95 protein-coding genes, 1 tRNA gene and 1 pseudogene (2 of these 97 running past the window's edge) are annotated in these 115343 nt (G+C 62.3%); 33 read left to right on the plus strand and 64 right to left on the minus strand.

Annotation, left to right across the window (positions count from 1 at the left end; genetic code table 11):
• On the plus strand, positions 1–206 hold the 3' end of the coding sequence (locus tag CAG18_RS04910; RefSeq protein WP_085720498.1) for a PaaI family thioesterase. The gene continues 292 nt to the left of window position 1, outside the view; only the last 206 of its 498 coding nucleotides appear in the window; the start codon falls outside the window, past its left edge; it ends in the stop codon at positions 204–206.
• 87 nt (positions 207–293) lie between these two features.
• Positions 294–989 (plus strand): glutathione S-transferase N-terminal domain-containing protein, encoded by a 696-nt coding sequence (locus CAG18_RS04915; RefSeq protein WP_015271041.1) that lies wholly within the window; start codon positions 294–296, stop codon positions 987–989.
• Between the two features lie 132 nt (positions 990–1121).
• Here CAG18_RS04915 and CAG18_RS04920 read toward each other — a convergent pair whose 3' ends face one another.
• Entirely contained in the window at positions 1122–2738 is a 1617-nt protein-coding gene (locus CAG18_RS04920; RefSeq protein ID WP_085720499.1) for an inorganic phosphate transporter, read from the minus strand.
• A gap of 128 nt (positions 2739–2866) precedes the next feature.
• Here CAG18_RS04920 and CAG18_RS04925 point away from each other — a divergent pair, with 128 nt between their 5' ends.
• The 7 genes from CAG18_RS04925 to CAG18_RS04955 all read left to right on the plus strand — a co-directional run bounded on the left by CAG18_RS04925 (position 2867) and on the right by CAG18_RS04955 (position 7599).
• The gene (locus CAG18_RS04925) at positions 2867–3253 is read left to right on the plus strand and encodes a DUF488 domain-containing protein (protein WP_085720500.1); all 387 of its coding nucleotides are present in this window, start codon (positions 2867–2869) and stop codon (positions 3251–3253) included.
• Between the two features lie 142 nt (positions 3254–3395).
• Positions 3396–3827 carry a GNAT family N-acetyltransferase gene (locus CAG18_RS04930; protein WP_015271038.1) on the plus strand — a complete coding sequence of 144 codons (432 nt, stop codon included), beginning with the start codon at positions 3396–3398 and terminating at the stop codon, positions 3825–3827.
• 117 nt (positions 3828–3944) lie between these two features.
• Positions 3945–4334, plus strand: coding sequence for a helix-turn-helix domain-containing protein (locus tag CAG18_RS04935; RefSeq protein WP_085720501.1), 390 nt, complete (start codon positions 3945–3947; stop codon positions 4332–4334).
• 63 nt (positions 4335–4397) lie between these two features.
• Positions 4398–5036 (plus strand): UvrY/SirA/GacA family response regulator transcription factor, encoded by a 639-nt coding sequence (gene uvrY / locus CAG18_RS04940; RefSeq protein WP_015271036.1) that lies wholly within the window; start codon positions 4398–4400, stop codon positions 5034–5036.
• Positions 5037–5042: 6 nt separating this feature from the next.
• Positions 5043–6866 (plus strand): excinuclease ABC subunit UvrC, encoded by a 1824-nt coding sequence (gene uvrC, locus CAG18_RS04945; RefSeq protein WP_013973365.1) that lies wholly within the window; start codon positions 5043–5045, stop codon positions 6864–6866.
• Between the two features lie 32 nt (positions 6867–6898).
• On the plus strand, positions 6899–7459 hold the full coding sequence (pgsA, locus tag CAG18_RS04950) for a CDP-diacylglycerol--glycerol-3-phosphate 3-phosphatidyltransferase (protein WP_039613116.1): 561 nt from the start codon (positions 6899–6901) through the stop codon (positions 7457–7459).
• 64 nt (positions 7460–7523) lie between these two features.
• Positions 7524–7599: transfer RNA gene (locus CAG18_RS04955), tRNA-Gly, on the plus strand.
• 489 nt (positions 7600–8088) lie between these two features.
• On the opposite strand, the gene CAG18_RS04960 is transcribed toward CAG18_RS04955, so the two are convergent.
• The 19 genes and pseudogenes from CAG18_RS04960 to tssB all read right to left on the minus strand — a co-directional run bounded on the left by CAG18_RS04960 (position 8089) and on the right by tssB (position 26722).
• On the minus strand, positions 8089–8616 hold the full coding sequence (locus CAG18_RS04960; protein ID WP_085720502.1) for a hypothetical protein: 528 nt from the start codon (positions 8614–8616) through the stop codon (positions 8089–8091).
• A gap of 77 nt (positions 8617–8693) precedes the next feature.
• Positions 8694–8954, minus strand: a complete 261-nt coding sequence (locus CAG18_RS26145) for a hypothetical protein (RefSeq protein WP_143492627.1) — start codon at positions 8952–8954, stop codon at positions 8694–8696.
• Between the two features lie 235 nt (positions 8955–9189).
• Positions 9190–9345, minus strand: a complete 156-nt coding sequence (locus CAG18_RS27440; RefSeq protein WP_082810545.1) for an HNH endonuclease domain-containing protein — start codon at positions 9343–9345, stop codon at positions 9190–9192.
• Positions 9342–9608 (minus strand): annotated as a pseudogene (locus tag CAG18_RS04970) (T6SS immunity protein Tdi1 domain-containing protein); the annotation flags it as partial. The pseudogene CAG18_RS04970 and the gene CAG18_RS27440, both read right to left, overlap by 4 nt.
• 61 nt (positions 9609–9669) lie before the next feature.
• On the minus strand, positions 9670–10101 hold the full coding sequence (locus CAG18_RS04975) for an SMI1/KNR4 family protein (protein ID WP_082810546.1): 432 nt from the start codon (positions 10099–10101) through the stop codon (positions 9670–9672).
• Positions 10092–10562 (minus strand): HNH endonuclease, encoded by a 471-nt coding sequence (locus tag CAG18_RS27445; RefSeq protein WP_371807310.1) that lies wholly within the window; start codon positions 10560–10562, stop codon positions 10092–10094. The genes CAG18_RS04975 and CAG18_RS27445 overlap by 10 nt, the downstream gene beginning before the upstream one ends.
• Positions 10559–14707 (minus strand): DUF6531 domain-containing protein, encoded by a 4149-nt coding sequence (locus tag CAG18_RS04985; RefSeq protein WP_256573339.1) that lies wholly within the window; start codon positions 14705–14707, stop codon positions 10559–10561. The genes CAG18_RS27445 and CAG18_RS04985 overlap by 4 nt, the downstream gene beginning before the upstream one ends.
• A 52-nt stretch (positions 14708–14759) precedes the next feature.
• Positions 14760–15191, minus strand: a complete 432-nt coding sequence (locus tag CAG18_RS04990) for a DcrB-related protein (RefSeq protein WP_085720503.1) — start codon at positions 15189–15191, stop codon at positions 14760–14762.
• Between the two features lie 48 nt (positions 15192–15239).
• Positions 15240–17225: a type VI secretion system Vgr family protein gene (locus tag CAG18_RS04995; RefSeq protein ID WP_085720504.1), complete on the minus strand. Its 1986-nt coding sequence runs from the start codon at positions 17223–17225 to the stop codon at positions 15240–15242.
• A gap of 72 nt (positions 17226–17297) precedes the next feature.
• Complete coding sequence (locus CAG18_RS05000; protein ID WP_085614398.1) at positions 17298–17813, minus strand: Hcp family type VI secretion system effector; 516 nt, start codon at positions 17811–17813, stop codon at positions 17298–17300.
• A gap of 134 nt (positions 17814–17947) precedes the next feature.
• Positions 17948–18817 (minus strand): type IVB secretion system protein IcmH/DotU, encoded by an 870-nt coding sequence (gene icmH, locus CAG18_RS05005; RefSeq protein WP_085720505.1) that lies wholly within the window; start codon positions 18815–18817, stop codon positions 17948–17950.
• 1 nt (position 18818) lies between these two features.
• Positions 18819–20156, minus strand: a complete 1338-nt coding sequence (gene tssK, locus CAG18_RS05010; RefSeq protein WP_085720506.1) for a type VI secretion system baseplate subunit TssK — start codon at positions 20154–20156, stop codon at positions 18819–18821.
• Between the two features lie 52 nt (positions 20157–20208).
• Positions 20209–21003, minus strand: coding sequence for a type VI secretion system lipoprotein TssJ (gene tssJ, locus CAG18_RS05015; protein ID WP_085720507.1), 795 nt, complete (start codon positions 21001–21003; stop codon positions 20209–20211).
• The gene (locus tag CAG18_RS05020; RefSeq protein WP_085720508.1) at positions 21000–21557 is read right to left on the minus strand and encodes an FHA domain-containing protein; all 558 of its coding nucleotides are present in this window, start codon (positions 21555–21557) and stop codon (positions 21000–21002) included. The genes tssJ and CAG18_RS05020 overlap by 4 nt, the downstream gene beginning before the upstream one ends.
• Positions 21554–22570: a type VI secretion system baseplate subunit TssG gene (gene tssG, locus CAG18_RS05025; RefSeq protein ID WP_085720509.1), complete on the minus strand. Its 1017-nt coding sequence runs from the start codon at positions 22568–22570 to the stop codon at positions 21554–21556. The genes CAG18_RS05020 and tssG overlap by 4 nt, the downstream gene beginning before the upstream one ends.
• Positions 22534–24300, minus strand: coding sequence for a type VI secretion system baseplate subunit TssF (gene tssF / locus CAG18_RS05030; RefSeq protein WP_085614392.1), 1767 nt, complete (start codon positions 24298–24300; stop codon positions 22534–22536). The genes tssG and tssF overlap by 37 nt, the downstream gene beginning before the upstream one ends.
• 3 nt (positions 24301–24303) lie before the next feature.
• Positions 24304–24714 (minus strand): type VI secretion system baseplate subunit TssE, encoded by a 411-nt coding sequence (gene tssE, locus CAG18_RS05035; protein WP_025339895.1) that lies wholly within the window; start codon positions 24712–24714, stop codon positions 24304–24306.
• Positions 24711–26201 carry a type VI secretion system contractile sheath large subunit gene (gene tssC / locus CAG18_RS05040; RefSeq protein WP_085720510.1) on the minus strand — a complete coding sequence of 497 codons (1491 nt, stop codon included), beginning with the start codon at positions 26199–26201 and terminating at the stop codon, positions 24711–24713. Before tssC ends, tssE begins: the two co-directional genes overlap by 4 nt.
• A 17-nt stretch (positions 26202–26218) precedes the next feature.
• Positions 26219–26722 (minus strand): type VI secretion system contractile sheath small subunit, encoded by a 504-nt coding sequence (tssB, locus tag CAG18_RS05045; protein ID WP_003258364.1) that lies wholly within the window; start codon positions 26720–26722, stop codon positions 26219–26221.
• A 300-nt stretch (positions 26723–27022) separates the two neighbouring features.
• Between tssB and vasI the strand changes: the two genes are divergently transcribed.
• The 3 genes from vasI to tssM are packed head-to-tail and all read left to right on the plus strand — an operon-like array spanning position 27023 to position 32716.
• Positions 27023–27655, plus strand: a complete 633-nt coding sequence (vasI, locus tag CAG18_RS05050; protein ID WP_015271027.1) for a type VI secretion system-associated protein VasI — start codon at positions 27023–27025, stop codon at positions 27653–27655.
• Positions 27643–29133: a type VI secretion system protein TssA gene (tssA, locus tag CAG18_RS05055; RefSeq protein WP_085720511.1), complete on the plus strand. Its 1491-nt coding sequence runs from the start codon at positions 27643–27645 to the stop codon at positions 29131–29133. Before vasI ends, tssA begins: the two co-directional genes overlap by 13 nt.
• Positions 29108–32716 (plus strand): type VI secretion system membrane subunit TssM, encoded by a 3609-nt coding sequence (gene tssM, locus CAG18_RS05060; RefSeq protein WP_085720512.1) that lies wholly within the window; start codon positions 29108–29110, stop codon positions 32714–32716. The genes tssA and tssM overlap by 26 nt, the downstream gene beginning before the upstream one ends.
• A 30-nt stretch (positions 32717–32746) precedes the next feature.
• Here tssM and CAG18_RS05065 read toward each other — a convergent pair whose 3' ends face one another.
• The 4 genes from CAG18_RS05065 to CAG18_RS05080 all read right to left on the minus strand — a co-directional run bounded on the left by CAG18_RS05065 (position 32747) and on the right by CAG18_RS05080 (position 37910).
• The gene (locus tag CAG18_RS05065; protein ID WP_085720513.1) at positions 32747–34336 is read right to left on the minus strand and encodes a PAS domain-containing methyl-accepting chemotaxis protein; all 1590 of its coding nucleotides are present in this window, start codon (positions 34334–34336) and stop codon (positions 32747–32749) included.
• Entirely contained in the window at positions 34333–36579 is a 2247-nt protein-coding gene (locus CAG18_RS05070; RefSeq protein ID WP_085720514.1) for a bifunctional diguanylate cyclase/phosphodiesterase, read from the minus strand. Before CAG18_RS05070 ends, CAG18_RS05065 begins: the two co-directional genes overlap by 4 nt.
• Before the next feature lie 170 nt (positions 36580–36749).
• On the minus strand, positions 36750–37061 hold the full coding sequence (locus tag CAG18_RS05075) for a hypothetical protein (protein ID WP_015271022.1): 312 nt from the start codon (positions 37059–37061) through the stop codon (positions 36750–36752).
• A gap of 162 nt (positions 37062–37223) precedes the next feature.
• A complete protein-coding gene (locus CAG18_RS05080) occupies positions 37224–37910 on the minus strand; it encodes a FadR/GntR family transcriptional regulator (protein WP_085720515.1) in 687 nt (228 codons plus the stop codon).
• A 262-nt stretch (positions 37911–38172) separates the two neighbouring features.
• Here CAG18_RS05080 and CAG18_RS05085 point away from each other — a divergent pair, with 262 nt between their 5' ends.
• The 4 genes from CAG18_RS05085 to CAG18_RS05100 are packed head-to-tail and all read left to right on the plus strand — an operon-like array spanning position 38173 to position 41015.
• Positions 38173–38958 (plus strand): transporter substrate-binding domain-containing protein, encoded by a 786-nt coding sequence (locus CAG18_RS05085; protein WP_013973355.1) that lies wholly within the window; start codon positions 38173–38175, stop codon positions 38956–38958.
• Between the two features lie 22 nt (positions 38959–38980).
• Positions 38981–39646, plus strand: a complete 666-nt coding sequence (locus CAG18_RS05090; protein ID WP_003258372.1) for an amino acid ABC transporter permease — start codon at positions 38981–38983, stop codon at positions 39644–39646.
• Complete coding sequence (locus CAG18_RS05095; RefSeq protein WP_013973354.1) at positions 39647–40294, plus strand: amino acid ABC transporter permease; 648 nt, start codon at positions 39647–39649, stop codon at positions 40292–40294. It begins immediately after the preceding gene.
• Positions 40281–41015 carry an amino acid ABC transporter ATP-binding protein gene (locus CAG18_RS05100; RefSeq protein WP_015271020.1) on the plus strand — a complete coding sequence of 245 codons (735 nt, stop codon included), beginning with the start codon at positions 40281–40283 and terminating at the stop codon, positions 41013–41015. Before CAG18_RS05095 ends, CAG18_RS05100 begins: the two co-directional genes overlap by 14 nt.
• A 167-nt stretch (positions 41016–41182) precedes the next feature.
• On the opposite strand, the gene CAG18_RS05105 is transcribed toward CAG18_RS05100, so the two are convergent.
• From CAG18_RS05105 to CAG18_RS05120, 4 genes are all read right to left on the minus strand, one after another.
• On the minus strand, positions 41183–42181 hold the full coding sequence (locus CAG18_RS05105) for a transketolase family protein (RefSeq protein ID WP_015271019.1): 999 nt from the start codon (positions 42179–42181) through the stop codon (positions 41183–41185).
• Positions 42178–43026, minus strand: coding sequence for a transketolase (locus CAG18_RS05110; protein WP_015271018.1), 849 nt, complete (start codon positions 43024–43026; stop codon positions 42178–42180). The genes CAG18_RS05105 and CAG18_RS05110 overlap by 4 nt, the downstream gene beginning before the upstream one ends.
• Positions 43027–43049: 23 nt before the next feature.
• Entirely contained in the window at positions 43050–44348 is a 1299-nt protein-coding gene (locus CAG18_RS05115) for an MFS transporter (RefSeq protein ID WP_015271017.1), read from the minus strand.
• A 74-nt stretch (positions 44349–44422) separates the two neighbouring features.
• Complete coding sequence (locus CAG18_RS05120) at positions 44423–45172, minus strand: SDR family NAD(P)-dependent oxidoreductase (RefSeq protein WP_085720516.1); 750 nt, start codon at positions 45170–45172, stop codon at positions 44423–44425.
• 198 nt (positions 45173–45370) lie between these two features.
• On the opposite strand from CAG18_RS05120, the gene CAG18_RS05125 reads away from it, so the two are divergent.
• Together CAG18_RS05125 and CAG18_RS05130 are read left to right on the plus strand one after the other, a co-directional pair.
• Positions 45371–46291 (plus strand): LysR substrate-binding domain-containing protein, encoded by a 921-nt coding sequence (locus CAG18_RS05125; RefSeq protein WP_054572477.1) that lies wholly within the window; start codon positions 45371–45373, stop codon positions 46289–46291.
• A 239-nt stretch (positions 46292–46530) separates the two neighbouring features.
• Complete coding sequence (locus CAG18_RS05130; RefSeq protein WP_054572478.1) at positions 46531–47721, plus strand: MFS transporter; 1191 nt, start codon at positions 46531–46533, stop codon at positions 47719–47721.
• Between the two features lie 53 nt (positions 47722–47774).
• Here the strand turns inward: CAG18_RS05130 and CAG18_RS05135 are convergent, their stop codons facing one another.
• Together CAG18_RS05135 and CAG18_RS05140 are read right to left on the minus strand one after the other, a co-directional pair.
• On the minus strand, positions 47775–48290 hold the full coding sequence (locus CAG18_RS05135; protein WP_054572479.1) for a DUF4880 domain-containing protein: 516 nt from the start codon (positions 48288–48290) through the stop codon (positions 47775–47777).
• Between the two features lie 438 nt (positions 48291–48728).
• Positions 48729–49040: a DUF6124 family protein gene (locus tag CAG18_RS05140; protein WP_025339827.1), complete on the minus strand. Its 312-nt coding sequence runs from the start codon at positions 49038–49040 to the stop codon at positions 48729–48731.
• A gap of 130 nt (positions 49041–49170) precedes the next feature.
• On the opposite strand from CAG18_RS05140, the gene CAG18_RS05145 reads away from it, so the two are divergent.
• Together CAG18_RS05145 and CAG18_RS05150 are read left to right on the plus strand one after the other, a co-directional pair.
• Positions 49171–49836, plus strand: coding sequence for a LexA family transcriptional regulator (locus CAG18_RS05145; protein WP_085720517.1), 666 nt, complete (start codon positions 49171–49173; stop codon positions 49834–49836).
• 86 nt (positions 49837–49922) lie between these two features.
• Positions 49923–50537 carry a LexA family transcriptional regulator gene (locus tag CAG18_RS05150; protein ID WP_085720688.1) on the plus strand — a complete coding sequence of 205 codons (615 nt, stop codon included), beginning with the start codon at positions 49923–49925 and terminating at the stop codon, positions 50535–50537.
• 136 nt (positions 50538–50673) lie between these two features.
• Here CAG18_RS05150 and CAG18_RS05155 read toward each other — a convergent pair whose 3' ends face one another.
• Genes CAG18_RS05155 through CAG18_RS05170 form a run of 4 tightly spaced genes read right to left on the minus strand, consistent with a single transcriptional unit; the run spans position 50674 to position 56232 of the window.
• Positions 50674–52626 (minus strand): acetyl/propionyl/methylcrotonyl-CoA carboxylase subunit alpha, encoded by a 1953-nt coding sequence (locus tag CAG18_RS05155; RefSeq protein ID WP_038409976.1) that lies wholly within the window; start codon positions 52624–52626, stop codon positions 50674–50676.
• The gene (locus tag CAG18_RS05160; RefSeq protein WP_085720518.1) at positions 52623–53438 is read right to left on the minus strand and encodes a gamma-carboxygeranoyl-CoA hydratase; all 816 of its coding nucleotides are present in this window, start codon (positions 53436–53438) and stop codon (positions 52623–52625) included. Before CAG18_RS05160 ends, CAG18_RS05155 begins: the two co-directional genes overlap by 4 nt.
• Before the next feature lie 3 nt (positions 53439–53441).
• A complete protein-coding gene (locus CAG18_RS05165; protein ID WP_085720519.1) occupies positions 53442–55049 on the minus strand; it encodes a carboxyl transferase domain-containing protein in 1608 nt (535 codons plus the stop codon).
• 19 nt (positions 55050–55068) lie between these two features.
• Positions 55069–56232 (minus strand): isovaleryl-CoA dehydrogenase, encoded by a 1164-nt coding sequence (locus CAG18_RS05170; protein ID WP_085720520.1) that lies wholly within the window; start codon positions 56230–56232, stop codon positions 55069–55071.
• 320 nt (positions 56233–56552) lie between these two features.
• Between CAG18_RS05170 and CAG18_RS05180 the strand changes: the two genes are divergently transcribed.
• On the plus strand, positions 56553–58235 hold the full coding sequence (locus CAG18_RS05180; protein ID WP_085720521.1) for an AMP-binding protein: 1683 nt from the start codon (positions 56553–56555) through the stop codon (positions 58233–58235).
• A gap of 139 nt (positions 58236–58374) precedes the next feature.
• On the opposite strand, the gene CAG18_RS27055 is transcribed toward CAG18_RS05180, so the two are convergent.
• A complete protein-coding gene (locus CAG18_RS27055; protein WP_015271006.1) occupies positions 58375–58536 on the minus strand; it encodes a hypothetical protein in 162 nt (53 codons plus the stop codon).
• A gap of 140 nt (positions 58537–58676) precedes the next feature.
• On the opposite strand from CAG18_RS27055, the gene CAG18_RS05185 reads away from it, so the two are divergent.
• The 3 genes from CAG18_RS05185 to glgB are packed head-to-tail and all read left to right on the plus strand — an operon-like array spanning position 58677 to position 66280.
• Complete coding sequence (locus tag CAG18_RS05185; RefSeq protein ID WP_085720522.1) at positions 58677–60695, plus strand: alpha-1,4-glucan--maltose-1-phosphate maltosyltransferase; 2019 nt, start codon at positions 58677–58679, stop codon at positions 60693–60695.
• 56 nt (positions 60696–60751) lie between these two features.
• Complete coding sequence (treS, locus tag CAG18_RS05190; protein ID WP_085720523.1) at positions 60752–64069, plus strand: maltose alpha-D-glucosyltransferase; 3318 nt, start codon at positions 60752–60754, stop codon at positions 64067–64069.
• Entirely contained in the window at positions 64070–66280 is a 2211-nt protein-coding gene (glgB, locus tag CAG18_RS05195; protein ID WP_015271003.1) for a 1,4-alpha-glucan branching protein GlgB, read from the plus strand.
• 117 nt (positions 66281–66397) lie between these two features.
• Here the strand turns inward: glgB and CAG18_RS05200 are convergent, their stop codons facing one another.
• The 9 genes from CAG18_RS05200 to CAG18_RS27060 all read right to left on the minus strand — a co-directional run bounded on the left by CAG18_RS05200 (position 66398) and on the right by CAG18_RS27060 (position 80253).
• A complete protein-coding gene (locus tag CAG18_RS05200; RefSeq protein ID WP_054573009.1) occupies positions 66398–67474 on the minus strand; it encodes an autotransporter outer membrane beta-barrel domain-containing protein in 1077 nt (358 codons plus the stop codon).
• A 300-nt stretch (positions 67475–67774) separates the two neighbouring features.
• Positions 67775–68584 (minus strand): endonuclease/exonuclease/phosphatase family protein, encoded by an 810-nt coding sequence (locus CAG18_RS05205; protein WP_085720524.1) that lies wholly within the window; start codon positions 68582–68584, stop codon positions 67775–67777.
• Between the two features lie 183 nt (positions 68585–68767).
• Positions 68768–70921 (minus strand): glycogen debranching protein GlgX, encoded by a 2154-nt coding sequence (gene glgX, locus CAG18_RS05210; RefSeq protein WP_085720525.1) that lies wholly within the window; start codon positions 70919–70921, stop codon positions 68768–68770.
• A 153-nt stretch (positions 70922–71074) separates the two neighbouring features.
• Entirely contained in the window at positions 71075–71323 is a 249-nt protein-coding gene (locus tag CAG18_RS05215) for a DUF2934 domain-containing protein (protein WP_085720526.1), read from the minus strand.
• A gap of 14 nt (positions 71324–71337) precedes the next feature.
• Positions 71338–74112 (minus strand): malto-oligosyltrehalose synthase, encoded by a 2775-nt coding sequence (locus tag CAG18_RS05220; RefSeq protein ID WP_085720527.1) that lies wholly within the window; start codon positions 74110–74112, stop codon positions 71338–71340.
• Positions 74109–76178: a 4-alpha-glucanotransferase gene (gene malQ / locus CAG18_RS05225; RefSeq protein ID WP_085720528.1), complete on the minus strand. Its 2070-nt coding sequence runs from the start codon at positions 76176–76178 to the stop codon at positions 74109–74111. Before malQ ends, CAG18_RS05220 begins: the two co-directional genes overlap by 4 nt.
• Complete coding sequence (gene treZ / locus CAG18_RS05230; protein ID WP_085720529.1) at positions 76175–77917, minus strand: malto-oligosyltrehalose trehalohydrolase; 1743 nt, start codon at positions 77915–77917, stop codon at positions 76175–76177. The genes malQ and treZ overlap by 4 nt, the downstream gene beginning before the upstream one ends.
• 14 nt (positions 77918–77931) lie before the next feature.
• On the minus strand, positions 77932–79491 hold the full coding sequence (gene glgA / locus CAG18_RS05235; RefSeq protein ID WP_013973326.1) for a glycogen synthase GlgA: 1560 nt from the start codon (positions 79489–79491) through the stop codon (positions 77932–77934).
• Positions 79492–80085: 594 nt separating this feature from the next.
• On the minus strand, positions 80086–80253 hold the full coding sequence (locus CAG18_RS27060; RefSeq protein WP_015270996.1) for a DUF6026 family protein: 168 nt from the start codon (positions 80251–80253) through the stop codon (positions 80086–80088).
• 164 nt (positions 80254–80417) lie between these two features.
• On the opposite strand from CAG18_RS27060, the gene gnd reads away from it, so the two are divergent.
• From gnd to CAG18_RS05255, 4 genes are all read left to right on the plus strand, one after another.
• Positions 80418–81440, plus strand: coding sequence for a phosphogluconate dehydrogenase (NAD(+)-dependent, decarboxylating) (gene gnd / locus CAG18_RS05240; RefSeq protein WP_143492639.1), 1023 nt, complete (start codon positions 80418–80420; stop codon positions 81438–81440).
• Positions 81437–82942 (plus strand): glucose-6-phosphate dehydrogenase, encoded by a 1506-nt coding sequence (gene zwf / locus CAG18_RS05245; protein ID WP_085720530.1) that lies wholly within the window; start codon positions 81437–81439, stop codon positions 82940–82942. The genes gnd and zwf overlap by 4 nt, the downstream gene beginning before the upstream one ends.
• A 144-nt stretch (positions 82943–83086) precedes the next feature.
• Entirely contained in the window at positions 83087–84883 is a 1797-nt protein-coding gene (locus CAG18_RS05250; protein WP_085720531.1) for a glycoside hydrolase family 15 protein, read from the plus strand.
• Between the two features lie 299 nt (positions 84884–85182).
• Positions 85183–85803, plus strand: coding sequence for a TetR/AcrR family transcriptional regulator (locus tag CAG18_RS05255; RefSeq protein ID WP_015270992.1), 621 nt, complete (start codon positions 85183–85185; stop codon positions 85801–85803).
• A 183-nt stretch (positions 85804–85986) separates the two neighbouring features.
• Here the strand turns inward: CAG18_RS05255 and preA are convergent, their stop codons facing one another.
• The 3 genes from preA to hydA form a co-directional block, all read right to left on the minus strand.
• Complete coding sequence (gene preA, locus CAG18_RS05265) at positions 85987–87261, minus strand: NAD-dependent dihydropyrimidine dehydrogenase subunit PreA (RefSeq protein ID WP_015270991.1); 1275 nt, start codon at positions 87259–87261, stop codon at positions 85987–85989.
• Positions 87262–88629: an NAD(P)-dependent oxidoreductase gene (locus CAG18_RS05270; RefSeq protein WP_054573016.1), complete on the minus strand. Its 1368-nt coding sequence runs from the start codon at positions 88627–88629 to the stop codon at positions 87262–87264.
• Between the two features lie 165 nt (positions 88630–88794).
• Positions 88795–90234: a dihydropyrimidinase gene (gene hydA / locus CAG18_RS05275; RefSeq protein WP_085720533.1), complete on the minus strand. Its 1440-nt coding sequence runs from the start codon at positions 90232–90234 to the stop codon at positions 88795–88797.
• A gap of 340 nt (positions 90235–90574) precedes the next feature.
• On the opposite strand from hydA, the gene CAG18_RS05280 reads away from it, so the two are divergent.
• Complete coding sequence (locus CAG18_RS05280) at positions 90575–92065, plus strand: NCS1 family nucleobase:cation symporter-1 (protein WP_085720534.1); 1491 nt, start codon at positions 90575–90577, stop codon at positions 92063–92065.
• Positions 92066–92201: 136 nt separating this feature from the next.
• Entirely contained in the window at positions 92202–93485 is a 1284-nt protein-coding gene (locus CAG18_RS05285) for a Zn-dependent hydrolase (RefSeq protein WP_085720535.1), read from the plus strand.
• 141 nt (positions 93486–93626) lie between these two features.
• On the opposite strand, the gene CAG18_RS05290 is transcribed toward CAG18_RS05285, so the two are convergent.
• The 5 genes from CAG18_RS05290 to nhaB form a co-directional block, all read right to left on the minus strand.
• Positions 93627–94166 carry an AAA family ATPase gene (locus CAG18_RS05290; RefSeq protein ID WP_085720536.1) on the minus strand — a complete coding sequence of 180 codons (540 nt, stop codon included), beginning with the start codon at positions 94164–94166 and terminating at the stop codon, positions 93627–93629.
• Positions 94167–94200: 34 nt separating this feature from the next.
• The gene (locus tag CAG18_RS05295) at positions 94201–95160 is read right to left on the minus strand and encodes a ribonuclease Z (RefSeq protein ID WP_085720537.1); all 960 of its coding nucleotides are present in this window, start codon (positions 95158–95160) and stop codon (positions 94201–94203) included.
• A gap of 177 nt (positions 95161–95337) precedes the next feature.
• Positions 95338–95883, minus strand: a complete 546-nt coding sequence (locus CAG18_RS05300; protein ID WP_013973308.1) for a lipocalin family protein — start codon at positions 95881–95883, stop codon at positions 95338–95340.
• An 80-nt stretch (positions 95884–95963) separates the two neighbouring features.
• Complete coding sequence (locus tag CAG18_RS05305; RefSeq protein ID WP_085720538.1) at positions 95964–96578, minus strand: dihydrofolate reductase family protein; 615 nt, start codon at positions 96576–96578, stop codon at positions 95964–95966.
• A gap of 195 nt (positions 96579–96773) precedes the next feature.
• On the minus strand, positions 96774–98276 hold the full coding sequence (gene nhaB, locus CAG18_RS05310) for a sodium/proton antiporter NhaB (protein WP_085720539.1): 1503 nt from the start codon (positions 98274–98276) through the stop codon (positions 96774–96776).
• 150 nt (positions 98277–98426) lie between these two features.
• On the opposite strand from nhaB, the gene CAG18_RS05315 reads away from it, so the two are divergent.
• Together CAG18_RS05315 and nudC are read left to right on the plus strand one after the other, a co-directional pair.
• Positions 98427–99239, plus strand: coding sequence for a crotonase/enoyl-CoA hydratase family protein (locus tag CAG18_RS05315; RefSeq protein WP_015270981.1), 813 nt, complete (start codon positions 98427–98429; stop codon positions 99237–99239).
• A 36-nt stretch (positions 99240–99275) separates the two neighbouring features.
• Positions 99276–100106, plus strand: a complete 831-nt coding sequence (gene nudC / locus CAG18_RS05320; protein WP_054573020.1) for an NAD(+) diphosphatase — start codon at positions 99276–99278, stop codon at positions 100104–100106.
• On the opposite strand, the gene CAG18_RS05325 is transcribed toward nudC, so the two are convergent.
• The 12 genes from CAG18_RS05325 to CAG18_RS05380 all read right to left on the minus strand — a co-directional run bounded on the left by CAG18_RS05325 (position 100074) and on the right by CAG18_RS05380 (position 114634).
• A complete protein-coding gene (locus CAG18_RS05325; protein WP_039613166.1) occupies positions 100074–100853 on the minus strand; it encodes a TSUP family transporter in 780 nt (259 codons plus the stop codon). The two genes, nudC and CAG18_RS05325, sit on opposite strands and share 33 nt — an antisense overlap.
• 128 nt (positions 100854–100981) lie before the next feature.
• Positions 100982–101887 carry an RHS repeat-associated core domain-containing protein gene (locus tag CAG18_RS05330; protein WP_015270978.1) on the minus strand — a complete coding sequence of 302 codons (906 nt, stop codon included), beginning with the start codon at positions 101885–101887 and terminating at the stop codon, positions 100982–100984.
• A 230-nt stretch (positions 101888–102117) separates the two neighbouring features.
• Positions 102118–102948: an alpha/beta fold hydrolase gene (locus CAG18_RS05335; RefSeq protein ID WP_085720540.1), complete on the minus strand. Its 831-nt coding sequence runs from the start codon at positions 102946–102948 to the stop codon at positions 102118–102120.
• A gap of 80 nt (positions 102949–103028) precedes the next feature.
• Positions 103029–104318, minus strand: coding sequence for an FAD-binding oxidoreductase (locus CAG18_RS05340; protein ID WP_015270976.1), 1290 nt, complete (start codon positions 104316–104318; stop codon positions 103029–103031).
• 233 nt (positions 104319–104551) lie between these two features.
• Positions 104552–106507: a DNA topoisomerase III gene (locus CAG18_RS05345; protein WP_015270975.1), complete on the minus strand. Its 1956-nt coding sequence runs from the start codon at positions 106505–106507 to the stop codon at positions 104552–104554.
• Positions 106508–106668: 161 nt separating this feature from the next.
• Positions 106669–107097: a GNAT family N-acetyltransferase gene (locus tag CAG18_RS05350; protein WP_003258855.1), complete on the minus strand. Its 429-nt coding sequence runs from the start codon at positions 107095–107097 to the stop codon at positions 106669–106671.
• Positions 107090–108256 carry a cupin domain-containing protein gene (locus CAG18_RS05355; protein ID WP_013973298.1) on the minus strand — a complete coding sequence of 389 codons (1167 nt, stop codon included), beginning with the start codon at positions 108254–108256 and terminating at the stop codon, positions 107090–107092. The genes CAG18_RS05350 and CAG18_RS05355 overlap by 8 nt, the downstream gene beginning before the upstream one ends.
• 81 nt (positions 108257–108337) lie before the next feature.
• Entirely contained in the window at positions 108338–109708 is a 1371-nt protein-coding gene (gene purB / locus CAG18_RS05360; protein ID WP_013973297.1) for an adenylosuccinate lyase, read from the minus strand.
• Between the two features lie 249 nt (positions 109709–109957).
• The gene (gene hflD, locus CAG18_RS05365; RefSeq protein WP_015270973.1) at positions 109958–110584 is read right to left on the minus strand and encodes a high frequency lysogenization protein HflD; all 627 of its coding nucleotides are present in this window, start codon (positions 110582–110584) and stop codon (positions 109958–109960) included.
• On the minus strand, positions 110581–111705 hold the full coding sequence (gene mnmA / locus CAG18_RS05370) for a tRNA 2-thiouridine(34) synthase MnmA (RefSeq protein ID WP_015270972.1): 1125 nt from the start codon (positions 111703–111705) through the stop codon (positions 110581–110583). Before mnmA ends, hflD begins: the two co-directional genes overlap by 4 nt.
• A 60-nt stretch (positions 111706–111765) precedes the next feature.
• Positions 111766–112206, minus strand: coding sequence for an NUDIX hydrolase (locus tag CAG18_RS05375; RefSeq protein ID WP_085720541.1), 441 nt, complete (start codon positions 112204–112206; stop codon positions 111766–111768).
• A 202-nt stretch (positions 112207–112408) separates the two neighbouring features.
• Positions 112409–114634 (minus strand): NADP-dependent isocitrate dehydrogenase, encoded by a 2226-nt coding sequence (locus CAG18_RS05380; protein WP_013973293.1) that lies wholly within the window; start codon positions 114632–114634, stop codon positions 112409–112411.
• A 427-nt stretch (positions 114635–115061) separates the two neighbouring features.
• On the opposite strand from CAG18_RS05380, the gene icd reads away from it, so the two are divergent.
• A protein-coding gene (gene icd, locus CAG18_RS05385) for an NADP-dependent isocitrate dehydrogenase (RefSeq protein ID WP_085720542.1) crosses the window boundary here: on the plus strand, positions 115062–115343 show its 5' portion. 975 nt of this gene lie beyond the right edge of the window; only the first 282 of its 1257 coding nucleotides appear in the window; it begins with the start codon at positions 115062–115064; its stop codon lies beyond the right edge, outside the window.

A 115343-nucleotide genomic window follows, 5' to 3' on the forward strand; every position in this document is an offset into this window, starting at 1 on the left:
CTGGCAGCCTTGGCCTGAACTATCTCAAGCCCACGCCCATGGGTGTCGAATTGTTGCTCAAGGCGCGTGTGGAAGGTGAGGTAGGGCGCAAGACCCGGGTGATTTGCGAAGTCTGGGCCGACGATGTGCTGACAGTGACTGCCGACTCGGTGTTCGTTCGCGTCGATACCGAAAAGCTCAAGCTCAAGGCCCACGGCCAGGCCTGAGCCGCCGGTGCTGATGAGTGGTCGGTGATGGTCAGCGGCCGGGGATGTCTCTAGAGTGAGAGGTTCATTCCCCAGGCAAGGTTGATCATGACCGATCTCAGTGCTTTCCCCATTACCCGCAAGTGGCCCGCCAGACACCCCGAGCGCCTGCAGCTGTATTCGTTGCCGACGCCCAACGGCGTCAAGGTGTCGATCATGCTCGAAGAGATCGGCCTGGCCTATGAGCCGCACAAGGTCAGCTTCGACAACGATGACCAGCTGAGCCCCGAGTTCATCTCGCTCAGCGCCAACAACAAGATCCCCGCCATCCTCGACCCCAATGGCCCTGGCGGCCGGCCGCTGCCGCTGTTCGAGTCGGGGGCGATCCTGCAGTACCTGGCAGAGAAGAGCGGCCAGTTGCTCAGCCAGGACCCGGCCCAGCGTTACCAGACCTTGCAGTGGCTGATGTTCCAGATGGGTGGCATCGGGCCGATGTTTGGCCAGGTCGGGTTCTTCCATTTCTTTGCTGGCAAGGAATACGAGGACAAGCGCCCGCGGGACCGTTATGTCAACGAGTCCAAGCGCCTGCTCGGTGTTCTGGACCGGCATCTGAAAGGCCGGGAATGGATGGTCGACGAGTACAGCATTGCCGATATCGCGATCTTCCCGTGGGTGCGTAACCTGGTTGAGCGTTACAACGCCCGAGATTTGGTAGGCTTCGATCAGTTCAAGGAAGTGCAGCGGGTGCTGGCGGCGTTCCTCGAGCGGCCGGCCGTGCAACGCGGGCTGAAAATTCCAGGTTGAGGTTGGCTGTAAGGGCCCTATCGCCGGCAAGCCGGCTCCCACAGGTAATGCACAGGGCTTGAGGTCTGTGGTGTTCCTGTGGGAGCTGGCTTGCCGGCGATAGGGCCAGTGAAGGCGAAACTGTTTTCAGGCTCAGAAAATGTGGTGCAGCAGCCAGTACAGGCTGCCGGCCAACAGCATTGCTGCTGGCAAGGTCAGCACCCAGGCCATCAGCAGGTTGACCAGCGTGCGCTTCTGAATCCCCGACCCGTTGGCCACCATGGTCCCGGCCACCCCGGAACTCAGCACATGGGTAGTCGACACCGGCAACCCGAACATGTCCGCCGCACCAATGGTACACATTGCCACCACTTCGGCCGAAGCCCCCTGGGCATAGCTGAGGTGGGTCTTGCCGATCTTCTCGCCTACCGTCACCACGATGCGCCGCCAGCCGACCATGGTGCCCAGCCCCAGTGCGATGGCCACGGCCACTTTCACCCACAGCGGGATGTAGCGGGTGGCATCATCCAGCTGGGTCTTGAACAGCAGCACCTGGCTGCGTGTACCTGCATCGAATACCACCAGCTGGTTCTTCTCGATCAGGCGGATGGCTTCGCTGGTCAGGTACATGTCGTTGCGCACGTTGGCCATGGCTTCCGCCGGTACCCGCTTGAGCGAGCCATAACCTTTGACCTCTTCGCCGATCATGCCGGTCAGCGCCGCCAGCGCCGGTATCAGTTGCGGGTTGGCCCTGGGCTCGGCAATGAACGTGGTCAGCACCTGGCGTGGGTCGGCCGGTGCTGCTTGCGGGGCGCCGCGCACCAGTGCCTGGCGGGTTACCTCGGCGACCGCGGAAAACTGCAGGGCCTGTTCATTGGGCATGGTCTTGTTCAATGCGTAAGCCATCGGCAGGGTGCCAACCAGGATTAGCATGATCAGGCCCATGCCTTTCTGGCCGTCGTTGGAGCCATGAGCAAAGGACACCCCGGTGCAGGTCAGGATCAGTACGCCGCGGATCCACCACGGTGGCGGTGTCTGGCCTTCCGGCGCCTGGTACAGCGCTTTGCGCTTGACCAGCGCGCGCAGTGCCAGCAGCAAGAGGGCGGCACAGGCAAAGCCGAGCAGTGGCGAGAACAGCAGGGCATAACCGACCTTGCTGGCCTGGGCCCAGTCCACGCCACTGGTGCCGTCGCGCCCATGCATCAGGGCATTGGCCACGCCCACGCCGATGATCGAACCGATCAGGGTGTGCGAGGATGAGGCCGGCAGGCCCAGCCACCAGGTGCCGAGGTTCCAGATGATCGCTGCCAGCAGCAGGGCGAAGACCATGGCGAAACCGGCCGAGGAGCCGACCTGCAGAATCAGCTCCACCGGCAGCAGGGCGATGATGCCGAACGCCACCGCGCCACTGGAAAGCAGCACGCCGAGGAAGTTGCACAGCCCGGACCAGACCACGGCGACGGGGGCAGGCAACGAGTGGGTGTAGATGACGGTGGCCACTGCGTTGGCGGTGTCATGGAAGCCATTGACGAACTCGAAGCCCAGGGCAATCAGCAACGCCAGGCCCAGCAGCAGGAATGGTGTGACTGTGGTGATTACCGTGCCGCTGGCCGTCACATCCTGCCTCAGGCTCCAGGCGGTGTAGGCAATGCCGGCCAGCAGCAGGCCGAAGAACAACACCAGGGTGGCTCGCCCGGGCTTGTGGGCAAGTTGCGGGCGGGCATCGCGTTGGGCCAGTTGCGGCAGGCTGGCCAGTGAGGGGGTTGCCATGGTGGCTCCGGTCGGGGTGTGGCAAGGGTGCCGAAGGCCTTGAGCATAGAAACAATTCGTAACCCGGCCGTGACCTCGATCAATGATTTATCTAGGCTCAAGACGGACGGTAGTGGCAGGAGAAACCCATGATTCGCTGCAAGCGTGTCTACGATGCGGTTGAGCAAGACGACGGCCAGCGCGTGCTGGTCGATCGCCTGTGGCCGCGTAACAAGCGCAAGGAAGACCTGCACGGGCAGTGGTTGCGCGAAGTTGCACCCTCGGATGAGTTGCGCAAGGCGTTTCACCAGGGTGAAGTGGATTTCGCCGGCTTCACCCAGCGTTACCAGCACGAACTGGCGGCCCACCCCGAGCACTGGTATCCGCTGCTGGACCTGGCCGGAAAGGGCACGCTGACATTGCTTTATGCGGGCAAGGATACCGAGCACAACAATGCCCGGGTGTTGGCTGAATGGCTGGAGGACGAACTGGACCGGCGTGGGCCCGGCAGTTCGCCCGTGTGCTACGCCCAATGATTGATGTTCGTTGTACTGGCCCTATCGCCGGCAAGCCAGCTCCCACAGGTACTGCGCTGCCTTCAAGGCTATCGCTGTACCTGTGGGAGCTGGCTTGCCGGCGATAGGGCCGGGCCTGGCAAACCGAAGAGTATGAAATGTGATGTCACTGAAACTGACCCCCGCCAACGACACCCACCGCACCTTCGCCCGCGACCTCACGCGCCGCGCCATGCTGCCGTACTACCGCGAATATGACCTGCTGTGGCTAGAGGAAGCCTTCGACGAAGCCTGGGGCTGGCGCGAGCAGTGGCTGGTGACCGAAGGCGACGCGGTACTCGGCTTCTGCAGCCTCAGCCAGGACCGCCAGGCGCTGTTCATCCGCGAGTTGCACCTGTTACCCGAGCACCGTCGGCGTGGGGTCGGCAGCTGGGTGCTGGAGCAGTTGGCACTGTGGGCCCGCCAGCGGCACCTGCCGCTGCTGCGGCTGATGGTGTTTCGCAGCAACCCGGCGCGGGTGCTCTACCAGCGCCACGGCTTCGTCGAAATGGGTGAGGACGAATGCTTTGTGCGCATGCAGCGCACGATCGACTAATAGCTCAATGATGGCTTGTCGCGACTGGTGAGCATCGGCATAGTGAACTCAGGCGTTCACGGCTGCCTGCAGGTGGGTAGGCCGTACATGAGTGTGATCAGGGATAAGGAGCCCCCCATGAATGGAATCGGTCCGCGGCTGCGGGAAGAGCGTGAGCGTCTGGGGATGACCCAGCGCGTGTTTGGCGATATCGGTGGGGTCGAACCCAATGCCCAGGGCAAATACGAGAGTGGTGAACGCTCGCCGCGGGTCGATTACCTGGCGGCATTGGCAACCCGGGGCGTGGATGCACTCTATGTGCTCAGCGGTATCCGCACCCCGGCACCGCTCGAGGGGCTGAGCGCCGATGAGTTCGGTTTGCTGGGGGCTTTCCGGCAGTTGTCGTGCGACGATCAGGCAGCACTCTGGCACTTGTTGCGGCGTTTGACCAACAACGACAAATCCCGGCAGACAGTGAGGCCGCTTACGGTTGAACGTCAGGGGTTTCTTACGGAAGGAATGCGTTAGGTCCGCCGTGAAAAATTTTGTTAAGGTGGCGGGATCCAATCGCCCTGCTGACGAGGTGTGTGCTTGATTAGGGTCTTAGTGGTCGACGATCACGATCTGGTACGAACCGGTATTACACGCATGCTGGCCGACATCGATGGCCTGCAGGTGGTGGGTGAGGGCGATTCGGGCGAGTCGGCACTCAGGCTGGCCCGTGAACTGAAGCCGGATGTGGTGCTGATGGATGTGAAAATGCCCGGCATCGGCGGCCTGGAGGCCACCCGCAAGCTGCTGCGCAGCCACCCGGACATCAAGGTGGTTGCCGTGACCGTGTGCGAGGAAGACCCGTTCCCCACGCGCCTGTTGCAGGCCGGCGCTGCTGGCTACCTGACCAAGGGCGCCGGCCTTGACGAAATGGTCCAGGCCATCCGCCTGGCCTTCGCCGGCCAGCGCTACATCAGCCCGCAGATTGCCCAGCAGATGGCGCTGAAGCCATTCCAGCCACAGGGCTCGCCGTTCGATGCCTTGTCGGAGCGGGAAATCCAGATTGCCCTGATGATCGTCGGCTGCCAGAAAGTGCAGATCATCTCCGACAAGTTGTGCCTCTCGCCCAAGACCGTCAATACTTACCGTTATCGGATCTTTGAAAAACTCTCGGTCACCAGCGACGTCGAACTGACCTTGCTGGCCGTTCGCCACGGCATGGTCGACGCAAGCCTGTAAAACCTCATGTCCCAAGTTTTCGATGCCAGCGCATTCCTGGCTACCTGCAGTGGTCGCCCGGGCGTCTACCGGATGTTCGACGGCGAAGCCCGGCTGCTTTATGTGGGCAAGGCCAAGAACCTCAAGAAACGCCTGGCCAGCTATTTCCGCAAGACCGGCCTGGCGCCCAAGACCGCCGCGCTGGTGGCCCGCATCGCCCAGGTCGAAACCACCATCACCGCCAACGAAACCGAGGCGCTGCTGCTGGAGCAGAACCTGATCAAGGAGTGGCGGCCGCCGTACAACATCCTGCTGCGCGATGACAAATCCTACCCCTACGTGTTCCTTTCCGACGGCGAGTTTCCGCGGCTGGGCATTCACCGTGGGGCAAAGAAGGCCAAGGGCCGCTACTTTGGCCCGTACCCCAGCGCAGGCGCCATTCGCGAAAGCCTCAGCCTGCTGCAAAAGGCCTTTTCGGTGCGCCAGTGCGAAGACAGCTACTACGCCAACCGCACCCGGCCATGCTTGCAGTACCAGATCAAACGCTGCAAAGGGCCCTGCACGGGCCTGGTGACCGCCGAGGAATATGCCGAGGACGTGCGCCACTCGGTGATGTTCCTAGAAGGGCGTAGCCAGCAACTGGGCAACGAGCTCAATGCCGAGATGGAGAAGGCCGCCATGGCCCTCAATTTCGAGAAGGCCGCCGAGTTGCGCGACCAGATCGCCTTGCTGCGGCGCGTCCAGGACCAGCAGTACATCGAAGGCGGCAGCGGCGACGTCGACGTTATCGCCGCCTTCGTCAACCCCGGTGGCGCCTGCGTGCACCTGATCAGCGTGCGTGGCGGGCGGGTGCTGGGCAGCAAGAACTTCTTCCCGCAGGTGGGCATCGAGGAGGAGGTGGCCGAAGTAATGGCCGCTTTCCTCTCCCAGTATTACCTGGGCAATGCCGAGCGCGAATTGCCGGGCGAACTGATCGTCAACGTGGTGCACGAAGACTTCGCAGCCATCAGCGAAGCCCTGCAGACCTTGCGCGGCCGCGAGTTGACCATCAGCCACCGGGTACGCGGTACCCGCGCCCGCTGGCAGCAGCTGGCGGTGACCAACGCCGAGCAGGCGCTCAATGCGCGCCTGGCCAACCGCCAGCACATGGCCGCACGTTTCGAGGCCCTGGCCGAGGTGCTGGGCCTGGACGAGGTGCCGCAGCGCCTGGAGTGCTACGACATCAGCCATTCCAGCGGCGAAGCCACCGTGGCCAGCTGCGTGGTGTTCGGCCCCGAAGGCCCGCTCAAGTCCGACTACCGCCGCTTCAACATCGAAGGCGTCACCGCTGGTGACGACTACGCCGCCATGCACCAGGCCCTGACCCGCCGCTACGGGCGCATCAAGGATGGCGAGGGCAAGCTGCCCGACGTGCTGCTGGTGGACGGCGGCAAAGGCCAGTTGAACATGGCCCGTGACGTGATGCAGGAGCTGGGCTTCAGCGACCTGACCCTGCTTGGGGTGGCCAAGGGCGTGACGCGCAAGGCCGGTTTCGAAACCCTGTACCTGAACGACGTGCACCATGAGTTCACCCTCAAGGGCGACTCACCGGCCTTGCACCTGATCCAGCAGATCCGCGACGAGGCCCACCGTTTCGCCATCACCGGCCACCGCGCCCGCCGCGGCAAGGCCCGCCGGGTGTCCAGCCTGGAGGATGTGGCCGGGGTAGGGCCCAAGCGCCGGCGCGACCTGCTGAAACATTTCGGCGGCCTGCAGGAGCTCAACCGCGCCAGTGTCGATGAAATCGCCAAAGCACCCGGCATCAGTAAAAAGCTTGCCGAGTCGATTTATGCCAGCCTGCATAGCGAGTAGAATGCGGGCTCAACTTGCGGCCAGTCGTACCGATGAATATTCCAAACCTGCTCACCGTTCTACGCGTCCTGCTCATCCCGATTTTCATCCTGCTGTTCTATATGCCCTACCACTGGAGCTACATGGCCGCCAGCAGCGTGTTCGCCGTTGCCGCCGCCACCGACTGGCTGGACGGCTACCTGGCGCGCCGCCTGCAGCAGAGCACGCCGTTCGGTGCCTTCCTCGACCCTGTGGCCGACAAGCTGATGGTGGCGGTGGCCCTGGTGCTGCTGGTGCAGACCCACGCCAACTTCTGGTTGACCCTGCCGGCCGCGGTGATCATCGGCCGCGAGATCGTGGTTTCGGCGTTGCGCGAGTGGATGGCCGAACTGGGCGCGCGGGCGCATGTGGCGGTGTCCAACCTCGGCAAGTGGAAAACTGCGGCACAGATGCTGGCGCTGGTGATCCTGCTGGGCAACCCGCCAGCGGTGACCTTCTGGGTAATCCTCGGCTACGCGCTGCTGCTGGTGGCGGCGGGGCTGACCCTGTGGTCGATGGTGCACTACCTGCTGGCCGCCTGGCCGCACCTGCGCGAAGGCTCGGAGCAGAAATAAAAGTTTTTTTGAATCAAGGGGTTGACGCTGTTTTAGAAATCGATAGAATGGCACCCATCACGACGCGGGAATAGCTCAGTTGGTAGAGCACGACCTTGCCAAGGTCGGGGTCGCGAGTTCGAGTCTCGTTTCCCGCTCCAAATATAGATTTACAGGGTTCCATGGAAGTCTGTAAATCATTGAAAAAAGACGCTTCGGCGTCTTTTTTCGTTTCAGTCAGATCCATCAGGATCCATGGGCATTCGGGCCTTTCCAGGCTTTGTACGAAATCCCAAGTAACCCAATCACCGCCCCTCGAACGCTGAAACTTTGCAGAGTCCCCCGGCATCGACGGAAAGGCATTCTGTGATGGCTAAGCGTTACGAATACTCGGACGAGGTGTGGGGTGTGGTCTCCGAGCTCTTCATCAAGCCCCAGCTGCCACCGGCCCAGCTGTTAAGAGGAGTGTGATGCCTGCTTGAAGTACGCAACCCGCTCATCGGTCCTGGACTGACTGAAAGAATTATATTTGTTGCCTCTGTTGTTGGATGTTGACTCGCCGATTACCCTGTTCGTGTTTAAAAGTTCTCTATGAAGTACCGCTTTTTGTCCCCGAGCGTGTCCATATGTGAGATCTCTAGTTGTGCTTGTTATAGTGATTGGTAGAGCTTTATTCTCGAGTCATCCAGCGGAAAAAATTCTTCTGATAACTCATAGAGGCGCATGACCCAAAAGTTGTCCTCCTTGGCCATGGCTTTGCTGTCTATTTCGGAATAAAATTTTTGAAGTGTGGCGATCTGCTTGTTGGTATCTAATATTTCAATGCTCATTATTCTGGTTATTAGGTTTATAAATAGGTTGTGAAAGGTTATGAAGAGGTTTATTGTGGAGTTGCAATATGTGGTGTTGGTCAGTTCGTCGTTTTCAAACATGTATCCGATGGAGGAGTCCTCTGTATTGACAAAAAAACATCCGGTGAAGTCGTGTCCAAAGAATGCAAGGTGCTTATGCAGGGTTGGGATGTGGTATAGCGTATTGTAGAACTCTGCCTTGTTGTTTTTGTAGGGTGGCAATAAGCAGGTTTTGCTTCGTACGTCGGAAAGTACGGGGGATTTATTAATTGCACCACTTTGCATCTTGGTGTATTGGGCTTGGAATTTTGCGAAAGGAAGTTCCATGTTTTTCTCCTGCGGACAGGTGGTTTTATTTGGCGGTAACAGACATACTGCTGGATGTCTGTTGATCGCCCTTTCGCTTAGTGGGAGGTTTCCCAAAATTTGGCGCCCTCTGCGTCGGCTATTTTCTCCATAAACTCCGATAATGATCCCGCTGCTTTTATCCATTCGTGTCTGTGGTCAAGAGGTGTGCAGGCAAAAATTTCACCATTTTTGGTAAGTATTAATAATTCGGAGTCGCCATAAAGTCGGCCGACGACGATGTCGCCTGCTAGTGTTTCATCGCTTCGGGTATGTCGCAGTTTTTCAGTTTCGGTGATGGATTCTTCCGGGGTGAGCATTTCGATCCCCCATTGTCCATATAGGTTATCTTTAAAGAGTTCGGATTTTTTGCTGAGTCGCCATAGTGCTAAGAGTTCATTGGGGAAACTGGGTGTAAGGTCAGAAATTTCTCTATCGCTGAGTCCGCTTGAAAAAGTGCAGGCCAGAAGGAATGGGCACTTTTCTTTATGATGGTAGGCTATTTGTGGTGATGACTATTTGTTTTTTAGTCTGCTAATTACAGTGGTTAACTTGTTAGAGTTCATTGTGGTTTCGCCAGAATGTGTTGAAGAGTTCTTGGTGCGTCTTGCGCTGTACGGATACTAAATTCCAGAAAGTATTGTCACCGCCGTATTCTCTTGGCTTGATATGGTGAATGTCGTACTCTTGGTGTTGCATATCCTCGATCATACCCGAATACGAGTTTGTCGAGCAGGTAGTCGAAATCGATATCGTTTTCGAAGCTGATCAGTATCAGTTCCAGGTAGTTTCGGTGTGTCGAAGCTACGCAGGATTAGAAGATGGGGATCGAGTTTTAATTTGCAAAGATTGTCCAAGGTTGGTTTTCCTCCGGCCACAAGAGTGGGTTCGAAACCGTACATTTCATCCGGGGCTAGTGGGCCGTATTTCTTCAAGGCGCGCTTGAATAAAGGTTTGCCATTTGAGTCGGAGGTGTCGTAGTTATCTGGTTCACTGCATACCTGTAGATAGAATGTTTCGAATTATTGAATTTTATTATTCATGGTGGCCCCTTCGTGTAGAGCTGAGAATATGAAGAAAACAATTGAATGTGTCAGAAATTGGGAGTTTCTCGCTCTCGCTTGGTAACCATAGGTAAACGCGGCCATTATCATCGTTATTTGTTGATAGTAGGAATAGGTTGCCGCAGTCGTCATAGGCAAATGGTATGAGTCCGGCTAGCGAAGGGGTGCTTTTGACTAGTTGTTTGTAGACGTTTTCTATCGTGGCTTCACCATATTTTATTGATAAAAAGCTATTTATTAGAAGCTCGGATTCGGTGTGTTGTTTATCATCAATGAATCCGCCGTTGTTGGTCAGATAAAAGTTCATGAATTCACTTGTTGGGTGTGCATCTATTGATTTTGTGAATTCAAGAAAGTCGCTTGTGGATATGGGTTGTTCACTTTCTATCAATTTTACGGGCACGGTTTTGCTCCTTTAGAAAATCTGGCTGGATGTGTATACCTTTTGCCTGTCACGGCTGCGTACTGACTTACGCCTCCATTGTGAGTTATCCCGAGGTGTGCGGTCTGTTTTACAAGCTGCATGGTCCCGCGATTGGTCTGGGCATTATAGTCGTCAACGTGATGCCATACATAGCCCCTAGGAGTTGATTTTTGATTCAGTCCTGCTTTGGTGTTTGCTGCCTGCGCATCCAGCGCATAATCCCCGGTATATTCAATGGTTACCACAGGGTTGATATTTTTCTTTGTGTAAAGTGCATTGCTGTTTCTGTAGTCAAGGCCACCGCTCTGTGTCTGCTCTACACCTGTGAAACCAAGTTCTAGTAATGCAGAAATTGGATCATAGGCTAAGCCTAATGGGTCGACGAAACTAATTGAATTGGGGGCATATTGATAAAAATTTATACCTCCGGAAAGCCCTATGGATCAGGTTGGGTGAAGTGACCAATGCTTGGGTCGTAAAATCTATATGTGTTGTAATGAAGTCCGATTTCGCGATCGTGATATTGTCCTTGATTTCGCAAATTTTGCTCTCGCGATTCTCTTTGATCTTGCCATTGCTCTTTAATTTCCCCCCAGCCGCAATAGTCACTGCGCCAGATAGTGCCGCCGCTTTCGTCGGTCAGCTGTTCAGGTTGGCCTGCCAGATTAGTGTGGAAATGCTGGATGCTTTCTTTTCCGTAACCCCCATCAATTCGAGCCAAAGGCTCATAGCTTTTAGGACTGGTGTAAACGTATAGACTAGATAGGCCGCTCTGAATTTCCTGTAATAGGCGTAATCCCTGCCAGTGAAACAGGACTCGCTGACGAGGTTCCGAGTGATCGCTTTGATAAACTTCCTTGCTGATTCGCCTTCCCAGAGGATCGTATCGGAACATAACACGTTCACGCTCACCGCTGCGGTACTGGTCTACGCATATCAGGCGTTGTTCGGCGTCGTACTCGAAGTGCTGTACCCAGTTACTTCCAATCCTTTTTTCGCACAATCGCCCAAATCGGTCATAGCGGTAGCGCTTGTCCTGATAGACCAGGACACGGTTGTGCTTGATCAAGCCGTGGAGCTTCGGTCCGTCGAACAAGTTGCCGGCCTTGTCGTACTTGAAATCCTCAACCTGTGTCGCTTGCCAGTTGGGGCGAGACTGGTTGGTATTCTGTAGCTGTTCGTTCGGATCGTAGCCATAACGGTTGCTGCCGGTGTAGCTCTTGCCTGTGTGAGGCGAACGATGAAAATGGCCAATGATCTGCTCAAGGTGCGCGGTGTCATCAGCTGCAATGTCGCCAAGGCTGCGACGTTGGGTCTGGGTCAGGACTTCGGCGATGAGGTTGTCGCTGGCGTCATAACGATAGGTTTTGTCCAGTAATGGCAGAACTTCAGCGGGGGCATCGCGGTAGTGGATTGCCTTGCCACTCAAGCGCCCACTTTTGTCATAACGGGTGCGCGTAATCAGGCTGCCTTGGGTGCGCATGACTTCGTCATGCACGGCATCACGCTCAAAGTCACTAATGACCCGGCCGTCCAGGTTGATCTGGTGCAGGTGCCCACTGCCGTAGTAGAGGTAATTGATATTGCGTTGATCGGGGAGGGTGAGCGTCTGCAGGTTGCCCAACTCGTCGTAGAGATACTGCAACAGCCCGGCGCTGCTAGTTTCGCTCAACAGTTGCCCTGCGGGGTCGTAAGTGTATTCAAGCTGCTGTTCTTCATCCTGATTATTTGTGAAAGTGATGGACAACAGGTTGTCGGCGGTGTCGTAGCAGTAGTCGGTAATGCCATCCTCGGTGCGCTTGCTCAGCAGGCGGCCGACGGCATCACGTTCGAAGTCGTGGCGAATCGGCGTTGTTCGAGTTGCCGGGGCGTTCTCGGACAAAGGCGCTTGTTCATGGGGAGAGGGCACGTGGGTGAGGGTGGTGACCCCATCCAACACGTCGTATTCATAAATGCGACCACTGCCATCCAGGTCTTCCTGCGCGATTAGGCGGTCCAGCTTGTCCCAGCCAAAGCGATACGATTCATCGTTTTCGTTGGTGAGCTGTAGCAGTCGGCCATAGGCGTCATAGCGAAATCTTACGCTGTGACCCATGACGTCCAGCCGTTCGACCATACGCCCGCTGCGGTCGTAGCGAAATTGCAGCTTCTTTTGCGCAGGATCGATGTAGCGCGTCAGCTGGCCGGCGGTATCAACTTCGTAGCGGTCGATACGACCATCGGGCCGTTCGCTTTCTATGAGGTAGCCGCGAGCGTCGTAGCGGAAGTGGGTCTGCTCTCCGCGGGCATTGATGCTTTCGCTCAGGCGACCATGCAAGTCGTAGTGGTACAGCGTCTGGTTGTTGCTGCAGTCGCGATAGCTGAGCAACTGGCCACGGGTGTTCCAACCCAGGTGCTTGGTCTTTTCAAGGGCATCGGTGACGCGGGTAACACGTCCTTCCGGGTTGTATTGATACTGTGTGCTCCGGCCCAGTGGGTCCTGCTCCCACAGTAAATTGCCATGAGCATCGTAGCCGTAGCGCCGGGTACGTCCTGCTCCGTCTGTGACCTGAACGGGCAAAGCCCAGTGGCGCAGATAGTTTATGCGTTCGCTTCGCCCAAGCGGGTCACGTGTCTCGATCAGACGCCCGATATCGTCATAGCTGTATTGCCACTCGCCGCCTTGTGGATCAGTTCGTTTGACCAACTGGCCGGCGACGATCTCTGCTTGCCAGCAGTACCCAAGTGCATCGACATGCTTGTAAACGTCGTACAGCGGGCCCCAGAAATAGCGGTCTATACGTCCCAGTCCGTCTGTTACGAGGGTTTCGCCTTCTTCGAGGTTGTACTCGAACTTGTACTCCTCCCCATCGCTACCCCAGTGACGAACCACCCGCCATTCGTGGTCAGGTTGCGGTTCAAGCAAAGGCGGCAGGCGATAGGGTGTTCCGTCCGCCCGTCTTGGTGTAGGACGTTTTTCAGGAATGGTGTAGCGTGCCCACTCGTACTCGCGGACGGCACCGCTGGCCAGTTGGTGACGCTTCAGATAGCCCTCTTCGGTATAACCGAAGTTACGCACCACCTGGCCCGTTGCATCCAGAACTTCTTGCAGCTGTCCACTGTCGGTATAGCCGTAGCTGACCAGCAGCTCGTTCCGCTCGATAGCGGGCTCACCGTTATTTGATAGGAAGAGCCGCGACACCTTGCATACGCGCCTTGTATGCGCAGCATCATAGTGAAGCTGGACAACCGTCTGGCCGTACTTGTCATAGAGTGCTTGAAGGCGCCCTTGTTTGTCGTAAAGCACATCTACGTAATTGAGATTGCGGTCGCTCAGCCTGATGAGTCTTGAACGACAGGGCTCGTGCGGGTCGACATCAAAAACCTTGTAGCGCCCCTCATGAATGTCCTCGACAACCGTTTGGCCATCCTCCAACTGGAAGAAAGCCAAGCCGTCCACAACACTGACAAAGGCATCGCCGGCGCGCAGGCGCCCGAGTTCCAGGCGAATGCCTTCTTCATCGACGTAAATCCACAACTCGCCGCCTTCAGGATGCGGGACGCGGACCAGTTCAACTTCATAAGGAACACTCCAGCCCTTTCCGAACAGGCCACCATTGCGAGTGTCCCTGCTATCGTAGCGGCGAGCCCATTCGATACCGAGCAGGCCAGGGAGACTGAAGTCAGTGTCCTCGGGACCGTCCTGGAATTTGCTACCCGTGGCTACAGCAACAGGGTTGCCAGCCTTGCAACCTTTAATGCGCCCAAAACGTCTTGAAATAAGTATCCCCGCAATAATCCCGGTAAACATCGCAACCTTGCTCTTGCCATTGCGAATATCCCGAACCGTCGCTGTCCCGCCGCCAATGCGCACATTCGGCGATACTTTCTCATTCACATCGATCGTGGCATCGCAGGTGGTTTTGTCACCCGATCGCGCTGCAGGCTGGCCGTTGATGAAGACCTTGTCCGACCCTTGCGCAATATGGTTTTCGGGCAAAGGCGGGTGGCGGCTGCATGAAATCTTGTCCTGCTCTTTGGATTCCGCGCCGGGGTCCTTTGGCGTGGTGACGGGCGGGTTGAAGATGTCGCGTATCGCCATGCCCAGCCCCACCACCGGGAGCAGGTAGGGCACCGCCGCCATGGCCATGGAGCCCACGTTCTCCAGAATCGAAGGCTCTGCTTGCTCTGCGTCGGCCGCTCCCCCTCCTGGCGGCCCTGTGATACCGGCTGCGCGAGCGGCGGGCTTGCTGTTGACGAACACGTTGTGTGACCCGCTTTCGATCTTTCCGTAGGGGTCGGGTGCATCCACGCTGTTGCCAAGGCTGTCGCAAAAGCGGGAGATGGCATCGCCGACAGTCTGGTCTTCACCGACCGAAAGGGTGCTCATCGCACCGACCGCCACTCCCGCAACGGCGGCGATGGCGATGCCAGCTGCGCCCCCCGTCGCGACAGTACCGACAACGGCCAGGCTGATAGCGGCAGCCACGGCGGCGGTGGCTGCGGCATAAATGACGGCCTCTGCAACTGCACTGACCATTTCGGCGATCAGGGACGGATGCAGGATTTCATCGCCCATGCGGGCGGCGTGAACGATCTGCGCCATGGCTTGCAAGCTCCAAAAGTTCTGAATGAGGTTGACCTGGGTGGTGAAGGGGTCAGGTGAATCGGAGCTGTTGTTTGATTGCGCGCCAGTGCTCGATGTCGTCGCTGCTCAAAGGGCTTGGCTTGCTGTAGTTGATCACCAGCAGCCGGTGCTGACCTGGAATCATGCAGGCGGCCTGGAGCTGGAAATTGGGCTTGTCCCCCACCTTGAATTCAATGGCCATTTCGCGGGCTTCGACGGAGTGTTCACCGCCCCCCAAACGCGCGATCTTCGTGGGTGTGATGGTCATTGCCCCGGACTTTTTCCGCAGCATCCGCAGTTGCTCATCGATGGCTTGGTCCAGGGTCTTGTCATTGGCGACGGGGCTGCGCGCCATTACCAACGTGGTGTCTCGGGCACGAAAGCGCAGCATGTTGAGCGTGAGGTCTTCAGGTGCTTCCTCGCCTAGATTGAGGATCAGGTCGTGAGTCAGGTATTCCGTCATTGCGGGAGTCCTTTCAGGAGGTCTTTACGTACGGGCAAGTGCAAGCAGCTACTTGAAATGCCCATCCACATCGGCTTTCAGTGCACTGCTATCGCGTCCATCCGCTGCGGCACCCGCCGCTCCGCCCTCAGGGTTGAGGTCGAGCTTCGCTGCGGGCGTGTTGATCTGTCCGGTCTGTTGCCCGGTGAGGTTGAAGGTCTCGCAGGTGATATTGAGCGTGCCGTTGGCCTGCATCTCGATCAGTGTCTTGCCGCACTTGAGGCGCAGGGTGTTGCCTGCTTCGATCTCGTAGTCGCCGGCGATGAGGTCGTTTTTGCCGCCGCCGACTTTCAGCGTGTCGTTGACCTTGACGACGCGCAGGCGATTGCGTCCGATGGCAACGGACTCGTCCTGACCAATGCTCTGGGTGCGATCAACACCGACGGTGAGAGACTGGTTGTTGTTGACCTGGGTGTTCTGGTCCTTCTGGGCATGGATGAACACCTCTTCCTTGCCCAGTTCGTCCTCAAAGCGCAGTTCATTGAAACCATCCCCTTTGTGGGTCTGGCTTTTGATGGTCATGCGGGTCTTGTGGTCGGGCAGGTCGTAGGGCGGGAGCTGGTCACCGCAATAGGTGCGCCCGGTAATCATCGGCTGGTCGGGGTCGCCATTGACGTACTGGATGATCACGTCCTGGCCGATGCGCGGGATCGCCATCGCGCCCCAGCTGCCACCGGCCCAGCCTTGCGACACACGCACCCAGCAGGAGCTGAACTCGTTGTTCTGGCTTTCACGGTCCCAGGGAAAGCTGACCTTCACCCGGCCCCACTCATCGCAATAGATCTCTTCTCCCTTCGGGCCGACCACGGTAGCCATGTGCGGGCCATCAACGCGTGGTTTTGATAGTGGGGCAGGGCGCCATTCGGTCCGGCCGGGAACCAGCACGGCGGTCTGCTCGTAGTGCGTGCTTACATCTGCGCCAGCGGCTTCTTCCTGCAGGCTGGTGAACTGGATGCCTTTGTGGGTAACCGTGTTCACCCGCCAATGCGCGTTGAGGTCGTCACGTGGGTGACCTGTCAGGTTGAAGCTCAGGCCCGGTTGCAGGCGAACATCGTCACCCTCAACCTCTGCAATACGCACATCGTGGCGCAGGGCAGTGATGCGGTTTTCAGTGAACGGCTTGCCGACCGCATCGCGTTTGTAACGGCCTGGGTAATCGAAGAATTCGTACTCTTTGGACTGATGCTCCAGAAAGGGCCCGGCAGCTCTGTGTTCCTGGCGGTAGGCCGGGTTGGTAAAGGTGTAGTCGCGCTGAACCTGGCGAGCGGTGCGCACCTGCTCGCTGTAGCGCAAACGGCGAAGGCACGGCATGGCTTGATCGCCACCGCCGGTGGCTTGGTACAGCACGCTGTTGGGGTCTACAGGCTCGTCGGCATCAAAGAAGCCCTCGTCGTCATCCTCGGCCTTGATGGTCCCATGGCTGATCAGCCCGAATGATTGCAGCCGATCGGTAATGATCAGCTTGTGCAGCTTTTCACTGTGCGCAAAGCGGTAGACGAAGCCTTCTTCAGCAGCCAGGCGGGCGATGAACGCCAGGTCCGTCTCACCGGCCTGAACGCAGAACTCGCGGACCTGATGGTCCATGCTGGCGCGCAGTTCGTACTGGTTGATGCCCTGGCGCTGGAGCATCAGCTCGAGAATTTGCGGAACGGTCTTCTGCTGGAAGATGCGCCAGTTCGAGCGCAGGTCGGCCCGGGCCAGCTGGGGCTCGACCAGCGCGTGATAGTAGGTGCGGTAGAAGCCGCTCTCAGCCTGGCTGAATCGGCTGACCAGGCCGTGCACGTAGCGCACCGGGCGTTCGCCGTCCCAGATGGTAAAAAGTGCGGGCTTGTCGAGCAGGTGGCCGAAGTCGATATCGTTTTCGAAGCTGATCAGTTTCAGCTCCAGCTCGAAGGGCTTGCTGATCCCCTCTCGGAGTTCGAACGACACCACTTCGAATTCAGCTTTTCCAACCAGCGGCTGGAAGCTGTAACGCAAATCAGATTGGCTAGGCATAAGCAGTCCATCCGCCGTCTGAGAATTCGAAAACCCCTGGCAGAGTGCGCCTGCCAGGGATGCTCAGCCGGGTTAGACGATCGGTTTACGCCAGTCGTCTGAGCCTTCGGTGCCCGCGGTTACATGTGTCCAAGAAATCTTGCGGTACGCCATCGAAACCTCGACCAATTGGGTGAAGTCAGCGTTCTCCTTGTTTTGTGCATGGGGTAAGGTGGTCTGGATGTCCACAATCGTGGCGTCTTCCAGCTTGGTGGTGAAGAAGTGCTCTTGCGTGCCTTCCACCGAGGTGCGATACCACTTGATCTCGACGGTCGTCAGCCTTTCGCCGCTGGACAGGGCCGCGTACATCAAGGGTGTTGCTTTGTTCAGCGAACTGGTGAAGATGAACGGCTTATGTAGCCGCTGACCTGTGGGTTGGCCGCTTTGCGGGTCTTTGGGTACGGTGATCTGGTGCTTGATTTCCTGCACCAGAATCTCGTCTTCATGGCCTTCGACGAACACGTTGCCCACCGATTCGGAAGTGAAGGCGCCTGCGGTGATGTTGCCTTGGGTTTGGCCTTCGATCTTGATGTAAGCGGGTGTTGGCATGGCAGTTTCTCCTGCGTCCATGTGGATATAAACACGCGCACCCAGGGTGGCGTGGCCATCGGGAACGATGGGCTTGTCAACGAAGCAAACGCTTCGCTAATTCGTTGAAATCCGTGGCGACACGCGCCGATCTGTTATTGCTGCAAGATGCCGTTCAGCGACTCCAGCACCTCGGTGGTAATGAGGTGCAGGCGGTAGCTGTAGATGCCGTAGGCCACCGCCATGGCGAGGGCGGAAATGACCAAGGGACTCCACCACGGCCATTGCCGGTTCATGCGGAAGTTGCTTGGGGCGACGTTGGTGTACGGGTCGCAGACGGTCTCCGGAGTCGGGCCGCGCAGTTCTCGGATAATCCCGTGGAGTTGGTGTATCAATGCGTTGAGGGATTCTTCGCCCTTCGGCGCGATGGCGTACTTGCCCTTCAAACCGAGGCAAAGCGCGAAGTACATGAACTCCAGCACGTCCTTATAACGTTTGGGTTCCTGCATGAGGCGCGACAGTACGGTGAAGACTTTCTCTCCACCCCAGGTTTCGTCGTGGAAGATGCTGAGCAGGGGTTCCTGGCTCCAGCAGCTGGTTTTACCCCAAGGCCTGTCCATGACAGCTTCATCGATGAAAAGGCAAAGACCGTATGAGTACGCCAGCAACTGAGCGGGCTCGTAGCCGTGCTGGCGCATCTCTTCCCGCACGTTTTCGATCTGGTTGCGCACCTGCTGGTGCACCTCCTTGATGTTGGGCAAGGCATCCAGTGTGCGCAGGCGTATCACCAGGCCGAACAGCGGCGCGGCTGCATCCAGCATCAGGTTGTCGTAGCCGCCACGTAGCTGGAAGTCTGGGTCTGCCGGGTAGCCTTCATACACCGGCTCTGCCTTCGGCGTTCGCTCAGTGCCATCAGCCGCTGTCGGTGCGGGTGAGTCGTTGGACAATGACGCCTCGAGCATCGCGTGCAGTTGCTCGCTTTCGACCTGTTCGGCATCAGTTGGGGGGCTGTTTTCTTGTTTCATTTCATTCGCTCCTGATCGCCCAGAACTGCAGTTCCAGCCCCGGGAACTCGCCCGCGACGTGTATACCGAAGCCACTGGATGCCTCCATGCCCGCCCAAGCCGGGGAACGACGGTCCAGCTCGAAGTAGGTGAAGCCTGCATGGAAGGGCAGATCCCGAGGAGCCACGGGCAGCGGCACCAGTGGAATACCTGGAAGCTGCAGCGGCACTACCTCGTTCAACGATTCCAGCGAGACGACCTTTGCCTTCTGCACGAACATTCGACGCAATGTCTGAGTCGGCATGTGGGCTCGCACTGCCAGAATGAAGTCGGCCTCGTCGATCAGGCGGCGATCCTCCAGCGTGGTTGTCAGCAAGCCGTACTCCAGCGTCTCCAGCGGCAGCGAAACGGCGCGGGGTTGCAGCACCGTGCTCAGTGCCCGGCGTAGCGTGTCCTCCAGCGGCTTGAAGGAGGTGCGCAGCGCGGTATGGTGATAGGCGGGGTATTCCTGCGGCAGCCGGCTCTCGTCGGTAAACGTCACGAACTCGCCACAGGCCTGGCTCATGCACAGGTACAACTGTTCGGGGTGGGTCTGCCCTTGCCTGGCCAGATGCTGGAAGCATGGCCACCAGCGGTTCATGGCCTGCAGCAGGTTGAAGTCACGAATGTCGGCGATGCCGGACTGCCCTGAGGCGCCAATGCGGGCGGCGAGGTTGCGCGCACGTTCGCGCAGGGAGTTGGTGATTTCTTCCAGATACCGTTGCAGCGCAGGTACGGCGCGCACTGAAATGCTGGTGGGATAGAAGCCTTCATCCAGTTGCAGGCTGCCATCGGGGCGCCGTTCCAGAATGCGCGTCACGGCCAGGCGGGTGTAGGCGCTGCTGTCGTCGGCCTTGCGTTTGAGCTGCAGGTTGGGCACCGCCAGGTCAACCTGCACCAGGTCACCGTCGGCGCTGTGCGTGTCCTTGATTTCCAGGGCCTGGGCGCTGTAACGGAAGTTGGCGGGGTTATCGGGCCAGCTTACTTCACGGCCACCTTCGGTGCGCAGCGGCAGGCACAGGTAGATCTCGCTGTCTTTCGCACCGTCGTCTTCGATTTCCAGCGGTGGCGGTGGTGGCAGGTCTGCAGGGATATCGAACACCGTGCCGTCCGGCATGATACCCCGTGCACGGGTGATGGCGACCTTGCCCAGGCTCAGATACTCGTCGTTCAACTGCAATTCGCTGAAGCCATAGAAGGCTGCGTTCAGGCTGCCAAGACGTTGATGCAGGGCCGCTTCGGCGGCACGGGCGGCCTGTTGGAAATGCTGCGGTTTGACGAACAGGCCTTCCGGCCACAGGACAGGATTACGTGAACTCATGAGCGCTCCATGTCAGCGTGAGTAAGCGAGAAGGGCGGGGTTACAGGCGCCATCAGTCTTCCTCCTTGAGCAGGAGCTGCGTGTCGTTGAGCAACACCGACAGGATGATCTGGTGCCCGCGGGGCGGAATGCGCAGCACCTGGCTCCAGGTGGCGTTTTCCTGGTTCCGGTAGTCGGCGATCACCGCGACGAAGCGCGTTTCGGGCTCGATGGGCGCAAAGGGGATGAACTTGAACTGGCCAGGGCGCAGCAGGTAATCGTCATCGCGTATGTAGGTGCTGCGCAGTGCCTCGGCAGGGTCCTTGTCCAGCAGTTCGTAAACGCTGTTGCGCAAGAGAGAGTCGTCGCGCAGTTGCAGGATCTTCACGGCCATGGGCGTAGCGACGGGTTCGGTGGCCACGGTGGTGGTGCGCGGCAAGGTCAGCACCACGGTCGGGTCGTCGTAGCTGCCCGGGGTACTTTCTTCCAGGGGAGAGCGCGCCGGATCATCGCCATCGTCAACTGGCAAATCGACGGGAGACATGGCCGGGAACTGTTCCAGCAGATACTCGAACAAGGCCCCGACTTTCTCGGTCAGCACGTAGGGGTCGCCTGCACTCAGGCTGACCGCGTAAGGGCTGGGCTCCAAAACCGGCGCGGGCTCGGGCGCCACCTCAAGGCTGTTCGGGTTGCCATTGAGCGTTGGGCTGGCGTTGATGCTGAACGCGACCTGGGTGGGGTGTTCCCCGGGCGGTCCGACGGGCAATGACGGGTCCATCACCACCTGGCCAATCTTGCTCAGGGACGTGCAACCCGAGAGCCCGATCAGCGCCGTCAGCAGGCCGGCCACGAATGTTGGACGCATCATGGGCGTTCTCCTGAAATCAGGCGTTCCAGTGGGCTCTGCTGCGCCGGCCCTGCCTCTGTGTCCAGTGCCGCCAAGGGGTCGTTGCCCATGCCCGGTTCGAATGCCGAGCAGATGTCCGCGACAGCCTGGGGGGCGGCTGCAGCGGCGTGAGAAGCCTTGGGTGGAACATCCAGCAACCAGTGATCAAGGGTTCTCTGTTCAGGGCTGAACAGGTCCTCCAGTGAGCGTGCATCGGCCTGCGCAAGCTGGGCCTGCAGCCGATAGGCGCCAATGCGCAACTGGTCACCCTCGAGCAGCCGCCTGGCGGTAAGCGACCCCAGGCTGTGGAGGCTGTCGTTCAGGTAGGTACGCTGACAGCGATCGATGACGCAGAAGCTGCCCTCGATCCAGCGGATCTCGCAGTGGATCGGTGCAACGGTCTGCTCACGATCGTTGATCCGCCAGGTGGCCTTCGCGCTGCCGATGGTGCCGCCTGTGCAGTCGAACTGATGTCGGGCAGTGACGTTGTGTTGCAACTGATCCAGGTTGGTGATGCTCAAGGTCAAAGTGCTCATGAGCGCCCCCGGAACCGCACCACAGGGCTGCTCTGGCCGTGACGGTCATCGACGAAGCTGGTCCAGCCCAGGTAGGCACCCAGGCTACGGTGCAGGCAGAAGGGCGGCAGTGCGTTCTGCTTCAGGCGCAGCTCCAGGTCATAGGCCAGGCCATCCCGCAGCAGGAAGTCGATCAGTGCCCGTAACCGGCCGAAGTTGATGCCGCTGGGCAGCAGGTCACGCAATTGCGCTGGGTCGAGTTCGCTGATCACGATGGTGAACTTGCTGCTGCGTGTTCGCGTGCGGCTGCCCACCATGAAGGTGCTGCCCAGCTCGCCGTTGCTGCGGCCAAGGCTGACCAGTTGCTTGGCGGCAGTGGGGACCGAGCGGGTTTCGAACTCGCGGATCTGTACCTGCTTCAAGTCGAAGCAGTGGGCGATGATGCCGGCGACCGTGCCCGGCGCACGGCTGCGGCTGGCAATGACGCCGGCGAAACTGAGCAGCCGGCTCCACGGCAGTGCCGTGTCCCCGCGCAACTGTCTGTCATTCAACCCGAGCAGGGCAAAGATGTACTGGGAGAACCCATCGGTAGCTCCCGGCTGAAAGCGGATGTAGTAGCGATATTTACGCCAGATGCGATGCAGCAGGCTGAGCAGGTAGTGGTTGAAGAAATCGAAGAACGCCGGCCGCACACCGATGCCCTGTGCATGCTCGTATGCCACCTGCTCCAGGTAATAGGTGGGCAACGGCGAGTCGGTGCCATGCAAACCCATGAAGGTGGCGCACACGCGATAGCGGTCAGCTTCCCCGGGCATGCGTTCGACCTTGGATATGTCGGAAACCGGGAAGCTCAGCCGCGGGTCACTGGCAAGCCGCACCCTCAGCCGGGTGGCCTGATCTGGCCAGCGTGGCTCCAGATCATCCCCGTGCAAGCCGTGCAGGCGTTCCAGCAACTGGAAGTAGTTGTACTGGTGCGCCTCGGCGAACAGCTTGTCGGCTAGATCAGCGGTTGCTTGCCGGTCTGGATTGGCCATGTGTAGTGCTCGTTGTTGGTGGTGTTGATCACTTCCAGTTGGTGGAAGGAATTGATGCTGGCGTACAGGGCGAAGAAGTGCGCGAGCACGCAACCGAACAGGTACAGGTCGCCTTCGCAGAGGAATGCGCTTTGATCCAGCTTCAGCCGCGTGCGCAAGCCACGAATGGGCTGGCCCTTGATCAGCCAGTCCAGCGGCTCTGTTTGCACATCACGGATGCCATCGAGGCGTTTGCGGGTGGTGCGTGTCTGCTGAATGTCGTGCAAGGCCGCGAAGTCGTAAGCGCGGATGACCGCTTTCAGCGGCTCGGCCGAGAGCAGCGACAGGTAGTTGAGCGACATGTTGGAGATCAGGGCCCACTGCAACTGGCCATCCAGCACCGGCCGGTAGGGGCGGGTGGGGGCACGGATGTTGGTATAGGTGGCCAGCGGCGGCGTGATCTCGGTGAGCACGTTGATGTCATCGATACCCAACGCCAGCGGCAGGTCGCGGTTGGTGCAGGTCAGGTCGATGGACGCTGTTTCCAGTTCGCCAATGTAGGCGTTGGCATCGGCGCGCACGAAAGCGATGCGATGGGTGACGCCATCGCCGCGCAGGGAGTCCTCGAGTGTGTAGCGGTAGTACAACGCCGTGCGCCCTTGCACATGCTCGATCTCATGGGCGAACGACTCGAAGGGGCGGAAGGTTCTCAGGTGTTCGCCGGTACTTCCGTCAGTCGTGGTGCGGGTGCTGATGACCCGGTCGACACTGAAGATTTCATAGGCGTGCCGCTCCTTGCCTCTGGGCACAAGCTCGACCTGGGCGGGCCGGTTGGACAGGTCGATGGGCTCGGCGCTGTGGCTGAGCAGGTTCACCGCCGGGGTGCAGAACAGGCTGAAGTCTGCTTTGCCGACACGCAGCGAATCCGGTAACTGTCGGGTGAAGTGAAACTCGAGGTCGACCCGCTGAGTCGCTTGATCAGGCCAGATTTTCTCCAGGCCGGTGATGCTGACGAAGTGAAAGCGCTCGGGAAATACGAAGTACTCCTGCAGGATCCGGTAACCGTCAAAGACGTTCTGTGGGTAAGGCAGCAGCGCTTCGTCCGGGCTGAAACCTGGGAACACGATACTGCTGGCCGGCAGCCGGCGTACCCCACCATTGACTGTCACGCAGACATGCTTGAGGTATTGAGCGATCCACAGGTACAGCGTGCGAGCAGTTTGGGTATCACCGCTCAGGTGAAAGTCGAGGCTGGCGCAACCCAGGGTGTTCAGCGGCCGCTCGACCAAGGTTTGCAGGCCGATGCGAACCACCGAACTGTCGAGTGTCTGGGTAGCGTTCACCGACTCGATCTCGAACGGGTGAATGTCCACCGCCGTGCAGGTGCGGAATTCGCAGGGCACCCCATCCACGGGGCTGGAGAACAACCGCGAGCCTTTGGCGATGGGTTGCGACTGGCTCAGCGCTTGCTTGCGCGGCGTGAACTGGATGATCGTGGCGCTCGGCAGGGGCCGCAGGTAGTTGGGCCACAGCAACTGCAGCATGGGGTGCGTCAGCTCGGGCAGGTCGTCCTCCAGCTTGAGCCGCAGTTTGGCCGTGAGGAATGCAAAGGCTTCCATCAGGCGTTCGACATCCGGGTCGCTGCCACCCTTGCCGAGCAGGCGTGCAAGTTGTGGGTTGTCCTGAGCGAAGTCGTTCCCCAGTTCATGGAGGTAACGCAACTCTTCGCTGAATCGGTCCTTGAGTGACATAGGTCACCTCACTCGGGTGTGGCGGTTATGGCCATTGACCAGCAGCTCCAGTTGCAGCTGCTCCGTGTGGTTGTTGACCTGCACGTGGCAGTCCAGCCTGAAATGCAGTTCCAGCGGGGCATGGCAATCGGGGACGGCCTTGAGCGCGCGCACGTGCACACGCGGCTCAAAGCGCTGAATGGTGCGGCGGATGTCCGCGCTCACCTGTTTCAGCAGGTCGCCACTGCTTGCGTCGTGCCCGTTGAAGTCACTCAGGCCCAGCTCAGGGCTGCTTTGCGAGCAACCCTGGCGAGCATTGAGCAGCGTTTCCAGGTGGCGCTTGATGGCGGCGAACTTCTGGGTAGCGTTCTCTTGCCTGGAGGGCACCCGGCTTGCGAGTTGATCCGTCACCAAACGGTCGAAAAATCCACTCATTGGGTATCAAGCCGGCCGACCAGGGAGATCTCGAAATTCGCCCCCATGTACTTGAAGTGCGGGCGCACGGCGAGCGAGACCTGATACCAGCCCGGGTCACCGGCAACGTCCGACACCTCGACCCTTGCAGCACGCAACGGGCGACGGCTGCGCACATCGGCTGACGGGTTCTCCTGGTCGGCGACGTACTGCCTGATCCATTTGTTCAGTTCGGACTCAAGGTCCTTGCGCTCTTTCCAGCTACCGATCTGCTCGCGCTGCAGCACTTTGATGTAGTGGGCCAACCGGTTGACGATGAACAGGTAAGGCAGCTGGGTGCCGAGCTTGTAGTTGGTTTGCGCTTGCAGGCCTTCCGGGGTCTTGGGGAAGTTCTTCGGCTTCTGTACCGAGTTGGCCGAGAAGAACGCGGCGTTGTCGCTGTCCTTGCGCATGGTCAGGGCGATGAAGCCCTCTTCGGCCAGCTCGAACTCCTTGCGGTCGGAGATCAGGACTTCGGTCGGAATCTTGGCCTGCAGCTGACCCAGTGACTCGTACAGGTGCACCGGCAGGTCCTCGACGGCACCACCCGACTGCGGGCCGATGATGTTCGGGCACCAGCGGTAGCGGGCAAAACTGTCATTGATGCAGCTGGCCAGCAGGAAGGCGGAGTTGCCCCACAGATAGTTGTCGTGCCGCCCGGCGATGTCCTCGTCGTAGGTGAAGCTCTGGACCGGGTTTTCTTGCGGGTGATAGGCAGAGCGGAGCATGAATCGCGGCCCGGTCAGCCCGGTATGACGGGCATCCTCGCTTTCGCGGAACGCACGCCACTTGGCATGCCGGGGGCCGGCGAAAATGTCCTTGATCTCCTTCAGATTGGGCAGCTCTTCAAAGCTGCTCAGATTGAAGAACTCAGGAGAGGGCGCCGCGAGAAAAGGGGCGTGTGCCATGGCACCGACCGAGGCCATGTAACTCAGCAGTTTTATATCGGGAGAAGAGGGGCCGAAGCTGTAGTTGCCAACCATCGCTGCAACGGGTTCACCACCAAATTGGCCATAACCTGCGGTGTAAACATGCTTGTAGATGCCGCTGCAAGTGATGTCGGCGGCATTCTCGAAGTCATCGAGCAAGTCATCTTTGCTGACATGCAAGACTTCGAGCTTGATGTTCTCGCGGAAGTCGGTTCGGTCGACCAAAAGTTTGAGGCTGCGCCACGCGGATTCAAGTTGCTGAAACTCGGTTTGATGCAGGATGGCATCCATCTGCTTGCTGAGCACCCGATCCAGTTCAGCGATCATCTGGTCGACGCGATGTTTGTTGATGAGTTGATCAGGGTCATGGCTTTTAAGGATTTCGGCGATAAAAGCAGATACACCCTGGCGAGCGACTTGATAGCCCTCTTGAGTAGGTGCCAACTTGGTTTCTGCCATGATCTGGTCGAGCAGGGTGGCGTTGCTCAGTGGTTCGGTTGTTGTTTCAACCGCGACGGTCGTGCTGTTTTGCTTTGGCATGGGGACGCTCCGTTGTCTCAGTCTTCTTTTGGCGCCTCGAGCACCAGGTCAAGTTCTTCAGCCAGTTGTTTGCGTGCCTGTTCGTTATTCAGCAGGTGCTGCAGTTGCTTGCGGAACGTGGGCACGTTGCCCAGTGGGCCTTTCAGCGCGACCAATGCCTCGCGAAGCTCCAGCAGCTTGTTCAGCTCCGGTACCTGGCGGGCGATGCTGTCTGGCCCGAAATCGTTGATGGACTTGAACTGCAGGTTGACCGCCAGCTCTGCGTCGGGGGCAGTGCTGAGCATGGATGGCACGGACATGGCGAGGCTGACATCGGCGTCGTTCAACACATTGTTGAAACTGTGTTTGTCGATTCGCATGATCGAACGGTCTTCCAGCGCGCGGGCATCATCCAGGCCGAAATCGCCTAGTACCAACATCTTGTGCGGCAGCTCTACCTCGGCTTGTTCGCCGTCGGTGGCCGGTACGTACTTGATGTTTATGCGTTCTTTGGGTGCAACGGAGCCTGAGCTTTTATTCATGGATGTCAGCCTTCGTGAAGTTTGGATGTATGTAGGAAGCGTCCTACAAAGTTATGTTTAAATTTAAACGTAATTGGAGTCTCGCTATGTGCGTGTAAAAAACCATGCACCGAAAAAATATTGTGCGTCGAGCGTGAAAGTGTAAGGAAATATTTGGTTGTGAATATGATTTTTTCTGTACTAGCCTTTGTTTCGTTTCGGTGCTCCACTATTCGGTAGTTGTGTGGATGACTGCTATTAAATCGTGACTGGCCAGTCGGGTGGCACTGTTGCAATATTTTACGAGTGAGTAAAGCCAATATGATTCTTCGCTATGCATATGGCGTTGGCCTTTCGATGTTGCTCTCCCTGGCGCCAAGTTTGGCAAGCCAGACCAGGGACTGCCCGCAGATCGTCTCCAACGTCGAGCGCTTGGCTTGTTTCGATCAGGCCGCTGGCACCCCGGCACATGTGACGAAACTGCAATGGTCCGCGCCGGAGCAGGATTCGCCCACGCTGCGTCGTGTGATGACCCATGAGGCGGGGCGGTCGCCGGAGGAGCTGACGTTTCGCCTCGAAAAAGGGGATGACGGGCTGATGATCTCGGCGCCCGCAATCGCTTCGGTCGCACCGCACCCCTACCTGGTGATCAGTTGTGTGCAGAACATTTCCAGGTTGCAACTGGTTACCGCACAACCCGTCGATGCCGGCCGGGTGATGGTGCGATTGCAGGGGGAGCGTGGCTCCACCCTCGCTACACCCTGGCAGGTGACGGAGAACGGCCAGGTGCTTGACGCTGGCAGGGGCTTGCCGGGCATCGAGCAGATCAAGCCACTGATCGGGGCCCATCGCATTCAGGTCGAGAGCGACAACCCAGCCGTTGATGGGCTGGTTTTCGACGCTCAGGGGCTGGACCCACTCATCGATGAGGCGCGCAAGGCATGTCGCTGGTAGCAGAGGTCACCGCACAGGAAATTGCCCGGTTGCTTGCCCCCATCGACGCGCAGAACCCTGCCGGCCTGTTCGATGTGGAGAACGAAACCTACCAGGCCATTGACCAGGAAATGGTCAAGCTGGGTGGGCTGCAGGAGCCTTCCATCGACTGGGCCTATATCGAAGAAGCGTCCCGCCAGTACCTGGGCCAGGAGTGCAAGCACCTGCGCATTGTCGCGCACCTGGGTGTCGCTTGGCTGCGCAGCCAATGCTGGGAGCGCTGGGGTTTGACCCTCGCACTGCTGGCCGGCATGGTCGAAGCCTATTGGGAAAGCGCATACCCGAAACCGGGCCCCAAAGGGTTCCTCGGCAAGCGCAAGCTGGTTGGCCTGATGCTCAACCGTTTGCTCGTGGCGTTGCCGCGCCTGGACCGCTTCACGTTCAGCCCCGCGCACGCCGCGGCGGCTCAGGGCGCGCTGCAACGCCTGCAACAGCAGCGGGAAGCAGCGCAGCTCGATGAAGCGGCCCTTGGCGAACTGGAGCGCCTGCTACGCAAGCACACGGAGCTTTCGAACGGCCTTGCCGAGCCCACCACGGACAAGCCCCCTGCAAAGGGCATCAAGTCTGCGCCACTGGCCGAGGTCATTGCCACGCCGACGCCCCGTGTGTCGTTGGGCAACGAGCGCGAATCACGAAGGGCCATGCTGACCATGGCCGAGCTGATCAATCAACAGGACCCTTACGATCCTGCTGGCTACCAGTTGCGTCGGTTCGGCTTGTGGGCGCACATCCAGACGCCGCCTCAAACCAGGCAGGGCAACCGCACGGAGCTGATGGCGGTGCCGCAGGACATTGCCGGGGACTATGAAGATGCCATTGCCGCTACTGCAATCGACGCGGCCCTGCTGCAGCGGATCGAAAAGAGCGTGACGGCTTGCCCCTACTGGATTCGCGGCAGCTTTCTGGCAGCGAGCGCTGCCACGCGGCTGGCGATGGGCGAGGTGGCTGAGGCCATTCGCGCTGCGACCGCGCGGTTTGTGCAGCGCATGCCCGCGCTGCAGCAGTTGTGCTTCAGCGACGGCAAGGTATTTGTCGATGACCAATGTCTGGCGTGGCTCAGGGGGGCGCAAGGGCAATCCGATTCGGACGCAGCCTCTCAGGAATTCGCCACGTTGCGAGAGGAGTTGGCCTGCCAACTGGAAACCAGCGGCGTGGAAGCGGTGTTGCTCAGGCTGCAGGGCATGCAGGCGGACTTCCGCAGCCTGCGTGAGCGCTGCCATACCACGGTGATCGCGGCTGATCTGCTGGCTGCTCGGGGCGTGTCCTGGTTGGCCCAGGACTTGTGCGCAGGCGTTGCCCGAACGATGCAGGAAACCACCGCCAGCGCCTGGGAGCCTGCGGTGTTTCAACGCCTTCAGCAGTACGCGTGCACGGTCCATCAAGGGCTGATTGGAACAAGGAACGGGAGTCAGGATGAATCAACTGTGGAAGCATCTTAAACGTTGGGGCTTGCCCCTGGTGGCCCGTATCGGCCTGGCCATGCCGCTGCTGCTCGGGTTGGGTGCCGCATTGATGCTGGTTGCAATCTGGTGGCTCGGCCCGCAATGGGTCTGGCGCGGGCAGCAGCCGCTGGCTAGCGTGGCGCATCGCGGTTTGGCCAGCCTGGCGCTGGTGTTGGTGCCGCTACTCTGCTGGCTTGTGGTGCTGCGCAGGCGTTATCGCCGTTTGCAGGCCGAACGCAAGCAGGCGGTGGACGCTGAACTGGACAACGTGTTGCCTTTCGTCCAGGCACAGGAGAAAGCCTTGGACCAAGGGCTGGCACGCTATCTGGACAATGCGGGTGGCAGGCGTGCCTTGTACCGACTGCCGTGGTATCTGGTGGTGGGCGACCAACAGTCCGGCAAGACCAGCTTCATCGACCGTACCGAACAGAGTTTTTCCCTGACCCGCATCGACAAGGCACAAGCGCGAGGCAGGCAAGCGCAGGTGCTGGCTTATCCGATAGGCTGGTGGGTCAGTAACGATGCCGTGATCATCGACCCGCCGGGCGCTTTCGTCCGTCAGGAATCGTTGGCAGGTTCATCAGCCGAGGAGTCAGACACGTCGAAAGCACCACCCGCCACCTCGGCCAGGTTGTGGGAACACATGCTGGGCTGGCTGGTACGTAACCGAAGCCAGAGAGCACTCAACGGCTTGCTGTTGGTCGTTGACCTGCCTGCGCTATTGCATGGCACGCCTGAGCAACGTGTCGCCTTGGCGCATGTGCTACGCACGCGGCTGTATGAAGTGAGCAGTCAGTCGGGCTCGCGCCTGCCGCTGTATGTGGTACTGGCCAAATTCGATCTGCTGGACGGTTTCGACCAGCTGTACGCGGGGCTTCCCGCCGCCATGCGGGAAAACATGCTGGGCTTCACCTTCAAACTGGATGCGGTCGGCACGTTCGATGCCTGGCTGGATGAATATGGCGATCATTACGATCGGTTGATAAGGCAATTGTTTGAACAGGTAGTGGACCGGCTCGATGTATTGGCCGGTGCGCCGTTGCGAGTTCGCTTGTTTTCGTTGCATGCCCAGTTGATCGGGCTGCGTCCGATACTGTTGGCCTTCCTGAAAGAAACCCTCGCAAGTGACCGTTTCACCACGCCTGCCTTGGTACGTGGCGTGTACTGGTCTTCGGTCTTGCAGCAGGGCGACATGCTCAATGCGTTCGTGCGTGAGGCGGCACAGCCGTACAAGACCGAGTTTCCGCTGCGTGAAGGCAAGGCGCAGGGGCAGGCGCTGGTCTACTTCATTCAGCACGCCTTCCGGCGAGTCATCTACCAGGAGGCCGGCCTTGCCGGGGACAACATCAAGGTAGCGCGCAGCAAACGTCGGTTGCTCTGGGTGGGGTCTGCAGTAGGCGTGCTGGCCTTCAGTGTCGCCATCGCCAGTTGGCAACGCTACTTTGACATCAATGGCGCCAAGGCCGCCAATGTGCTCGCCAAGAGCAGAGAGTACAGTCATCACGAAGTGGACCAGCGTCTGGACCCCACCGGGCGCAACCTGCTGGAACCGCTGGACCAGATACACGATGCCGTGTCGGTGTTTGGCGACTATCGTGCTGCGTGGCCGGGTGTCTCCGACCTTGGCTTGTATCAGGGGCGCGCCATTGGCCCTCGCGTCGATGAGGCCTACCTGAGCTTGCTCTCCAGGCGCTTCCTGCCAGCCTTGGCCAGCGGTGTGATCGATGCCATGGACGCTGCGCCGCCGGGCAGTGAACAGCAGATGGCTGCGCTTCGGGTTTATCGAATGCTGGAGGACCGCCAGAGCCGCCGCCCCGAATGGGTCGAGGACTGGATGGCCCGCCAGTGGCAACAGAAGTTCCCCGGGCAGGGGCAATTGCAAGGCGACCTCATGCGGCACCTGCAGTATGCCTTGGCCTATGCCGATACCGATCTGCCGCAGTATCGCCAGCGTATTGCAGAGGTGCAGCAGGTCCTGCGCAAGGTACCTTTGCCAGAGCGGGTGTACGCGAGCCTGAAACAGCAGGCTGGAGAGCAGTTGAATGCCGGCCTGGACCTGCGTCATCAGGTGGGGCCAGCGTTCGATGTGGTGTATCACTCCTCACCCGGCTTCAGGCAGGGGGAGGGTGTCCTGATAGCGCCAATGCTCACCGCCAAGGGCTTCAAAGAGTACTTCGAACCACGTAGTCAGCGGTTTGCAGATATGGCCATGATCGACCAGTGGGCACTTGGAGAGCGTGGCCAGCTCGATTACTCGGATGCCGACCGGGAGGCGCTGGGCGAACGGCTGCGTAACTTGTACAGCGCCGATTTCATTGACAGTTGGCGTCGTGCCTTGAATACCTTTTCGGTGGCTGACTTCCGCGACCTGGATCATGGCGTAGCGATCCTGGGGCAGTTGACCGGGCCAGCAGCGCCCCTGCATCGGTTGCTGGACACAGTGAGGGACAACACTTCGCTTTCATCAGCCGTTGTCGCTGAGGCACCCGGGGAGGTCGAAGCGTTGCGACCGACAAGTGGCAGGCCTGATCAACAACAGGCCTGGGCCATTCAGCGGGCCTTTGCCGGGCTGAGTGCCATGCTGCAGGCAACCGGTGAGAAACCCAGCTACTACGATGAAACTCTTGGTGCCATCGCGGCCGTGCACGACTATGCCAAGGCGGTGCAAGACAGCCCCGACCGAGGCAAGGCCGCGCTGCAGGCCGTGCATCAGCGATTCTCGATGACAGGGCAAGACCCCATCGGCACCCTGCAGCGGGTGGCCACCGGCTTACCGGAACCGATCAACCACCAGGTCAGAAAGATGGCCGATCAAACAGCACAGGTGCTGAATGTCGAAGCCTTGCGCGAATTGGAGCGACGCTGGGACGCCGAGGTATACAGCTTCTTCCAGCAGCGCCTGGCAGGGCGTTACCCCTTTGTCGTGAAGGCTCCCGACGCTTCGCTGGACGACTTTGAGGCCTTCTTCGGGCCGAAGGGGCGGCTGCAGCGGTTCCATGATCAATACCTGAAGGTCTTCCTGAGGGATAACCTCGAAGCCCTGCAGGCCGGCCAGCAGGGGCAGTCGCTGATCCGCAGTGATGTGCTCGAACAGCTGGAGCGGGCAGATCGTATCCGCGAGACCTTCTTTGATCAGCGCGGCAACCTGAGTGTGCAGTTCAGCATCGAGCCGTTGGGCCTGAGTGCCAACCAGCGTACAAGCTTGCTGGACCTGGACGGCCAATTGATTCCCTACACCCATGGCCCGAGCCAGATCACCGGTATCGTCTGGCCCAATACCTTGGGGCAGCAGGTACGCAGTAACCTGACCTTGCTCCGGCAGAACGGGAACAGCAGCAGCCTTGAGTACCGTGGCCCCTGGTCGATGTTCCGCTTGCTCAGCCGTGGCTCGCTCAATGGGCGCACGGCGACCAGCGTGGACCTGAGCTTCAGGACCGGCGATGGCGTGATGCGCTACAGGCTTAACGCGCAGAAAGCCTTCAACCCTATAACCCAAGAGCCTTTCAAAGGTTTCCAGTTGCCACGAGGGTTGTTGCAGAAGTCGCCCAAGCTGGGGCCGACCACGCAGGCCGGCTTGTGAGGGTTGGCTTGGGAATACGGTGCGAACCGGTCACCCATTGCGCTGGCGCCCCCAAAGTTGCGCCGACAGCAGTTGAAGGCGCTCGGCCAGCTTGGCGACATGGGCTGCAGTGGTTCGACTCTGGTTGCTGGCGAGCACGCTTTTCTGGGTGGTTTGACTGATATCGGCCAGGTTGCACTGGATGCTGTCACCCACCGCGCTCTGCTCCTCTACGGCGGCAGCGATCTGCACGCTCATGCCGCTTATTTCATCTACGCGCTGGGTGATCCCGTCCAGCGCCCGGGCAGCCAGCAGTGCCTGTTCGACACTGACACCGGCCTTGCTGTGACTGCGCTGCATCGCAAGCACGGCATCCCCCGTGGAACGCCGCAGGGTGTCGATGGTGCCCTGGATGTGAGCAGTGGATTGCTGAGTCCGCGAAGCCAACCCGCGCACCTCGTCGGCGACCACCGCGAAACCCCGGCCCGCCTCTCCAGCGCGGGCAGCCTCGATGGCGGCGTTGAGGGCAAGCAGGTTGGTCTGTTCGGCGATGCTTTGAATGACCTCGAGTACGCGGTCAATTTCATTGCCATGCTGTTCCAGTTGATGAATCACCATGCTGGTCTGTTGCACTTCGCTGGCGAGGCTATCAATGTGCTGGCGGGTCTGCTCAACCAGTTGGTGGCCGCGGTCGGATTCCTGGTTGGCCAGGTTCGCGGCGCTGGCGGTGAGCTGAGCGTTGCGCGCCACTTCCTGCACACTGCTGGCCATCTGGGTTATTGCGCTGGCAACCTGGGCAGTTTCCCCCTGCTGGCGGAGGGTCGCGCAATTGTTGTTGTCCACTGCAGACAGAAGCTCTTCGGCTTCCTTGCTCAACTGGCGGGACGAATCGGCAATGCGTCCGACTATTGCCCGGGTCTCGGCTTCGAGCATTTGCAGGGTGAAATCGATCTGGCCAAACTGGTCGCGGCGGCCGCTGTAGAGAATCTGGCTCAGCGGATTGTCGGCGATATTCCTGGCTTTTCGGGCAAGGGCGTCGAGGGGGCGCAGGCTGAAGCGCAACACGCCGCCAAGCAGCAAGCTCGATAGCGTCATGGAGAAAGCGGCATGGCTCCAGGACAACGCACCCAGCAAGCCCAAGGCAGCAAAGCACAGCAGGTTCACGCCAGTGCTGGCAAGTGCCAGGCGCATGCCGACGGACAGCCGTGACATACGCAGGCAGTTGGTCTTTTTACCACTACGCAACTGTGCATAGAGATGTTCAGCAGCCTCCACCAGCGCTTTGGCCGGTAGCGTGCGAACCGATTGGTATTCTACTGTTTCGCCATTGCGCTGCATCGGCGTGACATAGGCGCTGACCCAGTAGTGGTCACCGTTCTTGCAGCGATTTTTTACCAGCCCCATCCACGAGCGTCCATCCTTGAGTGTCTGCCACATATGCGCAAAAGCTTCTGGCGGCATGTCCGGGTGGCGCACGATGTTGTGATTGACGCCGAGCAATTCGGATTCACTGAATCCGCTGATGTTGATGAAGTCGGGATTGACGTAAGTGATGGCGCCCTTTGGGTTGGTTGTTGAAAGAATGTTCGCGTTTGCGCTGAATTCGACGGCACGACCACTGACCGGAAGATTGGTTTTCATTGTTTTTCTCCTGAACTGACAGGTACGCGCCGCGTAACTGCGCTTCCTTCGAAACGGTCTTCTGTGCTGAGCAGGTGTTGTATCTGAGCGGCGGGTTGTGGTCGGCTGAACCAGTAGCCTTGGGCGTAGTGGCAGCCTTCACCGAACACGAATTCGAGTTGCGCCGAACTCTCGATGCCTTCGGCCACTACTTCCAGGCCGAGGCTACGGCCGAGAACGATGATTGCCTGGCTGATCGCGCTCTGTTTGTTCTCGTAAGGAACGCCGGTGATGAAGCTCTTGTCGAGCTTGAGGATGTGCAGCGGAAAGCGCGTGAGGTAGCCGAGCGAGGAGTAACCCGTGCCAAAATCGTCCAGCGCCAGCAGAACACCAAGGCTGGTCAGCTCATGCAGACAGGCCAGCGTGTCCATGTCGTCATGCATCAGTTGGCTTTCGGTGATCTCCAGGATCAGGCTGGCGGGAGGCAGGCCGCTTTCTTGCAGGATATCGATCAGCCGGAGGGTGAAGTCGGCTTGTTGCAATTGCGTGCTGGAAATGTTCACCGAGCAGCGCAGGCGCTCATGCCCGGCCAGTTGCCAGGCCCGGGCCTGCTGACAGGCCTGGCGCAGTACCCATTCGCCGACGCGGATGATCTCTCCCGATTCCTCCAGCGCAGGGATGAACTCCAGTGGCGAGATCAGACGTTCGCCATGGCGCCACCGCAACAGCGCCTCGACCCCGGTCACCACAGGTGTCCCTTGGTCCAGGTGATAGATCGGTTGGTAGTACAGTTCGAATTCATTCTGTTGCAGTGCCTGGCCTAGCGCGGATTCCAGTTCCAGATGCTGCTGCGCGGTATCTTGCAGTGTTTCGTCGTAGTGGGCGTACCGCGCCTTGCCGGCAGACTTGGCTCGGTAGAGGGCAAGGTCGGCAGCCTGCAGCACATCCAGGGCTTTGCCATTGTCGTGCAACGGAGCGATGCCGATGCTGGCGCTGACCACCAGGGTTCGACCGTCCATGTGCAGCGGTTGGTGCAGGTTGTCGAGGATGCGTTGGGATATCTGCTCGGCGTCGCGGTCGCAGGTGAGGTCGTGAAGCAAAACGATGAATTCGTCTCCGCCGAAGCGGAACAGTTGGTCAGTGGGGCGCAGCGACTCTTTCAAGCGCCTTGCCACTTCCACCAGCACGCGATCACCGACGTTGTGGCCGAGGCTATCGTTGATCAACTTGAAGCGGTCCAGATCGATGAACAGCAGCGCTTCGTAGTCACCGCCCTTGCGCTGCTTCCTGAAGGTCTTCTGCATTTGCTCGTCAAGCCGGATGCGGTTGGCCAGGCCGGTCAACGGGTCATGCTGGGCGGTATGTTGGAGGCGCTGCTCGGCATCCTTGCGTGCACTGATATCAGACTGCGAGCCAGCCATGCGTAGCTCGCCAGGGTTGGTCATTTCGGCGACCCCCCGCACGAGGACCCAGATGTAGTCGCCGTTGTGCTTGCGGATACGGTACTCGTGGTGAACGGATGATGTCTGCCCTTGAAGATGGGCATCGATGGCATGGCGGAAATCGGGCAGGTCGTCCGGGTGCACGCGACCGAACCAACTGGAACTGCTCTCGCCGATGCTGTCGCGGCTGAGGCCAAGCATGCTGGCCCAACGCTCTGAAACGTAGAGCCGGTCCTGATCGACATGCCAGTCCCACAGCCCGTCGTTGGCACCGCGCAGCGCGCGGGCGAAGCGAGCCTCACTATCTTCCAGCGCCTTGTGCTGGGCCGCACTGTAGGTATCGATGGCCAGCGTCATGTCGAAGAACACTGCCTTCAACAGGCTGGAATACAGCGTGGCATCCGGGCTGTCGCCGAACACGCTTTCAAGCATGTCGTCGAGGTAAAGCCGATAGCTGCCGAGATACCACTTCAGCTCCAGGCCGATCTGCTGATGGATTACACCGATGCGCAGGCGGCCGTTGACGTAGGTTTCATCGTAGGGGCCGCTCCACAAGCGCTGGTAATACTCAGCCTGGCTCTGCTTCAAACGGGCGGTGACTTCCGGCGTGCGAAGCAACGCGGACGGCGTGGAAAATTCCGCCAGGTGACGGTACAGATGGTCGACGAAACCTTGCTGGGACGGGGCCATGTACTGAGCTGCTACGCCTAGTCGTCTGGCATCTTCGGCGCTCCAGTCGAGAAAGCGAAAGCGTTCGACAATCTCCGCATGGTCGAGACGGATACGCTTGAGTAATTCCTCGAGGTCTTTTGTCACCTTCATTCACATCCCCCGGTGTTGGAGAAGATTCCTTTTTGCTGAACAAAAAAAAGCGCCGTGGCAACAAGTTCTGCTCAAGAACTTGTTGCCACGGCGCTTCGTCTTTCAGGCCTATTATCCTGCTCGGCAAAGCCGGTTCCCGCAGGGCGGAACCTGGTGATGGCACATTCACATCACTGGGGATCTTCCGACAATTTATCCAGCAATGCAACCAGGCGTCGCCGCAGCAGCCCCAGTTCGCGGGATTTGAAGGCGTGTCGGGTCTGTTCGAGAACCTCGGTGGCATCCAGCAAGGCAGCCTGTATCTGCCCAGCCGAGCCTAACTGGGTTTCACCGAGCCAGCGGCAAAGCGGGGCGACGCTGCAATTGCCAGGCGTACTCAGCACCTCGCAATCGGGTGCTACAGGCGCCAACAACTGGCGCAATTGATCGGCCAGTTCAAGATTGTTGCAGATAATTCTGGTTGCCGGGTTGGACTCGCTCATCAAACTGCATTCCCATATGTTTGGTGTGCTGTTTACAACACCGCCTATGGCGTTTGATTGATTCAGGTCAATGCTGAAACCTTTCCACTTACCCTGTTAGGGTGATGTTGCTGTGTGCTGTCATGCACGGCAGGCCTGGTATTCCGGTGTTTGGCGGACTAGTCAACATGGGAACACCACGTTCGTGCGCGATGCCGCGTTGCGGATATGCTCCTGCATTGCACGCTGTGCTCCGGCCTGGTTGCCACGGGCAAGCTGGCGCAGGATCTTGCGGTGTTCCTGCCAGGTCTCCATGGCGCGTTCAGGGCGAATGAAAGGCAGCTTCTGGCTCTCCAGGAAAATGTCCTGGCTGGTGGTGATCACCTGCAGCATGGCGTGGTTGCCACTCGCTTCCAGCAGGCGGCGGTGAAAGGCGAAGTCCAGGCGCGCTGCGGCCTCGAAATTGCCGGCGCGCAGCTCCTGGCGCATCGACTCGACATTGGCTTCGAGCGCATCGATGTCCGCTGCCGTCAGGTACAGCGCCGCCAAGCCGGCGGCGAACCCTTCGAGTGCATAGCGCAGTTGGAAGGTATCGACGGCGGATACCTGTCCGGCATAGGGCCAGGAGAAGCCGGTGGCGGATGGCGGCGCCTGGACGAATACCCCCTTGCCCGGTTGTACGCTCACCAGCCCCAAGGCGCTCAAGGAGGACAGCGCCTCGCGCAGGGAGGCGCGGCTTACACCCAACTGCTCTGCCAGGTCACGTTGGGAGGGCAGGGCATCACCGGGCTGGTAGTCGCCTTCCTGGATCAGTTTGCGGATAGCCTGCAAGGCGATTTCCGGAACTGCGCGGGGGAGTGTGTCGAGCATCTGTTCAGACCAGCTGGCAAGGGGTCTGCGCTTTTTAAAGGCTTTACTGGTTGCCTGGCAAGTATCGCCCCATGCTGACGCAGCGGGGCAGGTGGCTGCACGAAAGGGGGGCGATGGCAGAGGGTAGGCGCTAGCTGTTCAGACCAGTAAGACCGCGCGATGCCAAGGGGCGAAAGCGTATTCCGGGGCTGCCGGGCAACACTGGCACGGCCTGTGCTTTTCGGGCTAGGCAACTTCTTCGCATGCACCCGAGGCATTTTCCATGAAAAACATCCGTTCCTTGCTTCTGGCCGCCCTGGTTTGTGGCGGCGTCATGAGCGTTTCCCACGCCCAGGCCGATGCGCTGGCCGACATCACTGCCCGGGGCGTGCTCAAGGTAGCCGTACCCCAGGACTTCCCTCCCTTCGGCTCGGTGGGGCCGGACCTCAAACCTCGCGGCCTGGACATCGACACCGCGCAGCTACTGGCTGACAGGCTCGGCGTCAAGCTGGCGCTGACCCCGGTCAACAGCACCAACCGCATTCCGTTCCTCACTACCGGCAAGGTCGACCTGGTGATTTCCAGCCTGGGCAAGAACCCGGAGCGGGAAGCGGTGATCGATTTTTCCCGCCCCTACGCACCGTTCTACCTGGCAGTGTTCGGGCCGGCCGAGACGTCGATCGACAATATCGGTGCCGTTGCCGGCAAGACCATCAGTGTCACACGTGGCTCGATCGAGGACATGGAGTTATCCGCGGTCGCCCCTCAGGGTGCGGTCATCAAGCGCTTCGAGGACAACAACTCGACCATCGCCGCTTACCTGTCGGGCCAGGTCGAGCTGATCGCCAGCGGCAGCGTGGTAATGGCTGTCATTGCCGAGAAGAACCCGAACAAGGTGCCGGTCATGAAGGTCAAGCTCAAGGACTCGCCAGTATACGTGGGGCTGGCCAAGCAGGAGCCGGCCTTGCTCGAGAAGGTCAACGCCACTCTGAATGCGGCCAAGGCCGACGGCAGCCTCGACCGCAATGCCGAAAAGTGGCTGAAGCAGCCATTGCCGGCCGACCTTTGAACGGCCCTGGAGTCGCCGACCCATGGCCTATCAATTTGACTTTTCCCCTGTGCTGGCCCAAGGCGGCCTGCTGCTCGAAGGGGCTGTGTTCACGCTTGAGCTGACGTTGATCGGCACCCTGTTCGGGGTGGCTATCGGTGTGCTTGGTGCGGTGGTGCGCGCCTGGCGACTACGGCCGTTCGATGCGCTGTTCGGCCTTTACGTGGAACTGATCCGCAACACGCCCTTCATCGTCCAGTTGTTCTTCATCTTCTTCGGCCTGCCCTCGCTTGGCGTTCGGTTGACGGAATGGCAGGCGGCGGTACTGGCCATGGTGATCAACCTTGGGGCCTATTCCACCGAAATCATTCGGGCGGGTATCCAGGCCATTCCCAGAGGGCAACTGGAGGCTGCGGCGGCATTGGCCATGAGTCGTTTCGAGGCTTTTCGCCATGTGGTGCTGCAACCTGCACTGGCCAAGGTCTGGCCGGCCCTGTCGAGCCAGATCGTGATCGTAATGCTCGGGTCGGCGGTGTGCTCGCAGATCGCCACAGAAGAACTGTCGTTCGCCGCCAACTTCATCCAGTCGCGCAACTTCCGGGCTTTCGAGACATATCTGCTGACCACGGCTCTGTACCTGGTCATGGCTATCCTGGTGCGCCAACTGCTGGCATGGATCGGCCGGCGCGCTTTGACGGGGAGACGCTGAATGGATTTCACCTTGTGGGACATCGTGCGCAACCTGCTCGCAGGTTTGCAATGGACCTTGCTGCTGTCGCTGGTGGCGTTCGTCTGCGGTGGTATTGCCGGGCTGTTGCTGCTGTTGGCGCGAATCTCCGATAGCCGGATGCTGCGTGGCGCGGCCAGGAGCTACATCGAGCTGTTCCAGGGGACGCCGCTGCTGATGCAGCTGTTCATGGTGTTTTTCGGCATCGCCCTGTTCGGCATCGATGTTTCGGCCTGGATGGCGGCGGCCATCGCCTTGACGTTGTTCACCAGTGCCTTTCTCGCCGAGATCTGGCGAGGCTGCGTCGAGTCCATACCACATGGCCAGTGGGAGGCCTCCGGCAGCCTGGCCATGAGCCGTCTGGAGCAGTTGCGCCACGTGATCCTGCCCCAGGCCCTGCGCATTGCCGTCGCGCCGACCGTCGGGTTCTCGGTGCAGGTGGTCAAGGGCACGGCGGTGACCTCGATCATCGGTTTCACCGAGCTGACCAAGACCGGCGGCATGTTGGCCAACGCCACTTTCGAACCGTTCCTGATCTACGGTCTGGTGGCCGTGGGTTACTTCGTCCTTTGCTACCCGCTCTCGCTGAGCGCCCGTTACCTGGAGAGGAGGCTGCATGCCCCTGCTTAGAGTGTCCGCATTGCACAAGTACTACGGCGACAATCATGTGCTCAAGGGTGTCGACCTGGCGATCGAGGAGGGCGAGGTGGTCGCCATCATCGGCCGTAGCGGTTCCGGCAAGAGTACCTTCCTGCGTACCCTCAACGGCCTGGAGTCGATCAGCGATGGGGTGATCGAGGTGGATGGCGAATACCTGGATGCCGGCCGCGCCGACTTGCGCTCGCTGCGGCAGAAGGTTGGCATGGTGTTCCAGCAGTTCAACCTCTTCCCTCACCTGACAGTGGGCCAGAACGTGATGCTTGCACCCCAGGTGGTGAAGAAGGCCGGCAAGGCCGAGGCCCGCCAGTTGGCCGAGCAGATGCTCGCCAGGGTTGGACTGGGTGACAAGTTCGACGCCTACCCGGACCGCCTTTCCGGCGGCCAGCAGCAGCGGGTGGCGATTGCCCGGGCGCTTGCCATGTCGCCAAAGGTGTTGCTGTGCGACGAGATCACCTCGGCGCTCGACCCCGAGTTGGTCAACGAAGTGCTCGGTGTGGTGCGCCAACTGGCCAGTGAAGGCATGACCCTGATCATGGTCACCCACGAAATGCGTTTTGCCCGGGAAGTCGGTGACAAGCTGGTCTTCATGCATCAAGGCAAGGTCCACGAGACTGGCCATCCACGCGAGGTTTTTGCGGCGCCCCGAACAGCTGAGCTGGCGAATTTCATCGGTAGCGTGGCAGGAGGTTAGGTAGCGTCTGCAGGTTTCGTCGCCCCAAGAAAAATGCTCCGTATCGAATGTTACGGAGCATTTCTCATCATTGCCTGGATCCCAAGGGCCGCGGTGTGCCTCTGCCATGGGCCAGGTATCCATCACGCTTGCATCCGCCGCGCTTCAGGTTTGACCCACGGCTACGGTCAAAGCCATGCCTTGATCTGTCTCGATACAGCGTCAGTGGAGATCCCGTATCGGTCATGCAAAGTCGGCAGTGCCCCTGCATCAAGAAACGCATCCGGTAGCGCGATCTGGCGGAAGGTTGGTGTGACCCCGTTGCGCAGTAGTACGCCGGCCACAGCTTCGCCCAGGCCCCCTATGATCGAGTGGTTTTCCGCAGTGACCACCAGGCGACCAGGCTTGCGTGCCTCGGCGAGGATGGTCTGCTCATCGAGCGGTTTGATGGTGGGTACATGCAGCACCGATACATCCACACCGTCCTTTTGCAATTGCTCGGCAGCCTCCAGCGCGCGCATGGTCATGAGGCCGCTGGCAATCAACAGCACATCCCGGCCACCGCGCAGCACCTGTGCCTTGCCCAGCTGGAACTGGTAATCGTAGCGATCGAGCACCAAGGGTACGTTGCCGCGCAGCAGCCTCATGTAGACCGGCCCCTGATGGGCGGCGATCGCTGGCACAGCCTGCTCGATCTCCAGCGCATCACAGGGGTCGACGATCATCAGGTTGGGCATCGCCCGGAAGATGGCCAGGTCATCCGTGGCCTGGTGGCTAGGACCATAACCGGTGGTCAGGCCAGGCAGCCCGCAGACGATCTTGACGTTGAGGTTCTCTTCTGCGATTGCCATGCAGATGAAGTCGTAGGCCCGACGGGAAGCGAACACCGCATAGGTGGTGGCAAAGGGGGTCATGCCTTCCCGTGCCATGCCGGCAGCGGCGCTCATCAGCAACTGTTCGGCCATGCCCATTTGATAGAAGCGCTCGGGGTGGGCTTTGGCGAAGATGTGCAGGTCGGTGTACTTGGACAGGTCGGCACTTAGGCCAACTATATCCTGACGTTGCTCGGCAAGGCTTGCCAGGGCATGGCCGAACGGGGCAGGGCGGGTCGGCTGGCCGTCGGCGGCAATCGAGGCGATCATGGCCGAGGTGGTCAGGCGTTTCTTGGGTGAGTTCACTGTGCTCATGCTTGGCTCCCGGCGTCCAGCGCTTTCAGGGCGAGGTCCCATTCGTTTTCATCGACGCGAATGAAGTGCGTCTTGTCGCGGTTTTCCAGGAAAGGCACGCCTTTGCCCATGCGGGTATCGCAGATGATCACGCGCGGTTGCGCCCCGGCGTGGGCACGAGCCTGGTCGAAGGCGCCGACCAGCGCATCCAGGTCATTGCCGTCCACGCGTTGAACGAACCAGCCAAAGGCTTGCCAGCGGTCGACGATTGGCTCGAAGGCCAGTACTTCGCTGGAATGGCCATCCGCCTGCTGGTTGTTCACATCGATGATGGCGATCAGGTTGTCCAGGCGCCAATGGCTGGCCGACATGGCGGCCTCCCAGGTCGAGCCCTCGTTGAGCTCGCCATCGGACAGCAGGTTGTACACCCAGCTGTCCGACCCCTTGCGTTTGAGCCCGAGGCAGGCGCCGACGGCGATGCCCAAGCCGTGGCCGAGCGAGCCACCGGTGATCTCCATGCCTGGGGTATAGGCAGCCATACCAGACATGGGCAAGCGGCTATCGTCGCTACCGTAGGTTTCAAGCTCATACTCTGGGATTACGCCGGCCTCGATCAGTGCGGCATAGAGGGCAATCGCGTAGTGCCCGATGGACAGGTAGAAACGGTCGCGCTGCTCCCATTCGGGGTTGCCGGGGTCGAGGCGCAGCGCATGGAAATACGCGACCGCCAGCAGGTCGGCGGCGCCCAGCGCCTGGCCGACATAGCCCTGGCCCTGGACTTGCCCCATGCGCAATGCGTGGCGGCGGATATTGCGAGCGCGCACAGCCAGCGGCAGCGCCTCGGTGTAGGTAGGCACAGCAGTCATTGAAGTGACTCCTTTTTATCGAATCAACGATTGACCAGATGGGCCGGTACTCGCGACACCAGGAAGGCGCCAGACATGAGTACCGCCGTGATGAGATACATGCCGATGGCATTGCTGCCCAAGGTGGTAGTGACCCAGCCGATCAGGTAGGGCGAGCAGAAGCCGGCGAGGTTGGCGAAACTGTTCACCGCCGCGATGCCTGCCGCCGCCGATACACCTCCCAACAGCGTGGTGGGCAGCATCCAGAACAGTGAAGAGGCGGATAGCACTCCAGCCGCAGCGAGGCACAGGCTGAGGATCGACAACGTCAGGTTGCTGCCCAGTGCTGCGGCGAGGCTCAGGCCCAGTGCACCGATCAACATGGGGATCGCCAGGTGCCAGCGGCGTTCACGGTGACGGTCGCCGCTGCGCCCGGCCCACAGCATCGCGACGATGGCACACAGGTACGGCAGGCTGGTCAGCAGGCCGATGTGCAAAGGTTCGCTGACGCCGGCATTGCGTACCAGTGTGGGTAGCCAGAACGTGATTGCGTACTGGCCCATCACTACGCAGAAGTAGATGCCCGCCAGCAACCAGAGCCGACGGTCGCGGATGAAGTCGGCCACCGAGCCGTGGTTTACCTTGTGTTGTTCGTCTTCAGCCAGTTCCTTGCGCACCAGGGCTTTTTCTTCGTCGCTCAACCAGTGTGCCTGATCGACGCCATCCTTCAGGTAGCTCAGCACCAGAACGCCCACCAGTACCGTGGGGATGGCTTCGAGCAGGAACATCCACTGCCAGCCCGCCCAGCCGTGAACGCCGGCAAAGCGCTCCATGATCCAACCCGACAAGGGGCCGCCGATCATGCCCGACAGCGGAATCGCGATGAACCACAGCGCGGTCATCTTCGCTCGGCGGTAAGACGGGAACCAATAGGTCAGGTACAGCAGAAGCCCTGGTGCCAGGCCTGCTTCGGCGATCCCCAGCAAAAAGCGCAGGGTATAGAATTGCCAGGCTGTCTCCACCAGGGCGAACATCGCCGAGATGATGCCCCAGGTGATCATGATGCGAGCGATCCAGCGTCGAGCGCCCACTTTGTGCAGAATGATGTTGCTGGGCACCTCGCAGAGAAAGTAGCCAATGAAGAACATGCCGGCGCCCAGCCCATAGACCGCTTCGGAAAGGGCCAGGTCGTCCATCATCTGCAGCTTCGCAAAGCCGACATTGACCCTGTCCAGATAGGCGCACAGGTAGCAGAGCATGAGAAAAGGCATCAGTCGCCAGGCCGTTTTACGGTAGGCACTGCTGCGTGCGGCGGATACCGCATCGAGCGCTAATGTGGTCATTCGTTCTGATCTCTTGTTGTTATCGAACGCGTGACCTGCGCCGGGTCAGGTGCAGGTCACGATGCACCGGGTGCTCAGTGGATCAGCATCCCGCCGTTGACATCCAGGGTAATGCCCGTCAGGTAGCTGGACAGGTCACTGGCCAGGAACAAGGCCGCATTGGCGACATCGCGCGCCTCGCCCAGGCGGCCCAAGGGGATGCCTTCGATGATGGCGTGACGGCGCTCATCCTGCATGAGGCCACCGGTGATGTCAGTGTGAATCAGGCCTGGCGTGATCGAGTTGACGCGAATATTGTCCGGCCCCAGCTCGCGGGCCATCGCCTTGCCCAAGCCAAGCACGCCAGCCTTCGCTGCGCTGTAGTGAGGGCCACCGAAAATGCCGCCACCACGCTGGGCAGAAACCGAAGACATACAGATGATGCTGCCGGCGCGTTGCGCCCGCATGGTTGGGATCACCGCCTGGGACATCAACAATGTGCCACGCAGGTTCACGTTGAGAATCCGGTCATAGTCAGCCCCGGTGATTTCCAGAGTTTTCACCGGCTGGGTGATGCCGGCATTGTTTACCAGCACGTCGATCCGACCGAATTGCGCGAGCACTTGAGCGATGGCATCACGCACTTGTGCTTCATCGGCAACGTTGGCAGCCACGCCGAGGTGGCCTTCGCCCAGGGAAGCGGCAACCTCGGTCGCGGCGGAGGCGTCCAGGTCCAGGATCGCGACTTTGGCGCCCTGAGCGGCAAACGCCTGGGCTGTTGCGCGGCCGATGCCGCGGGCAGAGGCCGCGCCAGTGATCACGGCAAATTTTCCTGTTAACAGCATCGAAGGTGCTCCAGATGGTTGTTGTTGTGAGCGGCGGTTCCAGGCAGAACCGATAGGCACAGCTTCGTCCCGGACAGCACCCCGAGCAACGCTGCCTCCTTCACCCGGTGCTGAAAAAAATTCAGCCCTCGACTTGTGCCTTGGGCTTACAGGAAGGTAAAAGCCTTGGTATCGCTTCGAATCCTTCAGGAAATGGTCATGAGCCTGGACATCCTCAGAAAATCGCCTCAGATCCCTTCCCTGAAAGCAATTCAGGCCTTCGAGCAAGTCGCTCGCTTCGCCAACGTTGCACGGGCCGCAGAGCAGTTGAACCTCACGCCCTCTGCGGTGAGCCACCAGATCGCTAACCTGGAAGCCTTGATCGGTCGTCCATTGTTCATTCGCGAGGCGCGCGGTGTTGCATTGACCCCGGCCGGAGAGCAGTACCTGCGCGAGGTATCAGGCATATTGCAAAGCCTGGCTACGGCCACCGAGCGCGCCGGCAACTCGGTGGGCTTCGATTGCTTGCGGCTTCATTCCGCGCCCAGCTTCGGCCTGCTCTGGTTGCTGCCGCGCCTGGACCATTTTCGTAACAGTCATCCGCAGATCCAGATCAACCTGTCGTGCTCCTACGAGTCGCTGCACTTCGGCCGCCATCAGATCGATCTGGATATCCGTCATGGCTACCCCAACTGGCCCAGCCTGGAAGTGCGTACCATCCGGCATGAACGTGCAACTGTGCTGGCCTCGCCACAGCTTCTTGAGCGTACGCCTATCAAGCAGCCGGGCGATCTGCTGGGGCAGAACCTGATCCTGTCGGAAGCCGCATTGGTGCAATGGCCCCAATGGTTCGCACAGCAAGGCGTGGCGTTGCCACAAACCCCCTACGCCCTGAGCTTCGATCGCTCCTACATGAGCCTGGAGGCCGCCAGCCATGGGTATGGGTTGGCCTTGGAGAGTTCCCTGCTAGCGCAGGACTATATCGCCCGGGGCGAGTTGGTACCGGTATTTGCGGAAGACTTGGCGACGCCCGTCAGTGCCCACCACCTGGTATTTCCGCGAGGCCATGCTGAAGCTCCCAGGGTTCGCCAGTTCCTTGAATGGGTGCAGGGCCAGCTCGGTCATGACTTCAATTACTGAGAGCAGTTTGCACAACAGATCAACTGCGCTAGGGGCCGGCTATCGAGTCAGCAGAAGGCTGGATAGCACCAGAACTCAACGGTAATAAGCAACAAGGGAAAAGCCCTACAACGCTATCGGAAGTTTCGCTGCCCGGTTCGGGTTGTACATCTTCAGGGTGTCGCTACCATCAGGGCTCGGCGCTTACATGGAGTTTCCAGTGACTACTTCCGGCAATACAAGAAGGCGAGGTTGGTAGCGTGAATCAGCCCTTGGGTTCGCTCAGTAGCTTTCTGCGCTCGGCCTTGCTGATTCTGTTGTGTCTATTGGGCGTATTCCCTCTGGATGTGATCCTGCCATCATTCCCAGCGCTCGCAGGCGAGTTTCACGTCGAGCCACAGCAGATAGCTTACTCGGTGAGCTTCTTTGCGTTTGGTGTCGCCTTGGCGCAAATCGTGATCGGGCCATTGGCGGATGGCATGGGGCGCAAGCGGTTGTTGCTCGCTGGGTTGGGAGTGTCCATTGCAGGGGCAATGGGTTGTGTACTTTCAACCCGCTATGAGACGTTCATGGCGTTCCGTTTGCTGCAGGCCTTGGGTTGCGGGAGTTTCGTGCTGGGCCAGGCGCTCGTGCAGGATCTGTACAGTGGTAGGCAGCGCAATGCCATGCGTATCCTGCTGACCAGCGCAAGTGGGCTGTTCATCTCGTTGTCACCGGTCGCAGGCGCTTTTCTCCAACAATCCTTTGGCTGGAAGGGCAGTTTTACGGTATTCGCTTTCATAGCCGTGACCGTTTCATGCCTGTCATATGCATTGCTGCAGGACACGCCTGCATCGCGAGGCCGTACGTCGGGCATGCGCTGCTACTGGGTCATGCTGCGTGATACGACCTATCTTGCGCACTCCCTGTTGTCCAGCCTGGCGTTTGCCTGCCATTTTTCCTTCATCGTTGTCGCGCCATTGGCGTTGATGGACAGCCTGGGGCTGACGCCATATCAATTCTCGGTGGTATTTATCGCCTATGGGCTTGCGTATATCGTTGGCGGAGTAGCCGCGACCTATTTGAACAACCGCGTAAGCCCGCAGGTTCAGATCAAGACGGGATTCCTGCTCATAGCTGCCGGGGGCATCACGCTGTTTATCTGGGAGCAGGTTGCAGGGTTGACGGTGGCGAGTCTTATGCTGCCGATGATCATCTGCACGACGGGGACAACGCTGGTGCGTCCTGCTGCGACGACCCAAGCCTTGGCGCGTTACCCGCAGCAAGCCGGTGCGGCAGCGTCGCTCAATACGACATTGTTGTTCGCAGGTGGTGGTTTGGCCGGCAGTCTTGTTGCTGGCGTCGAAAGCGAGCTGCCGATGAGCCTGGGGCTTCTGTTCCTGGGTATCAGTTTGTGCGGATGGCTACTGCTTGCATGCCTGACGGAAACGCTGACCAGCACTCGAACTTGATAACGACCGAGCCATCCGCGGTGAAAACGATAACGGTGTAGCGCAGGTGTTGATCAGGCCCAGAAACCAAACAGCACCAACGCCGCCACGCCAAGCCCGACCGCAACCGAACAGCCGCCCAACGACAGCGCCGCCCGACCTTGCCGGTACCAACCATCCTGGCCCAGTTGCCGTGCCGGTGCCAACAGGCTGCGCCAGTGCATTTCCGTGTCATGAAACGCCTGCAAGTTCGCCATGTCCGCATCCAGCCAACGGCGAAAATCGATCCGCTCGCACGCCGTCACCTGTGGGCTCTGCAAGCGCACATACCATTGCCCGGCAACACTCGCCAGCACATCCCGGCGCGAGCGACCGGCCTGCAGTGCCTGGTCCATGTGCCGCTCGATGCTCGCCAATGGCAGATCGAGGCGGGCGGCGATGCTGGCGAAGTCCAGTTGGTCGAGGCGGTTGAGCAGGAATACTTGTTGCACACGCCGTGGCAGGCGTCTCAGGACGTGCAGCAGGGCGTCGTCGGCATGATGTTCGGCAGCAGAGGTTGGGTGTTCAAGGGGCAGCAGCAGACGGCTCATGGACAGCTCCTTGCTCTATGGAGGGGGGAGGGATGGGGGCATCTTCCGTGATGCGTGATCAGCGTAGGTGAAACGAGATTGATTCTCAAGTGCTGATTTCGCAAAGTTTTGTAATGAGCGTTCACGCCCTGAAACACCTTTGCTATCATGCGCGCCATCACGATCTTCATTAGCCTGAAGAGCCAAAAAAAAGACCCAGCAAAAAGCTGGGTCAAAAACCGTGATTAGCCTGATGAGGAGATAATCTGAGAGCGACCTAAGCTCCAGGTTATCCAGCAGATCTCGCGATCAGCTGAGTGCAATAATAATCGTTATCATTTGCCAGTCAAATGAATTTTCGGTAATCCGGTAAAAAAGTTTTACCGGTGCGCTTCCTTGTCCCGGCAATCGGGGCCTTCGCCGTTACCCGGCCATCACGTTCTCTCCCTTCTTTCTTGCTTACAAACCCGATTCCACGGTGCGTTTGTGCTCGAGCAGTGCGCGCGCCATGTCCATCATGTGCATCAGGGCAAAGGTCAGTTCGCGCTGGCTGCCGTGCTGGTGGGTGGCGGTTTCCTGCGCGGTGGCGGCGGCGCAGCGCAGCAGGGCGATGGCGTGTTCCTGGGCCTGGTCGCCGGTTACACCCTCGTGCAGGGTCCAGATCCTGTTGTCCAGGGTGGGACGCGGCGGGTTGGGGTTGAGGTAGTAGTCGAGGGCGCGGCGGGCGGCTTCGCTGTCGAGATCTGTTTCGTCGTTTTTCGGGGGTTTCATCCTGATACCTGCTAACACCAGTGGGGAAAGGGCTCAGGTCGATACTAATACCTAAAGTATTTTTGTGCTTTCCGATAAATAATACTGAATGTTTATTGAGCGCTAGAAGGCAGTCCGTATCGTGCCAGCGATGAATATGGATAAATGGATTGCCCTCGTCCGTGACCGGATGGAGGAGCTAGGGCTCACTCAGGAGCAGCTTGCCGAGCGCGTTGGCGTGTCTCAAGGCAGCGTGGGGCATTGGGTGAACAAGCGGCGTCAGCCGAAGATCGAGTCGATGAACCGCACGTTCGTCGAGATTGGCATGCCCCATTACAACGTCAGCCTGCAGTTGCGCATTGTTGGTCAGGTCGGCGAGGAGCGTGGCATTTACGAGGTCGATGACTCCGATGATGACCTGGACCTCATGCAATACATCGTGTGCTTCCGCTACCCGGTGCTGGGCTGGGATGAGCTAGGTATCGCAGAGGGGGAGGAGCCAGGTGTGTTCGAGCAGACGGACTACCTGGCCCAAGGCAAGGCGTTCTGGCTGACTGTCGAGAATGATGCGATGAGTGCCGCCAGTGGCCGCAGTGTGCCGCAGGGCATGCGGATGTTGGTGGATCCTGGGGTAGATGCCGAGCCAGGGCGTCTGGTTATCGCTCGTCAGCCGGGCAAACCTGCGATCTTCCGTGAGTTGGCGGAGGAAGGTGGGCAACGGTACCTGAAGGCACTCAACAGCAACTACCCGGCGCTGTTGTGTGAGGAAGGCTGCGAGTTTCTGGGTGTGGTCGTGCGAGTGCATGGTTCCTTCTAGATTGCCGGGGCTGCTGCGCAGCCCTTTCGCGACACAAGGCCGCTCCTACAGGGATGGCGCAAGTCTTGGAGCTGCAGTATCCGCTCATGGAAAACTGGATCGCGTTTCTCAAGCGCTACAAGCGTGAACACAACCTCAGCCAGCTCAAGCTGGCCGAACGCCTGGGCATGACACAGGGCGGCGTAGGGCATTGGTTGCGCGGTTCACGACGGCCGACACTGGAGACCATCAACGAAAAGCTCGAGAAGCTTGGGTTGGTGTCTCTTGAGGCCCAAGTCATGGTGGTCGAGCGTGGCATTGCGTCTGAAGCCTCAGGGTGTAGTGCGAGCTATCGTTTCCCCGTGCTGAGCTGGGCCGATTTGCAGGGGCCTTTGCCTGAGGCGAGCAAATCCCATGAACAGACGGACTATATGCCCGCCGGCAATGCCTTCTGGCTGGTGGTGGAAAACGACTCGATGAATGCCGCCAGTGGCAGGAGCGTGCCTGAGGGTATGCGTGTGCTGGTGGATACCGGCCTGCCGGCGGAGCCAGGCCGGTTGGTGATTGCGCGGCAGCCCGGGCGGCCGGCAGTGTTGCGGCAGTTGGTCGAGGAGGGCGGAGACAGGATGCTCAAACCGCTGAATACGCGCTATCCGACAGTCCTGTGTGAAGACGGCTGCGAATTTCTGGGTGTGGTCGTGCGGGGGCACGGGGTCTTCTAGATTGCCGGGGCTGCTGCGCAGCCCTTTCGCGACACAAGGCCGCTCCTACAAGTACCGCACCAACCTCAGGGTATGCACCGTACCTGTAGGAGCGGCCTTGTGTCGCGAAAGGGCCGCAAAGCGGCCCCCAGGACTCTTACTCCGCCAGTTCGACCAGCACCGTCCCTTCGCTGACCATATCCCCTTCCTGGCAGAACAACGCCTTCACCGTGCCGCCATGCGGCGCGCGAATGCTGTGCTCCATCTTCATGGCCTCCAGCACTACCAGCGCCGTACCTGCCTCCACCACCTGCCCAGGCTCCACCAGCACCCGCACGATGCTGCCGTTCATGGGCGCGCCCAGGCCGCCCTGGTGGCTGTGGCTGGCCTCGGCCTCGGCGATCGGGTCGAAGGCTTCGATGGCATGCATCTCGCCGTCCCAGTGCAAGTACAGCGTGCCACCGCGGCGGATCGCCAGATGCTGGCGACGCACGCCAGCCTGGTCATGTACCAACTGCTCGCCCAGCAACTGCCAGGTAGACGCAGCGCTGCGCTCCAGGGCGACTGCCTGGTCCTGCCCGCCACTGACCAGGTGCAGGCTGCTGCGCGCCGGCAGGCCCAGGCGCAGGCCGTTGCGCTCGGCCCACGGCGAACTGCGGTCGTCCTCCCGCTGGTGTGCGGCCTGGCCCTGCAACCAGGCCTCGGCCGCGGCTTCCCAGAAGCCTGCCGGCAGCGCTTGCGGCGCGGGCAGCAAAACCTCCTGGTGACGCGGAATGAAGCCAGTATCCAGTTCCGCTGCAGCAAACGCCGGGTGGGCGAGAATGCGCCGCAGGAAGGCGATGTTGGTCTTCAACCCGCCAATGGCAAATTCGTCGAGCATGGCCAGCAAACGCAGGCGCGCCTGCTCGCGGTCTTCGCCCCAGGCGATCAGCTTGCCCAGCATCGGGTCGTAGAACGGCGACACTACATCACCTTCGCTGACCCCGCTGTCCACCCGTCGCCCTTCGCCGGCCGCCGACTCGCGGTACAGCGCCAGCTTGCCGGTCGCGGGCAGGAATTCGTTGGCCGGGTCCTCGGCATACAGGCGCACTTCGATGGCATGGCCGATCAGCGGCACCTGTTCCTGGGTGATCGGCAGGGCCTCGCCGCAGGCCACGCGAATCTGCCAGGCCACCAGATCAAGCCCGGTAATGGCCTCGGTGACCGGGTGCTCCACCTGCAGGCGGGTGTTCATCTCCATGAAGAAGAACTCGCCACGGGCATCGAGCAGGAACTCCACGGTGCCGGCACCCACGTAGCCGATGGCCTGGGCCGCGCGTACCGCCGCTTCACCCATGGCCCGGCGCAATTCGGCTGACAGGCCTGGCGCAGGGGCTTCTTCCACCACCTTCTGGTGGCGGCGCTGTATCGAGCAGTCACGCTCGTTGAGGTACAGGCAGTTGCCGTGCTGGTCGGCGAATACCTGGATTTCCACATGGCGCGGCTTGAGCACGTACTTTTCCACCAGCATGCGCGCATCGCCGAACGACGACTGCGCCTCACGCTGGGCCGAGGCCAGGGCGTCGGCCAGCTGGCTTTCTTCCTCGACCACTTTCATGCCCTTGCCACCGCCGCCGGCGCTGGCCTTGAGCAGCACCGGGTAGCCGATGCGTTCGGCGGCGGCGCGGAAGGTGTCCAGGTCCTGGGCTTCGCCGTGGTAGCCCGGCACCAGCGGCACGCCGGCGGCTTCCATCAGCGCCTTGGCCGCCGACTTGCTGCCCATGGCGTCGATGGCGCTGGCCGGTGGGCCGAGGAAGATCAGCCCGGCCTCTTCGATGGCACGGGCGAAGCCTGCGTTCTCGGACAGGAAGCCATAGCCCGGGTGGATGGCCTGGGCGCCGCTGGCCTTGGCTGCGGCCAGCAGCTTGTCGACCAGCAGGTAGCTTTCGGCAGCCTTGGTGCCGCCGAGGTCGACGCGGATATCGGCTTCGCGGCTGTGCCGGGCATCTCGGTCGGTGGCACTGTGCACGGCCACGGTGGTCAGGCCCATGGCCTTGGCGGTGCGCATCACCCGGCAGGCGATTTCGCCGCGGTTGGCGACCAGCAGGGTGGTCAAAGCGGGGCGGCTCATGGGCGCGGCTCCTTCTTGTCATCGATTTGCCAGGCGGGGCGGCGTTTTTCCAGGAAGGCGCGCAGGCCCTCCTGGCCTTCGGCGCTGACGCGGATGCGGGCGATGGTGTTTTCGCAGTAGCGGCGCAGGGCCGGGCTGAGTTCACCGTCGTCCACTTCACGCAGCAGGTCCTTGGTGGCGCGTAGCGCTTGCGGGCTGTTCTGGAGCAGGTTGCTCACCCAGGCTTCGACCTGGGCGTCCAGTTCGCTGGCCGGGTAAACCTCGGCCAGCAGGCCCAGCTCGCGGGCCCGTACGCCGCTGAAGCGCTCGGCGGTGAGGGCATAGCGGCGCGCGGCACGCTCGCCGATGGCCTTGACCACGAACGGGCTGATCACTGCCGGGGCCAGGCCGATGCGTACTTCCGACAGGCACAGCTGAGCGTCTTCGGCACCGATGGCCATGTCGCAGCAACTGATCAGGCCCAGCGCGCCGCCAAAGGCCGCGCCTTGCACCACGGCCAGGGTCGGCGCCTTGAGGCGGTGCAGGGCGTACATCAGCTCGCCCAGCTCGCGGGCATCATCCAGGTTGGTGTTGAAGTCCAGCTGCGCCGACTGCTGCATCCAGGCCAGATCGGCGCCGGCGCTGAAGTGCCGGCCGCGGCCGCGCAGCAGCACGAAGCGTAGGCTGGTGTCCTCGGCCAACTGGTCGAGGGCGACGATCAGCTCGCGGATCATCAAGGCGTTGAAGGCGTTGTTCTTGTCCTCGCGGCTCAGCCACAGGGTGGCGAAGCCGCGCGGGTCGCGGATCACTTCGAGGGTGCTGAAATCGCTCATGGGTCACATCCGGAAAATGCCGAAGCGGCTCTGTTCGATCGGTGCGTTCAGCGCGGCGGACAACGCCAGGCCGAGCACGTCGCGGGTCTGTGCCGGGTCGATGACACCGTCGTCCCACAGGCGGGCGCTGGAGTAGTAGGGGTGGCCCTGGTGCTCGTACTGGTCAAGGATCGGCTGCTTGAGCCTGGCTTCGTCTTCGGCGCTGAACGGGTGGCCACTGCGCTCGCTCTGTTCGCGCTTGACCTGGGCCAGCACGCCGGCGGCCTGTTCGGCCCCCATCACGCCGATCCGCGCATTGGGCCACATCCACAGGAAGCGCGGGTCGTAGGCACGGCCGCACATGCCGTAGTTGCCGGCGCCGAAGCTGCCGCCGATGATCACCGTGAACTTTGGCACCTGAGCGCAGGCCACGGCAGTGACCAGCTTGGCGCCGTGTTTGGCGATGCCGCCTTCTTCGTACTTCTTGCCGACCATGAAGCCGGTGATGTTCTGCAGGAACAGCAGCGGAATGCCGCGCTGGCAGGCCAGTTCGATGAAGTGCGCGCCTTTTTGCGCGGCCTCGGCGAACAGGATGCCGTTGTTGGCGAGGATCGCCACCGGGTAGCCGTGCAGGTGGGCGAAGCCGCACACCAGGGTGGTACCGAACAGCGCCTTGAACTCGTCGAACACCGAGCCATCGACCAGGCGCGCGATCACCTCGCGCACGTCGAACGGTTGCTTGGCGTCGGCCGGCACCACGCCATACAGCTCATCGGCGGCAAACAGCGGTGCCACCGGGGCCAGGCGCTGCAGCTTGCCCAGCTTGTGCCAGTTGAGGTTGGCCACGCTGCGTCGGGCCATGGCCAGGGCGTGTTCGTCGTTGTCGGCATAGTGGTCGGCCACGCCGCTGGTGCGGCAGTGCACATCGGCGCCGCCGAGGTCTTCGGCGCTCACCACTTCACCGGTGGCCGCCTTCACCAGTGGCGGGCCGGCGAGGAAGATGGTCGCCTGCTGGCGCACCATGATCGCTTCGTCGGCCATCGCGGGCACGTAGGCACCGCCGGCGGTGCACGAACCCATCACCACGGCGATCTGCGGAATGCCCAGTGCGCTCATGTTGGCCTGGTTGAAGAAGATCCGCCCGAAGTGCTCGCGGTCGGGGAACACTTCGTCCTGCCGTGGCAGGTTGGCGCCGCCGGAGTCCACCAGGTAAATGCACGGCAGGCGGTTCTGCAGGGCGATGGTCTGCGCACGCAGGTGCTTCTTCACAGTCAGCGGGTAGTAGGAACCGCCTTTGACCGTGGCGTCGTTGGCCACGATCATGCATTCCACGCCTTCGACGCGGCCGATGCCGGCGATCACGCCCGCAGCGGGCACGTCTTCGCCATACACCTCATGGGCGGCCAGCTGGCCGATTTCGAGGAACGGCGAGCCCGGGTCCAGCAGGCGGTCGATACGCTCGCGCGGCAGTAGCTTGCCACGCGAAGTGTGCCGCTCCTGGGCCTTGGGCCCGCCGCCTTGGGCCACCTGGGCGAGCAGGCCGCGCAGGGCCTGGACCTGTTCGAGCATGGCCGCGCTGTTGCCGGCGAACTCCGCCGAACGCGGGTTGATCTGGGTATGCAAGGTAGCCATGTGCGCCCGTCCCTTGTGCTCAGCGGGTTTCGTTGAACAGTTCGCGGCCGATCAGCATCCGGCGGATTTCGCTGGTGCCGGCACCGATCTCGTACAGCTTGGCGTCGCGCAGCAGGCGGCCTGCCGGGAATTCGTTGATATAGCCGTTGCCGCCGAGAATCTGGATCGCCTCCAGGGCCATTTGCGTGGCGCGCTCGGCGGTGTACAGGATCACCCCGGCGGCGTCCTTGCGGGTGGTCTCGCCACGGTCGCAGGCTTGGGCCACGGCGTACAGGTAGGCGCGGCTGGCGTTGAGCTGGGTGTACATGTCGGCGATCTTGCCCTGGATCAGCTGGAACTCGCCGATGCTCTGGCCGAACTGCTTGCGGTCGTGAATGTAGGGCACTACCAGGTCCATGCAGCTTTGCATGATGCCGGTCGGGCCGCCGGACAGCACCACGCGCTCGTAGTCCAGGCCGCTCATCAGCACGCGCACGCCACCGTTGAGCTGGCCGAGGATGTTTTCTTCCGGCACTTCGACGCTGTCGAAGAACAGCTCGCAGGTGTTGGAGCCACGCATGCCCAGCTTGTCGAACTTGTTGCTGCGGCTGAAGCCTTTCCAGTCACGCTCGACGATGAACGCGGTGATGCCGTGCGCACCCTTTTCCAGGTCGGTCTTGGCATAGATCACGTAGGTGTTGGCGTCCGGGCCGTTGGTGATCCAGGTCTTGCTGCCGTTGAGCACGTAGTGGTCGCCGCGCTTTTCCGCGCGCAGCTTCATCGATACCACGTCGGAACCGGCGTTGGGCTCGCTCATGGCCAGGGCGCCGATGTGCTCGCCGCTGATCAGCTTGGGCAGGTACTTGAGCTTCTGCTCGTGGCTGCCGTTGCGGTTGATCTGGTTGACGCAGAGGTTGGAGTGGGCACCGTAGGACAGTGCCACCGAGGCCGAGCCACGGCTGATTTCTTCCATCGAAACCACGTGGGCCAGGTAGCCCAGGCCGGCACCGCCGTATTCTTCCGGCACGGTGATGCCCAGCAGGCCCATGTCGCCGAACTTGCGCCACATGTCGGCAGGGAACAGGTTGTCGTGGTCGATTTGCGCGGCGCGCGGAGCCAGTTCGGCGGCGACGAAGGTGCGCACCTGGTCGCGGAGCATGTCGATGGTTTCGCCCAGGGCGAAGTTCAGGGTGGGGTAATGCATGCTGGGGCACCTTCTTGTTCTTGAAATTGGGTAACACCGTAGCTCAAGGGCTATCCACCGGCCCTGTGGGAGCGGGTTTACCCGCGAATGCGTCAGCAGGGCCACCGTCATTGCCTGGATGATCGCATTCGCGGGTAAACCCGCTCCCACAGGGTCGGTGGTGCGCCGACAAACCCGATGTCGTTTTCACCTTTACGTTAACGTAAACCTGCATGCACTTACTGTCAATCGACTCATCACCTTTACGTAAACGTAAATCTGCGCCAGAGTATTCCCGCTTGCTTCAGTCGTGCCCAGAACAACCACAAGAAGGGACACCCATGAGTCAACCAAGCTATTCCCGCGGTCGCCAGGACCAAGCCTTGCTGACCCAGACCATCGGCCAGGCCTTCGACGCCACCGTGGCCCGTTGTGCCGACGGCGAGGCCCTGGTGTCGCGCCATCAGGGCCTGCGCTACAGCTGGCGGCAGTTGGCCGAGCAGGTCGAGGTGCATGCTCGTGCCCTGATGGCCCTGGGCGTGAACACCGGCGATCGGGTCGGCATCTGGTCGCCCAACTGCGCCCAGTGGTGCATCCTGCAGCTGGCCAGCGCCAAGGTCGGTGCCATCCTGGTCAACATCAACCCGGCCTACCGCGTGGGCGAGCTGGAATACGTGCTGCGTCAGTCCGGTTGCCGCTGGCTGGTGTGTGCCGATGCCTTCAAGACGTCCGACTACCACGCCATGGTCCAGGAACTGGCGCCGGAGCTGGCCAGCGCCACCCCGGGTGAAATGGCCAGTGAACGCCTGCCCGACCTGCGTGGTGTGGTCAGCCTGGCCGCCAACCCGCCGGCAGGCTTCCTGCCTTGGCAAGCGCTGGCCGAGCGGGCAGGGCAGACCTCCGTCGAGGCTTACGCGAAGCGCCAGCAAAGCCTGCAGTTCGACCAGCCGGTGAACATCCAGTACACCTCCGGCACCACCGGCGCACCGAAGGGCGCCACACTCAGCCACTACAACATCCTCAACAACGGCTTCATGGTCGGCGAAAGCCTGGGCCTGACCGCACGCGACCGCATGGTGATCCCGGTACCGCTGTACCACTGCTTCGGCATGGTCATGGCCAACCTCGGCTGCATCACCCATGGCAGCACCATGATCTACCCCAACGACGCCTTCGACGCCGAGCTCACCCTGCGCGCCGTGGCCGAAGAGCGCGCCAGCATCCTCTATGGCGTGCCGACCATGTTCATCGCCATGCTCGACCACCCCGCGCGCGGGCAAATGGACCTGTCGACCCTGCGCAGCGGCATCATGGCCGGCGCTACCTGCCCGATCGAGGTGATGCGCCGGGTCATCGACCAGATGCACATGGCCGAAGTACAGATCGCCTACGGCATGACCGAAACCAGCCCGGTGTCACTGCAGACCGGCCCGGACGACGACCTGGAGCTACGCGTGACCACCGTCGGCCGCACCCAGCCGCAGCTGGAGAACAAGCTGGTGGACGCCGACGGCTGCATCGTCCCGCGCGGCGAGATCGGCGAGCTGTGCACCCGCGGCTACAGCGTGATGCTCGGCTACTGGGACAACCCCCAGGCCACGGCAGATGCCATCGACCCGGCCGGCTGGATGCATTCTGGCGACCTGGCGGTGATGGACGAGCACGGCTACGTGCGCATTGTGGGGCGCAACAAGGACATGATCATTCGCGGCGGCGAGAACATCTACCCGCGTGAACTGGAAGAGTTCTTCTACACCCACCCGGCGGTGGCCGATGCGCAGGTGATCGGCATCCCGTGCAACCGGTATGGCGAGGAGATCGTCGCCTGGATCAAGCTGCACCCGGGGCACAGTGCCACGGTCGAAGAGTTACAGGGCTGGTGCAAGGCGCGCATTGCACACTTCAAGGTGCCGCGGCATATCCGCTTTGTCGACGAGTATCCGATGACGGTGACCGGCAAGGTGCAGAAGTTCCGCATGCGGGAGATCAGTGTGGCGGAGATATCGGCTTTAACTGCTGGTTGATGTATTGATGCTGCCGGCCCTTTCGCGGGTAAACCCGCTCCTGCAGGTACAGCGCCGCGTTCGAAATCGGCGCGGTCCCTGTGGGAGCGGGTTCACCCGCGAAAGGGCCGGTCCTGCCTGCGTAGATCCTGGTCTACCCTTAAGCCTTCACCGGTGGTTCCTGGCTCGGCGGGTCGCCCACTGTCGGCGGCACGGTCGGTTTGATCGGCAGCTCGTCCGGCTCTTCCTCCGGCACGGGCGGCGGCAGGCTCGGGTCGTCGATGTTGGGATCGGGAGTCTCCGGTGGAATGGGAATGTTCATGGCCTGACCTCGCTTGGGTAATTGAAGAGGTGCTGCAGGCTTCGACCCCTCGCAGCTGCCGTTCGCTCAATTTTTTTGAACCCCACGCCTGTGCCCGGCTCTGAACCCTTACCGCCACCAGCCTGAGGGAGCAAGGTCCGATGTCACGAAACGAGCCCTTCGAAAGCGTGCCCATGGCCAACGATCACCCGGACCAGGCCATCAGCCTGTCCCAGGCGCTGCTGGCGCCGCGCATCGTGATCGAAGACACCCAACCCGTGCTCGAAGGCGGCACTTTCGCCGCCAAGGCCATCAGTGGCCAGCCGGTGGCGGTCAGCAGCAAGGTCTACAGCGACGGCCACGACCGCCTGGCCGTGATGCTCAACTGGCGCCAGGCCCACAGCCGGCGCTGGCATTGCGTGCCCATGCACTCGCCGGGCAACGACCTGTGGCTGGCCGAATTCACCCCCACTGAACTGGGCCCGCACCTGTTCAGCATCGAGGCCTGGATCGACCCGTTCGCTACCTACTGCCACGACTTGGAGAAGAAGTACCACGCCGGTGTCGAGGTCAGGTTGGAGCTGGAGGAAGGCCGATTGATGCTGGGCAAGGGCATCGAGCTGTGCAACGGTGCCCTGCGCGAGGAGCTCCAGGCGTTGCAGCAGCGCCTGCCCACGCTTAATGCCGACGACCAGGTGGCACTGTTTCTCGACCCCGCTACCGCCCGCCTGATGAGCGACGCCGAGCACCGCAGCTACCTGGCCCGCAGCCGCGAATTCCCCGTCGATGTCGACCGCCCGGCCGCGCAGTTCGCCAGCTGGTACGAGCTGTTCCCGCGTTCGGTCACCGACAGCCCCGAGCGCCACGGCACGTTCAACGATGTGCACGAGCGCCTGCCGATGATCCGCGACATGGGCTTCGACGTGCTGTACTTCCCGCCCATCCATCCGATCGGCATGCAGCACCGCAAGGGCCGCAACAACGCCCTCACGGCAGAGCCCGGCGACCCGGGCAGCCCGTATGCCATCGGCAGCGCGGAAGGCGGCCACGAGGCAATTCACCCGCAGCTGGGCAGCCGCGACGACTTCCGCCGCCTGGTGGCCGCGGCGGCCGAGCATGGCCTGGAAATCGCCCTCGACTTCGCGATCCAGTGCTCCCAGGACCACCCCTGGCTCAAGGAGCACCCCGGCTGGTTCAGCTGGCGACCGGACGGCACCATCCGCTATGCCGAGAACCCGCCGAAGAAATACCAGGACATCGTCAACGTCGATTTCTACGCGCCCGAGGCCGTGCCCTCGCTGTGGCTGGCTTTGCGTGACGTAGTGGTCGGCTGGGTCGAGGAGGGTGTCAAGACCTTCCGCGTCGACAACCCGCACACCAAACCACTGCCATTCTGGCAATGGCTGATCGCCAATGTGCGCAGCCGGCACCCGGAGGTCATCTTCCTCGCCGAAGCCTTCACCAAACCGGCGATGATGGCCCGCCTGGGCAAGGTCGGGTACGCGCAGAGCTATACCTACTTCACCTGGCGCAATCACAAACAGGAACTGCGCGAGTACTTCGAGCAGCTTAACCAGCCGCCATGGAGCCAGTGCTACCGGCCCAACTTCTTCGTCAACACGCCCGACATCAACCCGTACTTCCTGCATACCTCCGGCCGTGCCGGCTTCCTCATACGCGCTGCACTGGCCACCATGGGGTCGGGGCTGTGGGGCATGTATTCGGGCTTCGAACTGTGCGAAGGCACACCGCTGCCGGGCAAGGAGGAGTATCTGGATTCGGAGAAGTACGAAATCCGCCCACGCGATTTCAGCCAACCCGGCAACATCATTGCCGAGATCGCCCAGCTCAACCGCATCCGCCGGCAGAACCGCGCCTTGCAGACCCACCTGGGCGTGGCGTTCTTCAACTGCTGGAACGACAACATCCTGTACTTCGCCAAGCGCACGCCCGAGCGCGACAACTACATTCTGGTGGCAATCAGCCTCGACCCGCACAACGCCCAGGAGGCGCATTTCGAGCTGCCGCTGTGGGAGCTGGGGCTGGATGACAACGCCGAAACCCATGGTGAGGACTTGATGACCGGACATCGCTGGTCGTGGTACGGCAAGACCCAATGGATGCGCATCGAACCCTGGCATCTGCCTTTCGGTATCTGGCGCATCGGAAAGGCCCGCTAACGGTGGTTCGCGCTCCTACAGGGGCCAGAGCAACCAGAAATTGAAAGGAGTCGCACATGGCCAAGCGTTCCCGCCCGGCAGCCTTCATTGACGACCCGCTGTGGTACAAGGACGCCGTCATCTACCAGCTGCACATCAAGTCGTTTTTCGATTCGAACAACGACGGCATCGGCGACTTCGCCGGCCTGATCAGCAAGCTCGACTACATTGCCGAGCTGGGCGTCAATACCCTGTGGCTGCTGCCGTTCTATCCCTCGCCACGCCGCGACGACGGCTACGACATCGCCGAATACAAGGCCGTGCACCCCGACTACGGCAACCTGGCCGATGCCCGCCGCTTCATCGCCGAGGCGCACAAACGCGGCCTGCGGGTAATCACCGAGTTGGTCATCAACCACACCAGCGACCAGCACCCCTGGTTCCAGCGCGCCCGCCATGCCAAGCGCGGCAGCAAGGCACGGGACTTCTACGTGTGGTCGGATGATGACCAGAAGTACGACGGCACGCGCATCATCTTCCTCGACACCGAGAAGTCCAACTGGACCTGGGACCCGGTCGCCGGCCAGTACTTCTGGCACCGCTTCTACTCGCACCAGCCCGACCTCAACTTCGACAACCCGCAAGTGCTCAAGGCTGTGATCAAGGTGATGCGCTTCTGGCTCGACCTGGGTGTGGATGGCCTGCGCCTGGACGCCATCCCCTACCTGATCGAGCGCGACGGCACCAACAACGAGAACCTTGCCGAAACCCACGACGTGCTCAAGGCGATCCGCGCCGAAATCGACGCCAACTACCCCGACCGCATGTTGCTTGCCGAGGCCAACCAATGGCCCGAGGACACCCGCCCGTACTTCGGCGAAGGCGAGGGCGACGAATGCCACATGGCCTTCCACTTCCCGTTGATGCCGCGCATGTACATGGCCCTGGCCATGGAAGACCGTTTCCCGATCACCGACATCCTGCGCCAGACTCCGGAAATCCCCGCCAACTGCCAATGGGCGATCTTCCTGCGCAACCACGATGAGCTGACCCTGGAAATGGTTACCGACCGCGAGCGCGACTACTTGTGGAACTACTACGCCGAAGACCGCCGCGCCCGCATCAACCTGGGCATCCGCCGCCGCCTCGCGCCGCTGCTGCAGCGCGACCGCCGGCGCATCGAACTGCTCACCAGCCTGCTGCTGTCGATGCCCGGCACGCCCACCCTGTATTACGGCGACGAACTGGGCATGGGCGACAACATCTATCTGGGCGACCGCGACGGCGTTCGCACGCCCATGCAATGGTCGCCGGACCGCAACGGCGGTTTCTCCCGTGCAGACCCGCAGCGCCTGGTACTGCCGCCGATCATGGACCCACTTTACGGTTACCAGACCGTCAACGTCGAAGCCCAGGCCAACGACCCGCATTCGCTGCTGAACTGGACCCGGCGCATGCTGGCGGTGCGCAAGCAGCAGAAGGCCTTCGGCCGCGGCAGCCTGCGCACCCTCACGCCGAACAACCGGCGCATCCTCGCCTACTTGCGCGAGTACACCGACGCCGATGGCAACACTGAAGTCATCCTGTGCGTGGCCAACGTTTCCCGCGCCGCCCAGGCAGCTGAACTGGAATTGTCACAATACGCCGACAAAGTACCGGTGGAGATGCTCGGCGGCAGCGCCTTCCCGCCAATCGGGCAACTGCCGTTCCTGCTGACATTGCCACCCTACGCCTTCTACTGGTTCCTGCTGGCCAGCCACGACCGCATGCCCAGCTGGCACATCCAGGCCACCGAGGGGTTACCCGAATTGACCACACTGGTATTGCGCAAGCGCATGGAAGAACTGCTGGAGGCCCCCTCCAGCGATACCCTGCAAAGCGCCATCCTGCCGCAGTACCTGCCCAAGCGGCGCTGGTTCGCCGGCAAGGAAGGGCCGATCGACCAGGTGCGCCTGTGCTACGGCGTGCGTTTCGGCACTACCACCACGCCGGTGCTGCTCGGTGAAATCGAAGTGCTCAGCGAGGGTATGGCTACCCGCTACCAGCTGCCGTTCGGCCTGCTGCCTGAAGAGCAGATCAGTACCGCACTGCCGCAGCAGCTGGCCCTGGCGCGGGTGCGCCGTGCCCATCAGGTTGGCCTGATCACCGATGCCTTCGTCCTCGAGCCATTCATCCGCGCGGTGCTGCGTGCCTGTGAGGGCGGCATGCATCTGCCTTGTGGCAACGGCGAGGGCGAGCTGCGCTTCGAAAGCACGCAGCAGTTGGCGAGCCTGGCGTTGAACGACGAAAGCAGCGTGCGCTACCTCAGCGCCGAGCAGTCCAACAGCTCGGTGGTGATTGGCGACCAGGTGGTGCTCAAGCTGATTCGCCGGGTCAACCCGGGTGTGCACCCCGAGCTGGAAATGAGTGCCTACCTGACCGCCGCAGGCTTTGCCAACATTTCGCCGCTGCTGGCCTGGGTCAGCCGGGTGGACGAGCAGGGCGCGCCACACCTGCTGATGATCGCCCAGGGCTACCTGAGCAACCAGGGTGACGCCTGGGCCTGGACCCAGAACAACCTGGAACGGGCCATCCGCGACCAGATGGAGCCTTCCAGCCTCGACGCCGATGCGCACACCGATGCACTGGCCGAACTCACCGGCTTTGCCGCCTTGCTCGGCCAGCGCCTGGGCGAGATGCACCTGCTGCTGGCCGCACCGACCAACGACGAGGCCTTCCAGCCGCGCCCGAGCGATGCCGACGACAGCGAACGCTGGAGTGCGCAGATCAGCGCCGAACTCACCCATGCCCTCGACCTGCTGGCCCAGTACCGCGACAGCCTCGACAGCGAAAGCCAGGCGCTGGTCGACGACTTGCAGCAACAGCGCGACGGCCTGGCCCAGCACATCGCCAACCTGACCCGCCAGGCCCAGGGCGGCCTGTTGATGCGCGTGCACGGCGACCTGCACCTGGGCCAGGTGCTGGTGGTCCAGGGCGACGCCTACCTCATCGATTTCGAAGGTGAACCGGCCCGGCCGCTGCAAGAGCGTCGGGCAAAACACAGCCCGTACAAGGATGTCAGCGGCGTGCTGCGATCCTTCGACTATGCTGCTGCCATGATCTTGCGCAGCGCGTCTGCGGTCGACCTTTCCGACCCGGCGCGCCAAGCCCGGCAACGGGTTGCCAAGCAGTACCTGCACCAGTCGCGGCATGCCTTTGTCGAAGCCTATGGCCTGGCCACCGCGGCCATGCCTCACGCCTGGCAACAGGCCGAGGGCGAGCGTGCTGCACTGGAGCTGTTCTGCCTGGAAAAAGCCGCCTACGAAATCACATACGAAGCCGAGAACCGTCCGAGCTGGCTGGCCGTGCCTTTGCATGGCCTGCATGGACTGATCAGTACCTGGGGAGAGTCATAGATGAATGCAACCACGCGTGAAAACGGCGGCCTTCGGCAACGGGACCTCGACGCCCTGGCCCGCGCCGAGCACGCCGATCCATTTGCGGTACTCGGCCCCCATGGCGACGGCGCCGGCGGGCAGGTAGTCCGCGCCTTCCTGCCCAACGCCCTGAATGTGCGCATCCTGGCCCGGCATGACGGGCGCATCCTCGCCGAAATGGAGCAGGGCAGCCTGCCAGGGTTGTTCACCGCGCACCTCGATGAGGCACACCCGTACCTGCTGCAGATCGGCTGGGCCGGTGGCGAGCAGGTCACCGAAGACCCCTACAGCTTCGGCCCGCAACTGGGCGACATGGACCTGTACCTGTTCGCCGAAGGCAACCATCGCGACCTGTCCGGGCGCTTCGGCGCCCAACCCATCCAGGTCGATGGCGTCGATGGCGTGTGTTTCTCGGTGTGGGCACCGAACGCCCGGCGGGTGTCGGTGGTGGGTGACTTCAACAACTGGGATGGCCGCCGCCACCCCATGCGCCTGCGCCACAGCGCCGGGGTGTGGGAGCTGTTCGTGCCGCGCCTGGGCGTGGGCGAAACCTACAAGTTCGAGGTGCTGGGCAAGGACGGCATACTGCCCCTGAAGGCCGACCCGCTGGCGCGCGCCACCGAACTGCCGCCGAGCACCGCATCCAAGGTGGCAGGGGCGCTCAGCCACGACTGGCAAGACCACGACTGGATGGCGCAACGCGCGCAACGCCATGCCTACAGCGCGCCGCTGTCGATCTACGAACTGCACCCGGGGTCGTGGCGCTGCGAGCTGGATGAAGCGGGCGAGGTCGGGCGCTATTACAACTGGCGCGAGCTGGCCGAGCGCCTGGTGCCGTACGTTCAGGAGCTGGGCTTCACCCACATCGAACTGCTGCCGATCATGGAGCACCCGTTCGGCGGCTCCTGGGGTTACCAGCCGTTGTCGCTGTTCGCGCCCACATCGCGCTACGGCAGCGCCGAGGACTTCGCCGCCTTCATCGACGCCTGCCATCAAGGGGGCATTGGTGTACTGCTGGACTGGGTACCGGCGCATTTCCCCACCGACGAACACGGCCTGGCGCGTTTCGACGGCACCGCCCTGTACGAATACGACAACCCCCTGGAGGGCTACCACCAGGACTGGAACACGCTGATCTACAACCTTGGCCGCAACGAAGTGCGTGGCTTCATGATGGCTTCGGCGCTGCACTGGCTGAAGCACTTCCACATCGATGGCCTGCGTGTCGATGCAGTGGCCTCGATGCTGTACCGCGACTATTCGCGCAAGGCCGGTGAATGGGTGCCCAACCGCCACGGCGGGCGCGAGAACCTGGAAGCCATCGACTTCATCCGCCACCTCAACGGCGTGGCGGCCCATGAGGCCCCGGGCGCGCTGATCATCGCCGAGGAGTCCACCGCCTGGCCCGGCGTCAGCCAGCCGACCCAGCAGGGCGGCCTGGGCTTTGCCTACAAGTGGAACATGGGCTGGATGCACGACACCTTGCATTACATTCAGAACGACCCGGTGCACCGCACTTATCATCACAACGAGATGAGCTTCGGGCTGATCTATGCCTATTCCGAGCACTTCATCCTGCCCATCTCCCACGACGAAGTGGTGCACGGCAAGCATTCGCTGATCGACAAGATGCCCGGCGACCGCTGGCAGAAGTTCGCCAACCTGCGTGCCTACCTCACCTTCATGTGGGCGCATCCGGGCAAGAAGCTGCTGTTCATGGGCTGCGAGTTCGGCCAGTGGCGCGAGTGGGACCACGATGGCGAGCTGGACTGGTACCTGCTGCAGTACCCTGAGCACCAGGGTGTACAGCGCCTGGTAGGCGACCTCAACCGCCTGTACCGCGAGGTGCCGGCGTTGCACGAGCAGGATTGCCAGCCGCAGGGGTTCCAGTGGCTGATTGGTGACGATGCGCAGAACAGCGTGTATGCCTGGCTGCGCTGGAGCAGCAGTGGTGAGCCAGTGCTGGTGGTGGCCAACTTCACGCCGGTGCCGCGCGAGGGGTATCGCATTGGCGTGCCGTTTGGCGAACGCTGGCAGGAGCTGTTGAACAGTGATGCAGAGCTGTATGCCGGGTCCAATGTCGGCAACCTGGGGGTCGTGCAAAGTGACGAGATAGCCAGCCATGGGCAGCCGCAGTCGCTGGCCCTGAACCTGCCGCCGCTTGGTGTTCTGATAATGAAACCAGCCTGATGTTTTGCCAGTACCGGCCTCTTCGCGGGTAAACCCGCTCCCACAGGTATTGCACAAGCTTCAGACCCTGTGCGGTCCTTGTGGGAGCGGGTTCACCCGCGAAAGGGCCAACCCTGCCTACCACCGCATCCGCACCCCAAGGCTGCCAATCAACCCGTTCAGATCATTGTCGTCGACGTCACTGCTGTAATCGGCACTGACAAACAGCGCCACCGTGGGTGTCACCCGCGCCACCAGCCCCAACCCCAGTTCCACCGTGGTCGAGTAGCGCGAGCTGGAGATCTTGTCGACCTGGTCCAGCTTCACCTCATCGGCATTGCTGAAGTCATACCACACGTTGGTCCGCACATAGGGTTCGATCGGCATGCCGCGTACTTCATAACGCCCGGACAGCCTGGCACCGACCCGACCGCTCCAGCTCGGCTGGCTGTCGAAGGCCTGCAAGGTCTCTTCCTGCGCCCGGCTGCCGGGGAAGAACTGCTGGTTGATCAACTGCGCCTGCGGCTCGATCACCCAGCCGCCACCCAGGCCGATGGGGATGCCGCCTTCCAGCGAGAAGGTCATCGCGTGGCCGCTGTCGTCCAGTCGCTGGCCGTTCTCGCCACGGCCATTGACGTCGATGCGCGAACCCATGGCCACGGCATCCAGGTGCCAGCCCTGTTCATGGGTCATGCTCCAGTACACCCCCAGGCTTTCACCGCTGAGGTTCACGGCGTTGCGTTGCTTGTCGCCCAACAGCTGGCGCATGCCGTTGAAGTTGGTCTGCAGGTTGTTTTGCCCCACGAAGATCCCCGCGCGGTGCACATTGCCCGCTGCAGTTTCACGCACGAACAGGTCCGGGCCGATCATCAGTTGCTGGCTGGGGGCCTCCAGTTGGTCCGGAGGCTGCGCGCCACTGCGCGCGGTGGTGGGGAAGAACTGCGCCCACTGGCTGGCGACCAGGTCCGGTGCAGGCTGCCCATGGCGTTCGCTCATCTTTTGCGAGAACGCGTTCAAGGTACCGATACTCAAGCCACTGGCGCTGACCGGGTCGAGCGTAAGCTGTGGTACTGCCGGTTGTTGCAGGAAGCCGGGCGAGGTCGGGTCGTCCTGCAGTTCATACGCGATAGTTTCCACCGGGGTTGCCAGAAGCAGCGACGTGGAAACCGCGTAGAAAATGCTTTCGAAGCGCAAGGGGCTCGAGGTGCTTTTCATGGCGGATCTCCTCTGTTTTTGTGTTACAGCCCTAGGACCTGGCCTGTTGTCACGAGCTGTACGGCAAAAACAGTGGGCGACCCAAACCAGCACGCCTGGCTTTCTGCAGCGCGCACGAAGGCGCGAGCTAGAGGCCCTGCGCGAGATCATTACTGCTTGATATGTTCAGCTAAGGAGAAGGCGCCGCTTGCGTCAAGAAAGCGTGAAGGAAGTGTTCAGGTTCCGTGGCTTTGTTCAACTTGTTGAATCACAAGATAATTCGGCTAGGTATAGCCAGGTTCGCTATTTGCCGTGCTGCGGCTATGAAGAATGATTGCTAAGCCTGACTTCGACCGACAACGGCAGGTGGTCCGACAGGTGCGACCAAGGTTTGTGCCCCAGAATTCGCGGCCCATGGCTTTCGGCGTTGCGCAGGTAGACACGGTCCAGGCGCAACAGCGGCAGCCGCGCAGGATAGGTGCGGGCCAGGTGGCCATGGTGGCGTTCGAAGGCCTCGTGCAGGTCACGCTGCAGGCCCAAGGTGCGGTTGCCGTGGGATTTCCAGTCGTTGAAGTCGCCAGCGATGATCACCGGGGCGTCGGCGGGCAAGGATTCGAGCAGCCTGCGCAGCAGTTGCAGCTGCTTCTGGCGGTGGCTTTCCAGTAACGACAGATGCACGCAGATGGCGTGCACCTGATGCTGGCCAGGCACGTCGAGGACGCAGTGCAGCAGGCCACGTCGTTCGGGGCCGGTGATCGACACGTCGAGGTTGCGATGTTCGATGATCGGGTATTTGGACAGCAGCGCGTTGCCGTGGTGGCCGTCAGGATAGACCGCGTTGCGCCCGTAGGCGAAGTCGCTCCACATGCTGTCGGCGAGGAACTCGTACTGCGAGGTCTGCGGCCAGCCGGGGTAGCGCGCGGCGTGGCGGTCGTGGCTGCCGAGCACCTCCTGGAGAAAGACGATGTCGGCCTGGGTGCTGCGCACCGCCTCGCGCAGTTCCGGCAGGATGAAGCGTCGGTTGAAGGCGGTGAAGCCCTTGTGGGTATTCACCGTCAGCACCCGCAGCCGCTTCACTGCCGGGGCCTGGTTGACACTGGCGAAACCTTTACTGCCGGCTTCGGGGTTCACGGTTACTCCTCAATGGCGGGTGCATGGGGGGCGTATGTCCCGGCCCTATCGCCGGCAAGCCGGCTCCCACAGGTCACGCACAGGCCCGTCGGCCAGCGGATTACCTGTGGGAGCTGGCTTGCCGGCGATGAGGCCAGTACAGGCAACCGATACACAATGGGACCGACGATGGTCCCCCGGGGTTCACTCCTCATCACGCTGCAACACCATCAGCAGCAACGACCGCCCCTTCACCTCGAAGGTGCTGTCGAACTGCAGATGCTGCCCCTTGCGCAGCTCTGGCCGGTCGGTATCGACCAGGCAGCTCCAGTAATCCCCCTCGGGCACGGTCGGCAACTCGAACGGTACGATGTCATGGTGGGCATTGACGATCAGCAGCACGGTGGCCTCGGCGCCTGGCCTGGCAATACCGCTGACTTGGGCACGGCCATCGATCAACATGCCCAGACAACGCCCATGCGGGTCTTCCCATTGCTCCACGCTCATCTCGTTGCCATCCGGTGCCAGCCAGGTCACATCCTTGACGCCGATCGCCTCATTGTAGTCGCCAACCAGGAAGCGCGAGCGGCGCAGTACCGGGTAGGCCAGACGCAGGCGGGTGAGGCGCTTGACGAAGGCCAGCAGCTCTTTGCCCTCCTGGTCCAGATCCCAGTTCACCCAGCCGATCTCGCTGTCCTGGCAATAGGCATTGTTGTTGCCGTGCTGGGTACGGCTGAACTCATCGCCGGCGACGATCATCGGCGTGCCCTGGGCCAGCAGCAGGGTAGCGAAGTAGTTGCGCATCTGGCGCATGCGCAGGGCATTCACGGCCGGGTCGTCGGTTGGCCCCTCGACACCGCAGTTCCATGACAGGTTGTTATCGGTGCCGTCCTGGTTGTTCTCGTCGTTGTCCTCGTTGTGCTTGTGGTTGTACGACACCAGGTCGCGCAAGGTGAAACCGTCGTGAGCGGTGACGAAATTGACCGAGGCATAGGGACGCCGGCCACGGTTGTTGAACATGTCCCCCGAGGCTGTCATGCGCGAGGCAAAGTCGGCCAGTTGGCCTTCATCGCCTTTCCAGAAGGCGCGCACGGTGTCGCGGAAGCGGTCGTTCCACTCTGCCCAGCCCGGGGCAAAGTTGCCCACCTGGTAGCCGCCCGGGCCGCAGTCCCATGGTTCGGCAATCAGCTTCACCTGGCTCAGCATCGGGTCCTGGCGGCAGGCGACGAGGAAGCCGTGGCGTTCGCTGTAGCCGTCGTGGTAGCGGCCAAGGATGGTCGCCAGGTCGAAGCGGAAGCCGTCCACGTGCATTTCGCCGGCCCAGTAGCGCAGCGAGTCGGTGACCAGCTGCAGCACGCAGGGGTGGCTCAGGTCCAGGGTGTTGCCGGTGCCGGAATCGTTGATGTAATAGCGCTTGTCGTCCGGCATCAGGCGGTAGTAGGAGGCGTTGTCGATACCGCGCATCGACAGCGTGGGGCCGCGCTCGTTGCCTTCGGCGGTGTGGTTGTAGACCACATCCAGGATCACCTCCAGCCCGGCGTCGTGCAGGTGTGCGACCATTTCCTTGAACTCGGCGATCTTGCCGCTAGCCAGGTAACGCGGGTGGGGCGCAAAGAAGGCGATGCTGTTGTAGCCCCAGTAGTTGTTCAGGCCCTTGTCCAGCAGGTGCTGGTCGTTGACGAAGGCGTGAATCGGCAGCAACTCGATGCTGGAAACGCCCAGCTCCTTGATGTGCTTGAGCAACTCGTCATTGGCCAGGCCGGCGAAGGTGCCGCGCAGTTTTTCCGGCACCGCCGGGTGGCGCATGCTGATGCCACGGGTGTGGGCCTCATAAATGATCGTACGCTCCCAGGGGATCTGCACGCGCTGGTCGCGGCCCCAGGTGAATGCAGGGTCGATCACCTTGCACTTGGGCACGAAGGGCGCGCTGTCGCGCTCGTCGAACGACAGGTCACCGTCGGGGTGGCCGATGGTGTAGCCGAACAGTGCTTCGGACCATTGCAGGCTGCCGACCAGTTGCTTGGCATACGGGTCGATCAGCAGTTTATTGGGGTTGAAGCGGTGGCCGTTCTCCGGCTCGTAGGGGCCGTGCACGCGGTAGCCGTAGACCAGCCCTGGGTGAGCGTCAGGCAGGTAGCCGTGGTAGATCTCGTCGGTGTATTCGGGGAGCTCGATGCGTTCGATTTCGTGCTCGCCGGTGGAGTCGAACAGGCACAGCTCGACCTTGGTGGCATTGGCCGAGAACAGGGCAAAGTTGACCCCAAGGCCATCCCAGGTGGCGCCGAGGGGGAAAGGCAGGCCTTCGCGGATACGCGACGGGGCGACCGAGCGGGTTTTCTTCGGGGTGCGGGGGCTCATGGCGGTCCTCTGTTGCCGTGGTGGGGGAGGGAGCTGCGTAGGCCTGTACCGGCCTCTTCGCGGGTGAACCCGCTCCCACAGGTACACCGTCATCCTCAGGCCTGGCGCTATCCCTGTAGGAGCGGGGTCACCCGCTAAGAGGCCAGTACAGGCTCAACCGGCAGCCGGCTTTTTCACCGCCCGGGTTTTCTTCACTGCCACGGCCTTCTCGACCGGTTCAGCCGCTACCTTGGGCTTGGCCGGGGCCCGTTTGCGCGGCGCCACCTTGGGTGCCAGTGCCTCGGCTTCGGCCAGCTTGCGAGCCATGTCCCAATGGCGGTCTTCCTGGCCGACGGGCTTACCCTCGGACTCCCAGATCTGGTAGGCAAATTCGCGGATACGTTTTTCATCAACACTCATCATGACGCTCCTGATGTTCAAGATTGTTGTATCAGCAGGTTGACCGGAAACTCCGCCAGCACGGCGCTCAACATCAGCTCCCTGCAAGAGCTGACCGCAGCACTGGGGAAAAGTCCCGTCGAGTTGGCAGGCGACAAGGCAAACGGCAGGTTTACCCGGGTGTCGTCCCAGTTCTGTGCCGGGATCAGGGGTATCGGTGCACCTGCAAGCAAGGTACTGGCCAGGCGTGGCGCGATGATGACGGCCCGTTCGCCCTCGCCAAGGCGAGCGAACGCGATCACCTTGTCGGCATGCCGACCCTGCACGGTCAGGGGCAGGTAGGCGCCACGTCGGAACAGCTCGGCATGGGCCTGGCGGCAGTCCAGCACCCGGGCGATCAGCGCCTGCTTGAGGCGGCCATCGCGCCAGTGTTCCAGCAGCTCGGCAACCGGCGTTGCATCGTCTAGGGTGCGACGCCGGCACGCGTAGTCCACGGCGCGCCGGTTATCCGGGTCGACCAGGCTGAAATCCCAGTATTCGTTGCCCTGGTACAGGTCCGGTACGCCCGGCGTGGTCATGCGCAGCAGGGCCTGGACCAGGCCGTTGAGGGCACCGGGGCAGGCCAGCAGGTGCGCGGCGTCGGCCAGCGACTTGCGCAGCTGTTGGTTCTCGCCGTCCAGCAGCAGGCCATCGATGTAGCGGGCACAGGCGCTTTCGTAGGCTTCGTTCGGCGCGCTCCAGCTGCTGCGCAGCTTGGCCTCGCGCAGGGCTTTCTGCTGCCACTGGCGAATGCGTTCGGCGTACTGGCCAAGGGCGTTGACATCGTGCAGGTCGAGGTCCAGCGGCCAGCTGCCCAGCAAGGTCTGCAACAGCATCAGCTCGTCGCCGGGGCTGGGCGCCGGGCCGTCATCCAGTTGCGTGCGCAATGGCGTGGCCAGTTCGCGCCAGTGTTCCATGCGGCTGGCCAGCCACGGGCCGCGCTCGCTGAGCACGGCCAGGCGCGCACGGGTGTCTTCGCCGCGCTTGTGGTCATGGGTGGCGCTTGCCAGCAGGTTGTCGGGGAAGTCGCGCAGGCGCCGCTGGGCCTCGTTGTGGAAGTGCTCGAGCGGGGCGCTGAAACGCTCGGCGTCGAAGCCCACATCGTTGCGCGACAGCAGCCGCGCGCTGCGGTAGAAGGCGGTGTCTTCCACGGCCTTGGCGGCGCTGGGCGCGGTCAGTTGCTGGAAGCGCACGCAGGCGTGGCGCAGCTGCTTGCGCGCCCGGCCTGCTGGCAGGCGGCGCCAGGCTTGCCCGCCCAGCCATTGTTGCAAGTGCTCGAGCAGTGGCCAGTCGGCTTCGCCGAGGTCGAGGCGGGCGTTGGCCAGGGCCTGCTGGAAAAACCCTTCGTCTTCTGCCGGGCGCCCGCAGGCATTGAAGTAGGTGCGATACACCGGGTAATGCGCCACCAGTGCCTGCAAGGCACGGCGAATCGCGCCCAGGGTCAGGTCGCGGGTCATCAGGTCGTTGCGCGCCACCTGCAACAGTGCCTGGGCCACCGACTCGCAGTCGCCGGCCAGGCTGGCATTGAGTACCAGGTGGCGGGCCTGACGCACTTCTTCGGGGAAGTCGGGGCGTTCGCTCACATTGGCCCACAGCTCGGTCAGCGCTGCTTCGCCTGCCGGGTCGTGCTGCAACAGCGAGACCTGGTTCATGAACTCATAGCCGGTAGTGCCATCGGTAAGCCAGTCGCGGTGCAGGTGCTCGTTGGCGCCGAGGATCTTCTCCACGTAGATCGGGAAATGCTCCAGGGCGGCATTCAACGGCCGCCGTGCCAGCAGGCCATCGACCCGTCGGCGCAGCTTGCGGCAGTAACCGCGCGGGTCGGCCAGGCCGTCGATATGGTCGATGCGCAGGCCGTCCACCAGGCCGCGCTCGATCAGTTCGAACAGCTTGGCGTGGGTGGCCTCGAACACCACCGCGCGTTCCACCCGCAGGCCGCCCAGCTCGTTGATGTCGAAGAAGCGCCGCCAGTTGATGTCGTCGGCGGCGGTACGCCAGCTGGCCAGGCGGTAGGTCTGGCGTTCCAGCAGCAGGTGCAGGCGCTTGAAGCCATTCTCGCTGCGGCTGTCGAACGCCACCAGAGCCGATTCGAGGTCAGCGCCTTCGCCCGCCAGGCGCGCCAGTTCAGCTTGCAGGGGCAGGGCGTCGGCCAGCGGCGTGGCCGATGCGTTCAACGCGGTGAAGCGTTCGGCCAGGGCCTTGAGCGCCGGCTCCGGGCTGAGCGCGAGAATCCAGCCATAGTCGACCGGGCAGATCGGGAAGCGGTGTTGGTAATGGGCGACCTGCAGCAGCCCATGGTGCTTGTCGAACTCGAGCGGTATCTCGCCATTTTTCAGCGCCACGCCATAGTCGCTGGCGAGGAACGGCAACAGCAACTGGCCGGCCAGCAATGGGTCGCTGGAGTGCCACTGGATGTCGAAGAACTCTGCATACGGGCTGCGCCGACCCCAGGCCAGCAGGCTCTGCCACCAGGGGTTGTCGGCACCGCCCACGGCCATGTGGTTGGACACCGTGTCGAGGATCAGCCCCATGCCGTGCTGACGCAGGGCGGCGACCAGCCGTTGCAGCGCCGCTTCGCCGCCCAGCTCGGGGTTGACGCAGGTCGGGTCGACCACGTCGTAGCCATGGCGCGAGCCGGCGCGGGCCTTGAGGATGGGCGAGGCATACAGGTGGCTGATGCCCAACTGGGCGAAGTACGGCACCAACGGCACGGCGTGATCGAGGGTGAAGTCACTGTGAAACTGCAGGCGCAGGGTCGCGGTCAGCGCTTTCATCGGTCACGCTCCCAAGCCTGTTCGCGGGCCTGGGCCAGCAGTTCCAGGCGCCGCGCAGCGTCTTCGTCGTCGAGCAGTTCACGTACCGGCCGGGCAAAGCGTCGGCGCCAGTTAGGGTGGCCGGCGGTGGTGCCCGGCAGGTTGGGTTGCTCGTCGCAACCCAGCAGGTCTTCCAGCGGCACCAGCACCAGCGGTGCGCGGGTGTGGCCAACGTAACGGATGGCAGCGTCGATCAGCGCGTCGTTGTTCGGCAGCGTGCCGTAGTTGGCCTCCAGGGTGCGGCGCAAACCATCGTGCTCCTTCTGCCGCTCGTGGCGCCAGTGCAGTTCGGTGGCAGCATCGATCAGTTGCAGGCGGTGGCTCCAGTCGATGTCGCGGTTTTCCAGCCAGCCGGCCAGCGGCGCCAGGTCATGGGTGCCGGTGGTGGCCAGGGCGTTATCCGGCCAGTCGAGAATCGGCTTGAAATGGCCGGGCTGGGTCTGCTCGAAGGGCAGCACGCGCATGCCCAGCACGGCCTTGGCCGCCAGTTGCTCGCGCAGGCCGTCCGGCACGGTGCCCAGGTCTTCGCCGAGGATGATTGCCTGGTGGCGCACCGACTCCAGGGCCAGCAGGCGTAACAGATCTTCCAGCGGGTAGTTGAGGTAGGCGCCTTCGCTGGGCTTGGCCCCCTGCGGGATCAGCCACAGCCGGCGCAGGCCCATGACATGGTCGATGCGCAGGCCGCCGGCGTGGGCGAGGTTGGCCCGGAGCATTTCGATGAAAGCGCGGTAGCCGTTGCGCTTGAGCCCTTCAGGCGAGAAGGCGCAGATGCCCCAGTCCTGGCCGGCACGGTTGAGGATGTCAGGCGGTGCACCCACCTTCAGGCCTGCCAGCAGCTCGTCCTGGCGGCTCCAGGCCTGGCTGCCGGCACCGTCGGCGCCCACCGCCAGGTCAGCGATCAGGCCGACCGCCATGCCGTTGCCGCGCGCTGCTTCCTGGGCGCGTTGCAGGCCCCGTTCGGTCAGCCATTGGCAGAAGGCATGGAACTCGACCTTGGCCGGGTAGGCGTTGGCGAAGGCCTCCACTTCCGGGTGGTATGGGTCGTGCCAGGCCTTGGGCCAGTGGCGCCAGTCGGCGCCCAGGCCATGCTCCACGGCTTGCGCCTGCAGCACTTCGAAGCGGCAATGGTGCTCCAGCGCCTGGCCACCGGCTTTGCGGAAGCTGTCGAAGTCCTTGCGTAGCGGGTGGTCGCCCTGGCTGAAGCCCTGGTACAGGGCTTCGAGCAGGCGCTGTCGGGCGCTGGCGGCACGCGGCCAGTCTACCAGCGGGCCTTGCTCAAGGTCTTCGAGCTGTTGCTCCAGGCCGCAGGCTTCGATGGCCACGCGCACCTCCCGCTCGCCCAGCAGCGCGGCTGGGCTGGCGTACAGGGTATTGAGCAGCAGGCGGCTGGAGGGCGAGTAGGGGCTGTAGTGCGTCTGGTCGATGGCCAACAGGGCGTGGATCGGGCTGATGGCCAAGGCATCGGCGCCGCGTTCGGCAGCCGCGCGGGCCAGTTGTTCCAAGGCCAGGCAGTCGCCATAGCCGCCATCGCCGGGGCGGCGCAAGCTGTACAGCTGCACCGCCAGGCCCCAGCAGCGCGGTGGCGGCTGTTGCACCCGGTCTTCAAGGCTGTGGCAGCGCAGCGGGGCCACGGCCACGGTGAAGCGGCGGCTGTCGATTTCCACCTGGTGGTAGCCGATGGGTAGCGCGCCGGGCAGGCGGGCCTGGTCGTCAAGGCTGAGGGTGAGGGCGCTGTGGTCCTCCAGGGTGCAGTGCGCGACGCTGGCGGCGCTGAAGTAGCGCGCCAGTGCCAATGGCTGGCCTAGGTCGGCGGTCAGCAGCGGCGGCAGGTGCTCACTGTCTTCGGCAGCGTCCACGGCGCGCAGGCTGGCGGCGATGGCGGCGTCATCGTTGGCAGGGTGGCCAAGGCCTTCAAGTATGTTGCGCAGTACCTCGTCGCTGACACGCTGGGGCCGGGCATTGGCGTCGATCCAGTCGCGGCTCAGCCCGACGCGGCTCGCCAGACGGTGCAGGGCGGTTTCGCTCATGGGCGCTCCTGGGCAGGGGGAAGCAGGCTGACCACGCAGCTGTATGCGGCCAGATGGGTATCGGGGTGCCGGGTGTCGCTGCTGTCGAACAGGCGGTTGGCCGGCGTGGGCAATTCGACCACCTGCGGGGTGGCGGCCAGGTTCAGGTCGATGCGCAGGGTGGTGCCATTGCCCAGGCACCAGCGTGCGGTCAGGGCCTTGTCGCCGTGTACTTCGGCACCCAGCGCGCGGCTGCCGGGCAGGTGCGGGATCACATGGCGGCGGCGCAGTTCGAGCAGGTGCTGGTACAGGCCGTGCCAGCCGGCGATCACTTCTCCGGCTTGCGGGCGGGAGGCCTCGAAGGTCTGTTCGGCGTTGGGGTCGGGGATGCGTTGGCGCTGCTCGGGGTCGGCGAAGGCGGCGAAATGGGCGAACTCGCCGCGCCGGCCTTCGCGCACGGCGTCGGCCAGCTGGTCATGGAAGTCGGTGAAGAACAGGAACGGCCGGCAGCTGCCATCGTCGTCGCCCATGAACAGCAGCGGAATCATCGGCGCCAGCAGCAACAGCCCGGTGGCCGCCCGCAGCGCCTGCGGTGGGCACAGACGGGTCAGGCGCTCGCCCAGGGCGCGGTTGCCGACCTGGTCATGGTTCTGCAGGAACAGCACGAAAGCGCTGGGTGGCAGGTGCGCGCTGGGCTCGCCGCGGGGCGTGCCATGGCGGTTGGCCTGGCCCTGGAACACGAAACCTTCGGCAAGGCAGCGGGCCAGCTGGTCGATGGGGCGCTGCTGGTAGTCGGCGTAGTAGCCTTCGGTTTCGCCGGTCAGCAGCACATGCAGGGCATTGTGGCCGTCGTCGTTCCACTGGGCATCGAAGCCTTGCTCCAGCAGGAAGGCCTGGTTGTGTTCGTTCTCCAGTACCAGCCATACGTGGCGGCCTGGTTCCACCGCAGCGCGTACCCTTTGCGCCAGCTCGACCAGAAAGTCGGGCTGGTCGATGGCGTGCACGGCATCCAGGCGCAGGCCGTCAAAGCGGTAGTCGCACAGCCACATCAGGGCGTTCTGGATGAAGAACTCGCGCACCTGCGGGCGACGGAAGTCGATGGCTGCGCCCCAGGGGGTCTGCCGGTCTTCGCGGAAGAACGGGCTGGCGTACTGGTGCAGGTAATTGCCGTCAGGGCCGAAGTGGTTGTACACCACATCGACCAGCACCATCAGCCCGTGGCCATGTGCCTGGTCGACCAGCGCACACAGCTGCTCGGGACTGCCATAGGTGTTTTGCGGCGCATAGGGCAACACGCCGTCGTAACCCCAGTTGCGCTCGCCGGGGAACTGCCCCAGCGGCATCAGTTCGACGGCACTGATGCCCAGTTCGGCCAGGCGCGGCAGTTGCCGGGCGACCCCGGCGTAGCCGTCGAGCAGGCCGACATGCAGCTCCTGTATGACCGCCTCGTGCCAGGGCCGGCCTTGCCAGGGGTGTCGCCAGGCATAGCTGGCCACATTCACCACCTGACTCGGCCCCTGCACGCCATCGGGCTGATAGCGCGAGGCCGGGTCGGCCACCTTCAGTGCACCGTCGATACGGTAGTGGTAACGGTCACCGGCCTGGCACGGGGCCACGCCGGTGAACCAGCCATCATCGTCGGGCAACAGCTCGATGGCCGGCTGCTGCTCCAGTTCCACGCTCACGCTGCGCGCATCCGGGGCCCAGAGGGCGAAGCGCGCCGACGTGGCGTCCAGCAGGTGTGCGCCATGCCTGTGCATCTTCAACTCCCCGTTCAGTAGTGGCTGTGCTGCGCCTGCTTGACCAGGTCCTCGTACAGACGTGCATAGGGCTCCACGGCCTGGCACCAGTTGAACGGTTGGGTCATCGACAGGCAGCGCATGGCATTCAGCAGGTCCTTCTTGCCATATACATAGAAGGCGCGGCTGAGTGCCTCGCGATAGCTCTCGACGGTGGACTCGTTGAACAGGAAGCCGGTAACGCCGCACTCGATGGTGTCGGCCAGGCCACCGGTCTTGCGCGCTACCGGCAGCGAGCCGAAGCGCTGTGCGTACATCTGGCTGAGGCCGCATGGCTCGTAGCGAGACGGCATCAGCAGGAAGTCGCTGCCGGCGAACATGCGCCGGGCATCGGTTTCGTTGAAGCCGATGCGCACGCCGATACGGCCCGGGTGGCGTAGCGCCAGTTCGCGCATGGCCTGCTCTTCTTCCGGCTCGCCGCGGCCGATGATCGCGATCTGCCCGCCTTGCTCGACGATGTAGTCGGCCACACCCAGGGTCAGGTCCAGGCCTTTCTGGTAGACCAGGCGCGAAACCACTGCGAACAAGGGCCCTTCGGAGGGCTGCAGTTCGAACAGCGCGCGCACTTCCTGGGCATTGCGCGCCTTGCCTTCCCAGTCGTTGATGCTGAAGTTGTGCTGCAGGTGCTTGTCGGTGGCCGAGTCCCAGCTTTCGTCGATGCCGTTGGGAATGCCGCCGAGCAGGCCTTGCTGGGCCTTGCTGGCGAGGAAACCGTCCAGGCCGCAGCCAAATTCCGGGGTAGTGATTTCCCGGGCATAGGTGGCGCTGACCGTGGTGATGTGGCTGGCGTAGGCCAGGCCGGCCTTGAGGAACGACAGCTTGCCGTAGAACTCCATGCCTTCCTGCTGCATGGCGTGTTCGGGGATTGCCAGTTCCGGGCTGCAGCCGCGGCTGTACACACCTTGGTAGGCCAGGTTGTGGATGGTGAACAGGGTTGGCGTGCTCAGCCCGCGCCAGTGCATGTAGGCCGGTGCCAGGCCGGCGGGCCAGTCGTGGGCGTGCACCACTTCGGGCTTCCAGTGGATCCTGCCTTCGCCGGCGGCGATTTCGGCGGCGGCCAGGCCCAGGCGGGCGAAGCGGATGTGGTTGTCGGGCCAGTCGCGGCCGTTGTTGGCACCATAGGGAGTGCCGTCACGCTGGTACAGCTCGGGGCAGATCAGCACATAGATGACCAGGCCGTCGGCCATGTCCATGCGCCCGATCTTGCACGGCGGCAGTGCGGCGTGGCCACCCAGTTCACCGACGATGTGGATGGGGTTGTCGCTTTCCATCACCTGCCGGTAGCCGGGGATCAGCACCCGCACATCGTGCAGGTGCGCCAGGGCACGGGGCAGGGCTGCGGACACGTCTCCCAGGCCACCGGTTTTCACCAGGTCGGCGATTTCCGAGGTCACGAACAAAATCTTGCGCTTGTTGCGGTTGTGCTGGCGCTGGGCGCCGGGTGCCTTGCCTGTCGTGGCGAAGTCCGGGGTTAGCGGTTCGCGGTTGTCCGGGTTGAATGAATCTACGTGAGGCTCGACAGCGGCACTGATCATACTTCTCTCCGTCCCTATGCTTGGCCGGGTGCTGGCACCCGTGGCGATGTTTCGTGTTGGTTCTCTCTGATTCTGGATTCTGCGTAGTGCGTTCCATGCCCCAGGGTCGTGCACGCAGGCACGGCGCGATCGGCATTCCGGCCGAAGGCGATTGGGCTGGTGGGGTATGTGGGCCGATGCAGGGAAGTCCCTTTGCGTTTGGCCTACTTAGTTCCTGACCTGCCCGCGTTCCGGAAAGTTCGACTTTTTTTCGTCACTCTTCCGTTGAGCAAATGGCGGGCCGAAACCCGAGTGTAGGAGAGAAATAGATGAAAAGGTGACCCGCTGGTCACTATTGTCATGCCGCGGAATAGACGCAAACGTTGGCGTTTGTGACCAGAAGTGAAAAGGTGCGGGCGGGGGTATGGGGATGGTGCGCCAAATTGTGGCTTTCAGGTGCTGATGCACCAGAGTGGGGCGCAAGGCAGATGTTGGATTCTTTCGCAGTCTTCGTGGGAGCGGGCGTGCCCGCGAAGAGGCCGGGCCTGGAAAAGAGGAATCAGAGAGAGACAAGCAGGGTGGGAGCCGTTCAGCTCCCACGAGAAGAAGGTACAATCAGAGGCTGACAGCTTTGTCTTCAGCGCGTTGTTGCGCCAGCAGCAGGTTCAGTTGGGCGACCTGCTGGCGCAGCTGGTCACGTTCGTCCTTCAGTTTACGCAGCTCATCACGGCGCACGGAGACATAGAGGGTCTGGGTTGGGGTTGCAGGCATCAAAGTACCCATGGACACACCTCGCGGTTTTGGCTGGTGACAAGTTAAAGCGTAGACGCTTCACGCGGGCGCATTCTGAATTCTTTCGCAGGTCTTGGGAACTTTTTTGTTTATCGTGGTCCCGCCGTTCGTCGCTGAACCCTCGAGCGGTACGCTGGACTAATCTGGAAAGCTGGATTGTGTTGTCATTTATTTCGAAAGGGGAGCATCGGCTCATGCAACTGGGAATCATCGGGCTGGGCCGCATGGGCGGCAATATCGCAAGGCGCCTGATGCGCGCAGGCCACCGTACTGTGGTGCATGACCGCAACCGTGAGGCCATCACCGGTCTGGAGGGCGAGGGCGCCCAGGGTGCGCACGACCTCGGTGCGCTGGTACAGAAGCTGAAAGCGCCGCGCGCGGTGTGGGTCATGTTGCCCGCCGGCGAGCCCACCGAGCAGACCATCGCCCAACTGGCCGAACTGCTGGAGCCGGGCGATGCGATCATCGACGGCGGCAACACCTTCTACAAGGACGACATGCGCCGCGCCGCCGAACTGGCCAAGCGCGGGCTGCATTACCTGGATGTCGGCACCTCGGGCGGTGTGTGGGGCCTGGACCGTGGCTACTGCATGATGATCGGTGGCGAAAAGGAAGTGTTCGAGCGCCTGGAACCGCTGTTCAAGGCGCTGGCCCCGGGCGTGGGTGACATCCCGCGTACCCATGGCCGCAGCGGCGAGCACCAGCGTGCCGAGCACGGCTACATCCATGCCGGCCCACCCGGTGCCGGGCACTACGTGAAAATGGTGCACAACGGCATCGAATACGGCCTGATGCAGGCATACGCCGAAGGCTTCGACCTGCTGCGCAGCAAGGGCGGCAACGAACTGCCGGAAGACCAGCGTTTTGACCTGAACGTGGCCGAAATCGCCGAAGTGTGGCGGCGTGGCAGCGTGGTTACCTCGTGGCTGCTCGACCTCACTGCCGATGCGCTGGTGGCCGACCCGCAGCTGTCGCAATTCAGTGGCTCGGTGTCCGACAGTGGTGAGGGCCGTTGGACCATCGACGCCGCCGTCGAGCAGGCGGTGCCGGTGCCGGTGCTGTCCAGCGCGCTGTTCGCCCGCTTCCGCTCGCGCCAGCAGCAAGGCACCTATGGTGACAAGATTCTCTCGGCCATGCGCCTGGGCTTCGGTGGCCACGTCGAGAAAAAAGCCGAATGACCAAACAGAGCATTCCGGCTGCTCCGCCATGCACCCTGTTCCTGTTCGGCGCCAATGGCGACCTGGTAAAGCGCCTGCTGATGCCGGCGCTTTACAACCTCAGCCGTGACGGTCTGCTGGACCGCAACCTGCGCATTGTTGGCGTCGACCATAACCCGGCCACTGCCGAGGAATTCGCCGAACGCCTGCACGCGTTCATGGTCGAGCGTGACAAAGGCGGCGAGGGCACGGCCAAGTGCCTGGATGAGAAGCTCTGGGCACGCCTGGCCAAGCGCCTGGATTACCAGACCGGCGATTTCCTCGACCCGGCCACCTACCAGGCCCTCGCCAAGCGCATCGACACGACCCGCCATGGCAACGCCATCTTCTACCTGGCGACCTCGCCGCGCTTCTTCCCCGAAGTGGCGCAGCGCCTGGGCCAGGCCGGGATGCTCGACGAATCGGCCGGTGGCTTTCGCCGGGTCGTGGTGGAAAAGCCCTTCGGCACCGACCTGGCCAGCGCCGAGGCGCTCAACGCCTGCCTGCTGAAGGTGATGGGCGAGCGGCAGATCTACCGCATCGACCATTACCTGGGCAAAGAGACGGTGCAGAACATCCTGGTCAGCCGGTTCTCCAACGGCTTGTTCGAATCGTTCTGGAACAACCACTACATCGACCATGTGCAGATCACCGCCGCGGAAACCGTCGGCGTCGAGACCCGTGGTGCGTTCTATGACAGCACCGGTGCGCTGCGCGACATGGTGCCCAACCACCTGTTCCAGTTGCTGGCGATGGTGGCCATGGAGCCCCCGGCCGCGTTCGCCGCCGATGCCGTGCGCAGCGAAAAGGCCAAGGTGGTCGGCGCCATCCGCCCATGGTCGGCAAAGATGGCCCTGAAAAATTCCGTGCGTGGCCAGTACGGCGCCGGAAAACAGGGGCGCAAGCAGTTGCCTGGCTACCGCCACGAGCCCAACGTCGCGGCGGATAGCCAGACCGAGACCTATGTGGCGCTCAAGGTGATGATCGACAACTGGCGCTGGGCCGGCGTGCCGTTCTACCTGCGTACTGGCAAGCGCATGAGCGTGCGTGATACCGAAATCGCCATCTGCTTCAAGCCTGCGCCCTATGCGCAGTTCCGCGAGTCGGAGCTGGAGCGGCCCAAGCCCAATTACCTGAAGATCCAGATCCAGCCCAACGAAGGCATGTGGTTCGACCTGCAGGCCAAGCGCCCCGGGCCGGAGCTGGTGATGGAGAATGTCGAGCTGGGCTTTGCCTACAAGGACTTCTTCAAGATGACCCCGGCGACCGGCTACGAAACGCTGATCTACGATTGCCTGACCGGTGACCAGACCTTGTTCCAGCGGGCTGACAACATCGAGAACGGCTGGCGCGCGGTGCAGCCGTTCCTCGATGCCTGGGCCCAGGGCGGCGAGGTGCATGAGTACCCGGCCGGTGAAGACGGGCCCGAGGCCGGCAATGAATTGCTGGCGCGGGACAAGCGCGAGTGGCATCGGTTGGGGTGAGTTTTTTGTAGAGCCTGTGCCGGCCCTTTCGCGGGCACGCCCGCTCCCACAGGTATTGCACCGCCTTCACGGGCTGTGGTGCACCTGTGGGAGCGGGCGTGCCCGCGAAGAGGCCGTCACAGGCAAACACACAAAGGAGCCCCAATGCCTGCCCACATCGAAGACTATGCCCTGCTGGGCAACTGCCGCAGCGCCGCCCTGGTCAGCCGCGATGGCTCGCTCGACTGGCTGTGCCTGCCACGCTTCGACGCCCCCGCGGTATTCGCCGCACTGCTGGGCAACGAGGAAAACGGCCGCTGGCGCCTGGCCCCCTGCGACCCGGTCGAATACAGTAGCCGCCAATACCTGGACGATACCCTGGTGCTGGAAACCACCTGGGTCACCGCCACCGGCCGCGCCCGTGTGCTCGACTTCATGCCGCTGGGCGAGGTCAACTCGCTGGTGCGTATCGTCGAGGGCCTCGCAGGCGAAACCAACTTCGAGATGGACCTGGTGATGCGCTTCGACTATGGCCGCAGCGTGCCCTGGGTAGAACGGCTAGACCCGCTGACCCTCAGCGCCGTCGCCGGCCCCGACCGGCTGATCCTGTGCAGCACCGTCCCCCCGCATGCCCGTGACCAGCACACGGTCGCCCGCTTTCGCGTTGGCGCGGGCGAACGCCAGGTGTTCAGCCTGCGCCACCAGCCCTCGCACCTGCCGGTGCAGCCCGGCTGTGATATCGACCAAGCGCTGGCGCAGACCATCGACCAATGGCAGGCCTTCGCCGCCCGCTGCCCACAGGTGGGCCCATATTCCGCCCTGGTGCGCCGTTCGCTGCTGACCCTCAAGGCCATGACCTACGCGCCCACCGGCGGCATCGTTGCCGCCGTCACCACCTCGCTGCCCGAGCGCATCGGCCACGAGCGCAACTGGGACTACCGCTTCTGTTGGCTGCGCGACGCGACCATGACCCTGCTGGCCTTCATGAACCTCGGCTACTTCGACGAAGCCCAGGCCTGGCGGGAATGGCTGTTCCGCTCGGTGGCCGGCAACCCCGAGCAGATGCAGATCATGTACGGCCTGGCCGGTGAGCGCGACCTGCAGGAATACACCTTGCCGTGGCTGGCCGGCTACGAGCACTCGCAACCGGTGCGGGTGGGCAACGCAGCGTCAGGGCAGATGCAACTGGACATCTACGGCGAACTCGCCGATGCCATGACCCAGGCAATAAAGGGGGGCTTGCCCCGCCATCCACGTAGCGCCGCCATCTCACGACTGATCCTGCCTTACGTCGAGCGCATCTGGCGCCAGCCGGACGAGGGCATCTGGGAAGTGCGCGGCGGCCGGCAGCAGTTCGTGCACTCCAAGGTCATGGCCTGGGTTGCCTTCGACCGTGCCGCAGGGCTGGCCGACACCACCGAGGAAGGCCGCGAGCGTGGGCAGCACTACCGCCAGGTGGCTGACGAGATTCGTCGTGAAGTATGCGCGCGGGGTCTGGACCCCAGCGGCCGTTTTTTCGTCCAGGCCTATGGCTCGACCGAGATGGACGCCAGTTTGTTGCAGATTGCCCTGACCGGCTTCCTGCCGGCTGATGACCCACGCTTTTTGCGCACGCTTGAACAGGTCGAACAGCGCCTGATGAAAAACGGTCTTCTGCTGCGCTATGACAGCGACAGCTGTAGCGATGGCCTGACTCCAGGGGAGGGCACCTTCCTGGTGTGTTCGTTCTGGCTGGCCGACGTATATGTTCTGCTAGGTCGCCAGGCAGAAGCGCAGGCACTGTACGAACGCCTGACCGGCCTGTGCAACGACGTTGGCCTGCTGGCCGAACAGTACGACCCGGCGGGCCAGCGCATGCTTGGCAACTTCCCCCAGGCGTTCAGCCATATCGGCATCATCAACACCGCACTGAACCTGCACCGCGCACAGTGCCCGGTGCGTGATCGGGCGAGCTGTAGCTAAGTCAGGTGGCGGTCTCCCCCTGTAGGAGCGGCCTTGTGTCGCGATCGGGCTGCAAAGCAGCCCCGGCAATTCATGCAGTGAGGCTGAAATCCCGGGGGCGCTACGCACCCCTTTCGCGACACAAGGCCGCTCCTACAGGGATTGCGCTGGCTTGGAGTAAGCGGAGTAGACTAGGGCATACCCCTTCGGCACGGAACACACATGGGCATTCGCGGTACTGATCGGCAGATCGACAACATCGAGTTCAATTTCATCTACCCAGACGGTTATGAGCTGGCGGTGTGGACGGCCCAAGCCTGATGGCCAATCACAAGATCGAAATCCGCCGGCGCAATATCGAGAAGATCCTGCAGGCGGCGGAAAAGGTGTTCGCCGAGAAGGGCTACGGCGCCACGTCGATGGGTGATATCGCAGAGCAGGCCGAGCTGCCGCGTTCCAACCTGCATTATTACTTCAGCACCAAGGACGATCTGTTCCGCGCAGTGCTGCAGGACCTGCTGGATGTGTGGAAGCAGGACGCGCTGTGCTTCGAGAACTTCGACGACCCGCGCGTGGTGCTGACCAGTTACATCCGGGCGAAGATGGGCCACTCGCGCTCGCGGCCGCTGGGCTCGAAGATCTGGGCCGAAGAGATGCTGCATGGGGCGCCGGTGCTGGGGGTGAACCTGGATGAAAGCCTGGTGCCCTGGGCCAAGCTGAAGGAAGCCAAGATCCGCCGCTGGGTGGAGGAGGGGCGCATCCTGCCGGTGGAGCCGTCGGCACTTTTGTACATGATCTGGGCCTCGACCCAGCACTATGCCGACTTTGGTTACCAGGTGACGTTGCTCAATGGCGGGGAGGCGTTGTCGGACATGGCCTTTGAAAATGCCGTGCAGACGGTGACCAGCGTGATCTTGCGGGGGATCGGGCTGGAGCCTTGAACCGACGTTGCATGCTGCCGCGGTCCTATTGTGGGAGCGGCCTTGCGTCGCGAAAGGGCTGCGCAGCAGCCCCGGCAATTCACGCTGCGAAGCTGAAATCCCGGGGCCGCTTCGCGCCCCTTTCGCGACACAAGGCCGCTCCCACAAAAAGGACCGCGTCAGTCGGTGGGGTAGAAGACTGCCTCAACTGGCCTCGCGGTAGGGATTACGCGGGTCCTGCGTCCAGTTCAGGTACGGCTTGCCGGTATCCTGGGCCACCATCTCGATGCAGCTCTCCACCGGGCAGGTGATCTGGCACAGGTTGCAGCCCACGCATTCCTCTTCGATCACGCTGTAGATATGCGTCCCGTCAGCCTGCAACGTACTGGCAATCGCCTGGTGCGAAGTGTCCTCACAGGCAATGTGGCAGCGCCCGCAGCCTATGCATGCTTGCTGGTCGATGTGCGCCACCGACTTGTAGTTCATGTCCAGGTACTTCCAGTCGGTGGTATGCCCCACCGCCTGGCCGCGGAACGCTTCGATGTTGGGGTGCCCGTGCTGGTCCATCCAGCGCGCCAGGCCGTCCTTCATGTCCTCGACGATGCGGAAGCCGTGCAGCATCGCTGCCGTGCACACCTGTACAGCGCCACTGCCCAGGGCCATGAACTCGGCTGCGTCACGCCAACTGCCGATGCCGCCAATGCCACAGATCGGCAAGCCGAGCGTTTGCGGGTCGCGGGCGATTTCCGCGACCATGTTCAGGGCAATCGGCTTCACCGCCGAACCGCAATAACCACCATGGGTGCTCTGGTCGCCAACGATGGGGTGGGCGACCATGCGATCGAGGTCGACGCTGGTGATCGAGTTGATGGTATTGATCAACGACACCGCATCCGCCCCGCCACGGTGCGCGGCGCGGGCCGACTGGCGGATATCGGTGATGTTCGGCGTGAGTTTGACGATCACCGGCAGCGAGCAGTACGTCTTGCACCAGCGGGTGACCATTTCCACGTACTCCGGCACCTGGCCGACCGCCGCGCCCATGCCGCGCTCCGGCATGCCGTGCGGGCAGCCGAAATTCAGTTCGATGCCATCGGCCCCGGTGGCTTCCACCAGCGGCAGTATGAACTTCCACGAGTCTTCCACGCAGGGCACCATCAGCGACACGATCAGTGCGCGGTCGGGCCAGTCCTTCTTCACCTGGGTGATTTCGCGCAGGTTGATGTCCAGTGAGCGGTCGGTGATGAGCTCGATGTTGTTGATGCCCTGCACCTGGCGGTTGGGGCCGTAATGCGCCGAGTAGCGCGACGACACGTTGACTGCCGCCGGGTCTTCACCGAGTGTTTTCCACACTACGCCACCCCAGCCGGCCTCGAAGGCGCGGACCACGTTGTAGGCCTTGTCGGTTGGCGGAGCGGAGGCCAGCCAGAAGGGGTTGGGTGCCTTGATGCCGGCAAATTCGATGGACAGGTCGGCCATTTACGCAGCCTCCACGTTGAGCATGAGTTGGGCATGGATGGCTTCGGCGGCCAGCTTGCCGTGTTGCACGGCCTGGACGGTAAGGTCCTGGCCCAGGGCGGTGCAGTCGCCGCCGGCATAGACGCCCGGCAGGCTGGTCTGCATCGTTTCGTCGACGCGGATGCGCTCGCCGTCGCGCGCCAGTTGTGCGGCCACCGGGTCGACGAGGCTGGCGTCGTCGAAGCGTTGGCCGATGGCCTTGAAGATGGCATCGGCAGCCAGTTCGAAGGTTTCGCCGGTGTCGCGCAGGCGGCCGTCTGCCAGCTCGGTGCGGGCAAAGCGCATACCGCGCACCTTGCCGCTGTCGTCCAGCAACACGGCATCGGGGCGGGCCCAGGTATGCAGGCGCACCTGGTTGGCCTTGGCGATATCCTGCTCGTGGCCGGTGGCGCCCATGTCGGCATGGCCACGGCGGTACACCAGGTTGACGTCGCGGGCACCCAGGCGGCTCATCTGCACGGCCATGTCGATGGCGGTGTTACCGGCGCCGATCACCAGGCAGCGGTCGGCGAGGGGCAACTGGCTCAGGTCGTCGGCCTGGCGCAGTTCGCGTATGTATGCGGTGGCGGCGAGCAGGCCGGGGGCTTCTTCATCAGGCAGGCCGAGCTGGCGCACGGCATTCAGGCCCAGGCCGAGGAACACTGCGTCGAATTGGTCGCGCAGCTCGCCCAGGCCAAAGTTGCTGCCCAGGCGCTGGCCATGGCGGATCTCGATGCCGCCGATGCCGAGCAGGAATTCCACTTCACGCTGGGCATAGTCGTCCACCAGCTTGTAGCGGGCGATTCCGTACTCGTTGAGGCCACCGGCCTTGTCGCTGGCCTCGAACACCACCACATCATGCCCGTGCATGGCCAGGCGGTGGGCACACGACAGCCCGGCAGGGCCGGCACCGACCACGGCGATGCGCTTGCCGGTGGCCGGCGAGCGTTGGAACGGGTGCTCGGTGAAGTGGGCGTTGTCCAGAGCATAGCGCTGCAGCTGGCCGATCAGCACCGGTGCGCATTCCTGCGCGTTGTTGCGCACGCAGGCTTGCTGGCAAAGGATTTCGGTGGGGCAGACGCGGGCGCAACTGCCGCCGAGGATGTTGGCCGAGAGGATGCGCTCGGCGGCGCCTTGCAGGTTTTCGTCGCTGATGCGGTGGATGAACGACGGGATGTCGATGTCACTGGGGCAAGCGTTGACGCAGGGGGCGTCATAGCAATATAGGCAGCGTGCGCTTTCGACGGCGGCCTGGCGGGCGGTGAGGGGTGGGGCCAGGTCGCTGAAGCGCTCGGCCAGCTGGTCGGCGCCGGCCCGTGGGCGCGGCAAGTGGTTCAGGGCGTCGATCACGGTTGTAGCCTCTCTATTTTTTTTGGATGCAGGCGACAAGCATTGCGGTGGTTTCTGGGGCCGCTGCGCGCCCCATCGCGACACAAGGCCGCTCCTACAAGGAACCGCGCACTCCTGTAGGAGCGGCCTTGTGTCGCGATGGGCTGCGCAGCAGCCCCAATGGCTTCAACGCTGCACGGGCGTCGGCCGCTGCACTTCGGCCCTGCGCCCCAGCACCTCGTACACCGACGGATACGCCGGCCGTTCCACATACCGGCCCGCGCCTTTTTCCGCACGCAGGTCGCCATCGGCCCAGAGCACCTTGCCCTGGCTGATGGTATGGCTGGGGATGCCGCGCACGGTACGGCCTTCGAAGATGTTGAAGTCCACCTGCTGGTGGTGGGTCTTGGCCGAGATGGTGCGCGTGCCTTGCGGGTCCCACAGCACCAGGTCGGCGTCGGCACCAACACGAATGGCACCCTTGCGAGGGAAAAGGTTGAAGATTTTCGCGGTGTTGGTGGAGGTCAGCGCAACGAACTCATGCATCGACAGGCGCCCGCTGTTGACCCCTGCATCCCACAGCACCGCCATGCGGTCCTCGATGCCGGCAGTGCCGTTGGGGATACGGCTGAAATCGGCGCGCCCCATGGCTTTCTGCTCGGCGCAGAAGCAGCAGTGGTCGGTGGCGGTGGTGTGCAGGTTGCCCGATTGCAGCCCACGCCACAGCGCCTCCTGGTGTTCACGCGGGCGGAACGGGGGACTCATCACGTAGCCTGCGGCGGTGGCCCAGTCAGGGTCACGGTAGACGCTGTCATCCAGCAGCAGATGGCCGGGCAGGACTTCGCCGTAGACCGGCTGGCCCTTGCCTCTGGCATAGGCGATTTCATCCAGCGCTTCGCGGCTGGAAACGTGCACCAGATACAGTGGTGTGCCCAGCGTCTCGGCAATGCGGATGGCTCGGCTGGCCGCTTCACCCTCGACCTGGGATGGGCGTGACAGCGGGTGGGCTTCCGGCCCGGTCAGGCCCTGGGCCAGCAGTTTTTTCTGCAGGTGGTACACCAGCTCGCCGTTCTCGGCATGCACGGTGGGCACTGCACCCAGTTGCAGGCAGCGCTCGAAGCTGGCCACCAGGGTGTCGTCGGCGGCCATGATCGCATTCTTGTAGGCCATGAAGTGCTTGAAGCTGTTCACCCCATGTTTGGCCACCAGTTCGCCCATCTCTTCGGCTACCTGCTCGCTCCACCAGGTAATGGCGACATGGAAGCCGTAGTCGCTGGCGCTTTTCTGCGCCCAGCCGCGCCAGGTGTGGAAGGCCTCAAGCAACGACTGCTGCGGGTTGGGGATGACGAAGTCGATGATCGAAGTGGTGCCACCGGCCAGGCCCGCGGCGGTGCCGCTGAAGAAATCCTCGCTGGCCACCGTGCCCATGAACGGCAGCTGCATGTGGGTGTGCGGGTCGATGCCGCCGGGCATCAGGTACTGGCCACTGCCGTCGAGGATCTGGCAGTCGGTGGGCGGTTCGAGGTTTTGCCCAATGGCACGGATCAGGCCATCGGCACACAGGACATCAGCGGGGTAACTCTCTTCGTGGGTGACCACGGTGGCGCCACGGATCAACAGGGACATGCCGTTTTCCTCGCAGGCTGACCGGTCTGGGCCGGTTCTTGGAGTTTTCTTGATGCAGGGCGGGCAGGGCGGTTAATCCTGTCAGGCCTGACAAGATTCGAGGCTAGATGCTGATCCGGGATTCGGCAAGAAAATTTTCCCATTAATTTTGTGGTTTTTAAGTGATTGAAATTAAAAGGTTAATTTAATTATGGGTGCTGGCTGCGTAGCTTTCTGATGCTTTGACTTACTTGACAAGATGAAAATCTGGTCGAGATTTTCAAGCACATGAACCGTGAGTACTCCGGCCATCGCATCAGCCCGATGGGCAACAACTAGAAGAAAATCTGGAGAAAGCCCCATGCAGCAGAGCAGATCGGAAGTGGTCGAGCGCGATGGCCTGTTCGAGCTGTCCGAAGGTAGCGATGTCCTCGACAGCCCGCGCTACAACCACGACATCGCCCCGACCAAGGTGCACCAGCGCACCTGGAACAAATGGCACATCACCGCCCTGTGGGTGGGCATGTCCATCTGCGTGCCCACCTACACCCTCGGTGGCGTGCTGACCGCCTACTTCGGCCTCAGCGTGGGCGAGGCCTTGCTGGCTATTCTGCTGGCCAACCTGATCGTGCTGATCCCGCTCACCCTCAACGCCTTCCCTGGCACCAAGTATGGCATTCCGTTCCCGGTGCTGCTGCGTTCGTCGTTCGGCATACTCGGCTCAAACGTGCCATGCCTGATCCGGGCGGTGGTCGCCTGTGGCTGGTTCGGCATCCAGACCATGTTCGGTGGCCTGGCTATCCACCTGTTCCTTGGCTCGGTGTTCGACGGCTGGAAGGCCCTGGGCGGCACCGGCGAGGTGATCGGCTTCATGATCTTCTGGTGCCTGAACCTGTGGGTGGTGCTGCGTGGCGCCGAGTCGATCAAGTGGCTCGAAACGCTGTCGGCACCGCTGCTGGTGGCGGTCGGCGTCGGCCTGCTGTTCTGGGCCGTGCCGCACATGTCGATGACCGAACTGCTGGCCCAGCCGCCCAAGCGACCGGAAGGGGCGAACATGCTCGGCTACTTCTGCGCCGGGCTTACCGCCATGGTCGGTTTCTGGGCCACGCTATCGCTGAACATCCCCGACTTCAGCCGCTATGCCCGCAGCCAGAAGGACCAGATTCTCGGGCAGATCTTCGGCTTGCCGCTGACCATGTTCCTGTTTGCTGCGCTGGGCGTGGTGCTGACCGCAGCCTCGGCGTCGCTGGTAGGCGAGACCGTGTCCGACCCGGTCAGCCTGATCGGCAAGATACACAGCCCGTTCTGGGTGGCCCTGGCCATGGCGCTGATCGTGATCGCCACGCTGTCGACCAATACTGCAGCGAACATCGTGTCGCCGACCAACGACTTCCAGAACATCGCCCCACGCCTGATCGGGCGCAGCCGCGCGGTGTGGTTGACCGGTTTCATCGGCCTGGCGCTGATGGGCCATGAGTTGCTGAAGAAGCTGGGCTGGATCGTTTCCGACCTGAGCCTGGAGAGCGTGTACTCCAACTGGCTGCTGGGGTATTCGAGCCTGCTGGGGCCGATCGCCGGGATCATGGTGGTGGACTACTTCCTGATCCGCCGGCAGGAGCTGGACCTGGCCGGGCTGTACCGTGACGACGTGTACCCGGCATGGAACTGGGCCGGTTTTGCCGCCTTTGCGTTGCCGGTGGCGCTGACCGTCATGGCGATTGGCAACAGCAGTTTCAGCTGGTTCTACGACTACGGTTGGTTCACCGGTTCGCTGCTGGGTGGGGCGCTGTATTACCTCTTGGCCCGTGTGGTCGCGCGCAGCCCCGCGCGGGTGGCCAAGCCCTTGCCGTGAGACCGCGCTGGCTTCTTCGCGGGCTCGCCCGCTCCCACAGGTACTGCACGGTTTTCCAGACCTGTGGTGATCCTGTGGGAGCGGGCATGCCCGCGAAGAGGCGGCACAGACAACAAAAAGCCTGAAGGAGAAACCCGTGACCCCAGTCAAAGAGATCCTGAAGACCACCGCCCACCACATCGACAGCACCCGCCTGTGGCAGTCCCTGATGGACCTGGCCCGCCTCGGTGCCACCGCCAAGGGCGGCGTGTGCCGCCTGGCCCTGACCGACCTCGACCGTCAGGCCCGCGACCTGTTCGTGCAGTGGTGCGAGGCCGCCGGTTGCACGGTCACCATCGACGCCGTCGGCAACATCTTCGCCCGTCGCCCTGGGCGTAACCCCAAGCTGCCCCCGGTGATGACCGGCAGCCATATCGACACCCAGCCCACCGGTGGCAAGTTCGACGGTTGCTTCGGGGTGATGGCCGGGCTGGAGGTAATTCGTACCCTCAACGATCTCGGCGTGGAAACCGAAGCACCGCTGGAAGTGGTGGTGTGGACCAACGAGGAAGGCTCGCGCTTTGCGCCGTGCATGATGGGTTCCGGGGTGTTCGCCGGCAAGTTCACGCTGGAGGAAACCCTGGCCAAACGCGACGCCCAGGGTGTCAGTGTTGGCGAGGCGTTGAACGCCATCGGCTACGCCGGCCCGCGTGCTGTATCAGGCCACCCGGTGGGGGCCTATTTCGAAGCGCATATCGAGCAAGGCCCGATCCTCGAAGATCAGGCCAAGACCATCGGCGTGGTGCTGGGTGCGCTGGGCCAGAAGTGGTTCGACCTGACCTTGCGCGGTGTCGAGGCCCACGCCGGCCCTACGCCCATGCACCTGCGCAAGGACGCCCTGGTCGGCGCGGCGGCAGTGGTTGAGGCAGTCAACCGCACCGCCCTCGGCCACCAGCCCCATGCCTGTGGGACGGTGGGGTGCCTGCAGGCCTACCCGGGCTCGCGCAACGTGATCCCGGGCGAAGTGCGCATGACCCTGGATTTCCGCCACCTGGAGGGTGAGCAGCTGAATGCGATGATTGCCGATGTGCGTGCGGTGATCGAGGCGACCTGTGCCAGGCATGGCCTCAGCCACGAACTGGTACCCACAGCCGATTTCCCGGCGTTGTACTTCGACAATACCTGTGTCGATGCCGTGCGCAAATCGGCGCAGGCGCTGGGCCTGCCGCACATGGACATCGTCAGCGGCGCGGGGCACGACGCGATCTTCCTGGCCGAACTGGGGCCGGCGGGGATGATATTCGTGCCGTGCGAGGACGGTATCAGCCATAACGAGATCGAGAACGCCACGCCCGAGGACCTGGCTGCGGGCTGCGCAGTGTTGCTGCGCGCGATGCTGGCGGCGTCGGAGGCGATTGCCAGTGGCCGATTGGCGGCCTAGCGCCGTCAGTATCAGGAGTACGCGCTTTTTGTAGGAGCGGCCTTGTGTCGCGATCGGGCTGCGCAGCAGCCCCAGGATCTTGAAGTAGACGCGGGCATCGCCGGGGCCGCTTTGCGGCCCTTTCGCGACACAAGGCCGCTCCTACAGGGGCCGCGCTGCCGGGGCGGGTTGGGTAAGATCTGCCAGACACGCCGCAATCTGCCGTTCACCTCGCAAATGCACCACCGGCACCTGCGGCCCTGTGGCCTGGCGGCTCGCCTCGATCCCCGGCCGATACCCCCGATCGAACGTCCATACGAACTTCAAAAAGGTCAGAAACGCCCGGTCCAGCCGCTCGGTACATCCCGCCGGCAGGTCCGGTCGGGGCTTGTTCAGCACACTGCGCAGGATCACCCGCTTGAGGCAGGTCAGTCTCGGCGTATCCAGCCAGATGACAAGGTCGGCCCGCGGCAGACGCAGGTCGAACGTGCGGCGGGCATAATTGCCCTCGCATACCCAAGCCTCCCCAGCCACCGCATCGCGCACGCGGGTACGGAAGGTCTCGGCATCCGGCTCGACCCAGCCGGTCTCCCAGAACAACGTATCGAGGTGCACCACCGGCACGCCCAAGCGTGCGCCTATCTGCCGGGCCAGGGTCGATTTGCCACTGCCGGCGTTGCCCAGAATCACGATGCGTTGCATGGCCAAGTCCTTTTGGAAAACCGGCCATGCTAAATCATCCGGCCGGTTCGAGACAGCCATCGCGCCCGATGTGATAGCGCTGCAGGTCCTGCGCCAGGGTAAGCTGCCCGCTGTAGTGGGCGAGGGCTTCGTCGCGCACGTTGTCGATGCTCGGGCTGCGCCGTGGGTCGTGCTGGTAGCGGGCGCTGAAATGCGTCAGCACCAAATTGCGCACGCCCGCAGTTTCGGCAAAGCGCGCCACCGCAGCTGCGGTGCTGTGGCCGAAGGTGACCCCCGTGCGCTCGACCACCGCCTGGGTGAACGTGGCTTCGTGCACCAGCACGTCCGCGCCCCTGGCGACGTCGGCCAACAGCTCGGGGTTGTCGTTGTCGCCGCACACGATCACCCGCCGCGGCGGGCGCGAAGGGCGCAAGTAGTCATTGCCGTGCAGCAACTGCCCGGCATGCTGCACCGTCAGGCCCTTGGCCAGGTCGCCCCACAGCGGGCCGCGGGGGATACCTTCGGCTTCCAGGCGCGGGATGTTCAGTCGCGGTTCGGGGTTGAGCTCGGTGAACACGAAGCCGACGCTCGGCACCCGGTGCGACAACTGTACGCTGGTCACTTCCAGGGCGTCACTGTGCCATTCCACCAGCTCTTCCACGGCCAGCAGGCGCAGTTCGAACGGCAGGAAGGTATCGCTGGCCACCAGCCCCTGGCGCACCCAGTCGTGCAGGGCGGCGGGCAGGACAAGGTCCAGCGGCTGGGTGCGCCCGCTCATGCCGGCGCTGGCCAGCAGGCCCGGCAGGCCGAAGCAATGGTCGCCGTGCACGTGGGTAATGAAGATGGCGCGCAGGTCGCGGATCGACAGCGGTGTGTGCAGCAGCCGGTGCTGGGTGCCTTCGCCACAGTCGACCAGGTACCAGTGGCTGCCACTGGCCTCGATCACTGCGGTACCGCTCACATTGCGTGCCTTGGTCGGCACGCCGGCGGAGGTGCCCAGGAACAGCAAATCCATGGTCGTGCTCCTTGTTTCAGCCCAGCAGTAACGTCTCCACCAGCGGACCGATGGGTGTCGGGCGGATGCAAGGTGCTGGTGGCGGCGTGGTACTCAACGGGTTTGTTCCTTCGAGATGATACGGGGCGCACACCTTAGCCGGATTGCCGCATGTCGTCGATGGCCCCCAGGTCTTGCCTACTCGGCCTGCCGCCAGATGAGCTTGCTGGTGTCATAGCCTTGCTCCCGGGCGATCGTCAGCAGTTGCTCGCGCATCTGGTCCGTGACTGCAGGCGTGCGCGAAAGCAGCCACAGGTATTCGCGGTTCGGGTGGCCGACCAAGGCTACGCGGTAGTCCTGGTCGTGGTACAGCACCCAGTACTCGCCCTTGGTCAGGCCGGGCGCGAGGCGGCTGAACCAGTTGTCGAAGCGCACCCAGAGCTTGTCGGTGCTGCCCGGTTGCTGGGCTTCGGCGATGCCCTTGGCCTGGTTCCACTGGCCGTCCTTTTCCTGGCAGCGGTTGGTCACGTCGAGGCGGCCGTCCTCTCGCAGGCCATACTGCGCCTCGGACTGCACGCAGTTGCGCTGGAAGAACATCGGCAGCCGGGCGAGTTCGTACCAGGTGCCCTGGTAACGTTGCAGGTCGACCTGCTGGGTACGCGGCGGTGCCGGGTGATCGTTGCCGGCGCAGCCGAGCAGGGCCAAGGTCATGCAGGAAAGCAGCAACGTGGTGCGTAGCGCCATGGTGAACCTCCTTGATACGGACGGGGCTTACTTGGGTTTCGATGCGAGCGAGAGGCAAAAGTTGTACAGGATTATGCCTTTCAGAACGAACCGGTCTGCACTTCACCTGCACGCACGTAACGGGCGATGAGCACGCCCGTGGGCGAAACCTGCGAATGCTGCAGTGTGAAGGCCGCCGCTGCTGCATCATCGCCGAACAGGCGCTTGCCGTGGCCGAGCAGCAACGGGTGGATCAGCAGTTGCAGTTCATCGACCAGGCCCGCCGCCAGCAGTTGCTGCACCAGATCGCTGCTGCCCTGGGTCAGCAGGTTGGCGCCGTCCTGTTGTTTCAGCGCGTGGACCGCTGCGGTGATGTCTGCGCCCAGTGCATGGCTGTTGTGCCAGTCGAGGGTTGCGGGGGTGTGGGTGGCCACGTGCTTGGGCACGCTGTTGAACAGGTTGGCGATGGAGAAGTCTTCCGAGCTGCCTTTTACCTTTGGCCAGTAGCCGGCGAAGATGTCGTAGGTGCGCCGGCCCAACAGCAGTTCGAAGGGCTGGCTGAACAGGGCTTGCATGGCTTGGCCGAAGATTTCCTCGGCGTAGGGTACGATCCAGCCGCCGTAGGTGAAGCCGCCGCTGGTGTCTTCCTGCGGACCACCGGGGGCCTGCATGACACCGTCGAGGCTGATGAAGGCGGCTACGATGAGTTTGCGCATGGGGACTCTCCTGTTGGCAGCCGGGGTGGCTGGGGGCATGGGATAGTCGAATGGCGGCGGACAGAATCGACAACGCAAACCTGTGCCGGCCCTTTCGCGGGCATGCCCGCTCCCACAGGATCACCACAGCTCCAGAAAGCGGTGCAGTGCCTGTAGGAGCAGCCTTGTGCTGCGAAGAGGCCGGTGCAGGCTACCTCAAAGCCAGTAGGTCACCGCCCACCACCCCAGCCCACCCATCACTACGGTATAGGGCAAGGCCATCCACACCATTCGCCCATACGACAGCCGGATCAGCGGCGCAATCGCCGAAGTCAGCAGGAACAGGAACGCCGCCTGCCCATTCGGCGTCGCCACGCTCGGCAGGTTGGTGCCGGTGTTGATCGCCACCGCCAGCGTCTCGAAATGCTCGCGGCTCATGTTGCCATTGAGGAACGCCTGCTTCACCTCGGTGATGTAGATGGTGGCAACGAACACGTTGTCGCTGATCGCCGACAGCAGGCCGTTGGCCAGGTACAGCATGCCCGGTTGCTGCTCGGCCGGCAGCGCCAGCACCCAGGCAATCAACGGGCTGAACAGTTGCTGTTGATGAATCACCGCCACCACCGCGAAGAACACCACCAGCAATGCGGTGAACGGCATGGCGTCCTGGAAGGCGCGGCCCAGGCGGTGTTCGTCGGTAATGCCGGTGAATGCGGTGATCAGCACGATCACCATCAGGCCGATCAGGCCGACCTCGGCAACGTGCAGCCCCAGGCAGAAGATCAGGATCAGTGCAGCGAACCCTTGCACCCACAGCGCGATGCGCTGGGCAGTCGTGCGTGCAGCATCGTCCTCGGCGGCATAGGCGGCCAACACCTGGCGCACTGGCTCGGGCATCAGCTTGCCATAGCCGAACAGGCGCAGCTTCTCCAGCAGCACGCAGGTCAGCAGGCCGGCGCCCAGCACCGGCAGCGACACCGGTGCCACCTTCAGGAAGAAATCGGCAAAGTGCCAGCCCATTTCGTGGCCGATCAGCAGGTTCTGTGGTTCGCCCACCAGCGTGCACACGCCGCCCAGGGCGGTGCCCACCGCACCATGCATCAGCAGGCTGCGCAGGAATGCGCGGAACTGGTCGAGGTCTTCACGGTGCAACTGTGCGACCTGCTGGTCGCTGTCCAGAGCACTGTCTTCGCGCGGATTGGCCCCGGAGGCGACGCGGTGGTACACCGCATAGAAACCGACCGCGGCGCTGATGATCACGGCGGTCACGGTCAGCGCATCGAGAAACGCCGAGAGGAATGCCGACAGCACGCAGAACAGCAACGCCAGGATCGCCTTCGAACGCACCCCCAGCAGGATGCGCGAGAACAGGAACAGCAGCAGTTCCTTCATGAAGTGGATGCCCGCAACCATGAACATCAGCAGCAGGATCACCGGGAAGTTGTGCTGCAGCTCTTCGTACAGGGCTTGCGGGGTGGTCATCTGCAACAGCAGGGCTTCGACCAGCAGCAGGCCGCCAGGCATGAGCGGGTAGCACTTCAGGGCCATGCCCAGGGTGAAGATGAATTCGAGCACCAGTGCCCAGCCGGCAGCGACCGGGCCGACGGCCATCAGCAGCAGCGGATTGAGTACCAGGAACAGGCAGATGACTGCCTTGTACCAAAGCGGCGACTGGCCCAGAAAGCTGTGGGCGAGGGCGCCGGTCAGGGAGCGCGACATGAATTTGTATCCTTATGATTCGGCGATGGCGCACGGTGCCGGATCAGCGCCTCTTAGGCAAGGCGTATAGTCCCGTTTTTGGCACAAGTGCGGTCATCGGGCTGGGTTAACATCCGTGCCATGAACCCTTTATCCGCAGGAGTGCCGCCCGTGACCGAGTACAGCGCATTCAAGGTCGAACTGACCAACAGCATCGCCCACGTTCAGATCAACCGCCCGGACAAGCGCAATGCGATGAACGCTGCCTTCTGGGAGGAGATCATCGACATCTTCCAGTGGGTCGACGACACCGATGCAGTGCGAGCGGTAGTGATCAGCGGTGCCGGCAAGCATTTTTCCGCCGGCATCGACCTGATGATGCTGGCTTCGCTGGCCGGGCAGATGGGCAAGGACGTGGGCCGTAATGCACGCTTCCTGCGCAGCACCATCCTGCGCCTGCAGGCGTCGTTCAATGCCGTGGACAAATGCCGCAAGCCGGTACTGGCCGCGGTGCAGGGTTACTGCATTGGCGGCGCCATCGACCTCATCTCGGCCTGCGACATGCGCTACTGCAGCAGCGACGCGCAGTTCTCGATCAAGGAAATCGACATGGGCATGGCCGCCGATGTCGGCACACTGCAACGTTTGCCTCGTATCATCGGTGACGGCATGATGCGTGAGCTGGCTTACACGGGGCGCAATGTCGAGGCAGAAGAGGCGCTGCGCATCGGCTTGGTCAACCGGGTTTATGATGATCAGGCTGCGCTGATGGACGGGGTCTTTGCCATCGCTGGCGAGATTGCCGCAAAATCGCCGATCGCCGTGGCCGGCACCAAGGAAATGCTCAGCTACATGCGTGACCATCGCATCGATGATGGCCTGGAGTACATCGCCACCTGGAACGCCGCGATGCTGCAGTCCGAAGACCTGCGCGTGGCGGTGGCGGCGCACATGAGCAAACAGAAACCGACGTTCGCCGACTGATCAGGCCGGGGGACGCGAAGTAAGGGAACCCCCGACATGTCAGCACGCTGGACTACCGCAGTACTCGACCCGCAGATCACCGGGGGGCTGGCCGTGGCCCGCAGCCCGGAAGGGTTCCTGGTGGACGACAACGGCGCGCTGTTCCCTCGCGACTGGCTCAAGCGCCAGGACCTCGACGTACTGTGCGAGCACGGCATCGGTCACTTCGACGGCCAGCCGGTGTTCCTGCTGGAGCTGCGCAGCGCTACCGAGGTGCCCGGCTGCGCCTGGCGCGGCCTGCGTGCATTCATGCTCGAGGGTGATTTCGACACCTACAAAGTGCTGGGCTATGCCGCGCAGATCGGCACCTGGGCCCGCGAGCACCGCTTCTGCGGCAGCTGCGGCCAGGCAATGACGCAGATTCGCTGGGAGCGGGCGATGTACTGCCAGCCTTGCGACCTGCGCAGCTACCCGCGCATTTCACCGAGCATGATCGTACTGGTGACACGTGGCGACGAAATCCTGCTGGCGCGTTCGCCACGCTTCGTCACCGGGGTGTACAGCACCCTGGCAGGCTTCGCCGAGCCGGGCGAGTCGGCCGAGGACTGCCTGGTGCGCGAAGTGCGTGAGGAGGTAGCGGTGGAAGTAAGGAACATCCAGTACGTCGGCAGCCAGTGCTGGCCGTTCCCGCATTCGATGATGCTGGGCTTCCATGCCGAGTATGCCGGCGGCGATATCGTCATGCAGCCGGACGAGATCGAGGATGCCAAGTGGTTCAGCGTCCACGACCTGCCGCCGCTACCGGCCGGGCGGTCGATTGCCCGCTACCTGATCGATCTGTACGTTGCGCGCCGCCTAGGCTTGGCCGAACCAGTGCTGCCACGCTAGGCGCACGGTCAATGCCAGCACCACGGTGATGAACACCGGGCGGATGAACTTGCTGCCGCCACTGATCGCCGTGCGTGCGCCGAAGAAGGCGCCAACCATCACCGACAGGCCCATGCACAGGCCGACGATGTAATCCACCTGCCCGGAAATGATGAACACCGTCAGCGCTGCGATGTTGCTGACGAAATTCATGCTGCGCGCCACGCCGCTGGCACGGACCAGGTCGATGGGGTACAGCAGCAGGGTGCTGACCGTCCAGAACGCCCCGGTGCCCGGGCCGGCCACGCCGTCATAGAAACCCAAGGTAAAGCCTTGCGGCATTTGCCATTTCTTCTTGATGGGTGCATCGGCATCGAGCGGCGCCTTGGGCGTGCCACCGAACAGCAGATAGACGCCACAGGCGAAGACAATCACCGGCAGCATCTTGTTCAGCCATTCGGCCGGCATGTAGTGGGCGATCACTGCACCGAGCAAAGCGCCGACCAAGGTGGCGAACAATGCCGGGCGCCACTGCGCCGGGTGGAACAGTTTGCGCCTGTAGTAGGTGAAGCTGGCGGTGGCCGAGCCGAAGGTAGAGCTGAGCTTGTTGGTGCCCAGTACCAGGTGCGGCGGCATGCCCGCGGTGAGTAACGCCGGGGTGGTGAGCAGGCCGCCACCGCCGGCGATGGCATCGATGAAACCGGCGACGAAGGCGACCAGGGCCAGGATCAGCAGGGTGAGGGGTTCTACGGTGAGTTCGAAGGGCATGGGAGGCTTCAGGCTGGAGGGTCGGTTTGCGGCTAATGGAGAAATAAACGGGCATGATAATCCCACGTCCCCAAGGCTGACAGTGTTTCCGGCCGCTTACTTGTTTCAAACCGACCCTGCAGGGGTATCTAGGTACCACGTATCGCTGATCTGGCAGTTGTAGGGCGTGATGCCTCAGGTGACGCAGGTGACAACTGACTGCTCGAATTCATTGTAGTGGTTTCATGTGACGCCAAGTTGCTCAGTAGGGTTCTGTACTCAAGGATTTTTGCCTCTAGGGCTATGTAATTAAGCTGCTCGTCCATGTATAGGTATTTTTCGTAGTTAAAGTCATGAGTGATGGGGCCTTCAATGTTGCCATGCTTTAAGCGCCAGTTGCGGACTGCTGTATCCTTGAGATCGCTGAGCATGGCATCACCCTTCGGAAGCTTGTAAATCGCCTTGAGGGTTTTTATGGTTACGTTCTCGTCATCAATGACAGCGGAATACTTTTCGAGATTCGGATTCTCGGTAATTGCTTCCCTTGCTTTATTGATGTAATGGATTCTGGGTTTTACAAACTTATCCTTTACGTTATTCCACATTGTCCTGGCGCGACGCAACATATGCCCTGAAGGGTCGTGATGGTTCACGGGGTCTCCCAAGCAATAGGCGTAGGCGTTATGTGTGTGTTTCTTAAACGGGCTGAGGCTGTCCGCTGAGTAAAATCGCGCCAGTCTAGTACTAAAGGCACGATAGCCGTTTCCAAGGAGGTAGCAGTTTGTGACGCTATCGTAGCGTTGTCCGGTGAAGCCCATCATATGAGCTGTGGAGCTGTATCCGTAAGCGGTGTAGGCCAGGTTGTGAATGCCTTCGCGATGAGAACGGTTGATTATGGAACTCTGAGAGTCTGCCGCCAGTAGTAGTGTCTCGGTCGAGCGTTGCGCTAGAGAAAGGTTTGAGATTGAAAAGACTGTGACGGAACGATCGCTGCCGATCTCCAAGGACAGTTGGCCATTCTTGTAGAATAAACGCTGCTTCCAGTTCTGTGCCATGATCAGCCTGCTGGTGCGAGAAGTACTGAATTTAAATTACCTTCATGCAAAATAGACAGGCGCGCAACTGGCAGTTTTGCCAGTTGCATACACTCATGAAATAAGTATGTTGACAGTGCCGGCCCTTTCGCGGGCTCGCCCGCTCCCACAGGTTATATGTATATCTCAAGACCTATGCAGTACCTGTGGGAGCGGGCGTGCCCGCGAAGAGGCCGGTGCAGGCGACTACATCAGCTACGTATGAACGCCAGCAAATCCGCATTGATCACATCGGCATGGGTGGTCGGCATGCCATGCGGGTAGCCTTTGTAAGTCTTCAACGCGCCATTGGGCAGCAGCTTCGCCGACAGCACTCCGGAGTTCTCATACGGCACGATCTGGTCATCATCGCCGTGCATCACCAGCACAGGTTGCTGGATGCCCTTCAGGTCCTCGGTAAAATCGGTCTGGGAAAATGCCACGATGCCATCGTAATGGGCCTTGGCGCTGCCGATCATGCCCTGGCGCCACCAGTTACCAATGATGCCCTCACTCGCTTCTACACCAGGGCGGTTGTAGCCGTAGAACGGCCCGGCCGGCACATCGCGGTAGAACTGCGCACGGTTGCTGGCGACCTGGGCCTGGAAACCGTCGAACACCGATTTGGCCAGGCCACCGGGGTTACCGGGAGTCTGCACCATCAATGGCGGTACGGCGGCAATCAACACGGCCTTGAGCACCTTGTCTTCAGGGTGCCGGGCCATGTAGCGCACCACTTCACCGCCACCGGTCGAGTGGCCGACATGCACGGCGCCCTGGATGCCCAGGTGAGCGACGACCGCCGCCACATCGTCGGCGTAATGGTCCATGTCGTGGCCGTCCCATACCTGGCTGGAGCGGCCATGGCCGCGGCGGTCGTGGGCAACCACGCGGTAACCATGGGCGAGGAAGAACAACATCTGCGCATCCCAGTCGTCGGCGCTGAGAGGCCAGCCGTGATGGAAGTGGATAACCGGTGCATCGCGCGGGCCCCAGTCCTTGTAGAAGATCTGTACGCCGTCCTTTGTAGTTACATAGCTCATGGTCGGGTCTCCTGTGTGCAGGAAGCGAAGGGAGCTATTGAGAATAGGAGAGATTTCTGCGCAGTAAGCGCCGGCCGTCTTCAGATACGATCGCGCATCCTGTACCAGGCCTTGGCGGCGGCTTCCAGCGGTGCGGCCAGCAGGTCGCCGCCGGGGAAGCGGCCGTTGTCGATGCCTTGGTAAAGCGTCAGCAGGTCGTCGTCACCGAGGATGGCGTCGCTCACGGCCCGGGCTGCGGCCAGGGTCGGCAGCACGCCATGGCCGGAGAAGCCCTGCAGCCAGTAGCGCTGGCCCTCGCGGCCGACATCCGGGGTGCGCTGGATGCTGCAGTCGATATGGCCGCCCCAGGCATAGTCGATGACCACCCCGGCCAGCTGCGGGAACACCCGCTCCAGGTAGGGGCGGGTGGCGCTGGCGACATCTTTGGGAATACCGCCCAGGTAGGTGCAGCCGCCGCCGAACAGCAGGCGATGGTCCGGGGTAATGCGGAAATAGTCGGGCACGAACTGGTTGTCGATCACGCAGCTATTACGCGGCAGCAATGATCGGGCGAAATCGGCGTCGAGCGGCGCGGTGGCGACCTGGTAGGAACCGACCGGCAACAGGCGACGCGACAGGTTACGGTCGAGGCGGTCGATGTAGGCGTTGCAGGCTAGCACCAACACCTGGCAGCGTACTTCGCCGCGGTCGGTACGGGCGACATAGCCGTCGCCAGCTCGCTGGTAGCTGAGCACCTGGCTCTGTTCGTAGATACGCCCGCCGGCCGCCTCGATGGTACTGGCCAGGCCCTGGGCCAGCTTCAGCGGGTTGAGGTGGGCGCCTTTGGCGTCGTATAGCGCGGCCTGGTAGCGCGGGCTGTCGATCCATTGAGGCAGCTCGTCGCGGCCGATCAGGCGCAGGGCGTCGTAGCCCCATTTGTGTTCGGCCTCATGCAGGGCTTCTTCCAGCATCTTTACCCGGCGCGGCAGCACGGCGGTCCACAGGCTGCCCAGCCGGTAGTCGATGTCGAAGCCATGGCGCTCGGGCAGTTTGCGCATTTCATCGGCGGCCCAGCACATGCTGGCCCACAGGCGTTGGGTGCGTTCGGTGCCCAAGGCCTTTTCCAGCGGCGGCATGTCGCACGACCAGCCGAGCAGTGCCTGGCCGCCGTTGCGGCCGGACGCGGCCCAGGCCACGCGGCTGGCTTCCAGCAGCGTTACACGCTTGCCGGCCTGGGTCAGGCGCAAGGCGGTGTGCAGGCCGCTGAAGCCGGCGCCAATGATCAGGACTTCGGTGTCGTGGCTGCCTTGCAGGGTAGGGTGCAGGGGAATGCTGGCGGGGTAGGTCTGGGCGTAGTAGCTGGCGACGTGCTGGGCGGATTGTTTGAACATGCAGGGGTCTCATGAAATTTGCTTTAATTATTTTCATGAAAATTTAGCATTAAAAATTCATGGCGCCAGTATGTTGGTCAGGTTTTGTGGTTTGTCTGAATTCTCTGTATTCCTGGCCTGGCCCTATCGCCGGCAAGCCAGCTCCCACAAGTCCTGCGCAGGTTTTGAAAGCTGTGTGGTACCTGTGGGAGCTGGCTTGCCAGCGATAGGGCTGTAATGACAGTGCAAAAGCCTCAGGTTGAAGCTTTTCTCTTGGGCTGCCGCGGCTTGCTGGCAGCCTTGCTTCCAGCCGCTTTACTCTTCCCACTCCCTCTACGCTTTTTCTTCCACGGCGGCGCAGCCCCGGCTGCCGGCCCGCTGATGGTCATGCGCATGCCGCTGCACCGTTCGACCAGCTTGCCCATCCATGCCGACTGCCGGGCGACGAACTCTTCCAGCGTCATCTCGCCACTCTGCACCATGTCCAGCGCCTGCTCCCAGATAGCTGTGGTACCAGGGTCGGCAATGGCGCGAGGTACGGCGTCGATCAGGCTGAAGGCCGCAGGGGTGGCGGACAGCGCCTTGCCGTTCTTCACCAGGTAGCCGCGGTCAAGCAGGCCCTGGATGATGCTGGCGCGGGTGGCTTCGGTGCCGATACCGGTGGTTTCCTTCAGCTTCTGCTTCAACCGCGGGTCGTCCACCAGCTTGGCCACGTTCTTCATTGCCTTGATCAGGTCGCCTTCGGTAAACGGCTTGGGCGGCTGGGTCCACAGGTCTTTCAGTTGCAGGCCCTGCACCGTGCAGTCCTGGCCTTCGCGCAGCGCCGGCAGCACCTGGGCCGGTGGTGCCTCGCGGCCCTTGGCCGGGGTCAGCGCCTCGGGCAGCGCACGGCGCCAGCCTGGTTCGACGATCTGCTTGCCTACGGCACGCAGGGCATGGCCGGCGCAGTCGAAGTCGGCCTGGGTGCGGTCGTACTCGTGGTTGGGCAGGAACTGCGCCAGGTAGCGGGCGCGGATCAGGGTGTACACCGCCTTGTGCTTGGCTGGCAGGCGCGACGGGTCGCTGGCAGCGGCAGTGGGGATGATGCCGTGGTGGGCGCTGACCTTGGCGTCGTTCCACGCCCGTGAGCGGCGTTGCGGCTCCAGGTAGGGCTGCAGCGGCGCCAGGCTGGCATCGGAACGTTGCAGGGCGGCGAGGATGGCTGGCGCTTCGGCGTGCTGGCTTTGCGGCAGGTAGCCGCAGTCGCTGCGCGGGTAGGTGATCAGCTTGTGGGTTTCGTACAGGGCCTGGGCGATGTCGAGGGTTTCCTGGGCGCCGAGGCCGAACTTTTTCGAGCACAGCTCCTGCAGGGTGCCAAGGTCGAAGGGCAGGGGTGCTGCTTCACGCACGCGTTCGGTGGTCACCTTCACGGCCCGGGCAGTACCCGCATTGCCGATGTCGGCGGCAGCCTGCTGCGCCAGGGCCTGGTTCAGGCAGCGGCCCTGGTCGTCGCAGGCGTCATCGGGGGCGCGCCACTGGGCGTTGAAGCCAAAGCCTGCGTGTTCGAGCTGCACGTCGATGGCCCAGAACGGTACCGGCACGAAGTCGGCGATGCTGCGGTCTCGATCGACCACCAGGCGCAAGGTGGGCGTTTGCACCCGGCCCACCGGCAGTACGCCCTGATAGCCCGACTGGCGGCCCAGCAGGGTGAACAGCCGGCTCATGTTCATGCCGATCAGCCAGTCTGCGCGCGAACGGCCCAACGCCGAGTGGTACAGGTTGAAGGTTTCGTGGCCCGGCAGCAGCCGCGCCAGGGCCTTGCGAATGGAGGCGTCGTCCAGTGCCGACAGCCACAGGCGCTGCACCGGGCCGCGGTAGCGGCAATGCTCGACCAGTTCGCGGGCGATCATTTCGCCTTCGCGGTCGGCGTCGGTGGCGATCACCAGTTCGCGTGCTTCGCCGAGCAGGCGCTTGACTGCCTTGAACTGGCTGGCGGTCTTGGGCTTGACCAGCATTTTCCACTTTTCCGGGATGATCGGCAGGTCGGCCAGGTTCCAGCGCTTGTAGCGTTCGTCGTAGCTGTCGGGCGGGGCGGTTTCCAGCAGGTGGCCGATGCACCAGGTCACGCAGACGTCGGTGCCTTGCCAGCAGCCATCGCCCTTGCGGTTGGCGCCGAGCACTTTGGCGATGTCTTTTGCCTGGGAGGGTTTTTCGCAGAGGAACAGGCGCATGGCCGGAGACGCTTCATCGGGGGTGATGGGCGATAGGATGCGCAAGCGAGGGCGCGGAGGCAAGTTTTATCTGGATGGATGTACAGGTTTTTGTCAGGGAAGATGTATTTTGCTGTGCCGGCCTCTTCGCGGGCAAAACCGCGAAGAGGCCGGTACAGGGATCAGGCGCGCGAGTCGCGCACCATGTCCACGTGCGGGATGCCGGCTTCGAGGAACTCTTCGCTGACTACGCGAAAGCCCAGCCGCTCGTAGAACGGCGTGGCGTGCACCTGGGCGCTGAGCATCTGCTGCTTCAGGTCGCGGTTCTGTGCTTCGACAATCACCGCGTTCATCAGCGCGTCACCCACTTTCAGCCCGCGCCAGTCCTTCAGCACCGAGACCCGGCCGATGGTGCCGTCAGGCAGCAGGCGCGCTGTGCCGATCGGGTAGTCGCCTTCCAGGGCCAGGAAGTGCGCGGCGGTCGGGTCATCCGAATCCCACTCCAGTTCTGGTGGAACGTGCTGTTCGGCAATGAACACCGCTTCGCGGATGCGGCGGATGTCGGCGTTGTCCTTGTGCCAGTCGGCGAGGCGCACACGAATCTTATTCATTGGCGAATCCCAGGCTTCCTTGTTTGACCAGCTGCTGTACCAGCATAAGGCCATCTTCATCCTGCAGCCATTCGCCCAGGTTGTCGATGTGCAGGGCGTCGGCCGCGCAAACCAGCTTCAGCAGCTCGCGCAGTTTGCCCGGCAGCGGGCAGCTGCGGCCGCTGGCGAACAGCAGCAGGTCTTCTTCGAACTCCGACCAGGCCAGGCGCGCGCTCGGGTTGCGGATCAGGATGGCGCCTTGTTCCAGGGCATCGATCAGTTCTTCCTCGGACAGCTCTTCACCGACGATCTGCTCGGGGTAGCGCGGCTCGGTCATGAACTGGCCGAACCAGGTCAGCAGCAGGTCCTTGTCGCCCATGTGCTTGTCGAGCAGCGCCTTGAGGCGGTCGAGGGCATCGTGCTGGATCTGGTGCGGGTCACTGACCGGCTGGGCGTCGGCGTCGCTGTAGCGTTCTTCATCGGGCAGGAACTGGCCGAGGAAATCGGTGAAGTGGGTCAGCACTTCGGCGGCGCTTGGCGCGCGGAAGCCTACCGAGTAGGTCAGGCAGTCGTCCACGGCCACGCCGTAGTGGGCCAGGCGTGGTGGCAGGTAGAGCATGTCGCCCGGCTCCAGGGTCCACTCATCGCTCTGCTCGAAATCGGCGAGGATGCGCAGGTCGGCGTGCTCCAGCAGCGAGCTGTCGCTGCTGCACATCTGGCCGATTTTCCAGTTGCGCTGGCCGTGGCCCTGCAGCAGGAAAACGTCGTAGTTGTCAAAGTGCGGGCCGACGCTGCCACCAGGGGCGGCGAAGCTGATCATCACGTCATCGATGCGCCAGCTGGGCAGGAAGCGGAAGTTTTCCAGCAGTTCGGCTACTTCCGGGACGAACTGGTCCACGGCCTGCACCAGCAGGGTCCAGTCCTTTTCCGGCAGCTCGGCGAAGGTGTCTTCGGTGAACGGGCCGCGGCGCAGCTCCCACGGGTGCGCGCCGTGCTCGAGCACGATACGCGACTCTACTTCCTCTTCCAGGGCCAGGCCGGCCAGCTCGTCGGGGTCGATCGGGCTGATGAAGTCCGGGAATGCCTGGCGCACCAGCAGCGGCTTCTTCTGCCAGTAGTCGCGCATGAATTCGCGGGCCGAGATGCCGCCGAGCAGCTGCAGTGGAGTATCAGGATTCATGTTCAACCTATTGAAAAAATGTAATTTTCGTCCGGGAATAAAAACGCCCGGCCAGGCCGGGCGTTGAACGCGACGGTCAGCTTAGATGCGTTTGGCCTGTGCTGCCGCGTTGCCGATGTAGGTAGCAGGGGTCAGCTGCTTGAGCTCGGCCTTGGCTTCGGCTGGCATGTCCAGGCCGTCGATGAAGGTCAGCAGCGCTTCCGGGGTGATGCCCTTGCCACGGGTCAGCTCCTTGAGCTTCTCGTAGGGGTTTTCGATGTTGAAGCGGCGCATCACGGTCTGGATCGGCTCGGCCAGCACTTCCCAGCAGGCGTCCAGATCGGCGGCAATGCGGGCTTCGTTGACTTCCAGCTTGCCGATGCCTTTCAGGCTGGCTTCGTAGGCGATGACGCTGTGGGCAAAGCCCACGCCCAGGTTGCGCAGCACGGTAGAGTCGGTCAGGTCACGCTGCCAGCGCGAGATCGGCAGCTTGCTGGCCAGGTGCTGGAACAGCGCGTTGGCGATACCCAGGTTGCCTTCGGAGTTTTCGAAGTCGATCGGGTTGACCTTGTGCGGCATGGTCGACGAGCCGATTTCGCCGGCAACGGTCTTCTGCTTGAAGTAGCCCAGCGAGATATAGCCCCACACATCGCGATCGAAGTCGATCAGGATGGTGTTGAAGCGGGCGATGGCGTCGAACAGCTCGGCGATGTAGTCGTGCGGCTCGATCTGGGTGGTGTACGGGTTGAACTGCAGGCCCAGCTCGTCTTCGATGAAGGCGCGGGCGTTCTGCTCCCAGTCGATCTGCGAGTAGGCCGACAGGTGGGCGTTGTAGTTGCCCACGGCGCCGTTGATCTTGCCCAGCAACGGCACGGCGGCAACCTGGGCGATCTGGCGCTCCAGGCGGTACACGACGTTGGCCAGTTCCTTGCCCAGGGTGGTCGGCGAAGCCGGCTGGCCGTGGGTGCGCGACAGCATCGGCACGTCGGCGTGGGCGTGGGCCAGGGCGCGGATGGCGTCGGCGATCTGGCGCATCAGCGGCAGCAGCACTTCGTCACGGCCGGCGCGCAGCATCAGGGCGTGGGACAGGTTGTTGATGTCCTCGCTGGTGCAGGCGAAGTGGATGAACTCGCTGACCTTGGCCAGCTCAGGCAGCTTGGCGGCCTGCTCCTTGAGGAGGTATTCGATCGCCTTGACGTCGTGGTTGGTGGTGCGCTCGATTTCCTTGACGCGTTCGGCGTGCTCGAGCTTGAAGTCGGTGGCCAGGCTGTCCAGCAGGGCGTTGGCTTCGGCGGAGAACGCCGGCACTTCGCCGATCTGCGGGTGGGCGGCCAGGCGCTGCAGCCAGCGCACTTCGACCAGGGCGCGGAAACGGATCAGGCCGAATTCGCTGAAAATGGGGCGCAAGGCCTGGGTTTTGCCGGCATAACGGCCGTCTACAGGGGAAACCGCAGTGAGCGAAGAAAGCTGCATGGGGTGTTCTCGGACAGTCAGGCTTTTGGAAGGGCGCATATCATACATGAAAAATGCGCTCAGGTCGGGTGGCTGACCAAAGGTCGGGCCTATAAAAATATGTCACAGGCTCTGTGTAGGAGCAGCCTTGTGCTGCGAATGGGCTGCGCAGCAGCCCTGGCAATCTGTGCAAGAGCCCAAATCCTGGGGCCGCTGCGCTGCCCATTCGCAGCACAAGGCTGCTCCTACATTGGGTTCGGCGTCGCTTTTTCAGGAGGGCGAACGCATCATGTCGTACAGTTCGTTCAACAGCTTGCGCCGGCTGAATACCAGCTGCCAGCGGTGCCCGCCCAGCTGGCGCCACAGGCGTGCGGCGCGGATGCCGGCCAGCAACAGGGCGCGGATTTTCGAGGCATTGCTGGCCTGCTGCAGGAAGCGCATGTCGCCATGCACCTGGATGCGCTGGCGCAAGGTGCTCAGGGTGTCCTGGTACAAGGCTCCGCTGGAAGCGATGACGTTTTCATGAACCAGGCCGAAATGCTCGGCCTGGGACTGGATTTGCGGCAGGCGGTTGCCGATGGTGTCGAGCAGGTCGCCGCGCTTGTTCAACTGGCGTTCAAGGCCCAGCATCGACAGGGCGTAGCGCAGTGGCTCGCGCTGCAGGCTACTGGGGTCGCGCTCCAGCGCACCGACCAGCGCGCGATAGCCGTCGCGCAGGTTCAGGTCGTCACCGCCGAAAACTTCCAGGGTGTCCTTGGGGTCACGGACCAGCAGGCTGCCCAGCATGCAGCCGATGTTGGCCTCGCTGGCCTGGCCGGTGCGGGCGATGCGGTCGACCAGTACGGCGGCCTGGAACACACCGCCCAACGCAATCAGCTGCTCCTGCAGGTTGCTCATGCGCGCGGGCTCCACGGCTCGGCAGCTTCGATCACGCCGCCGCCCAAGCACACTTCGCCGTCGTAGAACACCACCGACTGGCCCGGGGTGACGGCGCGTTGCGGTTCGTCGAACACTGCGCGGTAACCGCTTTCGGTCAGTTCCAGGGTGCACTGCTGGTCGCTCTGGCGGTAACGCACCTTGGCGGTGAGCTGGCGCGGGCTGCTGAGGTCGACCGGGTTGACCCAGAAAATTTCCGAAGCAAGCAGGGCGCGGGAGAACAACCACGGGTGTTCATTGCCCTGGCCGACCACCAGCACGTTGCGGGTCAGGTCCTTGTGCAGCACGTACCACGGCTCGTCACCGGCGTCCTTCAGGCCGCCAATGCCCAGGCCCTGGCGCTGGCCGATGGTGTGGTACATCAGGCCGTGGTGGAGGCCGATCACTTCACCGTCGGTTGTCTCGATGTTGCCCGGCTGGGCCGGCAGGTATTGCTTGAGGAAGTCGCTGAAGCGGCGCTCGCCGATGAAGCAGATGCCGGTGGAGTCCTTCTTCTTGGCGGTGGCCAGGCCGTGCTTTTCGGCAATGGCGCGTACTTCGGGCTTTTCCAGCTCGCCAACCGGGAACAGGGTGCGGGCGATTTCCTTGCCGCCAACGGCGTGCAGGAAGTAGCTCTGGTCCTTGTTCGGGTCCAGGCCCTTGAGCAGTTCGGTGAGCTCGCCGGTGTCGCGGCGGCGCACGTAGTGGCCGGTGGCGATCAGGTCGGCACCCAGCGACAGGGCGTAGTCAAGGAACGCCTTGAACTTGATTTCGCGGTTGCAGAGGATGTCCGGGTTGGGCGTGCGGCCGGCCTTGTACTCTTCGAGGAAGTGCTCGAACACGTTGTCCCAGTATTCGGCGGCGAAGTTGGCGGTGTGCAACTTGATGCCGATGCGGTCGCACACGGCCTGGGCGTCGGCCAGGTCTTCACGGGCGGTGCAGTATTCGGTGCCGTCGTCTTCTTCCCAGTTCTTCATGAACAGCCCTTCCACCTGGTAGCCCTGCTCCATGAGCAGAAGGGCGGAGACGGAAGAGTCCACGCCGCCGGACATGCCGACGATGACGCGGGTCTTGGCGGGGTCTTTGAGTGCTGGGCTGGTCATGGGTACCGGTGTGTATCAAAGGGGGAAAAACGCCAATTCTATCAAACCTGCGGCGGCGCGTCAGTCGCGCAGCAGGTCGAGGCTGTGCAAGGGGCCTTTGAGGTAATCGTCGAGGCAGCGTGGCACCAGTTCGCTGCGCCAGCGGGCGGGGTTGGCCAGCAGTTCGTCGCGGGTCAGCCACACGGCGCGGACGATGTCGCTGTCCAGCGCCAGGTCGGCGTGATGGCGCACGGGGCGGGCGGCGAAGCAGATGCGCTGGTAGGTCACGCCGTTGCTTGGGGCGGTGTACAGGTAGATGCCGACCACGCCGGTGAGCTCGACTTCCCAGGCGGTTTCTTCGAGGGTTTCGCGCAGGGCGGCCTGGGGCAGGGTCTCGTTGGGTTCGAGGTGGCCGGCGGGCTGGTTGAAGACGTGCTGGTTGGCTTTGAACTCTTCGACGAAAAGGAACTTGCCTTCGTGTTCGACGATGGTGGCGACGGTGATGTGGGGTTGCCAGGTCATTTGTATGTCCCTTCAGATTGGTGGGGCCGCTTTGCGGCCCATCGCCGGCAAGCCAGCTCCCACAGGTGCAGTGCAAGCTTGAGGCATTCACAATACCTGTGGGAGCTGGCTTGCCGGCGATGGGTTGCAGAGCAACCCCATTTCCCAGAAAGCACAAACCCCGGTGCGTGGCCGGGGTTTGTGCTGTTACTTCAAGCGAACCTTACAGGGCGGCAATGGCGCTGTTCAGGGTCTGGCTTGGGCGCATCACCTTGGCGGTCAGCTCGGCATCCGGAGCGTAGTAGCCACCGATGTCGGCCGGCTTGCCCTGGACGGCGTTGAGCTCGGCGACGATGGTCTCCTCGTTCTCGGTCAGGGTCTTGGCCAGTGGTGCGAAGCGTGCCTGCAGGGCAGCGTCGTCGTTCTGCGCAGCCAGGGCCTGGGCCCAGTACAGGGTCAGGTAGAAGTGGCTGCCGCGGTTGTCGATACCGCCAACTTTGCGCGAAGGCGACTTGTTGGTGTCGAGGAACTTGCCGGTGGCCTGGTCCAGGGTGTTGGCCAGCACTTTGGCGCGCGGGTTGTCGTAGGTGTTGCCCAGGTGCTCCAGGGAAGCGGCCAGGGCCAGGAATTCACCCAGCGAGTCCCAACGCAGGAAGTTCTCTTCCACCAGCTGCTGCACGTGCTTCGGTGCCGAACCGCCGGCGCCGGTTTCGAACAGGCCACCGCCGTTCATCAGTGGCACGATCGACAGCATCTTGGCGCTGGTGCCCAGTTCCATGATCGGGAACAGGTCGGTCAGGTAGTCGCGCAGCACGTTGCCGGTCACCGAGATGGTGTCCTTCCCTTCGCGGATGCGGGCCAGGGAGAACTTGATGGCGTCGACCGGTGCCAGGATGCGGATGTCCAGGCCGGTGGTGTCGTGATCCTTCAGGTACTTCTGCACCTTCTCGATCATCACGCCGTCGTGGGCGCGGGCCGGGTCCAGCCAGAACACTGCAGGGGTGTTGCTCAGGCGGGCACGGTTGACGGCCAGCTTGACCCAGTCCTGGATCGGCGCGTCCTTGACCTGGCACATGCGGAAGATGTCGCCGGCTTCGACGTTCTGCTCGAGAACGACCTGGCCTTTGCTGTCGACCACGCGCACGACGCCGTCAGCCTTGATCTGGAAGGTCTTGTCGTGGGAGCCGTATTCTTCGGCCTTCTGTGCCATCAGGCCGACGTTCGGTACGCTGCCCATGGTGGTCGGGTCGAAGGCGCCGTTGGCCTTGCAGTCTTCGATGGTGGCCTGGTAGATGCCGGCGTAGCAGCGGTCCGGGATGATCGCCTTGGCATCCTGCAGTTCGCCGGCGGCGTTCCACATCTTGCCCGAGTCACGGATCATGGCTGGCATCGAGGCGTCGACGATGACGTCGCTCGGCACGTGCAGGTTGGTGATGCCTTTGTCGGAGTTGACCATGGCCAGGGCCGGACGCTGGGCGTACAGGGCCTGGATGTCGGCTTCGATCTCGGCCTGCTTCTCGGCTGGCAGGTCCTTGATGCGGGCATACAGGTCGCCGATGCCGTTGTTGGCGTTGAAGCCAACTTCAGCCAGGGCGGCGGCATGCTTGGCCAGCACGTCGTTGTAGAACTCTTCGACGATGACGCCGAACATGATCGGGTCGGAGACCTTCATCATGGTGGCTTTCAGGTGTACCGACAGCAGCACGCCGGAGGCCTTGGCATCGGCGATCTGCTCGGCAATGAAGGCTTTCAGGGCCTTGCGGCTCATGGTGGCGCAGTCGATGACTTCGGCAGCTTTTACCGCAGTCTTTTCTTTCAGTACGGTGGTGTTGCCGTCTTTGCCGACCAGCTCGATGCGCAGGCTGTCGTCAGCTTCGATCAGTGCGGCTTTCTCGCTGCCGTAGAAGTCGCCCTGGGTCATGTGGGCAACGTGCGACTTGGAGTCGGCAGCCCAGGCGCCCATCTTGTGCGGGTGCTTGCGGGCGTAGTTCTTGACCGACAGCGGCGCGCGGCGGTCGGAGTTGCCTTCGCGCAGGACCGGGTTCACGGCGGAACCTTTGATGCGGTCGTAGCGGGCGCGGGATTCTTTCTCTTCCGCAGTGGCCGGCTCGTCGGCGTAGTCAGGGATGTTGAAGCCCTTGCCTTGCAGTTCCTTGATCGCGGCTTTCAGCTGCGGTACCGAGGCGCTGATGTTCGGCAGCTTGATGATGTTGGCTTCAGGGGTGGTAGCCAGCTGGCCCAGTTCCGCCAGGTGATCGCCTACTTGCTTCTCTGCGCCCAGTTGCTCCGGGAAGGCGGCGAGGATGCGGCCAGCCAGGGAGATGTCGCGGGTTTCGACGGCGATGTCAGCCGAAGCGGTGAAGGCTTCGATGATTGGCAGCAGCGAGTAAGTGGCGAGGGCGGGGGCTTCGTCGGTGAAGGTATAGATGATCTTGGAACGGGTGGGCATGCGGGTTAACTCTCTGTGTGCTGAGCGTGCTCGAGTCTCGTGGTGCGCAGGGTAGGCGCATCGCCCTGGCAGCGCCATGAGCGGAAAGTCGAGAGGCTGCGAGCGGTGATGGTGGATGCATCAGTCGAGCGTCAAGTGCTGAGCTGCGGTAACAACCCAGGCTTTATGGCCAGGCTTTGTGTCCATTCATGGCCAAGGGCGGTCCGCATTTTTCCAAGGGATCGCCCCGATGACCCTTCGGTCGCGGCGGAGTATACCAAACCATTCGGGCTAATCAGCAAGGCCAAGTGATATCGGCCCATTTATAAGACCAAAGACTAAGCGGCAATGTGGCGGGTTGTCGCATGCCTTGCAGGTCGGCAGATGTGGTTTAGGCTCAGTGGATCGCATGATGTCCAATCACACCCGACAGCGGAGTAGTGCAAGCATGGGATACCAGAAAATCAAGGTTCCGACCGACGGCACCAAGATCACCGTCAATGCCGACCATTCGCTCAACGTTCCTGACAATCCGATCATTCCTTATATCGAGGGCGACGGGATTGGCGTCGATGTCTCGCCGGTAATGATCAAGGTGGTCGACGCCGCCGTGCAGAAGGCCTACGACGGCAAACGCAAGATCGCCTGGATGGAAGTGTACGCCGGCGAGAAAGCCACCCAGGTGTACGACCAGGACACCTGGCTCCCCCAGGAAACCCTCGATGCCGTA

Source organism: Pseudomonas sp. B22(2017) (genome assembly GCF_002113105.1).
GTDB lineage: Bacteria > Pseudomonadota > Gammaproteobacteria > Pseudomonadales > Pseudomonadaceae > Aquipseudomonas > Aquipseudomonas asiatica.

What these genes read in the sequence shown, in the direction of transcription:
- CAG18_RS05110 (WP_015271018.1), bottom strand. Translation starts at nt 43,026, where the DNA reads ATGACTGCTGTGCCTACCTACACCGAGGCGCTGCCGCTGGCTGTGCGC.
- CAG18_RS05215 (WP_085720526.1), bottom strand. Translation starts at nt 71,323, where the DNA reads ATGATGAGTGTTGATGAAAAACGTATCCGCGAATTTGCCTACCAGATC.
- tssC (WP_085720510.1), bottom strand. Translation starts at nt 26,201, where the DNA reads ATGCCAAAGCAAAACAGCACGACCGTCGCGGTTGAAACAACAACCGAA.
- CAG18_RS05330 (WP_015270978.1), bottom strand. Translation starts at nt 101,887, where the DNA reads ATGGCACAGAACTGGAAGCAGCGTTTATTCTACAAGAATGGCCAACTG.
- CAG18_RS05105 (WP_015271019.1), bottom strand. Translation starts at nt 42,181, where the DNA reads ATGAGCACAGTGAACTCACCCAAGAAACGCCTGACCACCTCGGCCATG.
- CAG18_RS05290 (WP_085720536.1), bottom strand. Translation starts at nt 94,166, where the DNA reads ATGCAACGCATCGTGATTCTGGGCAACGCCGGCAGTGGCAAATCGACC.
- CAG18_RS05280 (WP_085720534.1), top strand. Translation starts at nt 90,575, where the DNA reads ATGCAGCAGAGCAGATCGGAAGTGGTCGAGCGCGATGGCCTGTTCGAG.
- CAG18_RS04930 (WP_015271038.1), top strand. Translation starts at nt 3,396, where the DNA reads ATGTCACTGAAACTGACCCCCGCCAACGACACCCACCGCACCTTCGCC.
- CAG18_RS04915 (WP_015271041.1), top strand. Translation starts at nt 294, where the DNA reads ATGACCGATCTCAGTGCTTTCCCCATTACCCGCAAGTGGCCCGCCAGA.
- CAG18_RS05095 (WP_013973354.1), top strand. Translation starts at nt 39,647, where the DNA reads ATGGATTTCACCTTGTGGGACATCGTGCGCAACCTGCTCGCAGGTTTG.
- CAG18_RS05185 (WP_085720522.1), top strand. Translation starts at nt 58,677, where the DNA reads ATGTCACGAAACGAGCCCTTCGAAAGCGTGCCCATGGCCAACGATCAC.
- CAG18_RS05305 (WP_085720538.1), bottom strand. Translation starts at nt 96,578, where the DNA reads ATGCGCAAACTCATCGTAGCCGCCTTCATCAGCCTCGACGGTGTCATG.
- CAG18_RS05090 (WP_003258372.1), top strand. Translation starts at nt 38,981, where the DNA reads ATGGCCTATCAATTTGACTTTTCCCCTGTGCTGGCCCAAGGCGGCCTG.
- CAG18_RS05125 (WP_054572477.1), top strand. Translation starts at nt 45,371, where the DNA reads ATGAGCCTGGACATCCTCAGAAAATCGCCTCAGATCCCTTCCCTGAAA.
- CAG18_RS04935 (WP_085720501.1), top strand. Translation starts at nt 3,945, where the DNA reads ATGAATGGAATCGGTCCGCGGCTGCGGGAAGAGCGTGAGCGTCTGGGG.
- uvrC (WP_013973365.1), top strand. Translation starts at nt 5,043, where the DNA reads ATGTCCCAAGTTTTCGATGCCAGCGCATTCCTGGCTACCTGCAGTGGT.
- CAG18_RS05335 (WP_085720540.1), bottom strand. Translation starts at nt 102,948, where the DNA reads ATGAGCTATGTAACTACAAAGGACGGCGTACAGATCTTCTACAAGGAC.
- CAG18_RS05300 (WP_013973308.1), bottom strand. Translation starts at nt 95,883, where the DNA reads ATGGCGCTACGCACCACGTTGCTGCTTTCCTGCATGACCTTGGCCCTG.
- CAG18_RS05355 (WP_013973298.1), bottom strand. Translation starts at nt 108,256, where the DNA reads ATGAATCCTGATACTCCACTGCAGCTGCTCGGCGGCATCTCGGCCCGC.
- CAG18_RS04985 (WP_256573339.1), bottom strand. Translation starts at nt 14,707, where the DNA reads ATGGCGCAGATCGTTCACGCCGCCCGCATGGGCGATGAAATCCTGCAT.
- CAG18_RS05250 (WP_085720531.1), top strand. Translation starts at nt 83,087, where the DNA reads ATGCCTGCCCACATCGAAGACTATGCCCTGCTGGGCAACTGCCGCAGC.
- CAG18_RS05255 (WP_015270992.1), top strand. Translation starts at nt 85,183, where the DNA reads ATGGCCAATCACAAGATCGAAATCCGCCGGCGCAATATCGAGAAGATC.
- tssE (WP_025339895.1), bottom strand. Translation starts at nt 24,714, where the DNA reads ATGAGTGGATTTTTCGACCGTTTGGTGACGGATCAACTCGCAAGCCGG.
- CAG18_RS05170 (WP_085720520.1), bottom strand. Translation starts at nt 56,232, where the DNA reads ATGCATTACCCCACCCTGAACTTCGCCCTGGGCGAAACCATCGACATG.
- CAG18_RS05150 (WP_085720688.1), top strand. Translation starts at nt 49,923, where the DNA reads ATGGAAAACTGGATCGCGTTTCTCAAGCGCTACAAGCGTGAACACAAC.
- CAG18_RS05000 (WP_085614398.1), bottom strand. Translation starts at nt 17,813, where the DNA reads ATGCCAACACCCGCTTACATCAAGATCGAAGGCCAAACCCAAGGCAAC.
- hydA (WP_085720533.1), bottom strand. Translation starts at nt 90,234, where the DNA reads ATGTCCCTGTTGATCCGTGGCGCCACCGTGGTCACCCACGAAGAGAGT.
- glgX (WP_085720525.1), bottom strand. Translation starts at nt 70,921, where the DNA reads ATGAGCCCCCGCACCCCGAAGAAAACCCGCTCGGTCGCCCCGTCGCGT.
- tssG (WP_085720509.1), bottom strand. Translation starts at nt 22,570, where the DNA reads ATGGCCAATCCAGACCGGCAAGCAACCGCTGATCTAGCCGACAAGCTG.
- CAG18_RS05295 (WP_085720537.1), bottom strand. Translation starts at nt 95,160, where the DNA reads ATGGATTTGCTGTTCCTGGGCACCTCCGCCGGCGTGCCGACCAAGGCA.
- mnmA (WP_015270972.1), bottom strand. Translation starts at nt 111,705, where the DNA reads ATGACCAGCCCAGCACTCAAAGACCCCGCCAAGACCCGCGTCATCGTC.
- CAG18_RS04960 (WP_085720502.1), bottom strand. Translation starts at nt 8,616, where the DNA reads ATGGAACTTCCTTTCGCAAAATTCCAAGCCCAATACACCAAGATGCAA.
- treS (WP_085720523.1), top strand. Translation starts at nt 60,752, where the DNA reads ATGGCCAAGCGTTCCCGCCCGGCAGCCTTCATTGACGACCCGCTGTGG.
- tssA (WP_085720511.1), top strand. Translation starts at nt 27,643, where the DNA reads ATGTCGCTGGTAGCAGAGGTCACCGCACAGGAAATTGCCCGGTTGCTT.
- CAG18_RS05065 (WP_085720513.1), bottom strand. Translation starts at nt 34,336, where the DNA reads ATGAAAACCAATCTTCCGGTCAGTGGTCGTGCCGTCGAATTCAGCGCA.
- CAG18_RS05220 (WP_085720527.1), bottom strand. Translation starts at nt 74,112, where the DNA reads ATGAAAGCGCTGACCGCGACCCTGCGCCTGCAGTTTCACAGTGACTTC.
- CAG18_RS04990 (WP_085720503.1), bottom strand. Translation starts at nt 15,191, where the DNA reads ATGACGGAATACCTGACTCACGACCTGATCCTCAATCTAGGCGAGGAA.
- nudC (WP_054573020.1), top strand. Translation starts at nt 99,276, where the DNA reads ATGTCAGCACGCTGGACTACCGCAGTACTCGACCCGCAGATCACCGGG.
- tssM (WP_085720512.1), top strand. Translation starts at nt 29,108, where the DNA reads ATGAATCAACTGTGGAAGCATCTTAAACGTTGGGGCTTGCCCCTGGTG.
- CAG18_RS26145 (WP_143492627.1), bottom strand. Translation starts at nt 8,954, where the DNA reads ATGCTCACCCCGGAAGAATCCATCACCGAAACTGAAAAACTGCGACAT.
- CAG18_RS04920 (WP_085720499.1), bottom strand. Translation starts at nt 2,738, where the DNA reads ATGGCAACCCCCTCACTGGCCAGCCTGCCGCAACTGGCCCAACGCGAT.
- purB (WP_013973297.1), bottom strand. Translation starts at nt 109,708, where the DNA reads ATGCAGCTTTCTTCGCTCACTGCGGTTTCCCCTGTAGACGGCCGTTAT.
- nhaB (WP_085720539.1), bottom strand. Translation starts at nt 98,276, where the DNA reads ATGTCGCGCTCCCTGACCGGCGCCCTCGCCCACAGCTTTCTGGGCCAG.
- tssK (WP_085720506.1), bottom strand. Translation starts at nt 20,156, where the DNA reads ATGAGTTCACGTAATCCTGTCCTGTGGCCGGAAGGCCTGTTCGTCAAA.
- CAG18_RS05140 (WP_025339827.1), bottom strand. Translation starts at nt 49,040, where the DNA reads ATGAAACCCCCGAAAAACGACGAAACAGATCTCGACAGCGAAGCCGCC.
- CAG18_RS05145 (WP_085720517.1), top strand. Translation starts at nt 49,171, where the DNA reads ATGAATATGGATAAATGGATTGCCCTCGTCCGTGACCGGATGGAGGAG.
- glgB (WP_015271003.1), top strand. Translation starts at nt 64,070, where the DNA reads ATGAATGCAACCACGCGTGAAAACGGCGGCCTTCGGCAACGGGACCTC.
- CAG18_RS05180 (WP_085720521.1), top strand. Translation starts at nt 56,553, where the DNA reads ATGAGTCAACCAAGCTATTCCCGCGGTCGCCAGGACCAAGCCTTGCTG.
- CAG18_RS27060 (WP_015270996.1), bottom strand. Translation starts at nt 80,253, where the DNA reads ATGGGTACTTTGATGCCTGCAACCCCAACCCAGACCCTCTATGTCTCC.
- CAG18_RS05080 (WP_085720515.1), bottom strand. Translation starts at nt 37,910, where the DNA reads ATGCTCGACACACTCCCCCGCGCAGTTCCGGAAATCGCCTTGCAGGCT.
- preA (WP_015270991.1), bottom strand. Translation starts at nt 87,261, where the DNA reads ATGGCCGACCTGTCCATCGAATTTGCCGGCATCAAGGCACCCAACCCC.
- CAG18_RS05375 (WP_085720541.1), bottom strand. Translation starts at nt 112,206, where the DNA reads ATGACCTGGCAACCCCACATCACCGTCGCCACCATCGTCGAACACGAA.
- CAG18_RS05120 (WP_085720516.1), bottom strand. Translation starts at nt 45,172, where the DNA reads ATGCTGTTAACAGGAAAATTTGCCGTGATCACTGGCGCGGCCTCTGCC.
- vasI (WP_015271027.1), top strand. Translation starts at nt 27,023, where the DNA reads ATGATTCTTCGCTATGCATATGGCGTTGGCCTTTCGATGTTGCTCTCC.
- CAG18_RS27055 (WP_015271006.1), bottom strand. Translation starts at nt 58,536, where the DNA reads ATGAACATTCCCATTCCACCGGAGACTCCCGATCCCAACATCGACGAC.
- CAG18_RS05155 (WP_038409976.1), bottom strand. Translation starts at nt 52,626, where the DNA reads ATGAGCCGCCCCGCTTTGACCACCCTGCTGGTCGCCAACCGCGGCGAA.
- CAG18_RS05350 (WP_003258855.1), bottom strand. Translation starts at nt 107,097, where the DNA reads ATGAATAAGATTCGTGTGCGCCTCGCCGACTGGCACAAGGACAACGCC.
- CAG18_RS05100 (WP_015271020.1), top strand. Translation starts at nt 40,281, where the DNA reads ATGCCCCTGCTTAGAGTGTCCGCATTGCACAAGTACTACGGCGACAAT.
- CAG18_RS05020 (WP_085720508.1), bottom strand. Translation starts at nt 21,557, where the DNA reads ATGAGCACTTTGACCTTGAGCATCACCAACCTGGATCAGTTGCAACAC.
- CAG18_RS27440 (WP_082810545.1), bottom strand. Translation starts at nt 9,345, where the DNA reads ATGATCGAGGATATGCAACACCAAGAGTACGACATTCACCATATCAAG.
- glgA (WP_013973326.1), bottom strand. Translation starts at nt 79,491, where the DNA reads ATGATCAGTGCCGCTGTCGAGCCTCACGTAGATTCATTCAACCCGGAC.
- icmH (WP_085720505.1), bottom strand. Translation starts at nt 18,817, where the DNA reads ATGAAACAAGAAAACAGCCCCCCAACTGATGCCGAACAGGTCGAAAGC.
- pgsA (WP_039613116.1), top strand. Translation starts at nt 6,899, where the DNA reads ATGAATATTCCAAACCTGCTCACCGTTCTACGCGTCCTGCTCATCCCG.
- CAG18_RS05075 (WP_015271022.1), bottom strand. Translation starts at nt 37,061, where the DNA reads ATGAGCGAGTCCAACCCGGCAACCAGAATTATCTGCAACAATCTTGAA.
- CAG18_RS04925 (WP_085720500.1), top strand. Translation starts at nt 2,867, where the DNA reads ATGATTCGCTGCAAGCGTGTCTACGATGCGGTTGAGCAAGACGACGGC.
- CAG18_RS04995 (WP_085720504.1), bottom strand. Translation starts at nt 17,225, where the DNA reads ATGCCTAGCCAATCTGATTTGCGTTACAGCTTCCAGCCGCTGGTTGGA.
- malQ (WP_085720528.1), bottom strand. Translation starts at nt 76,178, where the DNA reads ATGAGCGAAACCGCCCTGCACCGTCTGGCGAGCCGCGTCGGGCTGAGC.
- tssF (WP_085614392.1), bottom strand. Translation starts at nt 24,300, where the DNA reads ATGTCACTCAAGGACCGATTCAGCGAAGAGTTGCGTTACCTCCATGAA.
- CAG18_RS05325 (WP_039613166.1), bottom strand. Translation starts at nt 100,853, where the DNA reads ATGCCCTTCGAACTCACCGTAGAACCCCTCACCCTGCTGATCCTGGCC.
- zwf (WP_085720530.1), top strand. Translation starts at nt 81,437, where the DNA reads ATGACCAAACAGAGCATTCCGGCTGCTCCGCCATGCACCCTGTTCCTG.
- CAG18_RS05165 (WP_085720519.1), bottom strand. Translation starts at nt 55,049, where the DNA reads ATGGCTACCTTGCATACCCAGATCAACCCGCGTTCGGCGGAGTTCGCC.
- CAG18_RS05340 (WP_015270976.1), bottom strand. Translation starts at nt 104,318, where the DNA reads ATGTTCAAACAATCCGCCCAGCACGTCGCCAGCTACTACGCCCAGACC.
- tssB (WP_003258364.1), bottom strand. Translation starts at nt 26,722, where the DNA reads ATGAATAAAAGCTCAGGCTCCGTTGCACCCAAAGAACGCATAAACATC.
- tssJ (WP_085720507.1), bottom strand. Translation starts at nt 21,003, where the DNA reads ATGATGCGTCCAACATTCGTGGCCGGCCTGCTGACGGCGCTGATCGGG.
- CAG18_RS05115 (WP_015271017.1), bottom strand. Translation starts at nt 44,348, where the DNA reads ATGACCACATTAGCGCTCGATGCGGTATCCGCCGCACGCAGCAGTGCC.
- CAG18_RS05380 (WP_013973293.1), bottom strand. Translation starts at nt 114,634, where the DNA reads ATGCCCACCCGTTCCAAGATCATCTATACCTTCACCGACGAAGCCCCC.
- CAG18_RS05345 (WP_015270975.1), bottom strand. Translation starts at nt 106,507, where the DNA reads ATGCGCCTGTTCCTCTGCGAAAAACCCTCCCAGGCAAAAGACATCGCC.
- treZ (WP_085720529.1), bottom strand. Translation starts at nt 77,917, where the DNA reads ATGCACAGGCATGGCGCACACCTGCTGGACGCCACGTCGGCGCGCTTC.
- hflD (WP_015270973.1), bottom strand. Translation starts at nt 110,584, where the DNA reads ATGAGCAACCTGCAGGAGCAGCTGATTGCGTTGGGCGGTGTGTTCCAG.
- CAG18_RS05200 (WP_054573009.1), bottom strand. Translation starts at nt 67,474, where the DNA reads ATGAAAAGCACCTCGAGCCCCTTGCGCTTCGAAAGCATTTTCTACGCG.
- CAG18_RS05135 (WP_054572479.1), bottom strand. Translation starts at nt 48,290, where the DNA reads ATGAGCCGTCTGCTGCTGCCCCTTGAACACCCAACCTCTGCTGCCGAA.
- CAG18_RS05085 (WP_013973355.1), top strand. Translation starts at nt 38,173, where the DNA reads ATGAAAAACATCCGTTCCTTGCTTCTGGCCGCCCTGGTTTGTGGCGGC.
- CAG18_RS05070 (WP_085720514.1), bottom strand. Translation starts at nt 36,579, where the DNA reads ATGAAGGTGACAAAAGACCTCGAGGAATTACTCAAGCGTATCCGTCTC.
- CAG18_RS05160 (WP_085720518.1), bottom strand. Translation starts at nt 53,438, where the DNA reads ATGAGCGATTTCAGCACCCTCGAAGTGATCCGCGACCCGCGCGGCTTC.